The organism is Exiguobacterium aestuarii (genome assembly GCF_020171655.1).
Lineage (GTDB): Bacteria > Bacillota > Bacilli > Exiguobacteriales > Exiguobacteriaceae > Exiguobacterium > Exiguobacterium aestuarii_A.
Genome location: NZ_JAIVAC010000001.1, coordinates 1,614,404 through 1,729,746 on the forward strand (window position 1 = coordinate 1,614,404; position 115,343 = coordinate 1,729,746).

Genomic DNA, 115,343 nt, shown 5'->3' on the forward strand with positions numbered 1-115,343 from the left:
CTCTTCATGAGACGCATCAACAGTTGGAGAAGCGCGTTCGACCCAAAGAGTCCGAGAAGAATTCCGACAATTAAGGACACCGCTCCGATGACGATATTTTCAAACAAGAGCAACAACCCGATTTGTTTCTTTCGGACTCCAAGTAGTGAATAGAGCCCGACCTCCCGCTTACGCCCTCTCAAGAAAAAGGCGTTCGAATAGGCGATGAAGAGCGCGACGAACAACATGAGGATGAATGTCGACGTGCTCATCAGTCCACTGATTTTCTTCGACGTCTCCGCGAGTGCACTGATCTCATGGCTATGTTTGAGCGTCGCAAACGTGAAGTAAATGACGATGGAGAAGATCGTCGTCCCGACGTAAAGCGCGTATCGCGACAAATTACGTGCGACGTTCTTCTTCGCAAGCTCAAATAGCGTCATCGATGGCACCGCCTTTCGCCAATTCCTCGAGGATCGTTTGGTAGAACGCATCCCGTGAGGCATTTCCACGAATCAGTTCCTTATTCAAACGCCCATCCTGGATGTAGAGGACACGGCGGCAGAAACTTGCTGCGAAGGCGTCATGCGTCACCATCATGATGGTCGTCTCGGCCTCGTTCAACCGTGCGAGTGTATCCAACAAATCCGTCGCTGACTTCGAGTCGAGCGCGCCGGTCGGTTCATCGGCGAAGATGAGTTTCGGGTCCGAGATCAAGGCACGACAGACGGCCGTCCGTTGTTTTTGTCCTCCTGAGATTTGATACGGATATTGGTCGAGGATCCCTTCAAGTCCGAAACGCTTCGCCAACCGTTCGACTTTCTCTCGTGTCTCGTGAACGGGCGTCTTCGAGACGGCGAGCGGCAGCAACATGTTTTCCCGTACCGTCAACGAGTCGAGCAGATTATAGTCCTGGAAGATAAAGCCGAGATGGTCGCGCCGGAAATCGGCAAGCGCCTCCTCGTTCATCGACGCGATATCCTCCCCTTCCACGAGAATCTCACCTGACGTCGGCGTATCGATTGTCGCGAGGACGTTCAGTAACGTCGACTTCCCTGCCCCGGATGGTCCCATGATTCCGACGAATTCACCGTGTTCGATGGTGAACGAGACGTCATCGAGCGCCCGGAACGTCGTACTTCCTTTTCCATATGTCTTTTGAATCGATTTCACTTGTAATAATGTTTCCATGTTCAGCACCTCTTTCTGACTCTTACATTACGCCCCCTGTCTTAACTTCAACTCACGCGTACCTTACAAAATCCTTACGTGATATGCTTGATAAGAGGTGATAACGATGGAACAACCACGGATTCTCATCGTGGATGATGAACAGGATTTATGTACGTTGATGCAACGGGCGCTCGAAAAGGAAGGAATCACGCAAATCCGGACCGCCCACACATTGAAGGACGGGTATGACGTCTTCGAGACGTTCCATCCGCATTTGGCGATTTTGGACGTCATGTTACCGGACGGGGAAGGTTATCAACTATGCCAACAGATTCGGGCACACTCGAACATCCCCATCCTCTTCTTATCCGCTAAATCGGAAGAAGTCGATAAACTGCTCGGCCTCGCCATCGGGGGTGACGATTACATCACGAAGCCGTTCAGTCCGAAAGAAGTGGCCTTCCGCGTAAAAGCACAGTTAAGACGGCTGTCGATGATGGAAGCACCGATGGAAGAGACGACCGTCGGACCGTTCCTTATGAATGAAGATGAGACGGAAGTTTATATGAACGGCGAACGATTGGAATTGACGGCGAAAGAAGTCGGTCTCCTCGCCTGCTTTTTACGAAACCCGAATCGAATTCTCAGCAAGGAGACACTGTTCACACAAGTATGGGGCGAATCGTTTTTCGGTTCGGATAACACGGTCATGGTCCACATACGGCGATTGCGTGAAAAAATCGAGCCGAACCCGTCTGCCCCGACCTACATCAAGACGGTCAAAGGTCTCGGCTATCGGTTGACGGTGTAAGGAGCGATCATGATGAAATGGAAGCTGACCGGTCGCTATTTACTGTCGATTGTATTGATTGTCGCCATCGTCGTCTTTCTGAACATCGTCATCTTATTTGTGCTACTCAACGACCGAACGGGTATCGATGATGTCGAAAGCAACTCAGGGGAGACGTTCACCCGCAACTTCAGCACGTACCTGTCACTCGAGGACGGAGAACCCGTCGTCTCAACTGAAGGTCAGGAGGCGCTCGAGCAGTATGGGGCGTTCATCCGCTTTTTAGATGAGACGGGACGAGTCGTCAGTGAGATTGACGCACCGAGTGGATTGCCAGACGCCTATTCACCGATCGAGCTGATTCAAATTTATAAATACATGGATGATGAGCTTCGTCTCTACTTCATCGGAGAGTTTGAAGATTATAGCTACCTCATCGGTGTCCCGGACGCCAGCGAACGCCGGGCACTCTTTATGTTAGATGAACAAGCGGTCCTCTCCTATATCGCAAAGGCGTTCCTTTGGATTCTCGTTGTCGATCTACTTGTGGCTGCCTTGATTGGTCTTTTGTTTAGCTCTAGATTGACCCGCCCCGTCTATCGACTGACCGAACGCATCCAACAGCTGAAACGTCGGGATTTCTCGACATCCGAACCGAAGCGTGTCGGCATTTATCGTCCTGTCTTCCACGACTTGAATGCGGTCTCTGAGACACTGACGACATACGAACGACAGCGCGAGGAACTCGATGAACGACGGAAAGAATGGATGAGTAACGTGTCGCATGATTTGAAGACTCCACTCGCCTCGATTCAAGGATACGCCGAACTGTTGGATGACGAATCGCTAGATGTAACTGAGCGCAGCCAATACGTCCACGTGATTGAACGCCAGGCGAAATATATGAAAGAATTGCTCGATGACTTCAACTTGACGATGCGTCTGCAACACGGCGACTTCCCGCTCGCGTTAGAAGAGACGCGCCTCGAGCCATTCGTTCGCGAACTCGTCATCGATGTGTTGAACGACCCCCGTTTCAGTGAGCGTCAGATTGAATTCGAAGCGACCACGGCAGCGACCGTTTCGATTGACCGCCACTTTATGAAACGTGCCCTGCTCAACTTCCTATATAACGCCCTTCTTCATAACGACGAATCGGTCATCGTGACGGTTCAGGTCCTTGATGATGTCGTAACAATCCAGGATGACGGAAGCGGGATTGCCGAAGCCGAATTGCCTTATATATTCGAACGCTATTACCGTGGTACGAACACGGATGACGCCCGTGGGAGCGGTCTCGGGATGGCCATTTCGCGTGATATCATCGAAGCACACGGTGGGAAGGTCGAGGTCGAAAGTCGTCAAGGACAAGGTACGACCATCCGAATTTTCTTCAGAGCATAGCAAAAGGGACGCACTCAGGCGTCCCTTTGTTGTGTCGCATAGTGATCAATCCATGTCTCGAGTTCCTCGAGCGGTAACGGTTTAGAGAAGTAATATCCTTGCATCTCATCACAGCCGAGCTCGCGTAACGCATGCCACTGTTCAATCGTCTCGATCCCTTCACAGACGGTCTTCAAGTTCAGTCCTCGCGCGAGGTCGACGATCGACTCGACGATGACGTTTCCGGTCGGATCGTTCTCCGTCACTTGGATGAATTGACGATCGATTTTGATCTCGTGAATTGGATAGTGCTTCAAGTAGACGAACGCCGAGAATCCGGTCCCGAAGTCATCGATTGAAATCGAAAACCCTTCTTCTCGGAACGCAACAAATCGGTCGATGACATGCTGTTGGTTTTCCATGCCGACACTCTCGGTGATTTCGAGGGTCAAATAGCTCGTACAGACACCCTCTTCACGGGCAATTTGGGCGAACTTCTCGACGACTCCTTCAGACAAGAAGTGACGTGCTGATAAGTTGAGGGCAAGTGAATACCTGTCTCCCCGGTCATGCCACCGTTTGAGCTGGCGACAGGCCGTAACGAATGCCCATTCTTCTAAGTCAATGATGACCCCCGTCGACTCGGCGAGCGGGATGAAGTCGAGCGGAGGGACGAGACCGCGCTCTGGATGATTCCAGCGCATCAAACCTTCGAACCCTCTGAGCACTCCGGTCGTCGCATCGATTTTCGGTTGATAATACAGCATGAACTCATTCCCGGCGAGCCCACTTCGTAAATTCATCTCCAAAATCAATCGGTTCGCCGCTTTCGTCCCCATCTCTTCTTCATAGAAGACAATCGCAGCCCGTTGAAACGCTCGTTCACTCGCAGCGATACGTGTTCGGTGAACCAGCTCGAGCGTCGTGATGTCCTTTTGTTCGACGGCGATAAACGCGCTCATTGTCAAGATGACTTCTAACTCATCGACATGGAACGGGTCGCGTACGAGAACTTCACACAATTCATCCGCGACAGCATTCAATTTGATTCGATCCCCGTACGGCAACCAAATCGCAAATCCTGACTGCGACATGCGACTTAGATTCGATTCGTCGACATAACGACGCAGGCGATTGGCCACTTCTCGGACAATCTCATCTGATTTTTCGATTCCAATCGCATCTTCGATCGACCGAAAATCGTCGACTTTCAAATAGACTAAAGCGCCAAGTTGTTGAGGTTGAAGCTGGCGTTCCTCGTCCATTTTCTCGATGAAACCCGTATCTTTTAAAAGCCCCGTCAATTCATCTATATAGGCAAGACGACGAATGTGTGTCTCGACCGCCTGTCGATCAAGCCGGAAGTAGAGAATCGAAATAAAGTCTGTCAGTGTACTAATGATTAATTCCTCGAGATAGGTCCATTCTCGTGGGAAGAATGACTCACAACAGATGACACCTTTGACGCGATTATTCGCATAAATCGGCGCATCGAGCATCGAGTAGATACGCTGTCCTTCCACGAAATAATCGGTGTATAGTTCCTTCACCCAAGGATGATTCCGAACATCTTCAATCGCAAGCACCCGATCTTTTTGAAGTGCATCAAAATAATCTGGAGCGAGGTTACGATGAATGGTTAACTTTGGATAATGCGTACCTGATTCATGAGAATAGGCGACTTGGCATGAAATCGACCGATAGGATGAATCAAAATGCCAAATCGACACCGTATCGACCGCTAACATGTCGGCGACAATCTCACACATATATCGCGTTGCCTCTTGTACCGTGTCTTCCGTCACGATTGGCATGCGTACGAGCTCGAACAGTTTCTCTTGATGTTTACGATATGTTTGGTTTGAAAAGTTCTTCTCGACCATCAGTCTTCTACCTCACCACATTTGATTTGACATTAATAATAGCATGAAACCTTCGACCTCACGTTTTCCAAAATTCAACAGAAAGTCAATGGTTACCCCCATCTCATACAAAGAAAAGATGTATACAAGATCTCATTCAAAATATTGACCTTTTTTGATAATAGACCTTTTGAAAAGATCATCAATATCATTGCGACTTAAATTGCATAACAAGTACAATGGAATGGAAATGTATTGATATGCCTGTAAACCATCACCATAAGTTGTCCGAGAAAGGAAGTGGCTTCATGAATCAAAAATCTGGTCTCGCCTATTCATTCGCAGCAATTGCAGCAGTTAGTTTTCTTGCCCATGCAGATGAGGCTTCTGCCGCAAGCACACACACAGTGCGATCCGGTGACTCATTGTGGTCCATCAGCCGTTCCTACAATCTTTCCGTATCAGCGCTGAAATCATTGAACGGTCTGAACTCAGATGTGATTCGAGTAGGACAAACTCTCAAATTGTCTGAAGGCTCGTCTAGTTCAACAGCTGGTTCATCGTTAACAACGTCGAGCACAACGAAAATGACGACAACCGATGCACTGAATTTACGTTCGGGCGCCGGGACGTCCCATCGAATTTTATTGACGATCCCAAAAGGAAAAATCGTCACGACAATCCAAACGAACGGCACGTGGACAAAAGTGAGCTACGGTGGTCAAACGGGTTGGGTGCACAACGGGTATTTGAAAAAAACTTCTACCTCAACAACGCCCGTACCGACTACACCGCCTAGCGTGACACCTAGTTCTTCGACCGCTAAGACAACAGTCAATTTGAACCTTCGTGCTTCAAATTCAACAAACGCGAGTATACTAACGACCATCCCAAAAGGAAAAACAGTCACGATTTTAAAGCGTGAAGGTTCTTGGTCGCAAGTCAAGTATGGAACACGCACAGGATATGTCGCTCATACATATTTAACAACAACAGGACCAGCGACGCCTTCGACACCTGCCATACCAAGTACGCCGAGTACACCAACTGAAAACACGCTTAATCAACAGTTCGTCACAACAGCAAACTTGAATATGCGTCAAGGGGCCGGGATTGGCTATGCGCTCGTCGCGACAATTCCGAACGGTACGACTGTCAAAGCTTCGAAAAAATCGGGGAACTGGTACTATGTCACGTACAACGGAAAGTCTGGTTATGTCAGTGCCAGTTATTTGAAACAGACATCAACAACTCCTAGTGAACCGATTGCTCCAAATGATGGCGATGCCGGAGCAGGCAACACGAGTGTTGATTATATCGTGAATACCCCATCGCTAAATGTTCGTGCAAGTGCCACGACAAACTCGTCCATAATCGGAAGTGTAAAAGCTGGTCAGACCTTACGCGTCGTTCAGACCTCGAACGGATGGCATCAAATTTATTATGGGAATACGACCGGGTTTGTCTCTTCCGCTTATGTCAAATCGGTTCCAAAAGGTTCAACAGAATCTCCATCTTGGGTGGAAGGGTCATATGATCAACATTCCTTCTACACATACCGTCCAACGGTCATTCGGTCACAGGCAAATGAATCTAGTCAAGTTGTCGGTTCCACTGTAAGAGGAGAACTTTTAAATGTAGTTGGTGAAACATCGACGCACTATCGCACGACATCCGGATACATTCTAAAGTCAGCCGTTACTCAAATTAATGGACAAAGCCCTCAAGCAACGCGACTCGCAACGATTGCGATTGCTCAAAAATATATCGGTTCTCCTTATGTATGGGCTTCATCTAGTCCATCAAATGGAGGATTTGATTGTTCCGGACTTATTTATTATGTATTTAATCAAGCTGGCGTCTCTATTCCGAGAACGAACGTATATAATTATTGGACTGGATCTTATTTCGGTCAACAGTTAAGTGAATCCTTTACACCAAAAGCGGGTGACCTCGTTTTCTTCGAAAACACATATACAGCAGGCCCATCTCATATGGGTATTATGATTGATGCAAACACATTCATTCATTCCGGTTCTTCTGGACTTGGCTACAATAAAATTCAAGAACCGTATTGGCAATCACGCTTGATTGGTTACAAACGACCGTGACTTTGGTCACGCTATAAAACCCGACGAAAGTCGGGTTTTTCTTTTGTTTTGCAGGATTTTCATCCGATGAAACGAAATCGGAAGTATGATGAAGGAAAAAAGGAGGTGCCGGATGGGCCAACCCCGCTTTGCTAAAATTCCATACCGTACCTACACCCTAGTACTAGCAATCGCTTGTCTCATCGGTGTCTTGATGTTCGGACTCGGGACGAGTTATTACTGGCATGAAAAACAAGAAGAGATCGACGAGACGATCACGAACTTGAATCAGGCGGCAAACCTCGCTGGTGTCGAAGCGTATGTCACCTTGTTCGAGGCGGCGACTCGCTATGAGGATCAATCGAATCAAACGACATCATTTCTTTCTATCCCTTATAAAGAGCGCGCGCTTCAATACAATGAACGACTGCAAAAAGACTTTGAATCAGGTGTAGACGAACAAGAACGAGAGACGCTTCAGACATTTTCGAATGACTTAGAAGGCGTTCTCGATGCAGAACAGTTCGAAGCGGTCCCGTCTGATGTCATCAGTTCCATCAATCGGCGTTGGCTCTATCAAGCGCTCGAACAGACCAATCAACCGAACGCCACGTATGAGCTGACGGATGCGATGATGCGAATGCAGTCGATGCTCATGCGCAGTAACGATACGTTGCTCCAAGAACCGATTGAAGAGGAACAATTGATGAGTACCGTTGACTTGATTGTCAATGAAGCAATCATCATCCAAAAAATTATTGATCAGAACGAAGCGTTACAAATGAAAGCCGTCATCGATGTCGCGGAAAGTGGTCAATCGTTTGCGAATATGGCAAGTCGTGAAGCATCGCTTGAAGCTCGTTACGTCAATTCGACGAACGTCTACGAAGATGCCTACGCTGCCCTTCGCTCGATTCGCTCCACGTCCGAGACGATGTTGCGAGAAGAAAGTAAGCATTATCAGGTCCTTGCCACGACATCCTTTGTCGCAACGCTCCTCTTATCGCTCGGACTGCTTTTCCTGCTCTACTATACGCGTAAACGGTATAATCATGATTTGGCGCATCTGAAAGCACGTGCGCTCGCCATCGACCCAAGCTTAGAACCGGTCGAAGCGACATTCCCGAAAACACATGACTTCCGTAGCATCGAGGACGAATTACGTGAAATCGCGGTGAGCGTTCATTCGACCGTCCATGAACTCGAAAATCGCTCACAAGAACTCGTCCGCTATCACGAACGTTGGTCATCGCTCTTCTCCGAGACGGGTCTCGCTATCGCCTTGATGGACGACTCATATAACCTGATGGAACGCAACGAGATGTTCCGTCAATTTTTTGGGGACCGAAACTTATACGAAATCAATCAGCTGTTCACTGATACGGGACGGCGCATGTTCGAGCAAGCACTTGAAGGCGTGACCGACCAAGGCACGAGCGCACAGTTCATCATTCATTTAAAAGGTGAACACACACGCTATTTGAACATCAAGCTCACCCCGCTCAAACGGGAAGAAAAACTGACGTACTATTTGATTGTCGAAGATGAGACCGACCGGGTCGAACGGGAGCGAAAAGTCGACCGACTCGTCCGTTTCGATTTGGCGACCAATCTCTATAACGAATATGGCTTCATCAGAAAATGGGAGCGACAAGAGATTGATGGGACGTTCTTGCTGATCCGACTGCATGACTATCACCATCTCGTCGACTGGTACGATCCGGCGTATGCGGACCTACTCATGACGGAGTTCGCTCGCGCTGTCGAAACCCGTCTATCGAAATATGCGCACCATCTCTTCGGTCGATATCGGGATGATATGTTCATGTTATACGTGAAAGGTTTCACTGCCGAGGATGAACATGAACTGCTGGAATTGTTCCCGAGCGAAGTGACGGTCAATCACAAGCGACAAAACGTACACATTCAAATCGGCGCGACCGAGACGAAACCGGCGTATAACGATTGCTTGTTCGAGGCGATGAAAGCTTTGCAACATGCGAAAGAAACACGTACGCCACTCGTTTGGTATGACTCAGACATTCTAGCTCAGATGCAGCTCGCCGCCTTAATCGAACAGGCACTTCCGGATGCGATTCGAAAAGGTGACTTGACAATCGCCTATCAGCCGCAAGTCGAGCTGAAAACCGGACGCGTCGTCGGTGCAGAAGTACTCGCCCGTTGGACACATCCTGAGATGGGCATCATTCCACCGAACGAATTCATCCGAATTGCCGAGCGGTCTGATCAAATCCTGTGGCTGTCACACAACATCCTCGACCAGACGATTGAACAACTCGTCGCTTGGCAAGGAACTTCGTTTGAAGACATCTCTCTCTCGTTCAACTTGTCGGCCCACTCCGTCGACCCATCAATCGTGACGAAACTTCGGGATTCGATTGAGAAATATCCATGGTTACCGGACCGATTGAAAATCGAATTGACCGAGTCATCGGATATCATGTCGTATGCGAGCGAACTTGAACGGTTAGAAGATATCGCCGATCTCGGGTATTGTCTCTCGATTGATGACTTTGGGACTGGATATGCCTCATTCGAAGCGATTTGGCACTTACCGATTCAAGAAGTGAAAATCGACCGGATGTATGTGAGTGGGAAAGCGAAAGAGAGCACGTCATTCTTACGTGCCGTCTCACGCTTTGCGAACGAACAGCAGTTGACCGCTCTCGCGGAAGGCATCGAGACCGAGAGCGACTTGTCCCGTATGATTCGGGAAGGGGTCGAGCTCGGGCAAGGTTACTACTTCTCACCCGCACTCGATGCGGCTTCATTTGAATCATGGGTCAAGACGAAGGGACACTCGAATTGAGTGTCCCTTTCTTCAGCGAGAACGAATGTCCTCATATAATTGCCTCGTCGCTTCTGCCGAGGACTGATTCAAATAAATCGTTTCTTCCGACCAATCGAGTCGAATGACCGGCTCGACATCACGGTCGATAAAGAGAAGAACGTCCTCCCCTGCTTTCGTCCGAAAATGTCCCGTCAGACGTGATCCCGATTCCGCCCCGCTCGTCCGTCGCGCAATTTCGGGTAACGTCGTCCACGTCACATCTTCGAGTTCATCGAATGGGATCTCACGGCTATAGCTCCCCTCAATGACAATCGTTGAGTCTGTCACCGTCACCTCGGTCGGTTGACTGAACCAAAACATGAGCGCCGGCACTCCGACGAGTAAGACGACGGAGACGATGACAATCGGGATGAGACGCTTTTTACCGCCCGGTCTCAAACGCCCTGATTCGTCATAGATGTTGCCGTCATACTTTTGCATACGCCAAAGCATGGCTACGATGAAGACGATCATCACGATAAAAAATGGAGCGAGTGAAATGTCCAATTCAAATCCTTCGATGAGCGCGATGAGGAGAAAGATAGCACCAATCCCGTAACACATCCACGCGACAAGACGTGCCACTTTTTGAATGTTCACCCGTTCCTTCTTCTCTCTCGACATCGTATTGTAGCCAGAAATCAAATCGTGCCATCCGAGACGGTCTACCGCAAAACCGAGTGCGATGACGATGACCGCCGCCAATACAAGAATCCACATGTGCCTCACCTCCTCTTCTTTCCTTTACGTCATGAGTCACACAAAAGATTCATCCCACACAAAAACAGGACCGCTGAATGAAGCGGTCCCTCAGAAGATTTAGTTTGATGTCGGGGTGTTGAACGGACGTTGCATTCGGCCGATGCCTTCGTACGCGACGTCACCCGGGTCACGCGCGAACTTCCACGCATTCCGCGCATCAATCAACCGACGTTGACGCATGCCGGAGAAGGCTTCCGGTGCCAAGTTCACAAGCTCTTCCCATTCCGTGACGAGAATCGCATAATCTGCATCTTTCAAGGCTTCTTCTACAGACACTGCTTGTGGATATTCCCATGTTGCGATTGGGTCATAGCCAATGACTTCCACGTCTCGTGCGACCATATGGTGTGCGAGTAGAATGGACGGTGCATCTCGCATATCATCCGTTCCTGGTTTGAATGCCAAGCCGAGAATGGCGACACGCATCTTAGGTTCTAGATGAAGTTTCGACAATACGTATGGCGCTTGTGTTTCGTTCACTTTCGCTGCCGCCTTGATGACGCGAAGATTGACGTCATTTTCTTTTGCGACATGAAGAAGCGCATCCATATCTTTCGGGAAACAAGAGCCCCCATATCCAATTCCAGCGTTGAGGAACGAACGCCCGATCCGTGGGTCGAGACCCATCCCGTCCGCAATCGTCGTGATGTCCGCCCCTGCCTCATCGGCTAGACGAGACAAGTCGTTCATGAAGCTGATCTTTGTCGCCAAAAAGGCGTTCGAGGCGTATTTGATGAGCTCGGCATTAATCGGTGTCGTACAGATGAGCGGGACGCCAAGTCGACCATAAATCCCTGCCAACTCTTCGCAAACCTCAAGGTCCTCACATCCGATGACGACACGATGTGGTTTCATGACATCCGCGAGGGCGCGCCCTTCCTGTAGAAACTCGGGTACGATCGCAAACGTATGAGAAGGATACATGATTTTCAACAAATCTGTCGTGCCAGGCGGGACCGAACTACGAATGATGACCTTGTGATTCGTCTTCAATTCAGATAGAGCTGTCTCGATATAAAAGAGGTCACAACTTCCATCGGGCTTACTCGGTGTGCCGACCGCGAGAACCAAATAGTCGACATGATCCGCATCCGCGATTTCGTCGGTCAACGTGATTTGATCGGCGTGCTCTTGTAACACGTCCGCCATGCCCGGTTCGTGGAATGGAGGGTGACCACTCTTCAGGAGACCTAACTTCCCTTGGTGCGTCTCGACCCCGATGACTTCATGACCAGCTTTGGCCAATCCGCATAGTGTCGCCAATCCAACATATCCTAAGCCTATAATTCCAAATTTCACATCAGTTCCTCCTTCAATCATCTTTTCTAAGCGTACTCAAATACGCCCAAGAAGTGAAGCTTCTAACACTCTCTCGATGTTCTTTGCTATAATGAGTCAAAATGATGGGTGAAAGGACAAACCGTATGGGCTTAATCGCTTTCTTTTTGGTGACGTTATTGATTTATTTTTGGCTTCCAGTCCGGGGGGGACTGAAAACCTTTTTACTTGTCTTGATCATGGTGAGTGGTTGGCTCTCCATCTTTGAGCTCGTTTCAATCTTAGAAGCTCGACCATGGGTATTCGCTCCAATTCTAATTGTCATTGTGTCAGTGATTTGGAAAGTACAACGCGACCGAAAACAGCAAATGAAGAAAAGTGTTTGACCTCGGTCGGGCGCTTTTTCTTTTTGTCCTATTCGAGAAAGCTTCTGAATTTCCTGCTTCCAATGCTTGAGACCACATGCAAACGCCTTCTGTTTCTTCAACGAACATCGTCTACTTGAACGAATTACATTCTGTGTAATTTACCACCTAAAATATGAGCTATTTTTGAAGCGGATAATCGTACAATCAAATCTACATCTAGTATAATGTAAAAATATCCATCGCATTTTCTATTAGTTCAATCTCCTTATGTGCCCTATTTTTCGATAGAAAGGAACTTGCTTATGACCTTCTACTTACTAGAGTTCTCCCCATGGATTGAACCACTTGCACAGTTCGTCTTTTGGTACCCATTTGTCATGGCCATGTTTTGGATATCGGGTGCTTTATTATTTAGCGTCACCCGCGAACGTGAGAAAGAGCTCGATTTAAACGAGCGAGAGTGGCCGCTCATCAGCATCCTCATTCCTTGCTATAACGAGGCGGAAACGATTGAAGAAACGATTACGTATCTCGACCATCTCACGTACCCTAACCTTGAAATCATTGCGGTGAATGATGGCAGTTCGGATGACACAGGTAAAATATTAATTGAGTTGGCCGATAAACATGAACGTCTACGTGTCATCGATTGTCGTGAGAACCGTGGGAAGGCAAATGCGTTACATATGGCTGCGCATGCCGCTCATTCTGAATATTTGCTTTGTGTAGATTCTGATGCATTTTTATCTGAAGAAGCACCTTATTATCTTGTGCGTCACTTCCTTGAAAAAGGTGAACGCGTCGGTGCTGTCACCGGAAACCCTCGTATTCGAAATCGGGATACGTTACTCAGTCGGATGCAAATCGTCGAGTATGCTTCTATCATCGGCTCAATTAAACGGACGCAACGTGTGATGGGGAAAATCATGACCGTATCTGGTGTCATCGTCATGTTTCGTAAAAAAGCACTACTCTCCGTTGGCTTATGGGACCGCGATATGATCACCGAAGACATCGCCGTTTCCTGGAAACTCCAACGTAAGTTTTGGGATATCCGCTATGAGCCGCGCGCTCTTTGTTGGATGCTCGTACCAGAATCGCTATCTGGAATTTGGCGACAACGCGTCCGCTGGTCTCAAGGGGGACAAGAAGTCGTATTACGTCACTTTGACATCTTTAAAGACTGGCGACAACGCCGGATTTGGCCGGTCTATATTGAACAAGTCATCAGTGTCATTTGGGCATATGCTTGGCTCATCGTCACGCTCTATCTACTCGTCACGGCAGATACGATTCAAGATATGTTGATTTGGTTCACATATAACTCCTTTGCACTCGTCTTAATCAGTCACATTCAATTGCTCATCTCTCTTTGGAACGACGCGAAGTATGACAATGTCTTCCGTTATTATGTATGGGCAGCTTGGTATCCGGCCGTCTATTGGATGTTAAATACGTTTGTTGTCATCGCGGCAACACCAAAAGCGATTCGTTCGACTTTGAAAGGAGGATATGCGACATGGAATTCTCCCGATCGCGGAACGAGACGGAGCAGCTTATAGGTGAAGACGTCCTTGTCAAGACGAAGCGCTCTTTCATTCGATCGTTTATCGAAATCCTGCTAACCGTCGTATTCTGGATTTACACACTTGTCGTAAGTTGGTTTTTCGTAAGCGCCCTTCTCAACCAAAACGACCGCTACATCGCCACATTAAAATCTGCACTCAACGTAACAAATGAAGATATTCGTGGTCTAATTAGTTTTGGTGTTCTCATTCTAATTGGATTGGCGATTTTACTCTTCGTCTGGAGAACATACAACAAGAAGAGATATGGTCCACTGAATCGCCGAAAAACTCCTACGCCAACGACTTTAGAAGAGTTGAACAATCTCGGACTAATTGAACCTTCAACAATCGAAATGTTACAGCAGGATAAAGTCATCATATTCGAAAAAAATCCAGTGAAGGAACTCGAAGAATGAAACGTTGGCTGAAGTGGGGATTCATACTAATTGCCGGGCTCTTCATCATATGGAAAGTACAAGATGTCATGTCCACCAAATCAGAAGTACCTGATTCGCAACTTCTTGCCAAGGACGGTGTCTGTCTTGGTCTCAATTATCATCGAATCAAGTCACCGAATCTATGGAACAAAGTAATCGAGACTGTATCTGGATCTGATAATTTAAAACGATATAACGTATACGAAGATGAGTTTAAGGACCAAATCACTTGGATGAAGCAACAAGGTGTTCATTTTGCGACAGCAAAGGACATATCTGAATACGTCCGAGGGAATCCGATTCCGGACAAATGTGTATGGATTTCTTTTGATGATGTGGACCATACGGTATATGAGAATGCATTTCCGATTTTAAAAGAAGAACAAGTGCCGTTCACCTTATTTGTCATTACAGGTCATGTAGGAGAACGATTCCAAAACTTAGAACTCTCCACATGGGATGAGTTGCGAGAAATAAATGAAAGTGGGCTTGCCGACTTCGGCTCCCATACCCATGACTTTCATTACAGCCAAGATGGACAGGCCACATTTCTCGACCCGGCTCAACATGAGGCGTTTCGTGAAGACCTCCAAACAAGTCGTGACACTCTCCAACAAGAACTTGGATTGAATGTTACCGCAATCGCTTATCCATTCGGAGAAACGGATGATGCAGTGACTGCCATTGCCCAATCGGCAGGCTATACCGATGCTTTCATTTTGAGTCCTAACCCCATCACAAACGAAAATTCATCCCTTTTTATCAATCGATACTTACTCGATCGTCAGCTATACAGTGAATTCGTCAAACCATATCTGCTCAACGAAAAACAAGACGCCCTCAACGACTGAGGGCGTCTTGTTTTTTCTTGATGTCACTTCCCATAAACGCTTCCATCGTCGCCGATGTGTCAGAAGAGATTCCATCTCGTTTGAACACTTTATAAACCGTTTGAACGACAATTTTCCAATCTCCTAAAAACGTGATATGGTCCACGTATTGAACATCTAAATCAAACCGTTCCTCCCATGACAATCGATTGCGACCATTCACTTGAGCAAGTCCGGTAAGTCCAGGTCGCACTTCATGACGTCTTTTCTGTTTTTCATTGTACCTGGATAAATAGTCTACAAGTAGCGGTCGAGGACCGACAATCGAAATGTCTCCTTTTATGATGTTAATCAAGCTCGGTAACTCGTCGATACTCAAGGAACGTAACTTCTGACCGAATGGTGTCAATCGCTTATCATCGGGAAGCAGTTCTCCATGTTCATCTCGTTCCTCTGTCATCGTTCGAAATTTTACCATTTCAAAAATAACGTCATCTTTCCCCGGGCGCTTTTGCCTAAAAAGGACCGGTCCACCGAGTTTCCATTTGATCAAAATTGAAACAACGAGTAAGAATGGACTCAGAAGAATAAATACGAAAGAAGCTAACAGTAAATCTTGCGGACGTTTTACATATGTTTCGTAAATCCTCATGACGCCTCCCCCTTTCTAGCACGCTTCAACGGTAAGATGGACTGTAACAATTCCTTCTCGAATAGATCTATTGTAAACACCCACGTAAATAGTGCGTAACTGAAAGCGAGCCCTATCGATTTGATTACGAAGTCAAATAAAGAACTAGCAGGAAAAATCGACTGCATCATGATGCCTAATACGAGAATAAAGAGGAGACCAGGAGCCAACTTCAAGTGACATTCTTTAAAAAAACGCCATACGTTTATCTGTAGAACGCGTACGTATACGATATTCATGAACAACGTATTTCCTGTTAAATAACCAATCATGACGGACAATGCGGCTCCACTTGCTCCATACGGACCACTTAAAAATGCTGAACAGATGAGAGCTATGATTGCGGAGATAATCATGCCGTATGCACGATAACGTACTTTATTCGTCGTGACAAGTTGAATATTGGCAATCTCTTGCGGGAGTGTGATGAGGCCCATCGCAATAAGTAACGAAGCAACAACATAAGACTCTTTAAAGTCATCACCTACCCAGAAGTGAATGAATTCGGCACCCATCGCAATAAAGGTCATAGTAATAAAACCGATGACGTAAAGTTGAATACGGCCGACTCGAATCATGAGATTCTCAACTTCTTTTACTCCACCCGAGTGGTTGAGACGTGTCACTTTAGGTAAAAATAATGAGTTGATGGCGGTGGCAATCAACAGAACATACCCTTCAATCACCATCCCTATTGAAAAGATAGCAACCGCGACCCCACTTGCAAAAATAACAAGGACAGTCGGCATAATGTGCATCAAAAAGTTCTGGGTAGCGGAGACGGCCGTTTGCCAGGAAGCGAATACAAAAATTTCTCGATACATCCCTTTCCCAGATGCTGCAAAATCAATTTTAGTGTCGGTCCACCTCCATACATACAACAACTTAAATACGTTAATAAGTAAAATCATTGAGGCATTGATCACAACAAGTGAGTAAACTCCGTATCCCGCAAGGAGTGCACCGATTGTACAGCTGACAATGAGGATTTTTTCGAGAAATAGCAAACTGTTCAACTGAATGAATCGTTCATTTACAATGAAAACGGCATCAATCGGTTTAGCTAGTAATGTGATTAAAATATAAAATCCGACGATTGGATACATCACTTTTAACTTATCCATATCAGATGGATTTAAGTTACCGTAGAGTACATCAAGGAAAAAATATAATGCGACAAGGAGAATGGCCAATAAGAAAGTCAAAAAGAAAAACATTTTGTAGGCAATTCCAAGAAATTGAATTTCTCCTGTTCGATCTCCGATTGTACGATAATTACTTAGAAATCGTGCGACAACAATTTCTAAACCAAGATTAAATGCAAAAATTGCAATGATGGAGAACGATAATACGTACAGTCCGTAATCACTTTGTCCGATTTTCCCAATCATCCACGGCGTGTATAGTAACCCCGAAATGATATTGAACCCAATCGAACCGTAAGAGACCAAAGCGCCATATTTTATTTGATTTGTGCTGTGTTGTTCAGGTTCGACTTCATATTTGGTCGCCATGGTCTCCCTCCTCACTGGTATGCATAATAATAATGATTTTTATCGTAACGTGTTTCTCTACGATTCAACACCAGCCCGAGAATTTTGGTCCCTGTCAATTGAAGTTGATCTTTCGCTTTAATCACTTCATCTCGATCCGACGTTTCACAGCTTAATACAAGGATTGACCCATCTACTAACGGGGCAAGAATTCGACTGTCAGCTACTTGCATGACAGGCGGGGCATCTAGAATGACGATATCAAACTTTGACTTAGCATCTTCTAGTAAATCAAGAAAGCTCGATGCAGCAAGTAATTCTGAAGGATTAGGCGGCACCACACCAGCAGTGATGACAAAGAGGTGGTCTAACTGTGTCGCCTGAACCGCTGCTTCAACGGAAGAGCGCTTTGCCAAGACGTTGGATAGTCCATCACGAGTATCTAAACGAAAAATTTGATGAAGTGTCGGTCTACGCATGTCACAGTCAATCAATAGCACCCGTTTTCCTAATTGCGAATACACAACAGCTAGATTACTCGCCGTCGTCGACTTCCCTTCGCCGGTAGAAGTGGATGTAACAAGAATTGTCTGTAACTGAGTACCGAGAGAGGTAAATTCGAGATTCGTACGTAATGTTCGATACTGTTCTGAAATCGGTGATTTCGGGTCATAGATAGTTATGAGATTTTTGGTCATATCTCTATGATAATTTTCTTTGCGTTTTCGGAACATACGGATCTCCCTCCTTCAATGGTTGCTGTTGTTTCGGTTCACGTTTTTCATTTTTAACATGGGGTCGCTCAAATAAGGGAATCGAGGCAATCACAGGAATTCCGAGAACTTCTTCAGCCTCTCGTTCCGACCGAATTTGTTTGTTGAATAACTGTCGAACGAGAATCACACCACTACTGAGGATGAAACCAATTAACACGCCTAAAGCTGTGTTTCTTGGAATATTCGGTTCCACTGGTTCAGTCGGAGTAAAAGCCGGTGATAAGATTTGTGTGTTATCAATATTCATTAGTTTTGGTACTTCATTCGAAAAAACGCGACCTAGTTCATTGGCAATCGTCGTGGCCAATACAGCAGATTCTGCCGTTGCTCGAATTGTGATGACTTGTGAGTTTTCTTCACTTTCAATGACAATTTGATCTTCAAGTTTTTCAGGTGCATTCGTCACGTTTTGACGAACTTCGTTCAGAATGATTGGACTCTTCATTATGATTCGGTACGTATTTACAAGCCCTTGAGAGGATTGAATTTGCGTACTATCGAGCGTCTCGGAACCACTTTGTTTTGGGACGACTAAAATTTGTGTCGATGCTTCATATGTTGGGGGGATGACATAACGACTTAAAGAATAGGCCAAGCCACCGATAATGATCATCGTCAAGAGAATCGTCCATTTCTTAGACTTTAGAATGAACCAAATATCACGAATCGATGCATTGATGTCTTTCACAACGGTACCTCCTTTGTTAGTGTGAAGAAAAATAGATTTGTTAATAGATAAAAAACATTTCCCTCTCTCCAAGACGTTCAATTACCAACCTAAAGGAGATGTTTATTATTTTTTTGAAAGATGCATCATCGGCATCATCTGAAGTTCCTTTATTTCCTCAGCTCGTTCAATTCGATATTTGCTATACATGACGACAAAAGTTAATAATATCAACATGAAGGCGATAGCCCGTAAACGTAATGCTGTTCCAATATTATCGTTTGTTATCGCAATCAGACCGTTCCAAACAAACGCCTGTGTCAAGATAAAGCCTTGCACTTTCGTTAGCCACGCGCGCTTCATCCATAGAAAAATTAAAATGAGAATCATCGGTAACGCCTCGATAAAAAATACGATTAGTGTCGTCGCGCTGTGAACATGCCATGGTAACGGTCCAATCAAATTTCCAAGATAACTGTGCATATAGTTCGCTAAAAACAGGACGTAATTGGCAGTATCAAGTTGAATACCCATTTGACTGCCACCAGCAAGTATCCCAATCCCGTCGGAACGATACTGTAATGCAGAGCGCAGTGTCTTATCGACAATCGGAATCACCACATCCATCGAGAACGTATACACGAGGCCAAAACCAACGACGACCAGAAAAATGATCATCATTGGGCGCATTACTTTTGAAAGGAATTGAATCGTAAGCCAAATGGCAGTTGCCATCACAAAAGATAAAAGTGCATACGTCCGGAATTGACCGAGTAACCAAACCGTGGGAATCAATAAAATGAAATACGTCCAATTCTTTTCAAACAGCCAGCGAATTGCGAGATAAGTCGCCGCAACAAACAACATATAAATCCAAACATCTCGATAAATCGAGGTCGTAATATTAATAAATAAGCTGATATATGCAGCAAAACCTAAGAGTGCAAATAAATAGGCTTGCTGACGAATCTCGTCCTCTTTGTGCTCAAATCGAGAAGTGACAATTTGAATGGAGACTAGCTTTAAGGCGAAGTGAATTAATAGGGCCACCCCGGCAAAGTTGAAAAGGCGGATTGCAAAGACGCTCTCCACTCCAATCAACTGCATCAATTTCCCAATCACCCATGGATATATCGATGTGCGGATCCATGATAAGTCATAAAATACATTCATGGCTTGTTCCCAATAAAAGACCCCGTCATCGCCTTCACCAAACAAATGATAGGAAACGCCATTACCAGTCGTGTAAATGGCTAACATATAAAAGGCGGTTGTCGCGAGCAAATAATAAAACAGAATCAGGTACTTGACGACTCCTACCTCCTTACTCATTTTCATGACGTTTCCTCCTTTTGTTATGCAGGTGGTGAATTGAATTTTTGATAAATCCGACGCATTTCAGACTGTGATTGATTGATATCAAACGATTTGACCAATTCACTATTATGAAGTCCCATTTTTCGAGAGAGTTGAAAATCAAGTTGCATCGTACGAATCGCTCGGGCAAATCCAGTCACATCATTCGGGGCACACTTATAACCCGTGACGCCTTCGATTGAGTAATCATTGATTCCATGCACATTTGATGTGATTAACGGTAAGCCTGCCGCCATTGCTTCCAACGCCGCCATACCCAATCCCTCTCGCTTTGAAGGGAAAACGAAGCAGTCAGAGGCTTTCATCACCTCAAAAACATCTTCTCGAAATCCTAGCAAATGAACGTGATTGGTTAGATTCAATTCTCTAATGATCTCCTCGATCCGCTTCCGATTCTCTCCTGTTCCGGCAATCATATAATGTAACGTCGGTTCTTGGAGCGTGGCAATCGCCCGAATAATGGTCTCGTGATTTTTGTTCTCGTTTAGTTCACCGACCGATAGTAAAACAAAATCTGACTCTTCAAATCCTCCCAACTCTTGTCGTTTCTTCGGACGATCAATCACGGTTTCTTCAATGCGCTTTGTATCCACTCCAATGCCAGGAATCCGAAATGTTTGTGAGGTTTTAAATGTTTTGGCTCGTGAGTAATCTTCTTCATTAATGGTAACGAGCGTATCCGTCATACGTGCAAGTGTTCGTTCGACCGGATAATATAACATCCAATTTAATGAGGGGCTTCCCTTAAAGAAATGAAAACCATGCGCAGTGTACATACAAGGTGTATGAGTTTGTCTTGCGACGAGGCGTCCAATCACGCCACCGATCGGAGAGTGACAGTGAATGAAATGATACGATGTGGATGTCATAACCTCTTTTAGCTGTTGGTAAGCTCGAACGTGCGCATTCATTTTTTTAATGTCACGTTCGAAGTCAATTTGAAATAGCCGAACACCTTGTTGTTGCAAATTCTTTTTGATGTTTGCAATCTTATCTTCAGAGTACATGCTCCCCCACTCAAAATTCGTGGCAACGTCCACGTCGTAACCCATCTCTTGCAGCATACGGATATTATCACGATTGAAACTTTCAATCATGGATACGACAGAAGCCACCATTAGAACACGTTTCATTTCATTCCCTCCTCACACGCGTTTTCTCAAATAGTTGACGCCGCGCAACATGAAAACGAGAGGAATCGTTCTTTCTCGTTTGCAAAACTCAAAGAAAGTTCGCCATTTCAAATCAAAATAATGTAAATCCATGTGGGCGTACGCTTTTTTATACTCATCTCGACGAAGAACGTCTTTCAGCGTGTTTGCTTTTAGACGCAGTGATTTAGAAGAAGCCATTTCATTAATTCCGATACCAATCATGCTTAAGGCAATTCGGTTATTTAATGCTTCTTTGTACTCTTCACCGAGTTGATGAACTTCAATATAATTCATTAAAATATGAAAGAAGTGAACACGAGATGCAATCAAGTCTCGTTTATATGCACTTGACATGGACTGTTGATCTGTTTTTCGATAATGATAAAGAGGATAGTCAATATAAACGAAGCGTTCACAATGTTCTAATGCTTCGATTTGAAAGTATAAATCGCTAAATGTTCCATACGGACCGTTCCCAAATTTCAAATGTTTGATTAAATCACGATGATATAAAGTAAAACAATTCGAATTAAGTGCATCTACATTTTCTGGGTGTGCCAATTCCTCCCCGATTAATCCGAACAAGCGACGATGTACGAATTGTCTTGTTTCTTCTTTGTCGTAGGATAAATAGTCAGCGTTAAAAATCTGTTTTGGTAAAGAACGTTCACCATACTCACGAACGTAAGTTCCCATCACAGCGTCAGCACGCTCCCGTTCTGCATATTCGACAAGTGTCTGAATCGCTTCTAATTCAATCCAGTCATCACTGTCAATAAACATGAAGTACTCACCTGCTCCAGACTTTAGACCGCGAGTCCGGCTAAACGCACAACCACGATTGGTTTGATCCATAACCCGTAGCCGCTTATCATCGTATTCCATCAGGATATCTAAACTACGATCGTTACTACCATCGTTGATACAAATGATTTCGAGATGTGGGTAAGTTTGGTTGATTAAACTGTCGATACATTGCCGAATGTATTGTTCTGCGTTATAAACTGGAACAACCACACTAACAAGTGGCATTGAATGCACCATCTACTCTTCACTCCTCTAAGTTGTAAATTCTAGTTGTCATGTAGAAAAAACATTCACAAACTATGTTATATCTCATTCTTCCCATTCAACATTTTCCATAAATACGAATTGAAATGAGTAGCGAATAATTTTTTAGTGAATTATCATAAGGGCTCCTTTTGAAGCGGCACAACAAAAAACAGACCGAAAGTTTCGGTCTGTTCGTCGTCACGTGGTAGATGGTTGTTCATTCTGTAGATTTGCGAGCACGTTCTGGAAGAGTCGGTTGTTCACCTGATCCGATACGTAGGAGTTGTGTGGCGTGAGACTCACCCACGCGAACTCATACAATGGATGACTCGGTTGAATCGGCTCCGTTTCGAACACGTCGAGCGCGACGCCGAAGAATTTTCCTTCTTGGAGCGTCTCGACGAGTGCATCCTCGTCGATGATTGCCCCGCGCGCTACATTGATGAGGATTGCATCCTCTTTCATCGCCGCAAGCGCATCCCGATCGATCAGATGATACGTCTCGTCCTTGAGCGGTAACGCCAAAATGACGACATCACTCTCTTTCAACACGTCATGGAGTTCGTCCAACAACACGTAGCGATCGACAAACGGTACGTCTTTTTCACGGTGCCCGACACCAATCAGATGCATATCAAATGCGCGCAGTCGTTTGGCGATTGCCTCACTGACGTTGCCGACCCCGAGTAGCGTGACCGTCTTGCCCGTCAGTTCAAGCAGTCGCCGTTCTTTTTCCCATTGTCGGTTTTGTTGCTTCTCCCGAAACGCAGCCCCATGCTTCATAAAGTCGAGCAATTGCCAGACGACCCATTCCGCCATCGGCACGGCATATGTATCGCCGGCGTTATAGACGCGGATGCCTCTTTCTTTTAAGGCTTGAACAGGTAAACGGTCAAGGCCGGCACTCACTGCTTGAACGACCTTCAATCGTGGAAAATCTTCAAGCGCCCGATCAGCAAACACGTTTTGGCAGACGAGCACCTCCACTTCAGATACATCTCGTTCTTGAATGTCTGACTCTTTTTCAAGAATGGTGACGTTGTGGCCTAACTGTTCAAGTCGTGCTTGTTGGTCAAGGGATAGACGCATCCCTGTCACCCATACGTTCATGACAACATTCCTTTCTGTTGTTGTATTTCTAATGTGATGGCTTGAACTTCGTCGACGAGCCGTAGACGATTTTGTTCAAACCATTCCACAGGCATCGTTTCGAGTTGTTGCTCATATGCCCTAATTCTCCATACCCCTTCTTGGAACGATTGAGCCTGCTGCGACGACACTTTTGTCGCATTTCCGATATGACAGAAGCTCCGAGACAAAATGACGCACGACGAACCGAGGCGGACATGCTCTGGAATGATTCGCTCAGCAGGCACCCGCCCCTCCCCGATTCGGGCGATCCCACCGAAGCCATACGGAATACCAGCATCACGGATTTGCGTGACAATCGTTTCGACGAGTCCATTCGTGAGCGGTTCAAACAGAAACGCCTGACCATAACTCAAATGAAGATCGTTCAGTCCGATATGAATTGAATCGATTCCGTGTAAACGTAATACGTCCGACATGCACGCGACCGCTTCTTTCGTCTCACAGAGAAGACAAACTTTGACGCGCCCCCCGACCATTTCGATAAATGTCTCCACTTCCTCTACCGTTTTATAATATGGCAACATCAACATGTCCGCACCACGAAAAATCGCTTCGTTTATTTCGAAACGTGACCCTGCATGAATCGGATTGATGCGGACGAGCAACATCGAATGTTTCAAGACCGAACGGATGCGACTGATATCGTGCATCGAATGTCTTGAAATGACCGTGTCGAGATGCCCCTGTCGTTCTGATTTTCCGTTCAGCTCTAAATCTATAAAAATTAAGTCGACTCCATTCTGTTCGGCCAAAAGTGCTACTTCTGGCTGATTGGTGATATACATGAATGCCAAGGACATTGTCACATCCCCCTTTAAAAAAATCACTACGATTTGAAATTAGCCATCACCAAAAACAATGAAACAGAAAAGAATAGCATCTTTTTGCAACGTACATGGCTTCTGACTATCGTACAGAAATCATGCTCGAAACTTCTTTTCCGTTTTGTTTGAAATCAAGAGAATCGGCAATAATGTCATTACAGACAAAATCTTTCGACAAGTTTCGGCAAAGGGGTGACTTCCAAATGGAATGGGTTGTTGTTTTCGGGGCGGGCGGTCACGCACAAGTACTAATCGATATCTTGGAATTAATGGGGATTTACAAAATAGCTGGAATATATGACGACCATCCCGAATTAGTCGGGAAATTCATTTATGGTTACCCCATACTCGGTAGGATTGGTGCAAGTACTGTCATTCGACAGGGGATTATTGGCATCGGTGATAATGATCAACGTGCCTCGATTGCGAAGCGAATAAACGAGAAAATGCCAAACTTTGAATTCATATCCGCCGTTCATCCTAGCGCCATCATCGGTAAAAATGTAACCATTGGTCCAGGTGTCGCTGTGATGGCGGGAAGTGTCGTCAACCCGAACACGCGACTCGAAGCACACAGCGTCGTCAACACGATGTCTTCTGTCGATCACGATTGTCACCTCGCACCGTTTTCTTCTGTGGCGCCTGGTGCTCACCTTGGTGGCAATGTTCGTCTTGGCGAACGTTCTTTCATCGGGATGGGCGCGACAGTCATCCATAATATTCACATCGGGTCCGATACCGTTGTCGGCGCCGGCGCGACCGTCGTTTCCAATCTACCGAGCCAAGTCATCGCTTTCGGAACACCGGCCAAAGTAACACGGAAACGTGACATTCAAGAAAGATATTTATAGAAAAAAGTTCCAACCGTTATCCATCAATCGGTTGGAACTTTTTATTATTCACATATATTTGTTGTCGCATTATGTCGCATCCTTTATGAAACATAAAATTTTCGACCAAAAGCGACAAAATAATAAGGAAAATCGTTCGAATTTAGGTAAATCAAAATGTCCTTATATTATAATATTTCATACATATTTTTATTTTTTTATAAAACTATTTCACGAAGGAGATTGCCCATGAACATTCTCATTACAGGGGGCTATGGTTTTTTAGGCAGTTCGATTGCCGAGCGATTCTTCAAAGAAGGGCATCGTATACATATTCTCGACAATCTCATATCTAGTTCAAAAGATACAATCGACTTCAAACATCGCCACTTATCGGCAGACGTGGCCGACCGTAAATGTGAGACATTTTTCAAAACGTATGCGTTTGATGTCGTCATCCATTGCGCGAACAGTTCAACCGAAGAGCACTCACACCCAACAACAGATGGTCTATTCAACTTGTTGTTTTTGTCTGAAAAATATGGAGTTAAACAGTTTGTCTCCTTTTCATCAGCTGATGGATTCGAATTCGATATCGAAACAGACATACCTGAGACAGCGTCACTCGTTCCACGCTCGCCTTCTGCATTAAATGAACGACACGGCGAGGAGTACTGCCTACACTGGGGCAATCACTCTGCACTCGCTACATTAGTTTTCCGCTTGTCTTCCGTGTATGGACCGAAGCAACATGTTAGTCTCACGAGTCGATGGATCCACGACCTCATGTCGACGACCAATCCAGAGCATCTCCGTCTTCCTTTATCACATGACAGTCAAACTGATTTCATTTTTATCGGAGATGTAGTGGAAGCCGTATATCGGGGCGTGATCAGTGAATTATCGGGACTGTATCACCTGTCTTCGGGTGAACCGACTTCGATTAAATCATTCTGCGCATACCTAGGAATCCAACCACCACTTGCGAATCAACATGTACCGAAACACCAGCCCAAACTCGACAACCGTAAATTGAAGACAGATTTGGACTGGGTGCCTCGATTCGGTTTGGAAGAAGGACTGCACGTAACGAAAAGTTATTATGCACAACAATCCTCATCCTCATCGCCTCACCCGATTTCAAAAGAACGTCGATTTAAGAACATACTCAGCCATCCGGTTCTACGAACACTAGAGAACCTCACGCTGTTCCTTCTGTTTTTCATCGGCTCTCTTCTGTTGACGCCGATTGTGGATACGCCGGACTATTGGTTCATTTACGTCCTCTTAGCAGCACTATTGTTCGGTAAGTCCCAAGCACTCATCGCTTCCCTCCTCGCTGTCGGGGTCCACCTCTACGAAAGTGCATCGATTGGTCGAAACGTCTTGTCTCTCTTTGTCGACAACTCGATTTTGGCCACGTTCACGATGTACTTATTGATTGGACTTGTCGTCAGCTATGTGATGGAACGTAGAAATATCGAAATTCAATTTCTAAAAGACGAGTTGGCCGCAACGACCGAACGGCATACGTTCTTGAGCGAAATCTACGAAGAAACGCTCACCATCAAAAACCAGTTACAGCAACAGATCCTTCACTCAGAAGAGAGTATCGGAAGTGTGTACGAAGCGACGCGTGCCCTCGACAGTTTAGAACCGGAAGGACTGTTCGTCGGATCGATTTCGGTTTTGGAGAAGACATTGAAAGCGAAACATTTTGCGATTTACATGGTCAATCAGTCATCTTTCGCCCGACTCGCAGCAAAATCGGCCGATCCGACTTTCACACCGCGTAACTCGTTAGAAATCGTAGAACAGACGGTGATTCACGAAGTGGTCACTTCTTCCGATATTGTTTTCAATACATCGTTAGCGGCTGGTGAGCCTTTATTCGGTGCCCCGCTCATTCGTCAAGGCGAAGTAGTGGCCGTTGTCCTATGTTACGAAGTACCATTCCAGAATTTGACCTTGTCTTACCGCAATTTGATTGACGTCATGATCCGCCTCATCAACTCTTCACTCGATCGATCGCTCGGGTACATTCATGCGATTCAATCTGATCGCTATGTCGGCAACACGAATGCATTGAAACAAGAGTACTTTGAGCGTATCCTCACTCAAAAAGAACAGGCACAACAGGAATTAAATATCCCATATACGCTCCTGCTCATCGCAGAAGATAACAGTGAATCCGTCATCCAGAGCACGGATACGACGTTACGGACGACCGACTATTTAGGTTTCCGAACGGATGAACGATTGTATGCCATCCTGTCGAACGCGACGAAAGAAGAGTCGCAAATCGTCATCGAACGCCTCGCACGTAAGGCGATTCGTGCCGAAGTCGTGGAGGACGTCACCTATGTGGATTAACCTCTTGCTGGTTCATTATGGCGTGTCTTTACTCGTCTTGCTTCTTTTGTTCGTGAAGCGTCGCGAAGACGTCATGCCAAGCTTCTTCTTGTTGTTGGCGCTCCCCTTTTTCAGTTGGGGAATCCTCTATTATTTGCAACGCTCGAAGCATAGAGATGCCGAACTGCCAGATTGGTTACTTCGAAAAGAGACGTATGAAGATGTGTCGCTTCAACGACCGGACTTGATGAACGAAACGAATATGATTTCCCTACAAGATGCGCTCATCCTCAACTCCAACCAAGTGAAGCGGAAGACGCTGATGAACATATTAAAAAATGACTTTCTTCAGCAAGCCCCGCTTCTCGCAGCAGCGCTCAAGAGTGAGGATAACGAGACGTCGCATTATGCGGCAACCGCGCTGCAACAGGCAAAATCGTTGTTATCCAAACAACTTCGACACGTAGAACGAGAGCTAGCAGAACGTCCGAACGACTTAAGTGTCATGATTGACTACTTAAACATTTTGAAGCAGATGATCGATATGGAATTTTTAGATCGACGTACACAAGTGAAATATACGTATTCCTACTTACATGCGTTAACCACCTTGATTGAACTGGGAGGGATGATCAATCCCGACTACCATGCCGAACGAATCCGGGTGGCGCTTTCTCTAGAAGAGTATGACCAGGCGTTTGCAGCGAGCGAACTCTTTTTAAGACAGTATCCACGTCGTGAACAAGCCTATTTCGAGGCGATGCACGTTCATTATGTGATGAAGAACGTCAAACAAGTGCATCATATGGTCGACGCGCTTCGTGCATCCGACATTCGTCTCTCTCCAGAGGGACTCCAACAATTACGATTTTGGATATAGGGGATTTTTTATGAAATATACATTTAAGATTCAAAAAGGGATGTATTTAATCGGTGGCTTTATCGCGCTTTTTGGCTTCATCTTCATCCTGATTCGTTCAGATGTTGTCTTAAAGTTCCCACTGTTCTCAGAGAGTAATCCGACATCAATCCAATCACAATCCGTCTCTCGTGCAAATGGGATGCTCGACTCCTATTTAATATTGAGCAGTACGAATGATGAACAGCTTGCGGAGCGTCTCCAGGAACGTTTTCGTTCGATTGGTAAAGAAAGCACTCTCAAGAATATTGAACAACTGACGTCTTTAAAGGATGAGAAGACGGTCATCATCGCGACGGAACATCTCGACCGTTTAAAAGACCGAAACATTCTTCTCGATTATGTCCAAAAGGGCGGGACCGTCTTGTTTGCCATACGCCCGTCGCCGAGTGATCGACTGATGGAGATGTATCGCCAGATCGGGATCATCGAAATCGGATCATTTGTCGAGACGACTGGCATTCGATTGACCTCTCCCTTTTTCGGAGAGGATGCCGCCAAGTCATTTGAGTCAGAACGTCTATTGAACTCATCACTCGCCTTACGGATTGACCCAGAGGCCAACTTACTCGCCACGTCTTCACAAGACTTGCCTTTACTGTGGTCAAAAACATACGGGGCAGGCCGATTCATCGTATTCAATGGCACGATGCTTTCCGAGTTCAACCAGCAGGCGCTTCTATTTGTCGGTCTCGCCCAAGGAGAACCGGTGCTGCGACCGATTTTGAATGCAGAGGTCACGACGCTTCAAGGTTTCCCATTTTTAGCCTCGAACGAGCGCCTCGTGACAAAGTCGATGACCGACCGTGACTACTTCCGGAACGTGTTTTGGGCCGACGTACAGCGCCTCGGCGCCAAATACGGGTTGAACTATGTCCTCGCCACGACGAGTCCTTCGTTGAATCCGACACCGGCAACCTCTGCATATTCGGAAGACTTAGCGTTTTACGGACGAGAGACACTACGATCCGGCGGAGAAATCGCCGTCTCAGGTTCCTCCTCCGAAGAGATTCGCGCAACGAAAACACAGTTTGATTACGCGTTACCGGGTCTCACCATTAAATCGTCTTATCTGACTGATGGAGAGACAGCTCAAGGAGTGTTTGATGATCATACGACAGAGATCGGGACGGCCAGTTTTCCAATAAAAATGGAAGCGGTCGTACAACTGCCATCGGCCCCGCTCGACTTTTCCGACCCGGACTGGACATCTTGGACGCTTTTCAACGAGCTTGTGACAAGTGGGAGTGTCTCGATGACGCTCTCTCCTCAAAGCATCACGTCACAAGCAGAAGGCGAGACGTTGGTCACAGCCTTTCAATCTGTCTTAGATGAACAACGTCGCGACGTCCCGTGGCTCCGCTCGATGAAAGCATCGGACGTTGCTCAAAACCATCACTTTTTTGAAGGTCACGTGTATGTCAGTCAGTCAGAAAACGTGTATACCTACACGTTGGACGAAGCAGCTGGCGAAACGTACTTTTACCTTCAATCTTCACAAGAGATTGAAGATGTGGACCAGTGCGAAGTCGAACGAATCGGCCCTGACCTATATCTCGTCAAAACCGAAGCATTATCCTTCTCAATCCGATTGGAGGCGAAATGATGAAGATTTGCTTGATTTCAGAAGGCGCGTATCCTCACGTGACGGGTGGTGTATCGAGCTGGATTCAGTCGCTCATCACCGAGATGCCCGAGCATGAGTTCATCGTCTACTCCATCTCGGCAAAAGAAGTGAAAGGAAGTAAACCGAAATATCCCATTCCAGAAAACTTGGTCGAACTGCATGAGATTCACCTCGGTGATTATGTAGATCAGAAGATCGTCAGTGGAAAACGTTACAATCTGACGGACGCAGAACGTCTCGCCTTCCTTTCCCTCATGTCGGAACGCCAGACGGACTGGGACGTATTGTTTCAGTTCTTCACGAGCGGTCGCATCGATTCGGTCATGAACTTCCTTGGCAGTAAAGATTTCTTCGATATCGTCAGCACGCTTTGTGAGAAACGGTTCGTCCAAGTACCGTTCACCGATATGTTTTGGGCGCTCCGCTCGATGCTGCTACCGTTGTTCGTCTGTATCGACCACAAAGTACCGGAAGCGGATGTCTATCATAGCGTCTCGACCGGCTATGCGGGCGTACTCGGCGCACTCGCAAAATATCAGTACGGCAAGCCATTACTCTTAACGGAGCACGGGATTTATACACGGGAACGTGAAGAAGAAATCATCAAGGCCTCGTGGATCAAAGGTTACTTTAAAGATGTATGGATTGATTATTTCTATAGTCTCTCCTACTGCGCTTACGGCTATGCTGATGACGTTAGCACGTTGTTCGAAGGGAACCGAGAGATTCAACTGGAGCTCGGTTGCCCGCCGGAGAAGACGTTCCTCGTCCCGAACGGCATCGATGTGTCTCGCTTTTCACCTGAAAGTCGGACGACACGTCCTGGTCTGCACATTGGTGCCATCCTTCGGGTCGTCCCGATCAAAGACGTCAAGACGATGCTCCAAGCGTTTGCCATCGTTCAGGAGAAATTCGCGGAATCCCAGTTTCATCTCATCGGACCTTTAGATGAAGACGAGGAGTATTACGAGGAATGCCTCGAACTCGTCGACATGCTCGGACTCAAACATGTTCATTTCACCGGTCCAGCGAATGTCCAAGACTACCTGTCCTTTTTAGATATCCTCGTCCTCTCGAGCATCAGTGAGGGACAACCGCTCGTCATCCTCGAAGGGCTCGCCATGGAAATCCCGTTCGTCTCGACCGACGTCGGGGCTTGCCGTGAACTGCTCGAAGGTCCGAACGACCGCTTCGGAAAAGCCGGTAGCGTCGTTCCCGTCATGCATTTTCATCTATTGGCGCACGAGATCATCAAATTGGTCGAACAACCTGACGTACGCCAAACGTATGGGGAGAATGGACGGTCACGCGTCACGAATCACTACACCTTACCGATGATGATTGACGCATATCGTACTTATTATGAGAAAGGAGAACGTCATGGCCGGAATCGGATTTCAATTGAAACGACTGTATGACAAATCAGGATTTTTCGGGCAGCTCCGTGCGTACGGCTATTCGGCCATCACGGCGGTCGGTCCGATGTTCCTCTCCATTTTGCTGATCACCGCATCGCGTGAATGGTTGCTCTACTTGAACGTCGGCGCGAGCGAAGTGAACATCTATATGGCGGCCGTCCAGTACACGTTCATCTTCTCGCAGCTGTTGACGGGTGGATTTTTATTTACGATCTCACGGTTCGTGGCGGACCAGACCTTCTTAGAGAAAGAAGAAAACGTCTTGTCCTCGCTATACGGACTCATCAGTCTGATCGTCATGATTGGTCTGGTCATCTCTGTCTTGTTTTATATGAGGTCACCCCTCCCGTTCAGCTATAAACTTGTGACGTATCTCTATTTCACACAGCTATCTGTCATCTGGATTTTATCGATGTACGTGTCCGCCTTAAAAGACTATAAAAAAATCGTCACGAGTTATGTCCTCGGGACGTTGGTCGCAGCGTTCTTCATTTGGTTGTTGACGTCCCCGCTCGGTCATCAGACGGCGACGTCGGTATTCATCGGACTAAATCTCGGTTTCTTCGTCATTTTGATCCGATTGTTTCGCGACATCCATCATTATTTCCAAGTAAATAACCGCAACTACTTCTACTTTTTAGTATATCTCGAGAAGTATCCGCTTCTTTTCTTGATCGGAACGGCCTACTACTTCGGATTGTATGGACATAACCTCGCCACCTGGTTCAGTGACCGAGCTATCATCGTGGGGGAGACGTATTTGATGGCGCCGTATTACGACACGCCGGTCTTCTACGCCTACTTGAGCGTCCTTCCCTCGCTCGTCTTGTTCATGGTGACGCTCGAGACGACGTTTTATACGTCTTATAAGAAATATTACGGTCGGATTTTGAACGGGTATCCGTTCCAAGACATCCAGACCGCCAAGCGTGAGATGTTCCGCGTCCTCGGCTCAGAGCTCTTATTCATGGCCCAAGTCCAGATGCTCGTCACGTTCATCTTCTTGTTCCTCGGTGTCCGTTTATTGCCGTTCCTCGGCATGACGCAAAATCAGATCGACATCTTTATCATCGTCGTACTCGGTAGCTGGTTCTTGAGTCTCGTCATCACGATTTTCTTGATATTGCTGTATTTCGACGAGCGACGCGCCGCCATCCAGCTGACAGGATTTTATGCGGTCACAAGTTTCCTCGTGACGCTCGCCCTCGTCCTGTTGTTCGATGTATATGGCATCGGCATGTTCCTCTCTGCCATCCTCGCCTTCATGTGGGGAACCAGATTACTCATCCGGAGCTTGAACGATATCGACTATACGACGTTCTGCTCGCAGCCAATCGTCTATCAAGAAGTAACGACAAAAACGGAGCTATTTTTACGACGCATCGGAAGTCTGTCTTAGAAGGAGTTTATATGTATGAAGCGTTTGCCTTACCCGAGAGTGATGATTGGCCTCATCATTCTCTTCTTCCTCTTGTTAGGGATACAGGCCTCATTAAAAGCACCTGAATCAGGCGCGACATCGACGGAACGTTCAGAGGCGACGAACGAGGTCGCCACACTCGAATCAACGTTCAAAGAAGATAAACGCGTCTACGACAAGCATGACGGGAACAAGCTCGAGCATGTGTATGTCACCATCTTCGACCAACGTACCGTTCCTGAAAATGATTTGACGTTGTATGACTTGAACGAGTCGTACAAACAGTACAGCAACCTCGAGAGCGGTCCGAAGCTATATGTCCATTTCGAGACCGGAGACGCGAAAGGACCGGACGGCATTCAACTGTTCGATGAACAGGAAGTGAATGCCACAATTGAGTTGCGTGGTCGTTCGAGTCGGTTAGCCCCACAAAAGTCTTATAAGATTCGCCTCCAAGACAATGCAGGGCTTTGGTATGGCCAAAGTGTTTTAAATTTAAACAAACATCCGGGTGACCCAACTCGTGTTCGAAATCACCTAGCATTTTCTTATTTTGAGAAGCTCGACCACCTCTCAAGCCTTCGAACTAACTTTGTACAGTTGCATGTCCGAGATATGACCAATCCAGAGGTGGCCGATACATTTGAAGACTACGGACTCTATACCCACGTCGAGCAATTGAATGAAGAAGCACTCGCCGCACGCGGGCTCAATCCGGACGGTCATTTGTATAAAGCCGAGAACTTCGAGTTCTTCCGCTATCCCGACAAGCTTTTACCGACCGATGACCCAAACTACGACAAAAAGGCATTCGAGTCGGTGTTGAAGATCAACGGGTCTGACAATCATGACGAACTGTTGACGATGCTCGACGACCTGAATGATATGTCAAAACCGTTTGACGAGACGTTTGAAACATATTTTGATAAAGAAAATTATTTAACTTGGCTCGGTACGAACATTTTGTTCGGAAACTATGACACGATGTCTTCTAACTTTTATTTATATAGTCCACTCAATTCTGAAAAGTGGTACTTCCTCCCTTGGGACTTTGATTTCCGTGCATGGGATTATAATGATTTGCTTGGAATCAATGACTCCATGCCTGATTGGCAAAAAGGCATTCAGCGCTATTGGGGGTCTACGTTACATCGTCGTTATTTACGTGACCCTGCCAACGTGGAAGCGTTAGTGAACAAATTAGAAAAGCTGTCGCAAACAATCAATCCGAATACGACGAAACAAATGCTGGAAATGTATTATCCGGTCGTGTCTCCAATCGTTAAGCGGGTCCCTGACTTACGCTATTTGAGTATCGAGGCAGACCAGTTTGAGGAGAATTATTGGAAATTAACTGATACAACAACGACTTATCATCAAAGTTTTCTCGATTCACTCGAACGACCAATGCCAATCTTTTTAAACTACGAACGTAATCAAGGGAAAGATATTTTCAAATGGGACCCTTCTTATGATTTACAAAATGATGATCTAACTTATCACTTTGAATTGAGTAAGTCTCCAGACTTCAACACGCATATCATCAATAGTGACAAGATGACTACCTTCTCCTACTCCACTTCACCACTTGAAGCAGGTCGCTACTATTGGCGGGTGATAGTGACAGACGCAAAAGGAAATACACAGATTCCATTCGACGTATACAAAGGTGAAAATCGCACTCGCTATTGGGGCGTCCAACAAATTGTCATACCAGGAGAATCATCATGAAACGATTCCGACATGAGTTAAAATATTTTATCAATGAACAGGACTATCATACGCTTCGTGAACGCATCGCCACGATTTTGAAACAAGATGAGCATTCCGTCTCTCGTGACGGCTACTTGATCCGAAGTCTCTACTTCGACAACGTCTACGACCACGACCTGATTCAAAAAAACAGCGGCATCTTCCGTCGGAAAAAATTCCGCATCCGGACGTATAACTATTCGGACGCTGTCATTCGACTCGAGAAGAAGAACCGCCAAGGCGAATATATCCTCAAGTCATCCGTCGCCATCACGCGCGAGGAATACGAACAGATTTTAGATTGGGAGTATGACTTCTTGCTCGAGAAGACCGAACCGCTCTACCACGAGTTTTATTCATATCTCACGGGGACGATCATGCGCCCTCGGGTCATCGTCGATTATGTACGCGAGGCATATGTCGGCAGCCTCGGTAACGTCCGGGTCACGTTTGACAAAGAACTGAGTTTCGTCACGAACAGTGTCGACCTGTTCGAACAAAACCCGGTCTCCGAAGAAGTACTCGATTATCCGAAGACGATTCTCGAAGTGAAGTACGACGAGTTTTTACCGGACTATATCCGGCAAGTGTTACAACTTCATACCCATCAACGTTCCGCCATCTCGAAATATGTGCACTGCCGGATGGCGAGCATTCAATATCACGGAATATAGAAAGTGAGAGCCTATGGACACAACCGTAAACTTTAACGACATTATCAAAAACAGCTTTTTAAACGAGTTCAGCTTCGGCAACTTGTCAATCATCGACGTCATGCTCGGATTGCTCACGGCCTTTTTAGCGGGGAGCTTCATCTATTTCATCTATAAGACGACCTATCGCGGCGTCCTGTATAGCCCGAGCTTCAATGCGACACTGCTCATCATGACGATGATTACGTCACTCGTCATCATGACGATTTCGACGAACGTCGTCCTATCGCTCGGGATGGTCGGGGCGCTCAGTATCGTCCGCTTCCGGACGGCGATCAAAGATCCGCTCGACGTCGTGTTCATGTTTTGGGCAATCGCTGCCGGGATCTCGAGTGGTGCTGGGCTCTACTTTCTGACCCTATTCGGCGCAGCGGTCATCGGAGCCGTCATCGTCAGCCTGGCTCGCAAAAAACATACCGATACGCTTTATCTTCTCGTCATCCATTACTATGAGGACGGGAACGATGAAGTGCGACGGGAGCTCCAACAACTCGATTACACGCTCAAGTCGAAGATTGTACGAAAAGACGTCGTCGAACTGACGGCTGAAGTCCGATTGAAAATCGACAACACGGCCTTTATGAACCGATTGAATGACATCGAGGAAGTGCGAGATGTTTCTCTTGTTCAATACAATGGGGATTATGCTGTTTGATGCAACGGGACCGATTCAACAATCGGTCCTTTTCGTATGCAAAAAAGCGAAAGGGATCACCTTTCGCTCTCACAATTGAATATTTTGCGTGGCTGTCACCGGATAACGACCGAATGCCCACGTATGGTCCGCGCGAAGCGTTGCGTCTGAGACGAGGAAGTAATCGAGTCGCCCATTCCCAGGTTGGTTCGGGACCGGGTCGTTCCACGTCGTATCGAGATGGTACCATTCGTTATTCACACGGACGAGGTTCCACGCATGAAGACCACTTGCGACCTCCCCGGAAATATAACGTGCTTCGATGCCTGCCGCCTCTAACAATAAGAGCGTCGTCAGCGCATAGCCTTCACACACCCCTTCCCCGTTGAACAAGATCGAATACGGCGTATATGGACTGGCTAGACTATCTAGATTATAGGCAGTGTGCGAGACGACATAGTCGTTCACGTATTTGATCTTGCCGACTTCGTCCAAATCACGCGGCATGTCGCGAATCACTTCGTTGACGCGTTCTTGTACTTGTGCGGCCTCGGAAGCCGTCATGTCGTAGTTCAGTTTCATCTGTAAGTTGGAGACGCCATTCTGCTCAATTCATTTCGATTCCCCTCCACGCGAGAGTCGATACACGTAGATATGATGGCGCTCGATCCAATCCCACGCCGCATCCATCGTCTGTTGCATGTCTTCCGTATCTCCTGTATAAGGAATCGTGAATGTCTCATCAAAACGGGTCATATGATAGGCGATAGCTGTCCCAAGCGTTTCGGCTGAGTCAATTTCGTATGGGAGTTTGAACGACTTCCCGAGCACGGTCGTCTCACTTTCGACGTGTTGTGGACCAAACCAGTTCGCCACGTCAAACGACTTCGTTTCTTGCGCGACGATATTCCCACTCACACCCGCGATCCCGAAAAAGATCACCGCAAGAACCCCTCTTCCGACAAGAAACAAGGAAGACAACCATCCATATTTCAACACACGATTCAGCTCATCATTGACGGCTTGTTCGAGTTGAGTGCGCTTCATCAAATTCCTTCCGTTGAGCTGAAAGACGACACCGCGATAAATGGGATCGAGTATGTCAAACTGACGCCCGGGATGATGCTTCGCAGCACGTAACGCATGACGGGCCGAGAATAAGCCGGCACGTAAGCGCGTGTGAATTCGAAACATCTGAAAGGCGCGCACTCCTAAAAGACAACCCAAAGGTAAACAAATCAGCAATAAAGCCGTTCCAATCATCACAGGACTCATACATCCACCCTCACAACAGTAGTCACTTCCATTTTCATCACAAAACAATAGAAAAATGATTCTCTTCCTAGCTAACACAACCAATTATTCATTATGTAATAATGATATGTACGTATGGTTACCACGAACATTTTATAACCACGTTCATTATTTTCTCTACTTCCTACATACTTTTATTGTTTACTTGTCTCATCAATGATTTTAGGAGGAACCTATGTCTTACTCACTCGATACCATCTTACAACTTGAAAACTCGACCGAATTCAATCGTCTTCACCAACAGTTCCACCAATTCAATCCGCTCAAAGTACTCCGCGTCGACCAGTACGAAATCCGTCACTCGAACGTGCTCGCCTGGTTATTCGACCCGAACGAGAATCACCGCCTCGGCAGCTTCTTTTTACGAAAAATCCTCATGAATCTTGTCACGAAAGCAGAGAATGAAGAGAAGATTGATGCCTTTGATTATTTGGCGTTTCTGCACACACCACTATCCGATGCAATCGTACATCGTGAATGGTCAACGAATGGCAACGGCGCCATCGACTTATTAATTGAAATCCCGTCTTTGAATATCATCCTACTCATCGAAAACAAATTTCACTCTGCTGAATCGAACAATCAACTAGAACGATATTTAAACAGTGTGATGACGCGCTATCCAGGTTGGGATATCCTTCCTGTATTTTTGACCCTATCTGGGGAGTCACCATCGCACGATGCGTATTGGATGCTGGCATATGAAGATGTTTTGCAAATCATTCATCAAGAACTTGAACTCAATAAAGAGACAATCGCCGATAGCATTTACGACTTTTTAAGTTTTTATGTGGCACTCCTCGAGGAACAATTAGTCGAAGATGAAGATACGATGCAGATGGCGATGACACTCTATCAAAACTATGCATCTGCTATTCATTTGATTTGCGCAAATGCCTATCGAGATACGCATCGTCAAAAACAAATTGAATTACGGACAGCCGTGGATACGCTTAACGAATTATCTTCTTCTCAGCGCGACCACCTGACGAAAATTTATTCGAAGAAACGCAAAACGATTGACTACATCTTTAAAATTGGGAGCAATGTCATGTACCAAGCATTTCGACTATTTGCGGACCGCTTTACACTACCGGAACACTTACATCGCCCACACGCAAAAGTACCGAATTATGTTCCTTCATCGTGGGCTCCTTTTTTAGAAAACATAGGTCCACTTGAAAGTCCGTATTGGCGTGGATATGGATTAATTATTTGGTTCTCACGAGAATGGAATCAAGACTTGAAAGTTCACGTAGAAGTAGGACCGATTGACTATCCAGAGCGCTTGCGACTGCTTAGCGCCCTGCAGGAACAAAATGTATCATTCCGTCCTTCAGGTATGCTTGAAGGAAAAAAATATACGAAGATTTACGTTTCGAATACACACGTTGAGGACTGGACAGATCCTGTCTGCGTGGAACGAGCGATGACTTCACTCGTGACGACAGATTCTTTTAAAGAGTTTGAAACCATTGTTTTGAATACATTGAATTCACTTTACTCACATGCACAATAATCTTTTCAAAAAGCACCTGCTCATTTAATGAGATGAGCAGGTGCTACTTATGTTTCTAGAGCTTTCTGATAAATCACGGGTATTAGATCACCCCTTAAAAACAGTGGATGTTTCGGATAGTTACCTCTGACCGTTCGTTCTAGGCAATAGCTATCGTGTTCGCGCAATAAATGAAGGGTCTCTTGAATTCGTCTCGTCTTGAGAGGACTTGGGAGAGCTTGTCCCCACGCAACAATGACTTGTTCCGATTCGCGTACCATTTCTAAAATATGATGGTCGTTCTCTGGACCAACTGGATCATCAATATTCTTTAGTGCGGTTGGATCTGTAGAAATGTAAGCAAATAAATTCGCTACTTTTATGCCATCGTAACCCCATTTTTTTGCATAACTTATACATTTACGAAGAGTCGGATCAGGTTGGGTTTGATTTCCGACACTAGGATTTAACATGATGAATGTAACGTAGCGCCCCCCATCATTCCACTCACACGTAAATTGATATCGATACTTTTTTGATTCGTCAATCAATGCATGAACACGATAAGATAAATCCCAATTGCCGCTCACCTTACCATCTCCTCTTCCTATTATTAGCATGATTATACACTAATAAAATGTATAATTTTTTAATAATTTGTAACTGAAGTGAATGACTAAATATTAACAACAAGACCAGTCTGTTTTGCCTCAGGCAATTTGAACTGATCTTGTTGTTTTATGCATCTATTTTTTGATACCGTTTCAACTTCTCAATTAGTCCTTCTTGAACCTGTAGAGCTTCTTGTCTTTCGATGGCTCGTGATTCTGATAATTCATCTACAATCTCAGATAACTTTACAATGCCTTCATGGAATAAGCGCATCCGATCTTCGAAATGGTTCGACATCGCTTTCATCTGTTCTTGAGAAGAACTAAATGCCTCATTCGACTCCTCGACATGCTCATTTACAGTATTGAGTTCTTCCTGTATATCTTGCAACAATAAATTTTGATTCTTCACTAACCGAGACAGTTTCGTACCAAATTCTGATTGACTTTCTGTATGTGTTCGTTGCGTCTCGAGTTGATGTTGTATACTCGTATGCATTCGTTCCAATTGTTCGAATTGCGTATGCAATGCAGTAGACAAACGCTCCATACTTTCTGTAATCAACACTTGGCGTTGTTCATCTCGTTTCCCCTGCTCCGTGTGAACGTGTTGCGAGTTTTCTTGAATACGCGAAAAACGCTTCTCTTGCTCAAGGTGTTGCTGCCGATTGGTTGTGAAAAACTCATCCATTTTCAAAAACCATTCTGCTTGATGACAATTCATAAGTGCGAACAATTCGGTTTGAGACTGTTGCGATTGGTGCGACAGAACGTTCTGCCAGTTGTTAAGCTCGCTCACAAGAGCTTGTTGATTCTCAGAAGTTTGTTTTTTTGACTCTTCAAACATGTTAAAGAGTGTCTGACCGACTGCGAAAATCGCTAACGAGAATACGCCAATCAACGTCCATTTCACCCAATCTGTCGTTTGTGTGATGGCCGCGAGCGAACCTGCTGCAATCGCCATGGTGACCGATAGTTGATAGTTCTTCATTTCAAATCCTCCAATTTCACTTCCTCATGCCATTCAGGAAGTGTTTCATAAAAAAGTTGCATAGTGTCTTTCGATACTTTTTGACCCATAGCATGTTCGAGGGTTGTCCATTTTTCTAATGCTACTTTTGGATAAATCGTTTCTAGGAAAATGGTTGCGACATCATCTAGTCGTTTCGTTCGTTCCACCACAGACAATGCTTCTAACGCTTCACAAAATCGTCGCCAATCTTCCAGACAATCTGGTCGATATCTCGTTAGAAACTGTGATAGATTACTTTCGATTTTTCGACAGTTCTCATCCAGCAAATGAATCATTCAGACTCCCCCATTTCCTTAACACTTGTAACCACTGAGCCACATCCCGCTTTCCATACAAATCAAGCGTTCCAATTTGCTCCAGTTGAATTAAGCGTTTGACCACTTGTTGAAAATAAGGCCGGGGAGGGTAGCCATAGTAGAGCCAAGTCTCGTTCAACATATCCATCCCAATGTTCAACCATTCGGTTTGCCATTCTTCATAAGAAACATCCTTTGTCTCAAGGCGAAGACCTGCATGCTTCAAAAAGGATAAAGCGATTGGAGGTACTGATTGATGAAATGATAAAGAATTTTTCTTTAACAAATCCGAAAAAGTAAAGGTGTCAAAGGAAACTTGATGAATCCACGACCACATGTCTCCTTTTAAGACAATATCTTTTGAAATGACGGTGTGACATTGTCTACGATCGAGCAAAGGCTTCATCCATATTTCCAATCGATCCCCTATGACGACGCTGACAGTATGATTCGCCCTAAACGATATATGATGTAAATCGTTCGGATGAACATATTCCACGTCATAGAAATTCGTCAACGTAAATGTCGAGTCTTCTCGAATCGGAAATGGACTAGACGAGGTGACGGATATTTTAAACAATTCAGTGACAAGTCGCGGCTCTCCAACAACAAACAACTTCGTTCTTTGAAACGTGTAGGTGGGTGTCGGTTCATTGCTCAACGCTTGCCAGTACGAATATTCAGAAGTGAGACGGGCAGCATCAATCTGCTGCCCGAGCATCGTCATACACTTCATTTTTGTAAAATCTCCGTTTTCAATTGTGCAATGTAGGCAATCTGACGTTCAATGTTTGCCTCTGATGCATCAAATTCAACTCGTTCAGTTGATTCCTCATTTTTTAGTTTCGTGAGACGTTCTTCCCATTCACCTAATTCTTCACGATAATGCCGCGGTAATTCTTCTTCCATCACTCGTTGAATGTTGAGCGTCTCAAGTTGTAACCATTGCTCGAATGCTTCACCCTCTTCTCGGATGAGCCTGTCTACCGTTCCTTCTACTTGTTCTTGGATGTGTTGTGTCTCAGCCTTTTTCATTGCCTCGATTTCTTCTCGTTCTAACTGTTGAAGCTGTCGTTCGCGTTCGTCTTGTAAATACTGTCGCTTCTGATCGATTTTTTGTTTAAGTGTTTCTTTTTCGCCAGCCTCGCGTAGCATCTCATCTAACAATTCTTGTTTTTTCGTGAAGGCGTGCAACACTTGTTGACGCTCTGCGTGGAAGCGGGCTTGATGCTCGTAATCAATACGCATATCTTGTTGCCGATCAGCATCCATCGATTTACCGATTCGAACAGCAACCGTTTCTAGAGGACTCGTAATTTGATCAAGCGTTTTCCACATCGAGACCTCTTTCTTAGTAGAACGTTTTTCAGTCTCCACTACCGCAGTTTGCGCAATGATTGTTAACATCTCTTTCCTTCTACGTTTCGCCGCTTCTTTTGGATTTTCTTGTTCATTTTCAGAGTTCTCGTCTTGACGCTGTTCTTGATTTTGTTCTTGCTCATTTTTCTCTTGTTCTTTGTTTTGTTGGTCTTTCGCCATTTTTCCAGTTGTTTGCTTTACGCCTTCAGTAATTGCAACTTTCCCTGCAACTTTCCCACCTGCTTGCGCTCCCGCACTGACCCCTTGTGTCAGTACAGCCAATGCAACTGCAGCACCAATATCTGCGACACGTCCGACCATTTTCATGGTTTTTTCCATTTTGTGAGGATCAAACGATTCATCAACGACGTATACGGGCTCATATGGTTGATGCAACATATCTTGTAATTTTTCAAGTTCATCACGTAATATCTGGACAGCTTCTGCAGAAGAATCCGATTCCACGATAGCAATCTCAGCTAATTTTGCTTCATGCTCTTCCACCATACGTTGACGCCGTTCATCATAAGCTTGTTGGAACTCATCAAACGACCACGCATTAAAGCTAACCGTCACGTCTCCCTCAATCGGTTGTAACGTATAACGAATCCCACTTAATAGTCCATCTAAGTCACGCTTCACGGAGTCATGGACATTTCTGCGCAGCTCGATTAGTACTTCTTGAGCGACATTTTCATCGAGCTTCGTCATCAATTGAGATTCTAATTGATTCTGTGCCCATTCAAGCTGTTCTTCGATTATTTCTTTCATCTTTTTGTAAGTTTGTTTCAATGATTCGTGAAATTGAGATAATTCAATTTCCACTTGTTCATTCAATTGATTTTTTTGAAGGTGAACCCGCTCCATCGCTTCTTGTAATTGTTCACCTGTCTCGTCTGCACTTAACTTTTGAAGATATAAGTCTTGTTCTAAACGTACGGTCACTTGATCCAACCAATGAATCATTGCATGTACGAAACGACTTTCTTTAAGTGCGTGCGTATTGGTCACTAAATCAGGAATCAACTGTTCAGTTACTTGTGACAAACCGGCACCAGTTTTCGCGCTGACAGCAACAAGTGGATAATACTTGCCAAGCTCTTCAACTAATTGATTCGTCGTATGCTCCATAACTTCTTGAAGCGATGTTTCCGATAAGTGATCGATTTTGTTGATGACAAAATACAAATTTGGTTGATACGGAATCAACTGTTTTAAGTAAAGAATGTCTTCCGCCGTTAGTCCTTGCCATGACATCACATAAATGGCCGCATCACAACGGAGCATCGCTTCTTCAGTCATGCTAATGTGATGGGCATACTTTGTATTGCGTCCTGGTGTATCGACGAGCTGTAGCGTCGGCTGATTCGCAAGTTCAGAAGTAGCAATGTGAATGGATGTCCAGTTTTTCTGTGTACCACTCGCTACATACTGAGAAAATTCTTCTGAACTGACGAATTCAATCTCGCCATCCGTTGTCGTAGCATGAATCTTTGGTTCGCCATAACCGATGGTGGTCAAGATTGTCGTTGACTCATTCGTATGGGTAGGAAGAAGCGATTTCCCGATGATTCGGTTTAGAAGTTCTGATTTCCCGACACTAAATGACCCAAATACGCCGACTCGAACCGTTTGGTCTTGTAAAGAGCCAAACAGAGAGGCAAATTCTTTTTCCTCACGTTCCAATAAACCGAGCTCTTGCTGCACCGTTTCCATAAGGGATTCATTGATTAAGGTAGAAGTACGTTCAATTTGCATTCTTGTAACCTCTCTTTCGCTTGTTCTAAATCTACAGATACACGACTTAATAGTTGTTGAATTCGTTCTTTTTCCTCTGCTGACTCGTTCATCATCTTTTCCATCACGGTTTGTTCTTCGCGGAGACTTGCTAGCAGCTCATCTTGAGCTTCTAAATGTAAATCGATTTCTCGTCTGGCAACTTGAAGCGTGTCACATTCTTCAAAGAACGTTTCAAACTCATCACGTTGTCGTCTTCCGTTACTCTTAATTTGTTTAATGACTCGACGTACTTCTTTTGTCACCATTTTTTTATCCACTTCATTTTGTTCTTTCATCTGTTCGAAACGAATCCGTTTCTTTTCTCTTTCGAGTTCTTCTTTTGCTTTTCTCCACTCTTCCATCGTATCGAATCGACTAACCCCTTCGATGAGACCGTCTGTGTTGTCATGGTGACGAGCTGTCAATTCTCGAAGCGCTCTTCGTAATTCATCTTGTTGCTCAATCAAACGTCCATACTCCTTATTTTCAACCCACATCTTATTTACTTTATCCGATAGAATCACACGCGTTCGAATGACCGTTTTTTCAATACGTTTTGGATTTTGTCCCAGTAATAGTGCGTTGCTCTCTAATTCTTGTTGCAAAAGTTTACGTTCCGTCTCATAGTGATGATTCTTTTCACTCTTTATCCCTTTGACTCTTCTAAGCTCAATTAGTTGTTGGTAGTCTTCATCCATACCTTTCAATTTTTCCTCAATATCCTCAAGCTCAAATTGAGAAGTCGCATGTGTGTTGACTTGTCGCTGCTTCACTTTTAAAGAAACAGGCATTGATGAAATGGCTACCTCTTCTTTAAATTGAAGATCAAATTGCTCGACATACTCATCCATTTCACGCTTCAACGTTTTGGATAGCTTCTTCAAGGATTGCTGGAATAATTGCTCGAGTTGGTCAGTATGTTGTTCTAGATCTTCTTCGATGTCCTCTAAGTCCCCAATCCATTCAATCTGATTCATTGAATCAATCAATTCATTTTCAAGTTGAATGACACTTGTTTTTAAGTCTTCCACACTTTTTTCGATGGACGTGTCGAACGTCTTCTTAATCTCTCTAACTTGTTGATTTAATTCTGTTCGCCGTACGTCGTAACGAAGTTTGAGCAAATCGAACTGTTTCGCCATTTCTTCGACATCAATGGATTGATTCAACACATCCTCAATTTTGTGAAGCAAGCCACCCATGCGTTTATAGTACTGCTCCAAATCAAAGAAAGGAGACTGCAAGGCATCTCTCGTCTGCTCACCGTCAAACAAGTAATGTTCTAACTTCTCTTCGAACATCTCAAAACGTGAGGCAGTACGTAAGTCTTCGATCGACCAATCTACAAACTTATCGGGTTCGACAGTTGCATCATGAGCTTTCAATGCCTGAAGGGCACTGACCGGATAAACTTGGGCCAATGGCACATTACAATATTCGTTTTGACGCAATGCGGTTTCAAGTAATCGAACGACTTCTTCAATCTCATTTTTCGGAATGCCGTCTAACCGGTTTGCGACAAAGAAAATGCGGTCGATCGAATCCGACAGGTCTTTCAAAAACTCAAACTCTGTCCGTTTTCCAGGTTGCTCCATGTTGAAGAGTAGGATGCTAGCCTGAGACGTCCGAATCTTGTCCTTTGTGATACGTTCGTGCTCAGGGTTAAGGGCCTGTAGCCCTGGTGTATCGACAAGAACAACACCGTTCTGGAGATAAGGGGAGTCGATAAATAAATCAACATGTCGAATGGCGTGTGATACATCCAACAACTTACTCATCTCAGTCACATATTGATCGAGTTGGTCAAAAGACACCTCTTCTTCTTTACCGTCATAGTAGTGCACGATGGCACATTCATGACCCGGACCTTCCGTCTGGTGACGGATGAAGTTGATGGTTGCCGTCGTTGGCGTGACACGTGACGGCAACACTTCCTTCTGCAACAAAGCGTTAATAAAGGTGGATTTACCCGTCGAGAATTCTCCAACGACAACGATTTCAAAGCGTTGTTGCAAAAACTGTTTTTCTTGTTGCTGTAGGAGTTCCATCCAATCTTGTAACTCGGTGTAATCAGGAAATACGGATAACGTTTCTTCTGCCGTCTGTTTGGCTTCTGTAAAAAGTTGAGTAATCGCATCAAGTTGTTGAGTAAATTCTTTACGCATGAGTTTCTCCTTTATAGCGAGTCACGTGAAGGTGTTGGAGTGTCTTCGCTTTTTCTTGGTTAATGTATTTCTTAAAATTAATTGTGAATTGGCGTAATGCTTGAGACATCGCTTCATTCGTATCTTCTAGCGCGTCGACAATCGTCGCATGAATCTCCTCGGCTTGTTCATCCATAAATTGAGTGTCTGAAGAACTGAAACGAAGCAATTCTTGAATCTCTTGAATGGTGTCTGTCTCATAGTCGCCTATTTTCTTTTCGTGAAGCCGAATCTCTTCCTCTAGCCTCACTAATTCTTCTTCCGCTTCTTTCATTTGCTTGGCGGATTGCTCCATTACTTGTTGAAGTGTCTGATCATGTTGTTGCTTCAACTGTTCATACCTTTCCGACCACTCATCGCGAGCCGTCGAATCTCTATGCACAGTGCGCTCTTTAAATAACAGCCACTTCCGTTTTACTTCGACGTTCCTTTCGACTTCAGGCATCTTGCCAAGCGATTGAATCTCAAGCTTCCAATCTGCACCAATGTCTGTAACTTTTATGTCACGCTGTTTAGGCAGTTCCTTGAGCTTTTGATCCGCACGTTTAGATGAGTTGATTAACCTCGTACGCTTCGATTTGAACTGTTTCATCTCTTTTGTTCGATTTTCAATCATTTGCATTAAATCCAGTTTTTCATTCAGTTGAACGTTACTCTTCAATTCGACTTTAGCTATATCCCAGTTCACCTTGTGTTCCAAATCGAACACTTCCATCGCTTGAAAGAAGCGAGCAAGTTCATCTTCAATATCTACACGACGTCGGTCCACATGATTCGTAAACAGGGAATGAACCTCTTCATTCCATTGTTTGAGTAAAGATAGACATTCATCTTGATACGTCTGATATTCAGTCATGACGCTTTGAAATTTCGACTTTTCCAAATGCTTATCACTTTCTCGTCGAAAAGTTTTTCGGAATTGTCGCTCTTCTTTATTCTTTTTCATTTGCACTTCTTTCAGTTGAAGGAGCAACTGTTCATCAGCTGAGTCTGAATCAAATGTGATATCTGCTAGCAAGTTCGTCCCATGTGTTTCAATGTGATCGTAACTCTCGATAATCAATTGTCGAAGTCGTGCTTCACGCAGTTGACGCTCTTTTTCCTGTTCTATCGATAAAGACTGATTCACACTTTCGTACGATTCGATTCGTAACATCACTTCTTCATACGCATGTTGCAGACTGTTTAGTTCCGAGCTTTCATAGGCTTTCGTCTCCATATACATAGAAAGCTCTTGTTCAAGCTGCAGAAGTCCCGATTCAGCAAGCAGCTTCTCATTTCCCGAATGTTTAGCTTCAATCGCCTGAAGCGATGCTACCGGAAATATAGCCGGGATATCCGAACAATAGGTAGCTAACCTTTTTTCCATTGCCATTTTCACGTCTTGCCATTGTGTCTCGCTAATCGTGTCATAACGGGTTCCGACAAGAATGACATGTTTGCCTTGTTGGAGAAAGCGTTGAATCAATTCATCATCGACCACATCAATTCCTCGGGGTGCCTGAAACAGGTAAAGTACCGTCGCTGAAGAGAATAAAATATCCTCCGTCGTCTCGAACGCTTCAATCGTTCGTGAGTTCGCACCAGGAGTGTCCACTAAAATCAAATCATCATTGAGAAATGGAACATCGAGATAAAGATCCACATAACGTGGTTCTAAGGATACAGAAGACTCTTTTTGAAAAGTCGTGTACTTTTCAATTTTCTCGGAATCCATTCGCCCTTCTTCAATGACTTCTCCATTAGCAGCAACAGTTTTAAAAGTCGGGAGTTGTCCATTCTGTATAGCAAAGATTCGAGTAATCGTTTTTGTCGTTTCGTTCGTGTGTGCTTTTAAGTATGTATGACCGAGCAATGCGTTGAGCAAAGCTGATTTTCCTGCGCTAAACTGACCGACTGCAAGAATTTGGCTTCTTGTATGTTCAAAGTGGTCTTGAAGATGTTGAATATCGTTTGCAAGGAATGGATCATCTGCATATAAAGAAACCCATTCCTCAAGTGATTGTTTCATTTGCTCTTTACTTAATAATTCCAAGCATAACCCTCCTTGTTCCTCAGTTGTTATTATAAGGAATTTTACGAAAGTGAGTCTTACTTTTTTTGTTAAAGGTCAATAAAATAGTGATTCTTCATAATTAATTGATAATTATTCTAGTTTTAAAAAAAGAGATTGGCTAAATAAGCATATGTTCTCAGAATTCTTGATTTACTAACCAAAAAGCAAAAAAAAACTACCATTTTGTCAAATTGGTAGTCTAGACTAATCTAAATTATTGAAATATTGCACATAATCTTAGGGACGAAGGCTTAAGAACGAACACTTTTAAAATCATTTGTAATGAAGGTGTTTTTGTATGTTCAATAACGAATATTCAAACGAATTGAAATCGAGAGTAGCTTAAGACAAACTAAATGTTCAATGGAGGATTAAAAAAATCATGGAGAAATACGAATTTTAAATTAAGTGCATGATAATTAAATAATCTTGAAAAGAATTATTTCTGAAAATTGTTAAGCCTTTAAGACTTTTAAGAATTTTCACTACTTCAAACTTATTTTCTTAAGAGCACACAAGTTTTACGAACGGGTTAAACACAATTATTTTTTTATAACTAAGAACGTATTTAATGAAAATCAGACTGCCTAAAACCGTTAAAATACGGGAATCAAGCAGCCTGATCAAGATCTTCTAAGTATGACTTATATCGCTATAGGTCAATCTATAAATATTGTTTTTTGTTTCAGGATTAATCGTCAAAATTTCTAGTTTCTAGATATTCTTCATACTCTTTCTCACTATCAACGAAATCTGGAATTTGACTCTCATCGCACCCCTCGCAATAGTATATTTTATCGCCGTATTCGTCTTCATATTCTTTAGAAATTTCAAATTCAATATACTGTTCACAGTCGTCGCAACGGACTATATCTTTTCTTTTCAAGTGTATTCCTAAACATTTTTCACAAATTTCGGAATTTGATGCGTCATCGATATACACTAAGAATTCTACATTAGTTTTGCATTCTTCACACACTTTCATAGCATAGCCCCCTTGAGTCTAGAGTTTTCCAGTTTCTAGATACTTCATTAGTTCCAAATCTGTGTTAAAGGCTGACAGTTCCATAGAGGAATTAGAATTGTTTCTTCTCTTATTAATTTGCGCTATAAGTTTATCATCGCATTTTTGTTTATGAACAATAAAACCTGCAATATATTCACCACTAAAACTTTTTTCAATAACTATTAACGCATTTTGTTTGTCATGAATCCGAAAGCCACAACTATAACATATGAAATTATTCATTTAGTTCACTCCTCCGAAAGATAAATCCAGTGAAATCTCTAATCCTTCTTCAAATTGAAACGCAGTGCTACAATTATAAAGTTCTCACCACACTCTACTAAGTTTAGTCTTTCATATTCTCTTACATTGATATAAATTTCTACAGCAGAACAGTTGATAATAATAGAAATCACTCGGCGTTATTCACTTTTAAAATGCGACTCTCTGAGGAAATAATACTACACATAAGATATTTTTGATACTTTTCTATTAAATATATCAAAAAAAAATAACTTTTTATAAAAAAGTCGTTATTATATAGATGTGTATTAAATAAAATTGTTAAGTTACAAGGAGGAATTTAATATGAATACTTTCGGTACCCATCCAGGAAGTTTAATAAGGGAGCGCAGAAAAGCCTTAAATATGACGCAATCTGTACTTGCAGAAAAAACTGGTATCCATAGAAGTAGTATCATCAGAGTAGAAAAAGGTGACCCTATAAACCAGGAAGATTGGTTTGAAAAAATTGGGCGAACTTTAAAATATTCACCTGAAAAATTAAAAAATAATTATGAATCCTATTTTCAAAAAAGCTCACTCGAATTCACTCCACTGTCATATTCATTTGATGATTCACTTAACTTTATGAACGAGGAATCAAAAAACAATTGGATAAGTGAGTTTATTAATCGCAATGACGGTGACTATGAAATCTTTAGCGAGAGACAATCAATGCTCTCAAAGTATAGAAATGGCAGGGTATTAATAGAAAGATTTCAAGTTGCTATTCACTTACTAACTTCTGCCCTTGTACATTCTGATGTACAATACAAAATTAAAAAAATTAGATACAGCTCTTTCGATGTTAGTTCGTCAATCAACTCTTGGAAAAAACAAAAAAATGATCCAAACATCACTTTTAAAAGTATGATAGAAAATTATAACCTAATACTAGAAGATACTGAAAAGAATTACTCCCTCTTTTTAAAAGAGTTACTTAAAAAAGCTTCTAATCATTACTGGTTAGCGTCAAATTTAAGTCACCCATATGAGATTGGGAAACAACCTGCAAAATTAATTGAAGAATATGCCGTTGAGAGACTTTATAACTTTACCGAAGATGTGTATAGAATGTATGTTGCGACTGATTTCATCATGAATGTTTTGAATAAAGTAAGTATTTATGAATTAATTGAAGAGAAAAAAATCTCAGATTATCTTAAGACTATGCATCCTGAACAGTTATTTGAGTAATAACTTCTTCTTATGTGTGCAACGTTCATTACTAACAAAATACTTTTTGCACATATTTAAGAAACTAAAAAATCGACTCTACCGTGTCATGAACTCGTTTTTATTCTTCAACACAGTAATATAAAAATAAATAATTAATTTTAAATCGTTAAATGTAACCATTATGAGAAAATAGATCTGATGACGCTATTACGTCATCAGATCTATTTTCTCACTCCACCCCAAACCGATAAACCGTCCGCGAGTGATACAACTCACCCGGTTTCAGTTCGATCGAGGTCGCGATGTCTGGATGGTTCGGGGCGTCCGGGAACGCCTGGGCCTCGAGACAAATCGCGCTATGTTTTTGTCGGCCGCTGAGTGTCACTGGCGTCTCTTCACTGAGGAAGTTGCCCGTATAAACGACCATGACGGGTTGATTCGTCTCGACCGTCATCGTCCGCCCGCTCACCGGGTCATATAGCCTCGTCTCTCCGTCCTTCAAGATGAACGGATGATCGAGTCCGCCGGCTTTTGCAATGGCTTCGTCTCCTGACGCGAGCGCTTCTCGGACCGCTTTCCCGTACCGGAAATCAAACGGGGTCCCGCTCACATCACGCAACTCCCCTGTCGGCAGCGATTCCGCATCGAGCACCCCGACCGAATCAGCTGGTAGCGTCAGCTCATGGTCGTGGATGGTCGGGCGTCCCCCGAGATTGAAGTAGTTGTGATGGTTCAGGTTGACCCACGTCAGTTGGTCCGTCTCCGCCGTCATCGTGACGATCAGTTCATTGTCATCTGTCAGTTCATATAACACTTTGAAGAAGACGTTTCCGGGGTAGCCTTCTTCCCCGTCCGGGCTCACATACGTGAACTGGATACACTGCTCGTCGGCATCCATCTCCCAATGACGGGCCGTGATGCCTTTGTCGCCTCCATGGATATGATGGGGCGCCTCGCTTGGGGTCAAGGCGACACCATCGATCTCCGCGTTACGTATCCGTCCGGCAATCCGCCCGACGACCGACCCAAGATAGACCGGGTTTTCTAAGTATTGAGAGACGTCCCCATATTTCAAGATGACCGAGTCGAGATTGCCGTCTCGGTCCGGGGCCGTCAGTTCCGTCATCGCGCAGCCATAGTCGATGGCGGATAGTTTCATGCCGTTGGTGTTTTGAATCGTCGCTTGTTTCACTCGTACAACCACCTTTAGTTCGTTTTCTCTCTCATTCCCGACCTTGGTGTTCCGTACTCCACTTTATCGACATGACTCAAGAGCGAACGGACGAACACATCAAACCGTTCCTGCCCCGTCTCTGTCTGTTTGAAGACTCCGGCGTCTTCGAGTCCTTTCACGAACTTGTCGACGACGGCTTGGTCGACGATTGTTTTCGGGTCGCCTGCCTTCTTCCGTAACGCGTCCGCCCATTCCTGATGCATCGCTTCAACTTCGACATCTTCGGCTGCCACATATCGTACGACTTGTTCGAGTTCTGTCTTCAGGCGTGCCGGTAAGACGGCGAGTCCCATCACCTCGATCAAGCCGATATTCTCACGCTTGATGTGATGCACGTCAGCATGTGGATGGAAGATTCCGTCCGGATGTGCGTCGCTCGTCCGGTTGTTGCGAAGGACGAGGTCGAGCTCATAGCGCCCGTCCCGTCGTCTCGCAATCGGAGTGACCGTGTTATGTGGGACACCGTCCGTATACGGGATGACCTCACTCGATTCGTCCTCATAGTCACGCCAATACCCGAGCAACTGATTCGCCAACATGACGAGTTGTTCTTGTTGACGGGAACGGAGACGGACGACCGAGAGCGGCCAGTAGAGCGTCTCAATCTCGACCTGGTCATAACGCTCCGAGCGATACATCGAGACGACGCGCGCATCGTCCATCGCAAACCGGTAGCGGCCGGCCTGATAATGGTCGTGCGTCAAAATCGAACCGCCGACAATCGGCAAGTCCGCGTTCGACCCGGCGAAGTAGTGCGGGAACTGTGTGATGAAGTCGAGCAGACGCTCGAACGCGCCCCGGTCGATGACCATGTCGCGCACCTCGTTCGACAACAAGATCGAGTGCTCGTTGTAGTAGAGATACGGTGAATATTGGAACGACCATGGCTGTCCGCCGAGCGTGAGCGGGATAACGCGGTGGTTCGCACGCGCCGGGTGTTTCAAGTGTCCGCCGTAGCCTTCGTTCTCGATCGCGAGCAATCCTTTCGGATAGTTCGATGTCGGGGTCGGCTGCGTCCGGGCGAGTGCGATCTCACGCGGGTCCTTCTCCGGTTTGGACAAGTTGATGGTGATATCGAGCGTGCCATAGCGGGTCGGTGCCTTGTACGTGATGTTGTTCGCGATCCGTCGTGTCTGGATATAGTTCGACGCCTGGCTCATCCGATAGAAATAATCCGTTGCCGCTGTCACGTCCGTCGCACGAAGTTCATTGAAGCGACGTGTCACTTCAGACGGTTTCGAGACGAAGACGTTCATCACCTCAGCCATGAAGCGGTCCTTCTCTTCAAGGATCGGTTCGATCAATTCCTGTTCGATCGCATATGCGACCAGCTCCTCTAATGCGTCCGGAATTTCCATCGACGGCACAGACATCGGGACGTCCATATCGAGTTTATGAAGCGTGGCGAGCACACGGTTCCGTGAATAGATCCGATCCTGCTCGTCAATCAACTCTGCACGAATCGCTGCCTCGACGAGCGCCTCAATCGTCACATCAATCATCGTCTCACCTCTTTCGCCTGATAACCGGACGGATGGCTCGCATGCCAGTTCCACGCGTCCGTCAAAATCGTCTCGACCTTTGAACGGGTCGGTGTCCAACCGAGGACGCGGCGAGCCTTGTCGGACGAGGCAATCAACTTCGCTGGGTCGCCGGCGCGGCGTTCACCGAGTCGGACCGGGATGTCATGACCCGTCACGCGACGTGCCGCTTCAACGATTTCAAGCACGGATAGTCCGTTCGCCGTCCCGAGGTTGAACACATCGCTCGTCCCGTCTTCCCGTAAATAACGGAGTGCGAGAAGATGCGCATCGACGAGGTCTTGGACGTGGATGTAGTCGCGGATACACGTACCGTCTTCTGTCGCATAATCATCACCGAATACAGTGATGGCATCACGCTGCCCGTTCGCCACTTGAAGGACGATTGGGATGAGGTGTGTCTCCGGGTCGTGGTCCTCCCCGATTTCCCCGGTCGCGATTGCGCCAGCGACGTTGAAGTAACGGAGCGCGACCGAGCGGATACCGTGCGCCTGGTCACACCAGCGAATCATCGACTCCATCGCAAGCTTCGTCGCCCCGTACGTGTTCGTCGGGTTCGTCAGCGCCGTCTCATCGATCGGCATGACGGTCCGGTCACCGTATGTCGCGGCCGTCGAGGAGAAGACAATCCGCTTCACCCCCGCGTCCCGCATCGTCTCGAGGAGCACTTGTGTCCCGAAGACGTTATTGTCATAGTAAGCGAGCGGGTCCGTCATCGATTCACCGACGAGCGAGTTCGCAGCGAAATGAAGAACGTCCGTGATTCTTTCTTTCGCAAATACCTCTTTCACGAACGCACGGTCACGTAAGTCTCCTTCATAGAAACGGACGTCTTGTGGGATCGACTCGACGTGTCCCGTCTGGAGATTGTCGAGGATGACGACGTCTTCCCCGTCTTTCAATAAGGCACGGACGGCGTGCGATCCGATATAGCCGGCACCGCCGACGACAAGTACACTCATTTCACTTCCTCCTCTACGAGTTCTCGGACGCCGTCCCCGACCGAGGCGACGTAACATGTCGGCGCGTAACCGATCGTCTCTTCATACTTCGCGGATGTCTGTTCGATCATCGCGTTCGTATCCGTTTGTCGAACGATGGCGATGGCACAGCCACCGAATCCTGCCCCTGTCATGCGGGCCCCGATGACACCGTCACAGCCTTGGGCGGCCGCAACGAGCGTATCGAGTTCGAGCCCCGTCACTTCATAGTCGTCCCGAAGCGACGCGTGTGATGCGTTCATCAACTGACCGAACGTCTCGAGTCGTCCTTCTTGTAAAGCAGCGTAAGCGAGTTTCGTCCGCTCGTTCTCCGAGACGGCGTGGCGTGCCCGTTTGCGGAGCGTCTCCGGTAAGTCAATCGCGACTTGTTCGAATGCCTCCATCGACAGCTGCCCAAGTGACGCCACGTCGAATTTTGGTTGAATCAACCCGAGCGCCGTGTCACATTCACGTCGACGTTCGTTATATTTCGAGTCGGCGAGCTCGCGTCGTTTGTTCGTGTTCATGATGACGATATCGTACCCGTCGAGTGCGATCGGTGCGTAATCATGATGGAGCGTCTCACAATCGAGGAGCATCGCCTGCCCGGCTTTGCCCATCCCGATGGCGAACTGGTCCATGATGCCGCTGTTGACGCCGATGAACGTATTCTCAACCTTCTGTCCAAGTCGGACGAGGTCAAGCCGTTCGAGACCGAGACCGTACACTTCATTCAACATGAACGCCGTCACGAGTTCGAGGGAAGCCGATGACGAGAGACCCGCCCCGTTCGGGATATTGCCCGCGAGGAGGAAGTCGAACCCGTGGATGTCGTGCCCGTCTTGTCGAAGGAGCGTGACGACACCTTTCACGTAGTTCGCCCAGTCGTGGCTCGCCTCGTATGTTTCGTCCGTCACCGGGAACGACACGATGCCGACATCTTCAAAGTTGCGTGAGTAGACACGAATCAAATCGTCCTCCCGCTTCTTCACGAGTCCATACGTCCCGAACGTGATCGCACATGGGAAGACGTGCCCTCCGTTATAGTCGGTGTGCTCGCCGATCAAGTTGATGCGACCCGGTGCGAAGAACACCCGGTCCACTGACACGGCGAACACCTCCTCGAATTGTTGTCTCAGCTGTTCCATATCAAATGAAAGCATACGGCTTCATCCCTTCCATCGCTCATGCCGGGTGGATGACCAGGCAATACGCGTCATAGTCTGTTTGTTGTGTGAGGTTTATGCCTTGTTCCATCAAATAGCGTCCGCTCACGCGGCGCCCTTCTAGTTCGTACGTCCGTTCCGGGTCGAGTCCGCGTAGCTTCACGCGCAAGCGGTTCTTCCCGTATTGGCGTCGGTCGGCGTTGACGAGGACGACGTAGTCTTCTCCGTCCGTATAGCCGACGGCGTGGAAGCCGTCCCGTTTGAGCGAGGCGAGACGATGGCTCGTCCCGTGCTGCACAAGCGGACGGATCGTCTTATATGTCGCAATCCATTCTTTCGCCTCTGCCAATTCTTCTTTCGTCCATTCGAGCAAGTTGCCGCCGATGCCGAGCGTCCCTTGCATGGCGCTGACGAACCGGTATCCGAGTGGCAACGAACGATTGTTCAACCAGTTCGGCGCGTCCGTCACCCAGCAGCTCATCATCTTGGCGTTATAGGCGTATGAGAAGCCTTCCTGGATCGTGAGACGGTCGAGTGCGTCCGTGTTGTCGCTCGTCCAAACCTGTTCGACGCGCGAGAGGACACCGAGGTCAATCCGTCCACCGCCACCGGCGCATGACTCGAACGCGACATTCGGATGTCTTTCCCGTAGCGTGTCGAGGATGCGATACACCGCTTCCGCGTGACGGAGCCACAGTTCCTTGGCGTCACATAGATGTGGGCTGTCCGGCTCGGAGAAGGCACGGTTCATGTCCCACTTGATGTAGCGGATGTCGTGTCGTCCGAGCAACTCGTCGAGCCATTTCGTCACGTGCGCCTCGACTTCAGGCAAGGCGAGGTTCAAGACGAACTGGTTCCGCGACGTCGTCGACGGGCGTCCGTCCGTATAGTAGATCCATTCCGGGTGAGCCCGGTACAGGTCGGAATCCGGGTTGACCATCTCCGGTTCGACCCATAGCCCGAACTGGAGACCTTTCTCCTCGACGTAGCGGACGAGCGGGTCGAGCCCGTTCGGGAACTTCGTCTCGTTGACGTGCCAATCCCCGAGTCCGGCCGCGTCCGAGTGACGTTCACCGAACCAGCCGTCATCGACGACGAACAACTCACAGCCGATGGCGGCCGCCTCGTCGACGAGACGTTTCTGTCCGTCCTCGCTGACGTCGAAATAGGTGGCCTCCCACGAGTTGTAGAGGACCGGGCGCAACACGTCACGCGTCGCTTCCGGCATGATGACGTCGCGCTCGAAATCGTGGGCGTTCTGGCTCATACCGCCGAATCCGCGCTGTGTATAACCGATATAACCCGGTGGCGTCGTGAACGACTCCCCCGCTTGAAGCGTCTTCGCAAAGTCGAACGGGTTGATTCCGCCCGTCACTTGCGTGAAGCCGAACTGGTCTTTCTCAAAATGGATCGCCCAGTTGCCGGAGTGTCCGAGGAAGCCGTAGACGACTTCTCCCTGTGTCTCCGTGGCGTCACTGTCGAGTGCGAACCACGGGTTGCTTTGATGGCTCGTCAACCCGCGACGGCTTTCAATCGTCTTCTTACCTGGGAGGAGCGGTCCTTCTTGAAGTTGGAACTCGCTCGTCCACGCCCCGCTGAAATGACGGAGTCGCATGTCGCGCTCGATGAGTCCGAGGCTGAACGACTGTGCGCTATCGAGCGTGACCGTCTCTCCTGCTTTAATGCTCATGCGCCGGGCGATGATGTCGTACGCCGGATAGAGCGTGAACTGAAGCGTCACGTGAAGGGACTGAATGGAGTCGAACAAATCGATCTCGAGCGTCTCGTCATCGATCCGTGCATCACGGAGTGCGAACGCATGCAACCGCTCCGTCTCGGTATGACTCTTCAACGTCGGTTCCGTATAGACGAGGTCGCCGAACGAGGTGAACTCGTATGCGGCCACCCCTTCCGGTGTCTCGAACGACGAGTGCAACACCCGTGCATCCGGCAGTTCTTTGATGTCTGACTCATGCAGGCGTCCACCGAGATATTGATGGACGAGACGACCGCGCGCATCGACATCAAACACGTACGTGAGATTCGTCCCGATGAGGACGAACCGATTGTCGTGACGAACAATCATGCTTCCACCTCCCGTTTGAGGAGGGCGACCGCGAGCGGTTCGAGTTCGAGCGTGCCCGTCACCGTCTCCCCGTCGAGCGTCTGCCACGTACCGTCAAGTTCGATAGATGACGTGACCTCGGTCGAATGGTTCAAATAGAAGCGGATCAACTGCCCGTCCCCATGACGATCGACTTTCTCGACATCGTCCGGGAGTCGGTGCGCGTCAATGCCGGCGCGTGTGAGTGCCTCGTGATAGACCGTGTCGAGCATCGCATCATCGACCGATGAGCCGATATACGTCACGTCGCCTTTATACGTGTGACGCGTGATGGCCGCCGTTCCTTTATAGAACGCCTGCCCGTAAGTCGCTAACACCTCGGCACCTTTTGGCGTGATCAAGTCGCACCAGATGTTCGCCTCAGACACTTGGTCGCCGAGGCGGACCTCGTTCGACTGGACGGCTTGTAAGCTCTCGTACTCGTCAATCTCAATCCCGGCGTACTCGGCGAACTTGCCTGGGAGCGTCAAGTTGTGACAACGGTTGATTGGGTCTTTCACCCCAGTGCGATACGTGAAGATGACGTTCCCACCGTTCTCGATATAGTCGATGAGTGTCTCGTCGAACACATCATTCCCGAGGAAATAGAGTGGGACGATGACGAGCTTATACGCGTCGAGCGCGTCACCTGGGAAGACGATATCCGTATTGACCCCTTGACGGACGGCCGCACCATAGAAGCGGACGAACTCTTGTTTGAAGTTGAACGCGTCCGAGTGCGGCTGGTGCGTCCACGCCCATAAGTTCTCTTGGTCGAAATAGACGGCGACGTCCGACTTGTATGCAGCCGCGTTGATCATGTCACCGTGTGCGTGAAGCTCTGACATGACGTGTTTCACTTCTTCGAATTTCCGTTTCGGCTTCCCATCATGGTCGATGATGCCGTGACAAAACTCCTCTGTCCCGAAGTCAGCGGCACGGAATCGGAAGTAGACGATTGCCTCGGCGCCACGGGCGACGGCTTGATGTGTCCAGAGGCGGATATGTCCCGGTCGTGGCAAGTAGCCGATGCGGCTCCATCCCTGGGCCCCACTGAGTTGCTCCATCACCCAGAACCCTTTTCCTTGTTTCGACGAGCGGCATAGGTCATGGTCATGCGCCGTCTTCTCGAAACGGTTCGGTTCCGGCAACCCGCCCCAGACCGGGTAGTTGTCGAACGAGACGTAGTCGAGGTCTTGGGCCATCTGTTGCTGGTTGATCGCCATGTCGCTATAGACGAGGTTATGCGTGATGAACGCGTCCTCGTGGATGAGCGGACGGAGCGTGTCGACTTGGAGTTTGTTGAACGAGCGATACGCGTCCGAGCAGAAACGGTCGAAATCGACGAGAAGCGACGGGTTGTGTTCCTGGAACACGGTGCGAGGGACCGGAATCTGTGTCCATGCCGTATATGTATGGCTCCAGAAGACGGTCCCCCAAGCCGCGTTGAGCGCGTCGAGCGTCTCGTAACGTTCTTTCAGCCATTCCTGGAACGCCACTTGATCGACGTCGCCGTACGAGCGGTCCGACTGTTCATGTCCATACTCGTTGTCCGTCTGCCAGCCGATCACGCGCGGATGACGACCGTACCGTTCCGCCATCTTGCGGGTGATGCGTTCACAGTACTCGCGGTAGACGGGGCTGTTGACCGTATAATGACGACGGGCACCGAAACTGATGCGGACACCGTCTTTCGTTACCGGGAGGATGTCCGGGTACTTCTCGATGAGCCACGCGGGCGGTGTCGCCGTCGGCGTGCCGAGGACGATGTCAAAGTGTTCGCCGAACGTCTCGACGATCTCGTCCCAAAATGAGAAGTCGAATTCACCGTCTGCCGGCTCCATCATCGTCCAGGCGAATTCGGCCATACGGATGACGTTGACCCCGAGCTCTTTCATCAAGCGGACGTCCTCGTCCCAAAGCGCACGGTCCGTCTGTTCTGGATAGTAATCTACTCCTAAATACATGTTGTTCACCTCAATCGATTATTTGACCGCTCCCGAAGTCATGCCTTTTTGTAAGAAGCGTTGGAAGAAGATATAAAACACCATCGTCGGCAAGCTGATCAAGACGAGCGAGGCGTACAGTTTACCAGGGTCCCCGCCGAGCGCTTCCGTGAAGAAGGTCGGTGCCATCGTCACCGTCTGCTTGGCCGGGTCCGTCATGAACGTGAGGACCATCAAGTACTCGTTCCACGAGTTGAGGAACGCGTAGATTGTCGCTGTCGCGAGCGCCGGTTTGGCGAGCGGCATCATGACTTTATAGAAGATTTGGAACGTCGACGCCCCGTCGATATGCGCCGCTTCCATCAATTCGTTCGGCAATTCGTCAAAGTAGCTCTTGATGAGCATGAGCCCGAACGGGAGGAAGAAGGCGATTTCGGCACCGATCAATCCCCAATAGCTGTTGAGCCCGTCAAGCGTACGCAATGTGAAGAAGAGCGGCACGATGAGCGAGGCGACCGGTAGCATCAATCCTGCCAAGACGAGATTGAACAATAGGCGCTTCCCAGCGAACTGGAGCTTCGAGAAGCCGAACGCCGCAAAGGCGAGAAGCGAGATCGAAATGAGAATCATAAAGAAGGCGACGATGAAGCTGTTGATGACGAACTGTGGGAAGTTCGGGTTTTGAAGCGTCGCGATATAGTTTTCAAAGCCGTTGACACGTAAGCTTTCCTTGAACATGACGAAGATTGGGAACAACCAGAGGACCGCCATGAGCGAGAGACCAATATTGGTGAACCATCTTCCTTTTTTCGTTTGCAGTTCCATAGCTACTCCCCCTTAGTCCATTTTCTTCTGTACACGCATCTGGAAGTACGTGATACCGAGCGCGATCGCGAGCAAGATGATGGCGACGGCACTGGCGTAACCGACCTCTTGATGAAGCATCGATTTCCGGAACAGGTACGTCGAGATGACCTCGGTCGAGTTACCCGGTCCACCTTGCGTCGAGATCCAGACGATATCGAACGTCTTCAGACCACCGATGACCCCGAGGATCGTCAATGTGAACGTCGTCCCTTTCAAGTTCGGGAAGACGACGCTGCACAGCGTGCGCCAGAAGCCTGCTCCGTCAATATTGGCCGCCTCAAACACTTCCCGTTCAATCGCGAGCATCGCCATGTAGTACATGATCATCGACGAGCCCGTCCACTGGAAGATGTTGATCAAGATGATGGCATAGAGCGCGACATCCTGGTCACCGAGCCAGTTCTGCTCAAGGGCACCGAGTCCGATCATGCGAAGAAATTCGTTGATGTAGCCGAACTGGAAGTCAAAGATTTGCGTGAATGCCGCCCCGAGGACGACCGGGCTCAAGACGACCGGGAAGAAGAACACCGATTTGAAGAACGTCCGGCCCGCGCCTTTCGTGTGAAGCAAATAGGCCAACACGAGCCCGAGACCCGCCTGAATCGTGACCGTCAAGATCGTGAAGATGCCCGTATTCTTGAGCGCGTTATAAAATTCTGGGTCTTGGAACATCCGTGCGAAGTTCTCGAAGCCGACATACACTTTCTCAAACGAGATCCCGTCCCACGAGAAGAGCGAGTGATAGGCATTATAGAAGATGCCGTAATAGATGAAGGCGATGACGAACAGGACGGTCGGTGCGACGAACGCCCACCCGATCAAGTTTTGCTTCATCCGCTCCTTCTTCCGGATCGGGTTCGGCGCGCTCGGCGGCACCGACGCGAGCTTCGGCTTGGACTTGTTCAAATCGGTTGCTTGTTGCATAAGGTTCCCTCACTTTCAGATTCAAAAAATCGAGCGCCAGTGAGTCTGGCTACTGGCGCTCGTTCGATTATTTACCTTGGTCCGCAATCGCCTGGATGCGTGCGAGTGCTTCTTTCGCATCTTGTCCGGCAGCGATGTTTTGAAGTTCTTTCCCGAGTGCGTCGTACACTTTCGGGTCACGGATTCCGCGTCCCGCGACAGCATTCTTCACTGTCTCGTTCAAGATTTCGTAAGACTCACGCTCAACGTCGTTCGTGAACTTGTCTTCGTATGCGACTTCGATGTCTTTGACAGCTGGTGCCATCTCAAACTTCTCCATGTAGAGCGCCTGGCCTTCGCCTTGTGTCATATAAGCGATGAAGGCAGCCGCACCTTCTTGTTGTTTCGACTCTTTGTTGACACCGAGTGCCATGTCGATCGATGCGATGACCGGTTGTTCTGTGCCACCTGCGAGGTTAGGCATCGGGACGAAGCCGATCTCGTCTTCGAAGTTGTTCCACTTGTCACGCTTCTCGACCGTCGTCATCGAGTGGGCTTCCCATGAACCGATGATCCACATGGCGGCTTTCTTGTCGAAGAAGTTGTTCATGCCGTCCATGTATGTCGCGAGACCCAATGCCCCTTCTTGGAACACTTTGTCTTCGTATAGTTGTTGCCAAAGTTCAGCTGTCTCGACCATCTCTTTGTCCGTCCACTTCGCGTCGCCTGCGAGTACGTCCTGGATGTAGCCTGGTGCGACTTGGTGGCTCAAGACGTTGAAGACGTCGACGCCTACCCATGCATCTTTCGCACCGAGCTGCATCGGGATGACCTTGTCGCCTGACGCGTTGATCTTGTCGATCGCTGCGACCGTCTCGTCATACGTCTTCGGCGGTGTCACGCCGTATTTGTCGAGGAGCGTCTTGTTGTACATGAGGTATGCCTGTCCTGTGAAGCCGACCGGTACCGCATACTGTTCGCCGTCGACCGTCGTCTGTTCGACGCCGAGCTCGATCAATTTGTCTTTCCAGCCTTCGCCGGCCGCTTTGTCCATATAGTCTTTCGCTGGCACGAGGCGGTCCTTGTATTGTGGGATCATCGGCTCTTTGAGACCGATGACGTCCGGACCGTCACCGCCGAGCATCGCGACTTGGAGCTGTTGCTCGTAGTCTTCGAGACGCTTGAATTTGACAACGTAGTCGTCTTGCGATTCGTTGAACGCCTTCGCCATTTCTTCCCCGACTTCAGGTTGTGGCGCCCAGCCCCACCATGTGATGACCGGCTTGCCGTCTTCCGTTGTCGCCGCCGCTTGTTCGTCATCGCCGCACGCAGCGAGTAAAGATGAGAGCATTAAGACAGATGATGCGAGTGCAATCGTCGTTTTTTTCATGTTCATTCTCCTTTGAATGTGTTGTCACGCCACGATACGATGGCATAACTCCCGAATAAGATGGTCTGGCATCGGGCGATCCCCGAGCCGTGTCAACGTGTACGTGATCAGTTCCAAATCGAGCTTCGGTTCGTCTATGTATGGGCCGACGACGTAAAGGTCCGCCCCGAACGGCAATGCGTCTTGTTCTTTCAATCGCCAGAGCAACAGTTCGAACAAGCCGTCCATGTCGTCGAACGACACATCGCGAGAGAGCGTCGATGCCCGGAACAATCGGATGTCACGCGTCTCCTCGTCATAAAGACGAAAGATGCCGTCGCGTCTAGAGCGCGTGATGATCATGCTCGTCTCCTCGCCTGTGAACGCTTCCATTTCGTCGAAGGCGAAGTCGTGTCGTGCGAACAATCGGGTCGCCCCGTAGCGACCGAAGATCGCGTGGAACTGGTCTTTCAATGGTGTCTCTTTTTGCATCGCTACCCCTCCAAACGTGTCGTTGAGAGTGTCACCCCTTACTTAGTAAATTAAATTTATTATCTAACTACACATAGACTATATCATGCCCTTGTTTATTTTGTAAACGCTTTCTTATGAAGAAATGAAAAATCGCCTTTCTGCAAGAGAAAGACGACTCGTTGTTTCATTGGATTTCACCGAACATCTCGTTCGTGATGAGTGCCGCGGCCCCGAGCGCGCCTTGGCTGACGTTCCACGGGACGACACGGATGTCGGTCTGACGGGCATCGAGGGTGAGCGCCGTCTGGGCGACACGCTCCTGGATGTTCGTCACGACGTCCGGTGCATAGTTGAAGAGTGGTCCCCCGAGCAGGATGCGACCCGGATTCAACAGATGAATCATATTGAGTGTAGCGATGCCGATGTATTCACCGGCCCGTTCATATAGCTTTCGGACGTCTTGATTCGCGCTTACGGAATCACGGAGGTCGTCGAGCGTCAGGTCATGCGCGAGTTGACGGGCCTCGTTCAAGATGGCACGCTCACCTGCGACCGCCTCTAAACAGCCACGGTTGCCGCACGAACAGATCGGTCCATTGAGCATGATGCGCATATGTCCGATCTCACCGGCGATATGATGCTCCCCATCGATCAACTCGCCTGCGTGGACATACGCTCCCCCGATCCCGTACCCGGCATACACATAAAAGAACTCCTCGATGCCGATGGCTTCCCCAAAATACAGTTCGCCGAGAGCGAGCGTCCTCACGTCGTTCTCGACGAAGACGTGCTGGCCGAGCCGCTTCTCGAGTTCATGCTTGAGCGGGATGTCGTGCAAGTGAAAACGTGGCGCGAACAAGACGACCCCGTCACCCGCCTCGACCATCCCGTGGACAGAGACGCCGAGTCCGATGACATCACCTTCCGTACGGTCGTTCAACGTTATGTAGAGTGCAACGATGGCGTCGATGAACTCCTCGTTCGTATCGAACCGTTCGTCATGCCATGCCTCGTCGAGCAGTTCCCCATGGATGTTCGTGACGACCCCATGGAGCTTTCGCTGCGTCGCATCGATCCCGATGACGAAACGGTCGCTCGCCGCGAGCTCGAGCATGATCGGGCGTCGTCCCCCACTCGAGACGCCGAGCTCCCGCTCATTGATCAGTCCTTCTTCTTTCAGTTCATTGACGATGTTCGAAATCGTCGGTTTCGTCAAACTCGTCTTCTTGGCGAGCTCGACACGGGACACCGGCTGATGGAGCCGGATGAGCCGAAGGATGAGCGCCCGATTATAGGACCTCATCCATTTGGAGTTGCGTGGTGTTGTGTTCCCCATGACCATTCCACCTATTCCTGTCATTTTCTTTTAGTATAGCATGTCCAGGAAAGCGGTCAGCGGTTGACTGAAACATTCTTTCATCAAGAAATGATGGATTATTTCTCTCATATCGGTCAAATCAAATGATTCGACTGGTTAATACAATGCCAACAGGAAAGAAACGCTATTCCCCCCGCCTAGCGACCGCCCTTATCACACATAAGCCCAGGGGATATCTCCGATAACATGTGGATTAAGGTGACAGAGGCGTTAGGCATTGGTGTAACAACGACAGAAAGGAGAAGAATAGCGTTTATACTCGCTCTAACCTAGGAATACGAAAGAGCGCTCGGAAAAGAATTGACGATGAAAACGATTGACGAACAAATCACAGAATGGGAGCCGATGATCCACTATGTCATCCGCCACTTGAACATCCACCCGAACGAGCAGGACGACTGTGTCCAAATTGCCCGCATCGCCCTATGGGAAGCCTTGAACCGAGGCTGTACGCTATCGAAGACATACTGCTTCCAGCGCATCCGTGGGGCGATCCTGAATCATCAGCAAAAGAACGCACGGCACTTGAAACATGAGGTCGCAGCCGAACGGCTCCCCGAGCAATGTATGACATCCGAGCGCCATCTGTTTGACTGGCTCGACGAACAACGAAAGACCCTATCTCCACGCCACTTCGAACTTCTCTGTCACCTGATTGACGGCACGGAACAGACGCTCGACTACTCCGCAAGCCGATTGCGTGCGTATAAGGCCGACGTTCAACGTGAGTTGCGAGAAGAGTTATATTCGAAGGAGTGAAAATAATGGAACCGATTCAAATCAAAGAAGCGATCACGCGTTACTTGGAAGATGTAGAGATGCGGCAACAACGCTCACCTGAGACAGTGAAGACGTATCGGAACACGTTACGTCGATTCGAGCAGATGATGCAGCAGTCGAATGTGATTTTCTTAAAAGACGTGGATGAAACTGACCACGCGTTCCCTTATCGAGACAAACTAGTAGATGAAGAGCTAGCGTCCAACACAATCAAAAAATATGTGAGTGTACTCAAGTCGTTCATGTCCTACTCGGTCAAACGAGGATGGATCACATGTAATCCGTTCGTATTCGTCAACGTACCCGGTGCCGAAACAAAACGGGAATATGTGATTTTAAATCGGGAACAGGTGAATCAACTGCTGCATCATGCACACAACGCGACATTGTATAACATCTTTTTGATTGGCTGCGATGCCGGTTTCCGAATCAGTGAGACGTTAGATTTAAAACTTGAGGATGTATCGTTTGAGTCGAACGACATCATCATTCGACATGGGAAAGGGAATAAAATGCGGGAAGTGCCGATGACCGAACGCATCCGAAAATCGTTAGAGCGTTATATTCAGGTCGAGCGACCAAAAGCAGACAAAGACTCGCGATACTTGTTCATCATGCCGAACGGTTCAAAAGTACGAGCGAACTATGTGAATGAATATCTTTTAGAAGTATCAAAAGAACAGCTCGGATTCGGAATCACGAGCCACGTCCTCCGTCACAGCTTCGCAACCGAGCTCTATAACGCCGATGTCAAAATAACGAAAATCAGTCGATTACTCGGACATGCTTCGACCGAGACGACCGAGTTGTATCTGCACATCTCGAAAGAACAGAATCAAGAAACAATTGAAGTGTTGAATGCGAAGAATCGGGAAGAAGATAAATTCGTGAAAAAAGAAGTAAATAAATACGTCTAAACTTAAGATGCGAATTCAAAAAGAGACTGGGAAATAACCCAGTTAGAATCACAAGAACGGAGCTATTGGGAGCTGAAAAGTCGCTTCCACGGCTCCTTCTTTTTACGGACTCCTTCTTACATACACTCTAGACAAAGTAGATAGAGGTGATATCTGATCAACTCGAAGATCAGAATGCACTGTCTCGCATCCTGTTGTACTGAGAGAATAAGCGGTCATTTTCTTCTTTCAGCGTCTGTCAATTCACGCTCAAAATATAGACCATCCGGTTCGAGAAGGATTTCTTCGCTAGATGAAAGACGTCGCTTTAAGATGTCTTCAATTTTCTTTTCTAAGTTATGAAACATATGCCATCGGTCACTCTATATGCTGAATAGTTTCATCGGCCAAACGGATGACCTCTCGAAACTTGATGGACCCGTCGAGTGCCACCAGCTGGGTGGTGGAATACGAATGAATCCAAACACAGACGGTTTTGACATCCAGAAAGGGAAGAAAGGTGATCAAGCTTGGTGTCTCTAAATCACAGATGATTGTGCAGGAGTGTGGTCGACACAAGGAAGAAAATTTCTCCATAAAGATGCTTGAGGGACAGCTTGGTTCATCGCAGAAGAAACGTCTTGCCTGAATCCGTAGCTGCAAATCATATCCGAACACACGCTCATCGTGCGACATCCTGATGTATCGGCTATGGACACAATGTGATATTTTAGTGCAATAGGGATAGAGTGCACACGACTGTTTTCCATGACAAATAAACTGAAGTGCTTCATCACGATGATTCACCTCGGCCACTTCTAGTTCCGGAAGAAAATCGTTTAACATGATTGATCCCTTCAATCTTTCTAGTAAACTAATTTCCGAAGATTACATTCATCAAAAGTGAGGAAGAATCAATTTTAAACCGCTGTTGAAAGTAGTTATTTTTTATTAAGTTCATCCGGATATTAACTAATTTTTTTTAGTGAGAGAATGGGTCATTCGGAATGATTGTTTTGCAGTATTTATTTAAACTAACTCTTTGCTATCTATTGAAAAAAGTTCATTTTTCTGATTTGATATTCTTCTCCCAAATTTCATAGCAGGTACTTCTATAAAGTAGTAAGACAATGCTGCAAATATATAACTTATCACCAGACTAATGAACAATATATTCCAAATAGCTAAATAGTCGTGGTATAAATATAAAAGTATTAAGACTATCGGAACGTGATAAAGATATAGACTAAACGATATTTTGCCAGTAAAAACTATAGGTTTAAAGGACAATAATTTAGAAAGACGCTTAGACGAGATGGCCAAAACAATAAATAAACAAGCTCCCAAAGCCGTTGCCCAATCATCAATTACAGTTATATGAATTTCACTTAGTCCATAGAATATCCATGGAAATGTATATAGTGTAGTAGATAAAATTGCTACAAAAATTTGAGTACGTAGGTTTAATTGTTTGAAAAAAGAAGTAAGTTTTGAAATGTTCTTTGCAACTAAAGCACCCATCATAAATAATGGAGTAAAATACAAAGTATAAACAATTCCAGTTTCTTCTGTCATTCCATACAAAAACATAATTCCTTGTGAAAAAACTCCAACTATTATAGCAAAACTAATTATAAATTTAGTGTCAAGTTTTAAAATTACCAACATTAAAAAAGGAAAAATAATGGAAATTCTCATTTCATGTATAAGAGACCATATTACTGGATTTACTGCTTTTGCATTGTAATCGCCGATTAAGAATAAATGACCTATTATATCAAATACATTAAATTCTTTGTTAAGGTTCCTATTGACAAAATCACTAAATCCTATGTTTATTTTTGGATTAATTATTATAAACAAAACTATAAAAATAACAGTTGATATTATGTAAGGAATATAAATTCTAGAAAGTCTTTTTACAATATATATTGAATACCATTCTTTTGTAAAATTGAAATTCTCTTTGTAGAATGCTAGAGACAAAACAAAACCACTTAGTACGAAGAATAATATAACAGCCTGGTGACCTGACCAAAAGAAGTGCAACGGCGTATATTTAAATAAATTTAAGACTTCCATTCCTTTTAAGCCATAGGTATTGGATTCAAAAAGCGGATATACAATTAAAAAATGTCCTATTAGTACAGATAATGCAGCAAGACCCCTTAGTGAATCAAGTTCAATTGAATGCTTTTTCATATTCTTCACTCTTCTCAATATTTTTACGTTCTTATCAAAAATCATTTTTTATATTTTAAATTATGATAACTTTATTTAAAATTCTAAAAAACAGGCGTTCAATAATAATGTAATTTGATCGCCTGATTGAGCTCTTTCCAACTACAAATTTAATGATTATTCATATAGAGTGATTTCTTTATATCAATATCATAAAATTAAGAATTTATCGAAAAGTCATATATTTATTTTGAATTAATTACTCTGGCCGGAATGCCTACCGCGATTGAATTATCTGGTATATCGCTCAACACTACAGATCCAGCCCCAATTTTAGAGTTATCTCCGATTTTTACAGGACCTAAAATTTTGGCTCCTACTCCACAAATAACGTTTTCACCTATAATGGGTGCTGACCTAAGTACATCATCTATCATTCTTTTCTTTCCCATATTTCCACCTATAGTGACATGTTGAAGAATAGTAGTATTTTTTCCAACCTTACAATTTTCATTTAATACTGTTCCCAGTCCATTATGAGAAAAATAGACCGATTTATCTACATCTGCTTTGAAAGGTATGTCGCAAGAAAAGAGTACTCTATTAATCATCCATAAAATTTTTGGAACCAAAGGTATTTTTTTTAAATATAACTTTCTTGATAAATTAAATATTCGACCTGCATTGTTGTTTTTCAATGGAAACCTCCAAATAAACTTTAAGAGTTAGTTAACGACCTACTAATATTTTTTTTATACACTTTTATAATATCTTTTCGGTAAATAATAATATTCAAAAAAAGTATGATCATTCCTAAAGTAATATGTTGTATTGAGTCATCTAAACTTAAAAGTGCATATGAAAAAACTAATACAATCATGGTAAATATTTTGTTTAACTTGTAGTCTACTTTATAGTATTTTAATGAAATCAATGTTCGCAAAGTAAAGAATATGATGTGGGAGATTGCAGTTCCAATCGCAGCACCTACTCCTCCATAATTCGGCACTAGAATAATATTCAGTATGACACTAACACCAAGTGATAATAATGCAATCAAAACATGCCATTTAGGCTTTTTATAGAAATTTATTCCCATTACAGTAGTTTCAGAAATAGTGTACATTAAAGGGATGAAAACCAAATAAGGAATAATTTTACTTGCATCATAAAAATCAGCGCCTAACAATAAAACAATATAGTCTTTAAGCATAATTACTACGATACTTACTGAAAACATAAAAAGCGACACAACACTTGTTGTTAATGTAAAAAAATGTTTATCGTTGTAGTTGTTTTCGAATTTCTCATAACAAACAGGGGTCCAAAAAGTTGAAAATGCAACTTGTACTACTGTTAGTAAAGCTATGATTTTAAATGCTGCCGAATACAATCCTAATTCTTCAAATGAACTCCATTGTCTAATTGCCATTTGATCAAATGATTGAAAGAGCCAGGTAATTAAAACAGTAATCGCTAAAGGATAACTATAACGTACTATTTCAAATTTATTATGTTTTAAATTTGTTATTTTTAGACCATTTAAAGACCAGAATTTTTTTTCAAGTAGTATCGATATAATTGACAGGATAAAGAAAGTTAAAACGGTTGAATACACTACGATTTTATAAGAAGCACCAAACACGAAATACATTATAATTAGTAAAATTAGTTGAAGTAATCTTTTAAGAACTTCTATTATAGAAAATAAATTTCCTCTTTGGTTCATTCGGATAACTACATTACCAAATCTAAGGATGAATTGAGAAAAATACCCTATAATTAAAATTAATATTAACTGAATATTAATTTCTCCAAATAAAACCTCTGAAATTTCTTTGTAAAAACATAAAATTAAAATACTGAATAGTAAAGAGAGTAATAAAGGTATTTTGATGACATTATATAGAAGTCCACCTCTTTTATCTTCTTTTTCCTCATAATAAAATCTCATAAAGGTCTGATCAGTACCAATAATAACTAGAATCATTAGTATGTTTATGACCAGCACAAAAATAGATGATTTCCCAAATTCAGTCGGATTTAATAGCCTAGTAGAAACCATCGTTGTTAAAAATCCAATTAATAAACCAATAAAACTTCCATATGAGTATGTTAAAAATTTTTTAAATAAATTATTCGTTTTCACATTTTTCAACTCTTTGTACGAATTTATTTTTCAGAAAATAATTTACTTATCCTTGTAATTATTTTATCTATAAAACCTAAAAGTTTGATTAAATCTAATATTTATTCTGCTTTTAGACTTAATTATAATTTAATTTTTATTGTAAAATTCAGATAAATATTTCACGGTAGTAATTGCATCAAACCCTGCATTTACAATTTCTTCATAGGTATCTCTACGTTCATAAGGTCTTGAGTACTCAAGTACCTTATTGGCCCAAAACATAGGACCAGCCTCTAAAGGTAAATGTTCAATTAAGTCTGTTACATCAACTGTATTTGGAACTCCCTCCGATACTATACATTTTAACCCTGCAGCCTGCGCTTCGATTGCTACAGTCCCGAAACCTTCATAGTGGGATGGGAATAAAAATACATCCATAGCCTGAAAATAATCTTCTACATTGTTTTTTTCACCTAAAAAAATCACTTTATCCGAAAGATTTAGTTTATTCACTTTTTCTTCAATTTCTTTTTTTGTCAATCCGCTTCCTATGAGAACTAATCTTGCGTTTTTTTGCTTTTTAGTAATTTCATTAAAAACATCAATCAAAAATAAATGGTTTTTTGCAGTGGCAAATCTACCAACATGACCTACTACAAAACAATTATCTAATTCAAGTTCACTTAAAATTTTTATGCGTGTATTATAGTTAAATTTAAATTTGTAACTTTCAATACCATTGTTAATTATTGTGACATTTTGATTTAAAAGGGCTTCTTCGCCAAATTGCCAAACTGCCGCTTCATTAGAACAGGAAAAATAAGATGTGGCATAGTTATTAGCAAGTTTTTTTAATTGATGCCGCACAAAAATAAAAGTACTCTCACTATTAAATTGAGTTGTTCTAGAATGCAAAATCCTTACAGGTACGTTGTTTTTTTTAGCTTCTTTTAAAAAGAAATATCCAGTTGCAGGAGAATGGCAATGCACTACATCATAGGAGTCATTAGATTTAAACATGTATCTAAGTTCTTTCCTGAATGACAAGAAATTCTTCGGAGAAAACTTCGGCAACGTATATACATTCCCGCCTAACAATTTAAATTCTTCGATCAAATCATTATTTCTATCAGGCGTCAATTTAATTAAATCAAATTGAATTTTGTTTCTATCAATATTTCTATACCAATCTAAAAGTCTAGATTCGATGCCACCTTGATCAAATCCTGGTACATAATGTAAAACCCTCAATTTTCGTTCCATGTTAATTAACCTCGTCTTTTTAATTCAATTAAATTAATTCCTATAAATAAATGAACCAATCTGATGCGTAAAAATATAAAGAATTTTTTTAACGCATAAATCTTTTTTTAGCCCTTTTTGGTAGCTTTTCTTTTAACGACATCCAACTAACACCTAACATGATAATATAGATGCTTATAAATTTTTCTCGATGCCTTAATGCCGTACCCGAATTAGAAACTCCCCATGAGAAAAATAACATAGTAATTAGTGAAAACAACAATAGTCCAATTAGTAGATTCTTATATCGATTGTTTGTCACTGTTAACGCTCTAAGTGAATATATTATAGTCGTAATATAAAACAAACTACTAAATATAAACGCAAAGATATCTTGAAGTCCTCTCCAATTCCAAGGCAATGGAGAACCGATAAAATATAACATTCGAATTGGTGTTAATAAAATCATTGTGAAGAGATTATCCGCTTTCAAGTTTTGTAAATATGCAGATCCGCCAGAAGTGTAGAGCGCTGCTGTATCTGTAATATCAGATATTGAGCTAACTCTACTAAATTTCGAGAATAAAACATCATTATAGAAATTATTGGCCACGTAAAATAGTGATAAAAAAATCAAACTATACATGACCGTTTTAGAATTAATATCAAACTTTTGCAGTTTGTTATTGTAAAATATAATAACAAACATATAGCCTACTAAAATTGCAATCGATCCGGAATGGAATAAAGTCGCCACTATCGGAAGAGTAATTGAAATTGACAAGTCTTTAACACTATCCATTTCCCACCACTTAACAAAAAAATATAATGAAGAAGCAATAAGGAAAATTATTATACTTTCTCTTAACAAAATTGAATTCATTATTATTAAGTTTGGCAGAAATGAACTCAATAACAGTAGTGAAAATTTCATCCGATTATTGATTTTAATTTTTTCAAGTATTTTTTTAATTAAAATTATAGTAAAGACCCCGAACAAAACATTGAGGTACTGTGCCAAAATCCTCTGTTCTCCAAAAAAATAATAAATGCTACCCAAAAATATTGAATAATTCCCACCCTGTTCCGCATCAAATCCTTTTAAAACATTTATTGCATTACTATGATACATCTCGCTATCCATCCCGCTATTAGGTAGGATGAATATTTCTCTACCATATATATCCCAATAGAGGAACAACAGTCTGACGAAGTACGCAAAAAATAGAACAAGATATTCTTTTTTATTGTTTGAGTATTTTACAATCAACAATAAGTAGGCAAACGAATTAATAGCAATTAAAACTGTAGAAAATACTTGTAAATTAATCAATTCAAAACTATAAAATTGATTAACAAAAAAGATTAGCAAACCTTCAATGATAAATATTAAAATCAAGGTAAACATATGTTATTCTCCATATTTATGAATTGAATAATTAAAGTAATTATACATTTTTCAGGTAAAATCTCTCTAACCATTCCGTCGATTCTTCAATATCGTAACCATTAGATTTGATTTGATCGGAGGTATCAGTTCTTTCTTTAGTTTCATTAAACTCTAGAATTGAGTTAACCCAATATTTTGTTTTATTTATCTTTTCTTTTTTTATTAAGTTGGTTACTAAAACCTCGTTTGGAAGTTTATCAGAGACAATGCATGGTAATCCTGCCGCTTGCGCTTCCACCGCTACAATACCTAAACCTTCGTATAAAGATGGAAAAGCGAAGACATCCATAGCTTGTAATAGTTCTGGAATATCAGATCTTACTCCTGTGAAAATCACTTGATTGGTTAAACCTACATTTTTAACCTTTTCTTCAATCGATTTTCGTAAAGGCCCATCACCAACTAGCATTAAAATTGAATTACCGTTCTTCTCATGTATAGATTTAAATACATCAATCAAAAAATCATGATTTTTTTGTTTGTGAAATCTTCCAACATGTCCAATAACAAATTTGTTTTCAACTTGAAATTCTTTTCTTATCCGTTCTCTACTCTGATAATTAAATATAAAGTCTTGTGTAGCAATTGAGTTGTTGATTATGTGAAAATTCTTCTTTCTCATAGAGTTAAATCCATATAACCACTGCCCTGCTGAATTGGAACAAGCAAAAAGATGATCTGCAATATATCTAATAGGGTATTGCAATACATTTTTTGCAAAAGCAGAAAAACCTGTTCCAGAAGATGTATTATGACTATGAGCTATTGTTACTAACTTGTAGCGCTTTGCTATACTTAAGTATACTGATGCTGTACTTCTCACATGACCGTGTATTATTCTATATTCCGGATGATCTTCAAAAAAAAGTTTCCATGCTTGAGAATATTGAAAATGATTTTTTCCATTATATAAAGGAACTTTATAAATTTTCCCTCCCAACCTTTGTATTTCATCATCAAAGTCACATTCTAATTCCGTATGTACTACGAAGTCAAACTGAACTTTCGATCGGTCAATATTTCGATATATGTTCATAATCATGGTTTCTGCACCTCCTCTGTTCATTTGTGCAAAAACTTGCAAAACTCTTATAGGTAAATCCATTATAAATTCTCCTTATACCAATCAATGGCCTCTTTAATTCCCCGTTCGAAACTCCACTCTGGTTTATAATTAATCATTTCTTTTGCATAACTAATGTCAGCATTACTGTGTTTAATATCGCCTTCACGATTTGGACCGAAAATGGGTTGAATATCCTTTTCTAGAGCTTTAGACAATTCATTAAATATATCAATTAAGAACTCTCTACCTCCAAATGCAATATTATAAGCACTCCCCGCCGCTTCACTAGGTGCTAGACACGCTTTTAAGTTAGCTTGGATTACATTTTCGATATATGTGAAATCTCTACTCTGTTTCCCATCACCATTAATCGTTGGAACCTCATTGCTTAATAGTTCCTTTAGAAATTTAGGTATTACAGCAGCATAAGCTCCTTCTGGATTTTGTCTCCTCCCAAACACATTGAAGTATCTCAAACCATACGTATCTAGTCCATACAAAGTATTGTAAAGTCTAGCATATTCTTCATTAGTTTTTTTAGTAAGAGCGTAAGGCGAAAGAATATTTCCTTCACGTCCTTCAATTTTTGGTAAGTTCGGTTCATCTCCGTACACTGATGAACTTGAAGCATAAACAAATTTTTTTACATTGTTTTGTTTTGCTGCTTCTAACATATTTAAAGTTCCCATAACATTAATTTCTTCGTACAACAAAGGCATTTCTATACTTCTAGGAACACTTCCCCATGCAGCTTGATGAAGGACAAAGTCTACTCCTTTGCATGCTTCAAGACATGTTTCTAAATCTCTAATATCACCTTCAATAAACTCATAGTTCTCATGATTTAAAAACATTTCAACATGTTTTCTATTTCCCGTAGATAGGTTATCAAGACATCTCACACGGTAGCCCTTATTCAAAATTGCTTCACAAAGGTTAGAGCCGATAAAACCTGCTCCACCAGTGACTAAAAAAAATGAATTTTCTTCAAAAATAACGTTTTCGTATCCCATAAATAATCCCCTTACAGTCTCCAGTATTTGTATTGACCAGTTTCATAATCTTTTCGATTTAGAACGCCTTTAATATCGAGAAGAACTTTCTTTTCATTCATCGAATTGAACCAATTCGAAATTTCTTCATGTGATAAGTCCATAAATTCTTTATGCGCCACTGCTAAAATGACTGCATCCATATCTTTCACATCTTCCATTGAATCGAAAATGATGCCATATTCATGATGGGCTTCTTCAGCATCTGCTACTGGATCTGCAATCACAGGAGTAATCCCATACTCTTTTAATTCTTCTACAATGTCGATAACACGTGTATTTCGTGTATCTGGGCAATCTTCTTTGAATGTAAATCCTAAAATTGCAACTTTTGCTTCTGCAACAGGTACATTAGCTTTAATCAAGTTTTTAATTAGATTCTCAACAACGTACTTACCCATGTCATCGTTAATACGACGACCAGATAAAATGATTTGAGAACGATATCCCAATTGCTCAGCTTTGTAAGTGAGATAATACGGATCTACACCGATACAATGTCCACCTACGAGACCAGGAGAGAAGTTTAAGAAATTCCACTTCGTACCCGCTGCCTTTAGAACTGCTTTTGTATCAATATCCATCTTATTAAAAATAATCGATAATTCATTCATAAATGCGATATTGATGTCACGTTGAGAGTTTTCAATTACTTTTGCCGCTTCAGCAACTTTAATCGATTCTGCTTTATATACGCCTGCGTCTACAACTAATTCATAGACTTTCGCAATAATATCTAATGATTCTTCATCCATACCTGATACTACTTTAATGATTGTTTCTAAACGGTGAACTGTATCACCTGGATTGATTCGTTCAGGTGAGTAACCTACCTTAAAATCAACACCACATTTTAATCCTGATTCTTCTTCAAGAATAGGTACGCAAATATCTTCAGTAACGCCCGGGTAAACAGTTGATTCATAAACTACAATTGATCCTTTAGTCAAATTTTTTCCAAGTGTTCGACTAGCCCCTTGAATAGGACGAAGATCAGGAGTGTGATCTGCATTAACCGGAGTAGGCACTGCGACAATGTGAAACTTTGCTTTTTGTAAATCTTCTTCATTAGAAGTGAATTCAACGGTAGTTTGCTTGATTGCATCATTACCAACTTCTTTGGTCGGATCAATTCCACTCTTATACAACTCTACTTTTTCACTACTAATATCGAAACCAATTACGTTGATTTTCTTTGCAAATGCTACTGCAATTGGCATCCCTACATATCCTAATCCGATAAGAGAAATGTTAGCCTGTCTTGTCACAATTTCTTGATATAAGTTTTCATTTAATACTTGGGTATTCATTTTACAACCTCCGTGATTTTATTGAGATATGAATTAACGATAATACTTCGATCAAACTCTTCTTCTACTTTCGTTCTAGATTCATATCCCATTTTTACCTTTTCAGGATATGAGGTAGAAAGGAACTTTTCGATTTTTTCAACGATACTTTTTGCTGATTTCGCCTCAAACAGAAAGCCATTCTTTCCATCATCAACTATTTCTTTACATCCTGCGATATTTGACGCTAGTAATGGCCTTCCTGAAGCAGCAGCTTCTAACAAAGCATTCGACATTCCTTCATGATAAGACGGTAAAATAACTGCATGGGCCTTTTCAATCAAAGTTGGAACATCATCTCTTGGTCCGAGCAACTTAATATTCGTATACTTGGCTAGATTAGAAGCATCAATTTCCCCATCAAGAAACCCTGCTAACTTGAAATGGACCGGGATTCCTTTGTTATACAAAATTTTTGCCGCATCAAAGAGTTCATTAACTCCTTTTTCTTTCATCACTCTTCCAACGTATAAAATTTCATATGTATTTGATTCGATAGGATATGGAGTTAACCTATATTCAGTTAAATTAACACCAGATCCAGGCAGTACATCATACTTAATGTTAAATCCGTTACCTAAAAAGAAATCTCTATTTTGTTCATTTTGAAAAAATACATGAGCTGATTTCTGAAAGGCTATTTTATATAAAAAGAGTATCAATTTACTGATCACTTTATTCGAATTTGCAGCTGACCCTAAACCCGTAACATTAGGGATAAATGGGGTATTAGTAAGTCGAGATACAATGCCCCCATAAATATTTGGTTTGATTGTATATGATAAGACAATGTTAGGTTTCAGTCGACGGACGATTTTATAATATCTATACATCAATTGAATATCTTTTTTGAGGTTCATTCCCCTTCTATCTAATGGCAGGTCTACATAGTCACATCCCATATCTTTTAGTAACTCAATTTTGTCTCCATAAGGTGCAACTACGGTTACGTTATAACCATCATCAAGAAGTGATTGAATGACCTCTTTTCTAAAGTTGTATGTATATGCATGATGGTTCGATAGTAATAGTATCTTTTTCACCGTATTCTTCCTCGCTTTGTCTATCAGTTATAATTTTTTAATAGTTACTTTATTTTTGAGTAATTGACAATTTAATCGATTCTTTAAAAGTAACTTTATTGTAATTTTCATTAACTGATGACATTTGTTGATCAACTAATAAATCTCCAAAGATTTTATCAATAATGTTGATTCTTTTTTTTACTTTTCGAGGTAACACAATCGGTAATATGATTGTTTTTTTACCCGCTATTTTTCTAGAATTTAATAAAATTTCAGAGGTACAAACATATTCCGAGTTTTGGGGTATAAATATTCCTCTAGACTTATTCTTTAAAAGAATAAACAAAAAGTTTGAAAGGTTATCGATAAAAATCATACTTCTTTTATTTGAAACAAAAGGCACAATAAATGAAAATCTCGAAATCTCCATTATTTTTGAAAAGTTACCTGGACTATGAGGGCCATATACTAAAGGAGGTCTTATAATTGATACGATAAAGTTTTCATCTTGAAGCTTAAGAATATTATTCTCAGCTTCCAATTTTGATATCCCATAGTGATTATTCGGTTTAGGAACCGTTTTTTTATTTATAACATCACTATTGCGATTACCATAAACACTTAACGTACTAACAAAAATGAAGTGTTTTACTCCATCCTGTTTGGCTTTTGTTGCAAATGCAGTCGTTAAATCTCGATTAACTTCATAATATAAAGATGGCTCCGCTTTGGGAGAGTGTACAATCGCCGCCAAATGAATTACCGAATCATATTTACTCAAATCTAAACTCTTCCAAGAGTTATCACGCAAACTCAAAGATTCAAGTTTAATATCTGGAACAGAGTTATCTCCTATCCAGCGCTTAAATGATCTCCCAATAAAACTATTTGCACCAACAAGCAAGACACTCTTCATTTTTCTTCTTCCTTTGTCGAAGCAATTTCTTTACTCATCGTTCCTGTTCCACCTTCAACCACTCCGTGACTTTTCAGCACACTAAAGATTGTTCCGATAAAGCATCGAACATCCATCCAAAACGTCATTTTATTAATGTACTCTCCGTCGAGTTGAGCTTTATATTCAATTGGTAGTTCATCTCGCCCATTGATTTGCGCCCAACCTGTCAATCCTGGTAATACATCGTTCGCTTGATATTTTTCTCGTTCATCAATCAAATCATATTGATTCCATAATGCTGGACGTGGTCCAATGATTGCCATCTCACCTTTTAGAATATTAATAATTTGTGGCAATTCGTCGAGACTCGTTTTGCGTAAAAACTTACCGATTTTCGTGATATATTGATCAGGATCAGCCAAGAGATGCGTTGGTGTATCTTTCGGTGTATCAATTCTCATTGTACGAAACTTTAAAATGTTGAAGTGCGATTGATGAATCCCAACACGTTTTTGCTTAAAGAAGACTGGTCCTTTTGATTCGAGTTTGATTGCAATCATAATTCCGATAAATAAAGGCGATAAGACAATCAAACCAGTCAATGCCAGAATGAAATCAATTTTTCGTTTCTGCTCGATATATGTCATTGTTCACTCTCCATAAGTTAAACCGTTTCTTTATAGTTAGCTGTTTTTTCTTGCTCATATCGGTCGAGACAATCATTCGCCCAGTTCACAAGGTATAGACTAAGCGCCTCGTCCGTCATCAATTGATTCATATTTTCAAGTTTGCCCTCTAAATCTAGCTCTTCGGTAACAATTCCTGTAAAGATTTTCGGATAGACTGCTTCTGGATGAACTTCGCCTTCTTTTAACAATTCCTCATACATCTTCTCTCCAGGACGAATACCACTGAATTGAATCGCAATCTGTTCTTCCGTGAAGCCACTCAGTTGAATCATATTACGTGCCAAGTCGACAATTTTCACTGGTTCTCCCATATCCAAGACGAACACTTCCCCACCATTGGCGAGTGTTCCCGCTTGAATAACGAGTCGACTTGCCTCTGGGATGGTCATGAAATAACGTGTCATGTCTGGATGTGTCACCGTAACGGGACCACCTTTAGCAATCTGTGACTTGAATAACGGGATGACCGACCCACGGCTCCCTAGTACGTTACCGAAACGGACAATCGCATACTTCGTTTCACTGGATTTCGCTAGGTACTGGACGACCATTTCGGCAATCCGTTTCGTCGAACCCATCACGTTTGTCGGGTTGACAGCTTTATCCGTAGAAATCATCACAAAGCGCGAGGCACCATATTCATCGGCCATCTCCGCCACATTCTTCGTTCCATAGATATTGTTTTTCACCGCTTCATGCGGGTTTGCTTCCATTAAAGGAACATGTTTATGTGCTGCTGCGTGGAAAACAAGATGTGGTGTATAGGTCATAAATACTTCTCGTAATCGGTCCGCGTCTTGAATATCCGCAATAATCGGAATCAATTCAGCTTGAATCTTCGCTTCGCGTAGTTCACGTTCAATGAGATAAATGCTATTCTCCCCGTGACCAAGCAATAACAAGCGGTCTGGGTTAAACTTTAAAATTTGACGACAGATTTCAGATCCAATCGATCCGCCAGCACCTGTCACCAAAATCGTCTTTCCTTCAACCTCTGCTTGAATACCTGTAATATCTAATTCGACCGGTTCACGACCGAGGAGGTCTTCAATAGATACTTCGCGCATTTGATTGACCGAGATTTTACCGGCGGCCACTTCTTCAATCATCGGAAGCGTGTGCACATTCATGCAGACTTTTTTCGCACGTTGAATCAGTGCTACTCGTTCTTGATAATTCATCGATGGGATTGCGAACACAATTTTATCGATGGCTTCACGCTCGACAACTTCTTCCAATTGTTCGAGCGTCCCAAGTACTTTCACGTCATTTACTGTTAATGTTTGAAGATGCTTATTGTCATCTATAAATCCAATGGGATTCATCCGATGATTATTGGAATGCTTCATCTGACGCACAAGCATCCGACCAGCTTGTCCAGCTCCGATGATGAGCGTTCGCTTTTCATCTTTTCTTCGCTTCATCCTGCGTCCACGTAAAATAGACATCTGATCTTGTTTCCATGTCACATAAATACGTGAACCGAGACGAATCCCACCTAACATGAGTAATGAAAGGCAAAAGCTTAAGAACAGCATACGCTCCATCGCCTCACCATATACGGCGAATTGGAAGATGTACAAAAAGAGTGTGCTTGAAGCAAGCGTCATCGCTAGACGAACTGCCTCCGTCATACTGGCGAAACGCCAAGCCACTCGATACAAACGACTGATGCCTGCCATGATGATAAAGATGGCACTATATGAAATAGCCGTCTCAATAAAATGATTACGATCGATATTTTGAATGAATTCTAAAGGATATAAGAAAAAGTAAGAGACAAACATCGCTGATAGAATAGCAATGATATCTAAACTAACGAGTACACCTGTACGTAACGATTTTCGACCTAAATCGGGTATCGACAACTGGTATCCCTCCTTTTATATAGTACTTTCTACTGTTTTTTGTTCTTCAAGCAATTGGATCATCATTTTCAGTACGTCTTCACGCAAGTCTGAACGGTTTAAAGCAAATTCAAGTGTCGTCTGAATGAATCCTAGTTTTTCACCGACGTCATACCGTTTGCCCTCAAATTCATAAGCGAATACACGTTGCATCTCATTCAACCGAGTGATGGCATCCGTTAGCTGAATCTCGCCACCTGTGCCTGCTTCTTGCGTCTCTAAATAATTAAAGATTTGAGGCGTGAATAGATAACGTCCGAGAATCGCCAAATTTGATGGTTCCGTTCCCGAAGCTGGTTTCTCCACAAACGAGGCGACTTTATGTAAACCGCTCTGTAATGATTCTTGCGGATCCACAATACCATAACGATGTGTCACATCACTTGATACCGGTTGAACGCCAATGATTGAACTCTCGGTTTTTTCGTATTGTTCAATCAGCTGACGTGTACAAGGTACATTAGCTTGGACGATATCGTCTCCAAGCATGACCACGAACGGCTCTTCCCCAACAAACGCTTTCGCCTGAAGCACGGCATGACCGAGTCCCATCGGCTTCGATTGACGAATGAAATGGATATTGATATTCGTCGTCTCTTCTACGAGTGCTAAAAATTCTGATTTTCCTTTTTCTATGAGTGTTTGCTCGAGTTCTGGAACAGAATCAAAATGATCCTCAATCGCCCGCTTCCCTTTGCCCGTGACGATTAAAATATCTTCAATCCCCGAAGCGACTGCTTCTTCAATAATGTATTGGATGGTCGGCTTATCGACGATAGGTAACATCTCTTTTGGCATCGCCTTTGTCGCCGGTAAGAAACGTGTACCAAGACCCGCTGCCGGGATGACTGCCTTTTTCACTTGTTTATGTACCATGATGCCCCTCCCATGAATGGATCTGTATGATTTAGATAATTATAGAAAAAAGGATGCTTTTAACATCCTTACTAAAATATATTCTAAGGTTAACACTTTTGACCTAATGAAAAAACCAAGGTAAGGGAATTAAAACCTATTTCCGTTCGACAAGTGTCGACAAAAATCACAAAAGTCATTAATTGTCAACGAAATATGTAAAAATAGGGGGTTTACTTCTTCCATTTCCCTCGCCAGTTTTTTGTCGGTAAAATCGGTGGATCAACGAAGACAAATTCGTCTTTCACAATGGCCGCTGCATTTTCTTTTAACGTTTCCCAACGTTCCACTCCTAGTTCTTCCGCAACCGCTTGCTCAGCTGCTTCCCAGTAGAACGTACGACGTCCCGTACTATGGGCATCTGAGGCGACGAGTTGGCTCAAACCATTGCGTAAGAAGACGAATGCAATCTCCTTCACGTTTTGACCGAACTCTCCTGTCAAGCTGCTCGTCGTCACTTGTGACAATGCGCCTGATGAGACGAAATCCACCAAACGTTTCGGATTGGTCGCGAGTTCTTTATTCCGCTCGGGGTGAGCGATGACCGGCGTGTACCCTTCCGTCTGTAGTCGGAAGAACAGCTGCTCGGCATATGCCGGTACTGTGTCACTCGGAAACTCGACGAGGACGTAGCGTGACCCAGCGAGCGAGAGCGCCTCCCCGTCTTCTAGCGCCTGAACGAGATCGCCGAACACACGAATCTCTTGACCTGGGTAAATGTCGAGAGTGATTCCTTCTTGATGTAATACGTTTTTAAGCGTTGCCGCGGCTTCCTGCACGTTCAAGTCTTCCGTTTCAAATTGAGGGTGAAACGCGTGGGGGGTGACCACGATTGCGGTCACCCCTTCTTCTACAGCGCGTCTCGCCATCTCGATTGTTTGTTCGACCGTTCCCGGACCGTCATCGACGGCCGGAAGAAGATGACAATGGATATCAATCATGGCGTGATTCTCCTTTTATTCGTACGCGTAGTAATAGTAGTAATCATCGCTGCCTTGTGGCTCGCGTTTGTTGAGGACGACTCCGAGGATATGGGCATCCGCAAGGACCAATTGTTCTTTCGCTTTGACGACCATCTGACGTTCTGACTTGTCACAACCAACGACGAGGACGACGCCGTCCACTTTACGTGCCAAGAGGCGCGTGTCTGCGACTTGCATCATCGGTGGTGCGTCCAAGATGATAACGTCATAATGTTCTTTCAACTCTTCAAGCGTGCGGTCCATCATTTTCGACGAGAGTAACTCGGACGGGTTCGGTGGGATTGGTCCCGCTGCCATCAACTCCAAGTTTTCGACTTGTGTGGAGTGAATCGCTTTATCGAGTGTCGTCTTCTTAGCTAACACCGTCGAGAGTCCAATCCCGTTTGAGAGACGAAACGTGAAGTGCGCCGTTGGACGGCGCATATCACAGTCCATCAATAAGACGCGCTTGCCTTGTTGGGCGTAAACGACGGCCAAGTTCGAGGCTGTCGTTGACTTCCCTTCGCCTGACGAAGAGGATGTGATAACGACCGTCTGCAGCTCGTCATCGACCGCGGTGAACTCGAGATTCGTCCGGATAGTCCGATATTGCTCTGAAATCGGTGACTTCGGTTTATGGACCGTGATCAAGTCGCGACCTGTCTTATCATATTGAATATGCTTTGACTTTTTCTTTCCAAACTTAAACACGGACCTCTTCCCCTTTCACCTTCGCCTGACGTTGTTGTTGCATCTCGACACGATCGATGATCGGGATGGACCCGAGTACAGGAAGCTCGAGAATCGACTCGACATCATGTTCTGTCTTGATGCGACGATCGAGGACAACCTTAAGGAACGCAATGGCGACGCCAATCATCATCCCAAGAGCGGCTGCAATTGCAGTATTAAGTAGAATATTTGGTTTAACCGGAAACATCGGTACGTTCGCGTCCGACAACACTTTGACGTTATCGATACTCATGAGTTCAGGCACTTCTTTCGAGAAGACGCGGCTGATCTCATTGGCGATATCCGTTGCGATGACGGGGCTTGTATGTTGGACCGCGATATTGATGACCTGAGAGCTCTGTTCGCTGTTCACTGAAATTAAGCCACTAATATTGCTTGGCGCCCCAACAACATTTTGTTGCACTTGTTCAAGGATTGCCGGACTTTGAATGATGACACGATATGTGTTGACGAGTGTGACCGACGATTGGAGTTGACTGCTGTCAATCATATTGTTCTGAGATTCTTTTGGTGCGACGAGCACTTGCGTCGACGCCTCATACGTCGGGCTGATCACAAATGAGCTCACTAAAAAGGCAATGAGTGCTGCGAGGATGGTTAAACTTGCGATGAGCCACTTGCTCCGCTTCAAGATGGAGAACAATTCTCCAAGGGAAATCGCTTCTTCGTTCATATTCTGTCCTTCTCTCCTTTGTTCCAATAAATTCACTGCTGGAAAATTCCCGCAGATAATATTTAAAATGACAATACCAGAACAGTATAGCAAAATTTTCATCGGTTGATGACCCGTTTTTAAAAAAATGGGTTTTTTGACATGTAAATCTGCTAAACTTTGAAAGGAAGAACTTAACAAAGGAGGAGACCCCTAGTGCATGTAAGTGAGCGCCTACTCCAGCTGTACGCCACACTCGACCGACAAACTCGAGACGTCGTCCAGCAACGTATTGAGACAAATTTAGCAGACGGCAAATCGCTTGCCGCCTCTTATCATGAACTAACCGGAGAGACGAATGATTCCCTCTCCGTCGAAGAAAAATCAGCTACGGATTTTTCGAATTGGTTGAAGGAAGGAAAAACGGAGTTAGTCTTTTTGACCTATTACGTCGCTTTGTTAGAAAAGAGAGAGAAGCTTCAATCTGAGGGAGTCATTCCACAGACTGTGGAATCGATTGTTCCTAAGCCGATCACTCAGCCTTCTCCTCAGGAAACGATGAAATCAGAAATCGAGACACCTGCTAATCCGACACCGACCAAACCGCGTTATGTTCCAGTTCCAGATTCCGCCATTCCGTCACGGACAGAACGTCTCAAGTCTTATCGAGAAATCAAACCGGCTCGTCCTCGCCGAAAGAAAAGTCATGACTGGTTGCTTGGCCTGATTGCTATCATTCTTTTATCCGTAGGCAGTTATGCCGCTTATCCGACGGTAAAGGATCTCTTACAACCGCCTCCTGCGTCGACCAAAGCGACTGAAGCAGTAGCACCAGAACCCGAACCAGTCGCCGAGACGAAAGCACTGGAAGAGGTATGGATCGGTGTCAAACATGCCCCACTGCTCAGTGAGCCGAACAGCGAAGACGTCGTGTATGTCGCCGACATCGGGGACCGCTATGACGTTTTAGAAGAACGGGACGATGCGCTCTTACTCGACCTTGGTGTCAATGATTTGACAGGTTGGGTGTCACGCGAGGAAGTGGTCACGGAATGGTCAGGACTCTCAATCAGTGATCCCGATTTATTGAAGTGGCTAACGGTCGGTGTTGACCAAGTATATTTATACGAACCAGCAGAAGCTTACCTAGAGATGACGAGAGATCAGCTCGTCGAGGTCGTCGGGGAACCGTATGGCTTGGACTCAGATGACTTGAACGAATATTTGATTTATAATGGTATCTTCTTCACCATCCAAAACGGACGGGTCGAAGCGATTGACTGGCCAAGTACGATTCAAACGAAAGAAATGTTCCTCAAACTTGGAGAACCGACGTACGAGATTGAGGACGGCGTCGTCTATGAGAGCCAAAACTATTCGCTTCGCCTCTTTGTGAAAGAAAATGAGTCGACACGTGTACGTGTGACCAAACTAGACAATTAAAGGAGTTTTTGACGTATGACCCAAACGATTCTCGTGACGGGTGGTGCCGGCTATATCGGTACCCATACCGTCCTGCAATTGCTTGAAGCTGGACATGACGTGATTGTTCTTGACAATCTTTCAAACAGTAGTCGTGAGGCACTGAACCGGGTCGAGGCGATGGCAGGAAGAGAGACTACTTTCTATCTCGGTGACATCCTCGACCGTGCGCTGCTCGAACAGATTTTCTTGACGCATACAATCGATGCCGTCATTCATTTTGCCGGCCTAAAAGCTGTCGGTGAATCAGTGTCACAGCCACTTCGCTACTACGAGAACAACGTCGTCGGCACGACTGTCCTGTTAGAAGTCATGCAAGCGTTCGATGTGAAGCGCATCGTTTTCAGTTCATCGGCAACCGTGTACGGGATGCCGGAACGCACACCAATCGACGAGTCGTTCCCGCTCAGTGCGACGAACCCATACGGTCGCTCGAAGCTGATGATCGAGGAGATCTTACGTGACGTAGCGGTCGCCGACTCAGAATGGAGCATCGCCCTCCTTCGTTACTTCAACCCAATCGGGGCCCATTCGTCTGGTCAAATCGGGGAAGACCCGTTCGACGTTCCGAACAACCTAATGCCATATATCACCCAAGTTGCGATCGGTAAGTTGAACGAACTGAGCGTCTTTGGTGACGACTATGACACGCCGGACGGAACGGGTGTGCGTGACTATATCCACGTCGTCGACCTCGCCGAAGGTCATTTGCAGGCACTCGACTATGTGATGGACCAAACGGGTGTCGAGGCGTTTAACCTCGGCACAGGAACTGGTTATAGTGTTCTCGACCTCGTCCGAGCGTTTGAACAAGAGAGTGGAAAGTCCGTTCCTTATCGAGTGACGGAACGCCGCCCTGGTGACATCGCCACGTGTTTCGCGGACCCGACGAAGTCGAAACAGATGCTCGGGTTTGAAGCAAAGCATGACATTCGTGACATGTGCCGCGATGCCTGGAACTGGCAGTCGAACAACCCGAACGGATATAACTAAAAAATCAGCTGGCGTCAGAACGATTGTTCTTCCGTCAGCTGATTTTTTTGATTGGTCTTTTCTTTTCGTGCCATCAATCCAAAGTCGATGACCATGATGAACAAAGCAACAGCAATGAACTTCCATATATCGACCATCATGAATTTATCCCACACATATCCAACTGCGGTGAAACCGAGGAAAGCTGCATAAAAACTAATTCGCCACCACGTCCGATAAACGTTTGCACGCTCTCGGTCCAACAGATAAAAGGTGAGGTATGCACCTAAAGCTAAACATAAAATCGCAATCATCCAGTATGAAAATGATTGCATCGTCAACCGAAATATCATGAAAAAGAAAGATGAATCCATTGGAAATCCACTCCTTTGATGACTGACTCGTGATGTATATAAAATTCCTACTCTTCCATTTTCCACCTATCCATCATATGAGTCAATACACCTATGAACGAAAATGCAATTATGATTCTAAAGACCTATCCTTGTAACCATACATATCCGTACGGAGATAATGTGATTTTTCCGATTCGTTCACCCGTGAACAAGTTCGTCCCTTGAACATCCAATTCAATCTCATTCTCACTCACGTTCGTATAGAGGCGCACCGTACGTCCTTCAACCTCACGCTCGACAGCGAACACGTGTGGATTGACGTCTAGAATATGTTGTGCGGCGTATGGTGACAATGCCGATTCTGTCCGCTTCACGTTCAGCTGCCCCATGATTCTTGAAAAACGATTGAGTATTGTCTCGTCTTTCTTCAGCGACTGAACGAGCTCCTCCTCATCTGTTGGACCGCTCACCCCGAAGAGTGTCCGATAGTCGACGGACGGGATCCCTTGAAGCGAAAATAGAATGCTATGTGCTGCGAGGAGCATCGCCTCATGGTTATCCAATAGATTCTTCTCGAACGGATCACGCTCGGCGCTCGACAAGAAGTGGAAGTATGTCTTCCCTTCAGGTGGTGCCGCGATTTTCCGTGCCCATTCCGTTAATCGTGTCGCTTTCCCTTGTGCGAGGGCGAGGGTCACATGACTCGCAAGATCAAAGTGACAGACAGCGTCCACGACATCCAGATATGATCCAGCCTCGTCAAGCGCGTCCTCGGCGAGAATGAGTTGACCGTTCGGCTTATAATGGTGTAACACGATGTGCCAGAGTCTAAGTATGTCCTTTACCTCTTCACGCGTCATCCCACGGAACGATTGCGCATGGACCCGGACCTTCGTCGCCCCATAAGCGAGACGCTCGATGAGTGCGTCCGTCTCGGCAAGCAGGTCGAATTGCTCCGCATTGTAGGCGACCGGGTCAAGTTCATACATCAGTTGGAAGTCGTCGCTCAACTCCCCTAAGTCCTCATACAATCGAATCCGCGGGTCAACGGCCGTGTCCGTCTGACGTCCGATGTACGGGAAGAGTGAGACGAGATGCAAGTCGCTGATCGTACCTGCGATATGCTTGGCGAGGACGTCATGGAGTGCCCCCATGTCAGGCTTCCCTTCTGTTGTGACGAAACTCGCGTCGACGAGTAAGACGTTCGTTTTCTCGCTCGGAGTTTCATGGTCGTGCCAGGCGTGACTCTCCCACTTGTCAAATAGTCGATGCCACGTCTGTTCATTGCCACCCCATTTATTCAAAATCGGTTCGACTTGTTGCCAATCCATACGATTCCCTCCTTCTGTTCTCTCTACCTTTTTTCACTTCTTGCCCATTTCAAAACAAAAAAGCCGTCCAACATTGGACGACTCACTCCATCAAACGCTTCAATTCGGTCTGAATCCCGTCGAGTGACTCTGCGTCAGGATTCCAGTAATAGATGCCGTCCGACTCCAGTCCGCCCCCACCTTCGATGCGAAGTGTGCTTGCGTTGCGGAACGCACCCATGTAGTCGGTCGAGAGTGTCACGAGCTCATTGAACTCGATGTTTGTCTTCGCCCGGTTGCCGACGACGTCGAGCAAATTCGTCACCTTGTCGAGTGAGAAGTCAGAACGCCCCTTCTCGATGATGGCTGCGACGACATCGCGCTGCCGTTCTTGGCGACCGAAGTCCCCGTTCGGGTCATCGTAACGCATCCGTGTGTAGGCGAGCGCCTTCTCTCCATTGAGCGTCACTTCGCCGACCGGGAACGTATAACTGTCCGAAGTAAAGGCAAATTTGTTCATAACGGTAATGCCACCGAGCGCATCGACGACTTCCGTGAACGCCTCCATGTCCGCCTCGACGACGTAATCAATCGGGATATCTAAAAAGTTCTCGACCGTATCCATCGCCATCTCCGCTCCGCCGAACGCATAGGCGTGATTGATCTTATCGCGATACCCACGACCGACGATCTCCGTCTTCGTGTCACGCGGAATGCTGAGCATCGCCCCTTCGTTCGTATCCGGGTTCAGTGTCAGGACGATGATTGAATCGCTTCGTCCCTGTTCCGTTCCTCGTCGGTCGATTCCGAGTAAGAGCACAGACACCGAGCGCTTCTCTTCGATCGTCTCGACTTGCTTTCGTTCTGGACTGATCTGTAAGTTATCGTTCACCTTCGTCACCGTGTCATTGACCTCGTCGACCATCGACCAGACGAATAGGCCACCTGCGACAAGCATGAGTGTCAGTACGCCCGCTGTGATGCCAAGGATCCATTTCCACTTTGATTTCTTCTGATGTTTCGCCATATCGGGCCACCTTCTTCCGTAAATTCAGTTTGTATATCTTTTCCCAGACTCCACATTGGATTATAGCATGTCTCCAAAAAATGCTAATCATTTCTTTCCAGTTATCACGGAAAATGTGTCTTCGTCGGTGTCCGGTGCATATGATACGGCCAGGCGGCATTGATTTCTGCCCCAATGAGCATCGTCGCCGCCGTCAAATAGAGCCAGATTTGAAGTAAGATGACGACGCCGATCGTGCCGTACGTGTCCCCAAGAATCGAGAATCGCTCGACATAAACGCTATAACCCGTCGAGATGAGTTGCCACGAGATAACGGCAAAAATGGCGCCCGGTAGCGTCTCAAAAAAGCGCACGTGTTGCTGCGGGGCAATCATATAAAAGAACGAGAACGCAAAAATCAAGATGATTGTCGAGACCGTATAGCGCGTTAGCGTCGAGAGACGATCGAACTCCTCGACCTGAGGATAGAGCGCATACAACAAGTCGATAAATTCTTGTCCAAACACATGAAAGACGACGAGGATGACGGCTCCGATGCTACCAGCAAGGATTGTCATCAAACCGATCAGACGGCGCCACACATAGCCGCGCGCCTCCGTCTCCCCGTAAGCGAAGACGGTCAACTTGACGAGGCGGGCTGTCCCGTTCGAGGCCGACCAGAAGGCGATGATGGCACTGACCGACACGAGCCCGCTATTCAAGTTGCCACTGACGTCGTAGACGATTGACAATAGCTCTCGCACGCTCGATCCCGGAACGAGCGTCTCGATCTGCTCGATCAACAGCGCCTCATCAATCTTGAACCATGCCATGACAGCGAACAAGACGAAGAACATCGGGAAGATGGCGAGAAACCAAAAGAAGGCGAGCGTGGCGCTATAGTCGTTAATATGATGGTCCTTGAAGCGATGTCTCACATCGATGGCAAGTCGGGTCAGTCGATCGAGCACGGCCGTCACTCCTTTTTCTTTTCATTATGCCACAAAGGAAAGCACCCGATTCATCCGAATCGAGTGCTGCTGTCATTGTTCCATCAATTGTCCGAGGTACGACTTCACTTCGTCGAGTGATGCCTCGTCTGGGTTCCAGTAGTAGATGCCGTCGCCCTCTTTGCCGCCGCTTCCTTCGAGACGAAGAACGCTTTGGTTTTTGAACGCCGTCATGTAGTCGCTCGAGAGCGTCCGAATGTCTTTGAACGTCACGTTCGTCTTGGCATTGTTGCCAAGGACGTCGAGCATATTGTTGAATCGAGAAATCGAGAAGCTGTCTGTCCCTTTGTCGACGAGCGCCGTGATGACGTCGCGTTGACGCTCCTGACGACCGAAGTCACCGTTCGGGTCATCGTAGCGCATCCGTGTATAGGCAAGCGCTTCTGCCCCATCCAGGTTGACCGTTCCCGGTTCGAACGAATACTCACCCGACGTGAAGGCGAACTTGTTCGTCACTTCGACGCCGCCGAATAAGTTGACCGCGTCCTGGAAACCTTTCATGTCGACTTCCGCGACATAATCGATCGGGATGCCGAGGAAGTTCTCGACCGTATCCATCGCCATTTCAGCACCGCCGAATGCGTAGGCGTGGTTGATCTTGTCCATCGTCCCTTTGCCGACGATTTCCGTCTTCGTATCACGCGGGATGCTGAGCATCGCGCTCTCATCCGAATTCGGATTGAGTGTCATGACGATGATCGAGTCACTGCGTCCTTGTTCGTCCGCACGACGGTCAACGCCGAGTAATAACACCGAGACCGGCTTCTTATCTGAAATCGTTTGTTGATTCATCCGATCCGGGCTGAGCCCAGCCGATTCATTCAAACGGTCGACCGTTGTATCGACTTGATTATATAAATAATAGGCCATCCCAGCTCCGATGAGCAGGAACACTCCGATGACAGCACCTGCGATGATGGCGATGCGTTTCGCGGGCGACACTTTACGACGACGTTTTTTGACTCTCTTCTTTGGCTTTTGCTCTTCCATGACATAGCACCTTTCTATCCCCAATTGACCGTAATTGACACAGGTTTTATTTTATCACGCTGAATCGACAGTTTTTTCCGCATTTTTATAAAAGAGGTGAATACTTGTCACTGTTTGTCGATTGCTCACATCGCTACTATCGACAAGGTTTTTTGAAAGTTTAGCAAGTTTTGGTCTATCATAACACACTCTATTTTGAAGGCTTGTTTCGTTTCATACGACGGTACTAAGCCATTTGTCGCGTTTTCAACAAATTCTCTACTTTTTTGTGCTAATAGTGAAAGAATTTTGACAGTTTTTTGATTTTCATAGGTCTATTTCCTTAATTTAAGAAAACAGAATGGTTCGTTCGTCTTATTTTTTGTAAAATATGTATGGATTATAAACATATTTGGAAGAGTAGTGCATTTCATACATAAGGGGATGGATCGATGCAATTCATCGTGACGTGTTTTTTAGAACAAGAACAAACTTGTGAGTTTATCGTATATGGCAGTTCTGAATATGATGCATTTCAAACATTTGAACGAACGCTTCACTCTCTAAATCCGTTGTCTGGACAAATCACATTATCAGACGGCAAATCCATCCCGGTGACACGCATCCTCGCTTATCGCGTCGACCCGATCAAGCCGCTCTTTTGAACCTCAACTGTTTCGGGTAACCCTATTAGGAGAACAAATCTGATGAATGGGGTGGAACGAATGGAAATCGGAATGATTGGGCTCGGGAAGATGGGGCTGAACTTAGCATTGAATTTGACGGACAATGGGCATCGCGTCTTTGGCTATGATCCGGGGAACGTCTCGACGAGTCAGTTCGAAACGAAACAGTCATTGGAAGAAGTCGTCGATGCACTGAAATCGCCACGTGTCGTCTGGGTGATGGTACCGGCAGGAGACGTGACCGAGCATGTGTTGAACGATTTATATGAAGCTCTCTCCCCTGGGGACATCGTCATCGACGGGGGTAACTCGAATTATAAAGAGTCGATGCGGCGCGCCGAGCACTTTAAAGAAAAGCTCATCTACTTTTTTGACGTCGGGACGAGTGGCGGCATGGACGGGGCGCGGAATGGGGCCTGTACGATGATTGGTGGAGATTTGGAGGCGTTCGGGAAAATCGAGCAGCTGTTCCAAGACGTTTCGACTGACAACGGTTATCTGTACGCCGGACCTAGTGGAAGTGGTCATTTCCTGAAGATGGTCCATAACGGGATTGAGTACGGGATGATGCAGGCGATCGCCGAAGGATTTGAAGTGCTCGAGAAGAGCCCGTTCGACTATGAGTATGAGGACGTCGCCCGTGTCTGGAATCATGGCTCTGTCATCCGTTCATGGCTCATGGAGCTGACGGAGAGTGCCTTCTCCAAAGATGCGAAACTCGATGACATCCGTGGCGTTATGCATGCGTCAGGTGAAGGCAAGTGGACGGTCGAGACGGCGCTCGAATACGATGTACCGACACCAGTCATCGCCCTCTCGCTCATGATGCGGCAACGCTCGCTTCAAGACGACACGTTCTCTGGTAAAGTCGTCGCCGCGCTCCGGAATGAGTTCGGGGGACATGCGGTGGAGAAAAAATGATGAAAGACATCTTTAGAAAAGAGGAATTATCATGACACCGTCGTGGAATGCGAACTATCATGTTAAAACGACAATCGACGATGCAAAAAAATACCGTTACTTGTTTGAGTGTAACTGGAGCCCAGGTGGACATTTTGTCACATTCATTTTGTTGCATCCGGAAACGTGTGAAGTCACACAGACCAATCCAACTCTACGCCGTTGCATACACTATGCAAAGCTTTGGGGATTTGATGGATTGAAAGTGGTTCATCTATATGCTTTGGTTACTACCGACGTAGAGTCACTCGGGACGACACGTGATTCAATCGGTCCAGAAAATAATCAATTTATTCTTTACGCAACAGACCACTCCTCTGCTGTCATCTTAGCTTGGGGAGATACTCTTACTACACCTTTAGCACAGTCACGGATGCGGGACGTCTATCAACTCGTCCGCCATCAGTCTCCTCATTGCCTCAAAGTCACCTCAACCGGAAACTATCCGCGACATCCTTTGTATCTATCGAAAAGTTTGATTCCTGTGCCGTACCAGCTATGACAAACCTCTGCTCGGTCAAAATGATATGACCGGGCAGAGGTTCATTTGTTCATAAGCGTATTGTCGGCAACTCATCGTTGTAGTCAAAAATAAACTGAACTCGTCCATACCAAATGACCAACAAGCCTTTATGTCCACCAACAGTAATTGGGATCACTTCATCCTTTTTCGCTTGTTTGTATTTTGCATACAACTTTCTCAGCTGCTCTGTCTCTTTTGTACCCTCTCCGAAAAAAGAAGCAAGGGCTACACGAGCAATCTCGTCCCCGGTCTGCTGACCAGACGGATAGCGATTGTATCGAAATTCAATCAACATCAAAGATACAATCGAACGTTCTCCAGACTCTACAATCGCATAAAGATAATCATCGATTGGACGATTTGTTCGAAATAGTTGTGCGTTCGCAAAATCGATGCCTGCTGACCGCTCAATCTTGAAAAGAGGACGCTGTTGTGTCGAACTCACATAGTTACCCAAATAGTCGATGGCTTCTTTTTTTGGAAGAAATGATGTTTTCGACGGCTGCGGTAGTACTTTCTTTTTTAAATCTGACTGATTCATCCATCCTACCTTGTTTCCATATCTAACTTTCACATACTGACCGAGTTGTTCAGTGACAATGACGTTTATGTTTTTATTCAACGTCGCAATCACTTTTTTACTATGACCGACACCGTTAAACACCGAACTCTTTTGAAGTGTCACATGAGGTACATCTTTTATTTTTTTAGAAGATTCTACTTTTCGAACAATCGATTCTGTGTGAACATAACCCACTTTTTTGGAATAGACCACCTTTAGCCAACTCCCCGACTTCGCTACATATGTGACTGTTTTTTGCTTCGGGATCAACACGACTTGCTTTCCTTTATAGGAGGGGGTCGTTCGTAGATAAACAGTAGCTTTTGTTTGATAGGTCGTTAACGTAGTGATAGCGGCCCCTGTTTCATGACTTGGTGTAAGTAGCGTTAACACGAGTAATAGACTAATTAAACTTTTCATCACTCGCTTTAGATTCAATCTACTTTGCATTCCATCATTCCTCTCAAAATATTATTGTTGTTACTTTTCTCTCCATTATAAATTCTATTATTGTTCATGAACTCCATTTTTAACCAATAGGAAAATGAGATTTTAAATTTTTCTGGACTGTCACAAAAAAAGTAGCGATTCTCATCGCTACCTCAGTCATTCCATCGTATTTCCTTCTGCCGGAATCGGATGCGCCTTCAACATGCGCGCGAAATGGACGAGGTTATACGCCATCGTCTTCCCGTGTGACTTCGTGAACGCGTTGTCGCGCCCGGCATCGATATACGAGTCGCCTGGTCCCGCTTCCCCGACCCAATACGTATCAACGTTCGGTGGCACGGTGAATCCGATGTGGGATAAGGCATAGAGGATGCCCGCACACGCATGTTTCGCTCCGTCTTCATTCCCTGTGACGACGACTCCGCCGACTTTGTTGTAGTAGATCGCCTGACCTGACTTGTTCGTCAAGCCGCTCCCCCCGTATAACCGTTCGACCACTTGCGTCGCGACACTACTCTTTTCCCCGAGCCAGAGTGGTGTCCCGATGACGACGATGTCTGCCCCTTTCACTTTTTCAAAAATCTGTGGCCAGTCATCCCCGTCCCCTTCATCTTCTGTCACGCCGAATGCGACGTTATAGTCGACGATCCGAACGATTTCCGACTCGACCCCGAGCGCGTCAAAATGTGGCAAGATGTCGCGAATCAGTCCTTCCGTATGCGACGTCGTGTCGCCACCTTTTAACGTACAGTTTAAAAATAGAGCTTTCATGGAATCCCTCCTCGAATAATCTCCAACAGTTACGTGTTCCCGTTCCCTACATTTCTTAGTACCTTTCGAAGGATTTTGTTCATGTGAAGCAGAACTGCTAGGTTGAGGAGTTGAATCACATGCCAAACTTTTTACACATTGCCGACCTGCATCACGCTCGCCATACGGGAAACGCGATTCATGCAGAACGGACAAGCTTTGACATTCAACGCGACAAACTTCAGCAACTCGCATCAGTCATTCGTGAACACGAAATTGCTGCAGTCCTGATTGCCGGAGACATCGAGGTCAGTGATTCATATGACCTTATGCCTTATTTAAAAGAATTGACATCCCTCGGTGCGTCTATCTATATCGTCTTTGGCGAACATGACGTCAATCGCCATCGTGACAAGGAAGTGTGGGAAACGGTCCCCAATGTTCATTGTTTTGTAGAACCAGGATATCGCTTCGATCCAGCATTAGGAGTTGGCATATACGGGATAAGTTGCACATCGAACCAGGCGGGATTAGGCGAAGCCCTTGACCACATCCCCCCACTCGAACTCACACACCCTAACCTGCTGCTTAGTCATGGGCGTGCAAGTGCCTTTTCGAATACTCGACTTCACCCCCATGCTTTTGCCTATGTCGCGCTCGGGGATCACCATCGGTATGAAGTGATGGAGCGATTGAATACGACAATCGTATATCCCGGACACCTATTTTCTGTATGGGACGGTTGCGGCAAGGCATGGGAAACGGGATATGTCATCGGTTCGATTGATGGCGATACCATCACACACACGTTTCATGTGTTCCAAGGAGCTCAAACCAGACGCGTTTGCGTGAATCCTTTCATTCGTAACGACGACCAGATTCAACTCATTCTCGACAATGTCCCATCCATGTATGAGCAGTGGGTGAAAGATGACCCGGTTTCGATTCAAGAGGTCATTCGTCAGATTCTTCGCACATATCCAGATGATTATTTTGTCACCCCTAGTCACGCCAAGTTACGCCCTCGACGAATGTGTATGCGTGGCCAAAGATTGTTAGATGATCCTATTCTATTGGAATCGTTCGTTCAAAGATGTTATAAAGCGACACCTAACACACAGTGAATGTGCTATTCGATTGTGCTCACACGCCCATCCGGCTCCTGATAGATCACGTGTTTCTCTGACAGTTCAGTCGGGGAACGGACCCCTGCGGCGGCCGTCATATTGTATAGTCCTTCCCGGAGCGAGATGATGTAGTTCGTCACTCGAAAACTCTTCTCGTCGACGACGAGGGCACGCTGCAGTTTCGGGTCGGTTGTCGCGACACCGACCGGGCAACGGTTCGTATGACACACCTGCGCCTGGATACAGCCGACGTTGAACATGAGTCCACGGGCGATGTTGACGAGGTCGGCACCGAGGGCGAGGGCAATCGCCACCTTGTCCGCCGTGATGAGTTTCCCCGAGGCGAACAGTTTGATCTGGTCCCGAAGACCGTGCTCGATCAAGAGGCGATGGACGTATGGGAGCGCCGCCTTCAATGGCAACCCGACCGTATCGGCGAGTTCCTGATACGTCGCACCTGTCCCGCCTTCACTGCCGTCAATCGTGATGAAGTCCGGTACGATTTGAGACGTCGACATCTCTTCGACGAGCGATTCCATGTCCTGTATATTGCCGACGACGAGTTTGATGCCGACCGGCTTCCCACCGATTTCACGCAACTTTTCGATGAAGCCCAACAGTTCCTTGTGCGTCTGAAACTCGGAGAATCGGTTCGGGCTGTCAATCGTCTCTCCGACGCGCACATGGCGGATGCGGGCGATCTCTTCGGTCACTTTCGAGCCGTCGATATGTCCCCCACGCGTCTTCGCCCCTTGCGCGAGTTTCAGTTCGAACGCCTTCACTTGCGGGAGTGCGCTCTTCTGTTTGAACGCTTCCACCGAGAACGTCCCGTCTTCGTCCCGGACACCAAACAGTGCCGGACCGATTTGACAGATGATGTCGACATTCCCTTTCAAATGATAGTCCGAAAGACCACCTTCCCCTGTGTTCATCCATGTCCCACCCGCACGGCCGAGCCCGATCGAGAGAGCCGTGATCGCCTTGTCGCCGAGCGAACCGAAGCTCATCGCCGACTGTCCGACGAGGCCGCGGACGTAGAACGGCTCCCGACACGTCTCTTTCCCGATGATGATGGTATCTTCTTCTGTTAATAAGTATGGGGAGATGTCTCGTTCGACGAGATGCTCTTTTCGGGTGAAGAGGTTATCTTCATCGAGTTCATACACCCACGTCGACACTTTTGTTGAATTGTCGATGCGTAGTTCGTTCCGATTTGTCGGATAAAGGGCGTTTTGAAGATAGAACCCACCCGCGTCAAAGTCTCGCTCCGAACCGAAGCCGATGATGCGTGACTTGTATTTTCCGGCAATGACGGCCGCCTCGTATTCGTTTCGCGAGAACGGTTTCGCCTCGTTGTCGTTCAAGAACAAATATTGCCGAAGCTCCGGACCCATCTTCTCGAACATATAACGCAGTTTTCCGAGAATCGGGAAGTTACGGAGGACGGAGTGCTCACGTTGGTTTTGGTCACGTCGCCACAAGTAAAACAGAAGTAGCGGTGGAGCTGTCATCATCATCAATAAGAGCACAAGCAAGATGGTCAACATCGATGTATTGAGTGACACGGTCTCTCCTCCTTTTCACTAGACGAAAAACACCCTGTCGAAAACGGAACAGGATGTCATCAGTCGCTCGGGATCGTAACCCCGTCAAATTGTTCATTTCGGCACAACGTGATCGCCTGCATCGCTAGTTTATAGTCCTCTTCCGGCAAGGCGATCAATTCGGTCGGAAGGACCCATTCTTTTGAGTTATACAAGTGAATGACGAGTTTGGCGAGTACAAACTCTCGTTTATCGAACGTGTTGTCATCGATGATTGTGGAGGTTCGAATCTTCCCAGCTTCGAGGTCTATATAAGGAAGCAAACATTCTCGGATATGCGAATGACCCGCAAGTACATATAGCGCGGCGAAGTATTCGCGACTGGTACTGCCAGGATCCGTGAGTCGTTGTGCTAACCGTTTGAACTCGTTGTAGTGGTCGGAAGATAAAAAATCAATATGGTTCATCGGTCCACCTTCTCTCTCTAAGCCTCGCTTTGCCCTCAGAGTTTATAATTTCCACCTTTTTGTAGAAGTTAACCCTGTTTTCTTTAGATTCGGCGCATTGAAATCGCCTCACGCATCTGTTGGAGAGACGCGCGTCCCGCTTCCCCGCGTCGCATCATGACAGCTGTAAACAAGGCATCAATCAAACTGAGTTCCGCGATTCGGGAAGCGAGCGCCTCTGAACGAAACGCCGTCTCTTGGGACACCGTATAGAGCGACACGTCTGCAATCTTCGAGAGCGGTGACTTCGCGTAGTTCGTGATGGCGATTGTCGGGACACCTTTCTCTTTTAGGAGTTTGGCGATATCGAGTGTTTCTTTCGAGGCACCTGAGTGCGAGATGACGACGGCGACGTCCGCTGTCGTCAATTGTGAGGCTGACATGAGTTGCATATGCGACTCGAGGATGGCGCTCACTTGAAGCCCGCTTCGGACGAACTTGTGGTACGCGTCTAACGCGACGACCGCTGACCCACCACTCCCGAAGAATTCGATGCGGCGTGCCCCGAGGAACAGCTCGACGGTTTTCTCTAAGGAGTCTCCTTCTAAAATCTGACGCGTCGACTCGATTGTCTTCCCGTTCGTCGAAAAAATTTTCTCTGCAATTTCAAGCGCCGTATCCGTCTCCGTGATATCTTCATGGATGTCCTGAAGTGGTGCGACGACATCCGAGGCGAGCGCGATTTTTAGCGCCTGATAGCCTTTAAAACCGACACGCTGACAAAAGCGGAACACGGTCGATTCGGCGACGTCGAGGTCATCTGCCACTTGATTGATTGTATGATGAATGATTTGTTCTGGTTGTTTTAAAATATAGTCGGCAATGCGTTGCTCTTTCTTGCTCAGTGTCGAATAGGCGCCACGGATGCGGGCCGTCCCGTTCATCGTTTCCATCAAGAATCACCCTTTCTCTTCTTCATCTAACGATACCGTTTCGAAAAAAATTCCGCAATGTGTGATTCGCCTAAAAAGATTGACCCACCTTACAAAAGGAGACAGGAAGTGGGATTCTGGAATGTGCTACTCTAATTAAGCACTTTTTGACTAATTCACTCATTGAACCATTTGAAATCGAAAGGACTGTTTCGAATCGAACATCACCTCAGTAGCTCGTACAACTTACCACTCGTCATTCTTTCCATCGCCGTTGCCATCTTTGCTGCCGGTGTCGCCCTCGATATTAGCAGTCGTTTAAAATATGCGAAATACGCCTCACGGTTCAGCTGGGTCGTAGCCGGTGCCTTTAGCCTCGGGCTCGGGATTTGGGCGATGCACTTTATCGGCATGCTGGCATTCCACCTAAACGATGACGTGACGTATCACCTCGGCATCGTCTTGTTGTCGATCGTACCGGCCGTCGTCGCCTCAGGGCTCGCCTTTTGGATCATCAACCATCCGGAGACACGACCGACGCAACTCGTCTTTTGTGCCTTCTTGATCAGTGTCGGGGTTGTCTCGATGCACTACATCGGGATGGAAGCGATGCAGATGAACGCTATCCTCACGTATGACCCGATCATGTGGATCGCTTCTGCACTTGTTGCTTATGTAGCATCGCTCGTCGGACTGTATATCCTCTTTTATATCCCGAACGTCTCGCGGTTCCATTGGCGCCGTCTCGCCAGTTCGGTCTTGATTGGTGTCGCCGTATCAGGGATGCACTACGTCGGGATGGGCGCGGCACAGTTCACCCCGACAGAAGGAGTCAGCAAGTCGATGAGCGGTTATGCGGTCGATAGCACCCTCCTCGCCTACGTCATCGCAGCGAGCGTCATGACCTTGTTCGTGATCATGTATATCTCACTGAGAACGGCGTCACAGCTCGAGGCACAATCGGAAGAACTCGAACTGAAGTTTGAATCGATCATCGAATCGGCATCGGATGCCATCATCGTCGCCGACCATAACCGTGTCATTCTCCAGTGGAACCACGGGGCGACCGATTTGTTCGGATATACGTATGACGAGATGATTGGACAGTCGATTGTCGCCATCATCCCGGAACGCTTCCGTGACGCGCACGAGCGCGGCATGCAACGTTACGAGAAGACGGGTGAGAAACGCGTCATCGGTCAAACGGTCGAACTCATCGGCTTACGAAAAGACGGTGTCGAAGTGCCAATCGAGATGTCGCTCGGAACGTGGAAGACGGACAAAGGCATCTTCTTCAGTAGCATCATCCGTGACATCAGTGAACGGAAACGAATCGAGGCACAAATCAACGACCTCGTCTATTTGGACCCGCTCACCGGACTCCCGAACCGTCGCTTGTTCAGCGACCGACTCGACTCACTACTCGGTCAGTCCCAGCAAGAACCGTTCGCCTTGTACTATATCGACCTCGACAACTTCAAAGTCATCAATGACCGGTTCGGCCACTCGATCGGCGATCAATTTTTGAAGCAAGTGACGACCCGGATCCAGTCGACGATTCAAAAGTCGGACACGCTCGCCCGTCTCGGCGGAGATGAGTTCATCATCTTGTCACCGCATACGAAAAGTAACCTTGCGGCCCATCGTGCTCAAGAGTTGATCAACGTCCTCCATCCACCGTTTGAACTCGAGAACGAGGAAGTGTTCACCGGTGCTTCGATTGGGATCAGTCTTCACCCGTCAGACGGGGATACGGCAGAAGATTTAATCAAAAACGCCGATATCGCCATGTATCGAGCGAAGGCTGACGGCAAGAACGGCTATCAGTTCTTCACCAATGAATTGAACGAGTCCGTATCCCGTCGCTCGAACTTGTCGATGGCACTCCGTAAAGGAATCGGGCGTGGCGAATTCACCGTCCACTATCAACCGCAAATCCAGTTGGAGACGGAAATGGTCATCGGCATGGAGGCACTCGTCCGTTGGCACCATCCGGAACTCGGGATGATTTCTCCTGGTGAGTTCATTCCAATCGCCGAAGAGACGGGAAGCATCCACCGTCTCGGTGAGTTCGTCTTGAATGAGGCGTGTCGCCAAAACAAGACGTGGCAAGATGCGGGCATCCCCCCGTTTCGGGTCGCCGTCAACATTTCAGCCATTCAGTTCGCTCAAAAAGACTTGCCGGAAGTCGTCAGCCGCGCACTCGACGCATCAGGTCTCGACGCAAAGTATTTAGAACTCGAGTTGACAGAGAGCGTCATCCAGAGTGCGGACCGTGCTATCGAGACGATGCACGAGCTCGTCGCCCTCGGTGTCCATCTCTCGATCGATGATTTCGGGACGGGCTACTCGTCTCTTAGCTACTTGAAGCTGTTCCCGATTGATACGCTGAAGATTGACCAGCACTTCACGAAGAATATCGAAAGTGACGAGAAGGACGCCGCCCTCGTCAAAACGATCATCCGCATGGCGCATGAGCTTGATTTGAACGTCATCGCGGAAGGCGTCGAGACGGAGAATCAAGTCGCTTTCCTAAAAGCCGAATCGTGCAACCAGGCACAAGGGTATTACTATAACCGTCCATTGCCGGCGGAAGAGATTGACGTCTTCTTCCAGCAATATAAGAAAGCATCATCGAGTTAAATCATTCGACCTCCACCTTGGGGGTCGAATTTTTATATCTGAAAAGAAAAAAATTCCGTAATCCGACTTGTAAATCGAATTTATTTTGATATGATGAATCTAGAGACGGAAAAAAATTCTTTTTCAGGAGTGACGATATGGAAATTGGTTTGATTGGTTTAGGAAAAATGGGGTACAACTTGGCACTCAACTTGAGCGATCACGGACATACGGTCGTCGGGACAGACGTCGGGGACGTCACATCGGACGCGTTCACAATCGTGCCGACACTCGAGGATGTCGTGAGCAAGCTCTCGACGCCACGCGTCATCTGGGCGATGGTACCTGCCGGAGACGTCACAGAAGCGGTGCTCGCGGAGCTATATGAGCGACTCGAACCGGGCGACATCGTGATTGACGGGGGAAACTCGAACTACAAACTCTCGGTCGCACGCGCCGAACAGTTCGCCGAGAAGGACATCAAGTTCTTCGACTGCGGAACGAGCGGTGGGACGGACGGTGCCCGAAACGGTGCCTGTACAATGGTCGGGGGTGACGCAGACGCATGGCCGACAATCGAGCCGATCTTTAAAGACTTGTCTGTCGAGAACGGATACCTGTATACAGGTCCTGCCGGAAGCGGTCACTTCTTGAAGATGATTCATAACGGGATTGAGTACGGGATGATGCAGGCGATCGCAGAAGGGTTCGATATCTTGGAGAAGAGCCCGTTCGATTACGACTACGAACAAGTCGCACGCGTCTGGAATCACGGGTCGGTCGTCCGCTCTTGGCTCATGGAGCTCACAGAGAACGCCTTCAAGAAAGATGCGAAACTCGATGAAATCCGTGGGGTCATGCATTCGTCGGGTGAAGGCAAATGGACGATCGAGACGGCGCTCGACCTTCAGGCGGCGGCACCGGTCATCGCCTTGTCGCTTATGATGCGCTACCGCTCACTCGAAGACGACACGTTCTCAGGTAAAGTCGTCGCCGCGCTCCGCAACGAGTTCGGTGGTCACGCGGTCGTCAAGAAGTAAGAAATGCGGAAAAGGTCACGGGGAGTTGACCTTTTCCTTTGTCAGAAACTGTAAACGGTTACATATTAAACTTTAGGGGGAAAACTCAATGTCTGGCTCAACACTTATTTTGATCGCCTTAGCCGGGATCTTCTTGCTCTTATTTTTAGTCATTCGTACAAAACTTCACGCATTCGTTTCGTTGTTACTTGTCAGCTTAATCGTCGGGGGCGCAGCCGGCATGCCGCTCGGGGACGTCATCGCCTCCATCCAGAACGGCATGGGCGGAACGCTCGGCTTCGTCGCCGTCGTCGTCGGTCTCGGCGCGATGTTCGGGAAGATGCTTGAAGTGTCAGGTGGCGCGGAACGCCTCGCCCAGACGCTCGTCAGTAAGTTCGGGGAAGACAAGGCACAATGGGCGCTCGGGATCACCGGGTTCATCGTCGCCGTTCCGGTCTTCTTCGATGTCGGTTTCATCATTCTCGTCCCAATCGTATACGGTCTCGCTAAAAAGACGGGACGTTCGCTTCTCTACTATGGAATTCCGCTCCTTGCGGGTCTCGCGGTCACACATAGCTTCATCCCGCCGACACCTGGTCCGATCGCCGTTGCGAACTTGATCGGTGCCGACCTCGGTTGGGTCATCTTGTTCGGTGTTCTCGCCGGGATTCCAGCGATGATTTTAGCCGGTCCTGTTTTTGGGAAGTATATTGCTAAGAAGATTCATGTGACGATTCCAGATTACATGGAATTCAAAGAAATCGATACATCGAAAGAATTACCAAGCTTTAAAATGATCTTGTCGCTTATCTTGATTCCGCTCGTGTTGATCTTGGCGAACACGCTCTCGGCGGTTCTCTTGGATGAAGGCAACGCCGTCCGTGACTTCTTGACGTTCCTCGGACACCCGTTCGTCGCCTTGACGATCGCGACGCTTCTCACGTTCGTCTTCCTCGGGACGCGCCGCGGCTATTCACGTGACGAAGTACAAGAAATTGCAACGAAAGCACTCGAACCAGCCGGGATCATCATCCTCGTCACGGGGGCCGGTGGCGTGTTCAAACAAGTGCTCATCGACTCAGGTGTCGGTGACGTGCTCGGTGAAATGATGGCTGGTTCACCACTTCCGGCAATCGTCCTCGCCTTCTTGATTGCAACGGTCGTCCGCGTCGCCCAAGGATCGGCAACGGTCTCGATGGTCACAGCAGCTGGACTCATCACACCGTTACTTGAAATCCAAAACATCACAGGCGCGGCACTCGGTTTGATCGTCATCGCCATCGCCTCAGGAGCGACTGTCCTCTCGCACGTCAACGATTCAGGCTTCTGGCTCGTCAACCGTTACTTCGGTCTCGACGTGAAAGACACGCTCAAGTCATGGACGATCATGGAAACGATTATCGGACTCACCGGCTTTGCCGTCGTGTTCTTGATTAGCCTATTTATCATCTAAGTTAGGAAGTGATTGTGTGTTTACGATTGGGGTCGATATCGGGACGACGAGTACGAAAGCCGTCCTGTTCAACGGTCATCAACAACTGGCGGTACATAACGTGTTGTATCCGCTCCTCACGCCCGATACGGAGACGGCCGAGCAAGACCCGGTCGTCATCTATGGGGCCGTGCTCGAAGCCGTCTCGGCGGTCCGCGCCAAAGCGGACGGCCCGATTCGCTTCGCATCATTCAGTTCGGCAATGCACAGCTTGATTGCACTTGACGCGTCAGGACGTCCGCTCACGAACAGCATCACGTGGGCCGACAGTCGGGCAAACCCGTATACGCAAGAAATCAAACGCGACTTTGACGCGAGCGCCCTCCATATGCGCACCGGTACCCCGGTCCACCCGATGGCACCGCTGTCGAAGCTGCGCTGGTTGAAATCCGAACATCCTGACGTCTTTGAACAGACAGCCAAGTTCGTCTCCATCAAAGAGTATGTCTTCTATCGGTTGACGGGACGCTTCGTCGTCGACCACTCCATCGCCTCGGCGACAGGACTCTTCAATTTGAAACAACGGGATTGGGACACAGAAGCACTTGAAGTTGCCGGTGTGACACCAGATCGTTTATCCGATCTCGTACCGACGACAGAGATTTTACACGTGACACCTGATGTGACCGAGACGCTCGGCTGGGACTTCCCACTCGTCATCGGAGCAAGCGACGGCGTGCTCTCGAACCTCGGTGTCGGTGCCTTCGAACAAGGGGTCGTCGCCGTGACGATCGGGACGAGCGGCGCCATCCGCACGGTCGTCTCAGAACCCGTCGAAGATCCGAAAGGTCGCATCTTCTGTTATGCGCTGACGGACAAGCATTGGGTGATCGGTGGCCCGGTCAATAACGGCGGGATCATCCTCCGCTGGCTCCGCGACGAGTTCGCAGCGAGTGAGGTCGAGACGGCGAAGCGACTCGGCATCGACGCGTACGACGTGTTGACGCGAATCGCCGAGACGGTCAAACCAGGAGCGGACGGTCTGTTGTTCCATCCGTATTTGATGGGCGAACGCGCCCCACTTTGGGATTCGAATGCACGGGGTTCCTTCTTCGGGCTCAGCATTCACCATAAGCGCGAACACTTCATCCGTGCCGTATTGGAAGGTGTCATCTTTAACCTCTATACGGTCATGCTCGCACTCGATGAGTTGACGGGCGCACCGAACCGCATCCATGCGACGGGTGGCTTTGCCCAGTCGAGCCTCTGGCGTCAGATGATGGCGGACATCTTCGACACACCGGTCGTTGTACCGGAAAGTCACGAGAGTTCATGCCTCGGAGCCGTCATGCTCGGAGAGTACGCATTCGGGGACATCGAGGAATTCCAAGAAGTTCCGCAAGTGACCCACGAGCATACACCGAACATGGAAGCGACGAACGTCTATCGCGAGCTCTTGCCGATCTACATTCGCCTGTCACGTCACTTGTCAGAAGAATATGAAGCCATTTCGGCGTTTCAGCGGAAGCATGTATAAGGTTCAACGAAGACCCGTCAGTCATTCGACTGACGGGTCTTTTTTATCCATCAATCCTCTATCCCCTCTGCATCATTCGCTGTACACTGAGATGACAGGATGAAACGTTATAGGAGGAAAAACGCATGCAACTCAAAACAACCCGTTGCCTCATCCGTCCGTTCGAACGCCAGGACATCGAGTCGTTCATGGTCTATCGGAACGACTTGGACTGGATGAAGCATCAATCGTTCAAAGGTCTTAGCTATACCGAGTACGAGAACGCCCTACTCGGCGAACAATCACTTCAACACGGCATGCAACTCGCCATCATCGACCAAGCGACCGAAGAATTGATTGGGGACGTGTATATCCAGCAAGAAGACCAAACGTATTGGATTGGCTATACCATCGCGCCCACTCGCGCTCGAAAAGGCTATGCGTTCGAGGTGATGTCGGGATTGATTCGTCACTTGGCCGACCACGGAGCAGAAACGTTCAAAGCCGGTGTCCTTGAGACGAATGAGCCGTCGATTGCGCTATTGAAGAAATTGAACTTCACCTATCTCACAACAGAACTCGACGAACACATTTATCGGCTCGATGTCTCAGATATGTGATAAGGTATGTGTCATATGTCACTTGTTTTTTGACTCGAGGGAGCTATGGTTGGAATGAAGAAACGCGTTTTTTTACTCATGTCTATTTTTTTGTTGATTGGTACTTTGTCGCAGGCAGCGATCCCGGAACCGAAAGCCTATAACGACCCGAGCCTCATCTATCTGACGCTGGATGATGGACCGAACTGGAAAACCAGAAAGCTGCTCGACGTGTTGAAGAAGCATCAAGTGAAAGCCACCTTTTTCATTCTCGGAAAGAATATCAAAGGGAATGAGCATCTTATTCGACCCATCGTCGATGAAGGTCATCTGATTGCTTTGCACGGGATGCGACACGACCGGGAAGAATTTTATGAGACACCGATGACGGCAGTGCAACAGATGCAGGAAGTCCAAGCACTCATTTATGAAGTAACCGGGATTCATACAAATATGGCCCGCACCATTTACGGGAGTGACGCCGGTATGACTTCTGCACACTGGCAAGCGATGACTGAAGCCGGCTTTGAGATCTGGGACTGGAACGTTGGCAGTTTCGATCACGTGTATAAGAAAGACAATGCCCGAGTCGAGCAGCGTGTGTTCGACCGCCTCGAGGCGAATCGTGCCGCTAATATTGCTTCCATCATCTTGGCACATGATCACTCGATGACACCGGAAGCACTCGATACGATTATCCGCTATGCGAAAGAGCGAGACTACGAATTTCGGACGTTAGAAGGCGTTCAACCTACGCATAACTTTTTAGATGGGTGGGAACCCCTTGCCGATGAACAGACGACTCTATGACGGTAGATCCTCATGATCTACCGTCCTTCACATGAAAACAGCGCATTGGAATGCCCGATGCGCTTTCTCATTGAACGGATTCCACACTTTCATGGATATGTGTACGGTTTCTTCCGCTGTTTTTCGCTTGATACAAAGAATCATCTGCTAAATGAACCATCTCACGAAGATGCTCGCTTTTTCCATTTGCAATCCCGATTGAAACAGAGATATGAATCGTTTGCTGATCGAGTAGCTTAAACTCATGCTTGGAGATGCTACTCCGAATCCGCTCCGCTACTTTGATCACTTCGATTTGCGAAAGCATCGGGATCAGAACCCCAAACTCCTCCCCACCGATACGGGCTTTGATATCGTGCTCCCTCGTTTCACGATGCAACAATTCCGCGAACTGCTTCAAAATCTCATCCCCGTTCGCGTGACCATATTGATCGTTGATTTGTTTGAAATAGTCGATATCGATGATGAGCACGTTACACATCGCATAATGTTCTTTGACCTTCTTCATCTGCATTTCCCACGCTCTTCGGTTTGCGAGTCCCGTCAAATGATCGGTTTCTGCTGATATTTTATACTCTTTCACGCGATGATGAATGAGATACAGGTCAATGTTCAAGACGGTGATCAATAATCCGATTGGGAAACTAATCATGATGACAAGTAAAGCGGCGTATGCGGCATTTTCACTGAATTCTCCACTCGTATAAATCGCAATACCTATGATGAAACATGTCAACATGTTCAACGTGAGACCAAATTGAAAGAGTCGTTTCTCTAGACTAACGATGTTGTATGTCGCGAGAATTCCAAACACGATCAGAAATAGGGAGATACATGACACAATTGACGGAAAATCAATCCCATAACTAAAACGATAGACTGAGATGATGGTCGCCGTAATAAATAATGGGGACACGAGTCGATAAAATCCAAGCAGGATCAGAACAAGAAAACGAAAATCGATTTTCACGACGTCGTCAAATACGACACCTTGCGTGATGAGAAAAATCCCCAAACACCCCGATAATACACCAATTAACATTTTTTGAGTGTATTCGTATTTCGTATTGTAATTCATGATTTTGGAGATGAAATAAATTCCCGTGAACGATATACAAGAATTTGCGATTAAGCTAATGAACATGATGTGACCCTTTCAGTAAGCGTGATGTTCGTGCTACTCTCTTCATATATCCAATTTGAACCATTTACTAACATTTTAACCATCATAAAGTTTATTTTGAATAATATTTTTATTTAAAAAGTAAATTGGATTTCAGAATATTGAACACGACCACAAAAAAATCGAGCCCTCTATAGACTCGATTCTCGCTTACCGTTCATATGTCACCATCACAAATTGACCGGATGCGCGTTGACTTATCAGTCGAAGTTTCGTCTCTTTTGTTCCTTCTGGGAAGAGAGGGATCCCTTCACCTAACACAACCGGGGCAATCGCAATCTCATACCGGTCAATCAATTCATGCTCCATCGCTGCTTTGATGACTTCACCCCCACCGATGAGCCAGATATCTTGATCGACTTCTACTTTCAACCGATGAATCAGTTCTTCGATCGGTTCATCCGTGAACGTGACATGCTCTGCCTCACGGTCAGGCTGACGCGTCAAAATATAGTTCGGCATGTCTTTGTACGGATAAGCCCCTTCTTCTAACTTCAGTACTTCCTCATACGTCTTTCGTCCCATGATGACGGCACCAACGGTTTTGAAAAATTCAGCGTATCCGTTGTCCCCGTCTCCCTCTACGGCGAACAACCAATCGAGTTGGTCGTTCGACCGGGCGATTTTCCCATCTAAACTCATCGCGATATACAACACTACTTTCGGCATCGTGTCTTCCTCCTTGATTCGTGATACATTCAGCTTAACCAATAAACACGACAAAAGATGACGGGAATGATGGATATGAAAAAACGACATTTGCAACTGATTCGGCTGCTCAATCGAGGACGACGTGTCACCGCTGAAGAACTGGCTCAAGAGACGGGTGCCTCTATCCGAACGATTCAGCGGGATATGCTATCGCTCGAGGAACTGGGTTATCCGATTTGGAGTGTACCTGGGATTGGTGGCGGCTACGAGATGTTGCCGAACCGACTGTTGCCACCCTTTCACCTCCGCGAACAAGAAGCAGTCGCCCTTTATCTTACGTTCAAATGGATGGAACACATCCCGGACGTGCCATTCGGTGATATACGACATACGCTGTCCGACTGGTACGCGAACGAATTACCGCAAGACTTAGAGACGAAGATTCATCGCTTAGAACGAAACATCCTGTGGCTCGGGAACAAACAGATTCCAAAGGCTCCGTTCACAAAGGACATCTATCAGGCTGTCGAACAAAGAAACAAGATCGAGATGACGTATCAAACAACGAAAGGCTCACGTACGTTCACCGTCGCACCAGTCGGCATGGCACTCCTTGACTTGAAGTGGTACGTCTTCGGGCTGTCTGAACTGGGGCTTCGTCAATATCGAATCGACCGAGTGGAAGCGGTCAAATTGCTAGATGAACCGTTTGAGTCCGAGGATTTGGTGACCTTGCTTCAGGCAAGTGATGAACGAATCAGTGTGACCGTTCAACTCGAACTCACCCCACTCGGACGTCGTTTACTTGAAGATATATTACCCGATATCGAACAAAAGAATGAATGGGACGTCTCTAAGGAAGAACTGCCGTTTTTATCGAGACAGCTGTTGAAAGCTGGTGCGGAAGTGGAGGTCAAGGCGCCGAGTGCGTTGCGGCAGATGATGAAGGGGCATGCGGAACGTCTTGTAGCATTATACGTATGAAGATTGAAAAGGCTCAACCCGTGCGGTTGAGTCCGATTTCAATTCGCTCCATCCATTTCCTTATGAATGCGTAGCAATTCATTTTTGTATAGATCAGAACGACCTCCAAAAATCGCTTGAATGTTGTTTTTCACTTTGACGACTCCCGCTGCTCCGAGTGCCTTTAGTTCATCCTCATTGATTTGAGAAACGTCACTTACTTCAACACGAAGGCGTGTGAAGCATGCATCGATATCACGGATGTTCTCTCGTCCCCCAAGTGCCTCTTCAATCGCAAGTGCTGTAGTTTGAATCGCTGATTGACCTGACTTTTTATCATTGTAGTCTTTACGCGTAAACAGTTTCGCTTCTTGTCCGCCACGCCCAGGTGTTGCCAAATTCCATTTCTTGATGGCGAAAGTAAAGATACTATAGTAAACGATGAAGAAACCAACGCCGACGACGATATTCATCCACCAGCGTGGTGTACCTGGTAAAACGTTCACTAAAATATAGTCAATCAACCCTGATCCTCCAGCCCAACCGATATGTGTATCGAGCGCATACATGAGCGCGAAGGAAATTCCCGTCAACACACTATGGATGACATACAGGACAGGTACCACGAATAAGAAAGTGAATTCAATCGGTTCTGTGATTCCTGTTAGAAAAGCGGTACCGGCTGCTGCAATCAACAAACCTCGAACGACAGGACGTTTGTCCGGATCAGCCTGACGATACATCGCGAGCGCCGCCCCGAGTAAACCGAACATAATGATTGGGAACTTACCAGACATGAAGCGTCCCGCCGTCACTTCGACACCTTCCGCGATTTGAGCAAGGAAAATATACTGATCACCGTTCACGACCGCATCACCGACCGTTGCTGTTCCACCGAGAGAAGTCCACAGGAACGGAGCATACCAAATATGGTGTAATCCAGTCGGAATCAATAACCGCTCCAACATCCCATATAACCCTACGTATGCAGGATTAGTCGCATCACTCGCGATGACGTTTGCCATTGAAGTTAGTGCCGATTGAATTGGCGGCCAGATGAGCATCATGACAAATCCGAGTAAGATTGAGAAGAAGACCATCACAATCCCGACAGAACGATCACCTGCAAAGAATCCCAACACTTCTGGTGGATTAAATGTATGGAACTTTTTATAAACCCATACTGCGAGCAATCCGACCGCAATCCCTCCGAGTACACCGGTTTCAAGGGAAGGAATACCAAGTAACATGCCATATTCCCCACTCTCAGCAGCCATTTCTGCCGTGATACCAAGAGAGATTGAGATTGTCGTATTCATAATGACATATCCGACGAGTGCTGCGAGTGCGGCAATCCCTGATCCCCCTGACAAACCAACTGCGACCCCGATTGCAAAAATGATTGGTAAGTTCGCAAAAATACTAAGACCAATTTGTAACATCCCAGCACTGATCGCTTCTACCGTTCCGTTCTGTAAAAAAGTCCAGCTATCTGCTAAAGGACCTGTGAGTGCCGCACCTAGTCCTAGCAAAATTCCGGCAGCCGGTAATAAAGCGACCGGTACCATGAGCGCCTTCCCAAACTTTTGAAAAACTCCAAACCATTGACTCATTCGATTCACTCCTCATCTTGTAAGCGTTATCAATCTGGACAATGAGAAAAGGGATTGCCTCCCCTCTCTAGTTACCGTATTGCTACTGTCTCGCCCGATTTTAATTCCGGCCAGTACGTTCTGTTTTCCTCAATCAAATCATCTAAGATTCGACGAGCCACCGGTGCATCGACGACTGTACGATTGAGTGTCAGCGCCTGAAGTGCCTTTTCATAACTGTTTTCGAAGTATGCGTCGACAACGAGTTGTTCATAAGCAAGCTGTCCTTCAATCATTCCTTTGTAAAAACGAGGAATCTTTCCAACTGCGAATGGTTTCGGTCCACGATTGGTAAGCATCGCCGGCACTTCAACCATCGCGTCGTCTGGCAAATTCGAAATAATTCCATCATTTTTCACCATAACGATGAAAATATCTCCGTTATTGTAAGCTAACGATGCAGCGACCCGAATCATATAGCAGCCGTGGATATCGACCTCTAGATGGACGTTTTCGAGCGAGTCATCTTGAATAATCTGATCGCACATCGAGAAGACACGCTCTTGACGTCCGTTGATTACCTGCCGCGCCCGTGTGTTCGTGACATCTTCTTTTTCTGCCATGTCAGATGGATATAAATAATATTGAAGGTACGTGTTCGGTAAGTACTCTGGGAAATCCGTCAGCATCTTCTCTACTTGTTTGAACGTCTTGATCCAAGATGGGTCATTCGCAATCTCCGAATCTTCCGGGATGAAACCGTCTTCTAAAATTGTACGTTTGATATCTTCAGTCAATTCATTTCCTTCTTTATCGAAGATACCTGTGAACCAACCAAAGTGGTTGAGTCCGAAATATTCCGGAACGAGATCCCATATCTCTTTACCGAGAATCTTCGCATAGCTCACCATGATTGCTGCCGGCATGTCGCAAATATTTAATATTTTTTGATCGTCCGGGTAAGCACGTTTGAGCGCCTCGGCGACAATCGCAGCAGGGTTCGTATAGTTTAAGATCCAGCCATCCGGTGAGCCGGCGCGAATGTCAGAGACGAGTTCAATCATATCTCCGATTGAGCGCATCCCGTATGACATTCCGCCCGGTCCACACGTTTCTTGTCCCACCACGCCATGTCGAAGCGGAATCTGCTCATCTTTTTCGCGCATTTCCAAACCACCTGTCCGAATTTGGACGAAGAAGAAATCCTTATCCTTAAAAGCATATTCTTTGTCCGTCGTGTATTCGAACGACTCGAGTTCTGGATAATGCTCACGCAAGATGACTTCACTCGCTTTCGCGACACGTTCTTGACGTAATTCATCTGTATCGTAAAACGTGATGGAACGAAGTGGGAAGTGTGCTTTTTCCTCAATCAAACTCATGATCATGCCGATTGTGTACGTACTACCTCCACCGACGACTACGAGACGCTGTGGTTTTTTCATGTGTGCGTTCCCCTTTCAATACATATCTAATTGATTACAATACAAATCTAATACATATTATTTGAACCGTCAACACCTTTTTGAAAACGTTTTATTTTTGTATACTATGAGTAATGAACGCATACAATCAGGAGGTTATCTACATGAAAGCCAAATCTCCGCTATACCAGCGGATCGCTCAGGAGATGCGCACGTTTATCGAGACCGGCGATTGGGCGCCCGGTGAAGCGATTCCGACAGAAGCACAACTCGTCGAGGAATTTAAAGCGAGTCGAGTCACCGTTCGACAAGCCGTCAAACTACTTCAAGAAGAAGGATTGCTTTGGAAACGACAAGGAAGCGGCACATATGTACAATCCGAAAAGATTGAACATAATATGTACGAATTAAAAAGCTTCACTGAAGACATGAAACGGGAAGGAAAGGACGTCACGAGTAAAGTACTTACTTTCACCGTTCAACCTCCGACTGAAAAAATAAGGGAAATACTCGAGCTCGATGAAGATGCTCTTGTCTACTACATTCGTCGTTTACGCTTTGCGAACGGAGAACCACTCATTGTCGAAGATACGTATCTTCCACTCCAACTATTTCCGGATTTAACGTATGAGGTAATGACACGATCGAAGTACGATTACATTGAAAATGTCAAAAACCTGAAGATTGCAGACAGTGTTCAGGAATTTATCCCGGTCTTGCCGACGAAAGAAATTGCTGAAATGCTCGAGGTGAGCGATCGAACACCGATACTCAAAGTCGAACTATATTCGTTTCTCATGGATGGCAGCCGCTTTGAGTTCACCGAAACGTATTTCAAGAGTGAAGAGTATCGCTTTATCATCCGTGCCGGCCGGAGACATGAAACGACAAACACCCAGTGAATTTAACGATTCACTGGGTGTTTTGATGAATGACGAGCGACAGTTTGTAGTTCACATATTTGCTAAGTCCATCTAAAAATGCATTCAGTTCTTGATTCGTCGGGAAGCGACATTCGAGTAGATAGCACCCATCCCCGCTCACCTTGTAGTTATGTCTCACGAATTGCCGATGCTCTTTAAGAAAGAGGAGATAAGGATCGTGAAATGTACTCGTCGTGTAGATTGTAATCATCGCATGAATCGGTAGACCGATTCGTTCCTCGTTGATTCGAATCGTATATCCTTCGATGACCCCTAGGTCTTCTAACTTTTTAACGCGTGTGGCTGTCGCTTGCCCCGTCAAGTGAATGACTTCGCCTAATTCCTTCATCGTCATCCGACTATTTTGTTGCAAGGCTTCAATAATACGTCGATCTGTTGCGTCCATGTGGCAACTCCTTTCATCATTCAAGTAAATCAATAAAAAGACTTGAATGAAGTGATGTCTTACAAAACGGATACGTTCTACACTACATATATACTACATGGAAAAAGGAGAATCACCTATGAACATTCAATTGATCCGAAATGCGACACTCCGCCTTGAATACGCTGGAAAGACGTTTCTCATCGATCCGTTCCTTGCAAAGAAAGGCACATATCCACCTTTCCCAAACTCGGCACGTCAAGATGAGAACAACCCACTCGTTGAATTGCCGATTTCGATTGAAAATCTTCTACACGGAATTGATGCCGTCATCTTGACCCATCTTCATCTCGACCACTATGACGAAGTCGCAAAAGAGGTGCTTCCAA

General features: G+C 45.8%; 103 protein-coding genes (2 of these 103 running past the window's edge). 36 read left to right on the plus strand and 67 right to left on the minus strand.

What is annotated here, in order from left to right:
- Together LCM29_RS08460 and LCM29_RS08465 are read right to left on the minus strand one after the other, a co-directional pair.
- Window positions 1-422: the 5' portion of an ABC transporter permease gene (locus LCM29_RS08460; protein WP_224861991.1), read on the minus strand. The gene continues 1,411 nt to the left of window position 1, outside the view; 422 of the gene's 1,833 nt are visible here — the first part of the coding sequence; it begins with the start codon at window positions 420-422; its stop codon lies beyond the left edge, outside the window.
- The gene (locus LCM29_RS08465; protein WP_224861993.1) at window positions 409-1,170 is read right to left on the minus strand and encodes an ABC transporter ATP-binding protein; all 762 of its coding nucleotides are present in this window, start codon (window positions 1,168-1,170) and stop codon (window positions 409-411) included. Before LCM29_RS08465 ends, LCM29_RS08460 begins: the two co-directional genes overlap by 14 nt.
- Window positions 1,171-1,276: 106 nt before the next feature.
- Here LCM29_RS08465 and LCM29_RS08470 point away from each other — a divergent pair, with 106 nt between their 5' ends.
- A complete protein-coding gene (locus LCM29_RS08470; protein ID WP_214784321.1) occupies window positions 1,277-1,963 on the plus strand; it encodes a response regulator transcription factor in 687 nt (228 codons plus the stop codon).
- A 12-nt stretch (window positions 1,964-1,975) separates the two neighbouring features.
- Complete coding sequence (locus LCM29_RS08475) at window positions 1,976-3,346, plus strand: HAMP domain-containing sensor histidine kinase (protein ID WP_318247821.1); 1,371 nt, start codon at window positions 1,976-1,978, stop codon at window positions 3,344-3,346.
- 14 nt (window positions 3,347-3,360) lie between these two features.
- Here the strand turns inward: LCM29_RS08475 and LCM29_RS08480 are convergent, their stop codons facing one another.
- Window positions 3,361-5,208 (minus strand): GGDEF and EAL domain-containing protein, encoded by a 1,848-nt coding sequence (locus LCM29_RS08480; RefSeq protein WP_224861997.1) that lies wholly within the window; start codon window positions 5,206-5,208, stop codon window positions 3,361-3,363.
- Between the two features lie 287 nt (window positions 5,209-5,495).
- Here LCM29_RS08480 and LCM29_RS08485 point away from each other — a divergent pair, with 287 nt between their 5' ends.
- Together LCM29_RS08485 and LCM29_RS08490 are read left to right on the plus strand one after the other, a co-directional pair.
- The gene (locus tag LCM29_RS08485) at window positions 5,496-7,298 is read left to right on the plus strand and encodes a C40 family peptidase (RefSeq protein ID WP_224862000.1); all 1,803 of its coding nucleotides are present in this window, start codon (window positions 5,496-5,498) and stop codon (window positions 7,296-7,298) included.
- Between the two features lie 112 nt (window positions 7,299-7,410).
- Entirely contained in the window at window positions 7,411-10,107 is a 2,697-nt protein-coding gene (locus LCM29_RS08490; protein ID WP_224862002.1) for an EAL domain-containing protein, read from the plus strand.
- Between the two features lie 12 nt (window positions 10,108-10,119).
- On the opposite strand, the gene LCM29_RS08495 is transcribed toward LCM29_RS08490, so the two are convergent.
- Both LCM29_RS08495 and LCM29_RS08500 read right to left on the minus strand, forming a co-directional pair.
- Complete coding sequence (locus tag LCM29_RS08495) at window positions 10,120-10,848, minus strand: DUF3784 domain-containing protein (RefSeq protein WP_224862004.1); 729 nt, start codon at window positions 10,846-10,848, stop codon at window positions 10,120-10,122.
- Between the two features lie 99 nt (window positions 10,849-10,947).
- Complete coding sequence (locus LCM29_RS08500) at window positions 10,948-12,189, minus strand: UDP-glucose dehydrogenase family protein (protein ID WP_224862006.1); 1,242 nt, start codon at window positions 12,187-12,189, stop codon at window positions 10,948-10,950.
- A 104-nt stretch (window positions 12,190-12,293) separates the two neighbouring features.
- On the opposite strand from LCM29_RS08500, the gene LCM29_RS08505 reads away from it, so the two are divergent.
- The 4 genes from LCM29_RS08505 (at window position 12,294) to LCM29_RS08520 (ending at window position 15,392) form a co-directional block, all read left to right on the plus strand.
- Window positions 12,294-12,554: a hypothetical protein gene (locus LCM29_RS08505; protein ID WP_224862008.1), complete on the plus strand. Its 261-nt coding sequence runs from the start codon at window positions 12,294-12,296 to the stop codon at window positions 12,552-12,554.
- Between the two features lie 284 nt (window positions 12,555-12,838).
- The gene (gene pgaC, locus LCM29_RS08510) at window positions 12,839-14,098 is read left to right on the plus strand and encodes a poly-beta-1,6-N-acetyl-D-glucosamine synthase (RefSeq protein WP_224862010.1); all 1,260 of its coding nucleotides are present in this window, start codon (window positions 12,839-12,841) and stop codon (window positions 14,096-14,098) included.
- Complete coding sequence (pgaD, locus tag LCM29_RS08515; RefSeq protein ID WP_224862012.1) at window positions 14,056-14,520, plus strand: poly-beta-1,6-N-acetyl-D-glucosamine biosynthesis protein PgaD; 465 nt, start codon at window positions 14,056-14,058, stop codon at window positions 14,518-14,520. The genes pgaC and pgaD overlap by 43 nt, the downstream gene beginning before the upstream one ends.
- Complete coding sequence (locus LCM29_RS08520; RefSeq protein ID WP_224862014.1) at window positions 14,517-15,392, plus strand: polysaccharide deacetylase family protein; 876 nt, start codon at window positions 14,517-14,519, stop codon at window positions 15,390-15,392. Before pgaD ends, LCM29_RS08520 begins: the two co-directional genes overlap by 4 nt.
- On the opposite strand, the gene LCM29_RS08525 is transcribed toward LCM29_RS08520, so the two are convergent.
- The 9 genes from LCM29_RS08525 to LCM29_RS08565 form a co-directional block, all read right to left on the minus strand.
- Window positions 15,382-16,023: a sugar transferase gene (locus LCM29_RS08525; protein WP_224862016.1), complete on the minus strand. Its 642-nt coding sequence runs from the start codon at window positions 16,021-16,023 to the stop codon at window positions 15,382-15,384. The two genes, LCM29_RS08520 and LCM29_RS08525, sit on opposite strands and share 11 nt — an antisense overlap.
- Window positions 16,020-17,576: a lipopolysaccharide biosynthesis protein gene (locus LCM29_RS08530; RefSeq protein WP_224862018.1), complete on the minus strand. Its 1,557-nt coding sequence runs from the start codon at window positions 17,574-17,576 to the stop codon at window positions 16,020-16,022. Before LCM29_RS08530 ends, LCM29_RS08525 begins: the two co-directional genes overlap by 4 nt.
- An 11-nt stretch (window positions 17,577-17,587) precedes the next feature.
- Window positions 17,588-18,253 (minus strand): CpsD/CapB family tyrosine-protein kinase, encoded by a 666-nt coding sequence (locus LCM29_RS08535; RefSeq protein ID WP_224862020.1) that lies wholly within the window; start codon window positions 18,251-18,253, stop codon window positions 17,588-17,590.
- Between the two features lie 4 nt (window positions 18,254-18,257).
- On the minus strand, window positions 18,258-19,019 hold the full coding sequence (locus LCM29_RS08540) for a YveK family protein (RefSeq protein WP_224862022.1): 762 nt from the start codon (window positions 19,017-19,019) through the stop codon (window positions 18,258-18,260).
- Between the two features lie 105 nt (window positions 19,020-19,124).
- Window positions 19,125-20,336 (minus strand): hypothetical protein, encoded by a 1,212-nt coding sequence (locus LCM29_RS08545; RefSeq protein WP_224862024.1) that lies wholly within the window; start codon window positions 20,334-20,336, stop codon window positions 19,125-19,127.
- Between the two features lie 17 nt (window positions 20,337-20,353).
- A complete protein-coding gene (locus LCM29_RS08550; RefSeq protein ID WP_224862026.1) occupies window positions 20,354-21,508 on the minus strand; it encodes a glycosyltransferase family 4 protein in 1,155 nt (384 codons plus the stop codon).
- Window positions 21,509-21,520: 12 nt separating this feature from the next.
- The gene (locus LCM29_RS08555) at window positions 21,521-22,573 is read right to left on the minus strand and encodes a glycosyltransferase family 2 protein (protein ID WP_224862028.1); all 1,053 of its coding nucleotides are present in this window, start codon (window positions 22,571-22,573) and stop codon (window positions 21,521-21,523) included.
- A gap of 207 nt (window positions 22,574-22,780) precedes the next feature.
- Window positions 22,781-23,692 carry an NAD(P)-dependent oxidoreductase gene (locus tag LCM29_RS08560; RefSeq protein ID WP_224862029.1) on the minus strand — a complete coding sequence of 304 codons (912 nt, stop codon included), beginning with the start codon at window positions 23,690-23,692 and terminating at the stop codon, window positions 22,781-22,783.
- On the minus strand, window positions 23,689-24,534 hold the full coding sequence (locus LCM29_RS08565; protein ID WP_224862031.1) for an aldolase/citrate lyase family protein: 846 nt from the start codon (window positions 24,532-24,534) through the stop codon (window positions 23,689-23,691). The genes LCM29_RS08560 and LCM29_RS08565 overlap by 4 nt, the downstream gene beginning before the upstream one ends.
- Window positions 24,535-24,761: 227 nt before the next feature.
- Here LCM29_RS08565 and LCM29_RS08570 point away from each other — a divergent pair, with 227 nt between their 5' ends.
- From LCM29_RS08570 to LCM29_RS08610, 9 genes are all read left to right on the plus strand, one after another.
- Complete coding sequence (locus LCM29_RS08570; protein ID WP_224862033.1) at window positions 24,762-25,409, plus strand: acetyltransferase; 648 nt, start codon at window positions 24,762-24,764, stop codon at window positions 25,407-25,409.
- Between the two features lie 228 nt (window positions 25,410-25,637).
- Window positions 25,638-27,761 carry an NAD-dependent epimerase/dehydratase family protein gene (locus tag LCM29_RS08575; RefSeq protein WP_224862035.1) on the plus strand — a complete coding sequence of 708 codons (2,124 nt, stop codon included), beginning with the start codon at window positions 25,638-25,640 and terminating at the stop codon, window positions 27,759-27,761.
- A complete protein-coding gene (locus tag LCM29_RS08580) occupies window positions 27,751-28,620 on the plus strand; it encodes a hypothetical protein (RefSeq protein WP_224862037.1) in 870 nt (289 codons plus the stop codon). Before LCM29_RS08575 ends, LCM29_RS08580 begins: the two co-directional genes overlap by 11 nt.
- Window positions 28,621-28,630: 10 nt before the next feature.
- Window positions 28,631-30,265 (plus strand): DUF2194 domain-containing protein, encoded by a 1,635-nt coding sequence (locus LCM29_RS08585; RefSeq protein WP_224862039.1) that lies wholly within the window; start codon window positions 28,631-28,633, stop codon window positions 30,263-30,265.
- Window positions 30,265-31,704: a GT4 family glycosyltransferase PelF gene (pelF, locus tag LCM29_RS08590; RefSeq protein WP_224862041.1), complete on the plus strand. Its 1,440-nt coding sequence runs from the start codon at window positions 30,265-30,267 to the stop codon at window positions 31,702-31,704. The genes LCM29_RS08585 and pelF overlap by 1 nt, the downstream gene beginning before the upstream one ends.
- Window positions 31,667-33,103, plus strand: a complete 1,437-nt coding sequence (gene pelG / locus LCM29_RS08595) for an exopolysaccharide Pel transporter PelG (RefSeq protein ID WP_224862043.1) — start codon at window positions 31,667-31,669, stop codon at window positions 33,101-33,103. Before pelF ends, pelG begins: the two co-directional genes overlap by 38 nt.
- 15 nt (window positions 33,104-33,118) lie before the next feature.
- Window positions 33,119-34,855 (plus strand): CotH kinase family protein, encoded by a 1,737-nt coding sequence (locus LCM29_RS08600; RefSeq protein WP_224862045.1) that lies wholly within the window; start codon window positions 33,119-33,121, stop codon window positions 34,853-34,855.
- Window positions 34,852-35,550 (plus strand): polyphosphate polymerase domain-containing protein, encoded by a 699-nt coding sequence (locus LCM29_RS08605; protein ID WP_224862047.1) that lies wholly within the window; start codon window positions 34,852-34,854, stop codon window positions 35,548-35,550. Before LCM29_RS08600 ends, LCM29_RS08605 begins: the two co-directional genes overlap by 4 nt.
- Before the next feature lie 13 nt (window positions 35,551-35,563).
- Entirely contained in the window at window positions 35,564-36,244 is a 681-nt protein-coding gene (locus LCM29_RS08610) for a DUF4956 domain-containing protein (protein WP_224862049.1), read from the plus strand.
- 69 nt (window positions 36,245-36,313) lie between these two features.
- Here the strand turns inward: LCM29_RS08610 and LCM29_RS08615 are convergent, their stop codons facing one another.
- Both LCM29_RS08615 and LCM29_RS08620 read right to left on the minus strand, forming a co-directional pair.
- Window positions 36,314-36,835, minus strand: a complete 522-nt coding sequence (locus tag LCM29_RS08615) for a transglutaminase domain-containing protein (protein WP_318247827.1) — start codon at window positions 36,833-36,835, stop codon at window positions 36,314-36,316.
- Window positions 36,836-37,417: a hypothetical protein gene (locus LCM29_RS08620; protein ID WP_224862053.1), complete on the minus strand. Its 582-nt coding sequence runs from the start codon at window positions 37,415-37,417 to the stop codon at window positions 36,836-36,838.
- 295 nt (window positions 37,418-37,712) lie between these two features.
- Here LCM29_RS08620 and LCM29_RS08625 point away from each other — a divergent pair, with 295 nt between their 5' ends.
- Window positions 37,713-39,056 (plus strand): PD-(D/E)XK nuclease family protein, encoded by a 1,344-nt coding sequence (locus LCM29_RS08625; RefSeq protein ID WP_224862055.1) that lies wholly within the window; start codon window positions 37,713-37,715, stop codon window positions 39,054-39,056.
- A gap of 47 nt (window positions 39,057-39,103) precedes the next feature.
- On the opposite strand, the gene LCM29_RS08630 is transcribed toward LCM29_RS08625, so the two are convergent.
- The 8 genes from LCM29_RS08630 to LCM29_RS08665 form a co-directional block, all read right to left on the minus strand.
- The gene (locus LCM29_RS08630) at window positions 39,104-39,625 is read right to left on the minus strand and encodes a DUF1643 domain-containing protein (protein ID WP_224862057.1); all 522 of its coding nucleotides are present in this window, start codon (window positions 39,623-39,625) and stop codon (window positions 39,104-39,106) included.
- A 148-nt stretch (window positions 39,626-39,773) separates the two neighbouring features.
- On the minus strand, window positions 39,774-40,637 hold the full coding sequence (locus LCM29_RS08635) for a hypothetical protein (RefSeq protein ID WP_224862059.1): 864 nt from the start codon (window positions 40,635-40,637) through the stop codon (window positions 39,774-39,776).
- Window positions 40,634-40,954 (minus strand): hypothetical protein, encoded by a 321-nt coding sequence (locus LCM29_RS08640; protein WP_224862061.1) that lies wholly within the window; start codon window positions 40,952-40,954, stop codon window positions 40,634-40,636. Before LCM29_RS08640 ends, LCM29_RS08635 begins: the two co-directional genes overlap by 4 nt.
- Window positions 40,935-41,696 carry a hypothetical protein gene (locus tag LCM29_RS08645; RefSeq protein ID WP_224862063.1) on the minus strand — a complete coding sequence of 254 codons (762 nt, stop codon included), beginning with the start codon at window positions 41,694-41,696 and terminating at the stop codon, window positions 40,935-40,937. The genes LCM29_RS08640 and LCM29_RS08645 overlap by 20 nt, the downstream gene beginning before the upstream one ends.
- 11 nt (window positions 41,697-41,707) lie before the next feature.
- Window positions 41,708-44,092 carry a dynamin family protein gene (locus LCM29_RS08650; protein ID WP_224862065.1) on the minus strand — a complete coding sequence of 795 codons (2,385 nt, stop codon included), beginning with the start codon at window positions 44,090-44,092 and terminating at the stop codon, window positions 41,708-41,710.
- Window positions 44,065-46,278 carry a dynamin family protein gene (locus LCM29_RS08655; RefSeq protein ID WP_224862067.1) on the minus strand — a complete coding sequence of 738 codons (2,214 nt, stop codon included), beginning with the start codon at window positions 46,276-46,278 and terminating at the stop codon, window positions 44,065-44,067. The genes LCM29_RS08650 and LCM29_RS08655 overlap by 28 nt, the downstream gene beginning before the upstream one ends.
- On the minus strand, window positions 46,271-48,352 hold the full coding sequence (locus LCM29_RS08660) for a dynamin family protein (protein ID WP_224862069.1): 2,082 nt from the start codon (window positions 48,350-48,352) through the stop codon (window positions 46,271-46,273). The genes LCM29_RS08655 and LCM29_RS08660 overlap by 8 nt, the downstream gene beginning before the upstream one ends.
- A gap of 712 nt (window positions 48,353-49,064) precedes the next feature.
- Entirely contained in the window at window positions 49,065-49,358 is a 294-nt protein-coding gene (locus LCM29_RS08665) for a hypothetical protein (protein ID WP_224862071.1), read from the minus strand.
- Between the two features lie 609 nt (window positions 49,359-49,967).
- On the opposite strand from LCM29_RS08665, the gene LCM29_RS08670 reads away from it, so the two are divergent.
- Window positions 49,968-50,858: a helix-turn-helix domain-containing protein gene (locus tag LCM29_RS08670; RefSeq protein WP_214744367.1), complete on the plus strand. Its 891-nt coding sequence runs from the start codon at window positions 49,968-49,970 to the stop codon at window positions 50,856-50,858.
- A 211-nt stretch (window positions 50,859-51,069) separates the two neighbouring features.
- On the opposite strand, the gene LCM29_RS08675 is transcribed toward LCM29_RS08670, so the two are convergent.
- The 11 genes from LCM29_RS08675 to LCM29_RS08725 form a co-directional block, all read right to left on the minus strand.
- Window positions 51,070-52,032 (minus strand): aldose epimerase family protein, encoded by a 963-nt coding sequence (locus tag LCM29_RS08675; protein WP_224862073.1) that lies wholly within the window; start codon window positions 52,030-52,032, stop codon window positions 51,070-51,072.
- Between the two features lie 14 nt (window positions 52,033-52,046).
- Window positions 52,047-53,576: a UDP-glucose--hexose-1-phosphate uridylyltransferase gene (locus LCM29_RS08680; protein ID WP_224862075.1), complete on the minus strand. Its 1,530-nt coding sequence runs from the start codon at window positions 53,574-53,576 to the stop codon at window positions 52,047-52,049.
- Entirely contained in the window at window positions 53,573-54,577 is a 1,005-nt protein-coding gene (gene galE, locus LCM29_RS08685; protein WP_224862077.1) for a UDP-glucose 4-epimerase GalE, read from the minus strand. The genes LCM29_RS08680 and galE (LCM29_RS08685) overlap by 4 nt, the downstream gene beginning before the upstream one ends.
- A complete protein-coding gene (locus LCM29_RS08690; protein WP_412093974.1) occupies window positions 54,574-55,758 on the minus strand; it encodes a galactokinase in 1,185 nt (394 codons plus the stop codon). The genes galE (LCM29_RS08685) and LCM29_RS08690 overlap by 4 nt, the downstream gene beginning before the upstream one ends.
- 22 nt (window positions 55,759-55,780) lie before the next feature.
- On the minus strand, window positions 55,781-57,847 hold the full coding sequence (locus LCM29_RS08695; protein ID WP_224862079.1) for an alpha-galactosidase: 2,067 nt from the start codon (window positions 57,845-57,847) through the stop codon (window positions 55,781-55,783).
- Complete coding sequence (locus LCM29_RS08700) at window positions 57,844-59,832, minus strand: beta-galactosidase (protein ID WP_224862081.1); 1,989 nt, start codon at window positions 59,830-59,832, stop codon at window positions 57,844-57,846. The genes LCM29_RS08695 and LCM29_RS08700 overlap by 4 nt, the downstream gene beginning before the upstream one ends.
- An 18-nt stretch (window positions 59,833-59,850) precedes the next feature.
- Complete coding sequence (locus LCM29_RS08705; RefSeq protein ID WP_214694276.1) at window positions 59,851-60,636, minus strand: carbohydrate ABC transporter permease; 786 nt, start codon at window positions 60,634-60,636, stop codon at window positions 59,851-59,853.
- Window positions 60,637-60,648: 12 nt separating this feature from the next.
- Window positions 60,649-61,602, minus strand: a complete 954-nt coding sequence (locus LCM29_RS08710; RefSeq protein ID WP_224862083.1) for a carbohydrate ABC transporter permease — start codon at window positions 61,600-61,602, stop codon at window positions 60,649-60,651.
- A gap of 67 nt (window positions 61,603-61,669) precedes the next feature.
- Window positions 61,670-62,971: an ABC transporter substrate-binding protein gene (locus LCM29_RS08715; RefSeq protein ID WP_224862085.1), complete on the minus strand. Its 1,302-nt coding sequence runs from the start codon at window positions 62,969-62,971 to the stop codon at window positions 61,670-61,672.
- A gap of 24 nt (window positions 62,972-62,995) precedes the next feature.
- Complete coding sequence (locus tag LCM29_RS08720) at window positions 62,996-63,442, minus strand: hypothetical protein (RefSeq protein ID WP_224862087.1); 447 nt, start codon at window positions 63,440-63,442, stop codon at window positions 62,996-62,998.
- A gap of 166 nt (window positions 63,443-63,608) precedes the next feature.
- Window positions 63,609-64,760 carry an ROK family transcriptional regulator gene (locus LCM29_RS08725; protein ID WP_224862089.1) on the minus strand — a complete coding sequence of 384 codons (1,152 nt, stop codon included), beginning with the start codon at window positions 64,758-64,760 and terminating at the stop codon, window positions 63,609-63,611.
- 348 nt (window positions 64,761-65,108) lie between these two features.
- Between LCM29_RS08725 and LCM29_RS08730 the strand changes: the two genes are divergently transcribed.
- Both LCM29_RS08730 and LCM29_RS08735 read left to right on the plus strand, forming a co-directional pair.
- Window positions 65,109-65,561 (plus strand): sigma factor, encoded by a 453-nt coding sequence (locus LCM29_RS08730; RefSeq protein ID WP_224862091.1) that lies wholly within the window; start codon window positions 65,109-65,111, stop codon window positions 65,559-65,561.
- 5 nt (window positions 65,562-65,566) lie between these two features.
- The gene (locus LCM29_RS08735; RefSeq protein WP_224862093.1) at window positions 65,567-66,499 is read left to right on the plus strand and encodes a tyrosine-type recombinase/integrase; all 933 of its coding nucleotides are present in this window, start codon (window positions 65,567-65,569) and stop codon (window positions 66,497-66,499) included.
- 1,008 nt (window positions 66,500-67,507) lie between these two features.
- Here LCM29_RS08735 and LCM29_RS08740 read toward each other — a convergent pair.
- The 16 genes from LCM29_RS08740 to LCM29_RS08820 all read right to left on the minus strand — a co-directional run bounded on the left by LCM29_RS08740 (window position 67,508) and on the right by LCM29_RS08820 (window position 84,771).
- A complete protein-coding gene (locus tag LCM29_RS08740; protein ID WP_224862095.1) occupies window positions 67,508-68,680 on the minus strand; it encodes an acyltransferase family protein in 1,173 nt (390 codons plus the stop codon).
- Between the two features lie 224 nt (window positions 68,681-68,904).
- Window positions 68,905-69,270: a serine O-acetyltransferase gene (locus LCM29_RS15260; protein WP_412093985.1), complete on the minus strand. Its 366-nt coding sequence runs from the start codon at window positions 69,268-69,270 to the stop codon at window positions 68,905-68,907.
- A gap of 107 nt (window positions 69,271-69,377) precedes the next feature.
- Window positions 69,378-70,808 (minus strand): lipopolysaccharide biosynthesis protein, encoded by a 1,431-nt coding sequence (locus tag LCM29_RS08755; protein ID WP_224862097.1) that lies wholly within the window; start codon window positions 70,806-70,808, stop codon window positions 69,378-69,380.
- A gap of 129 nt (window positions 70,809-70,937) precedes the next feature.
- Complete coding sequence (locus LCM29_RS08760; protein WP_224862099.1) at window positions 70,938-72,053, minus strand: glycosyltransferase family 1 protein; 1,116 nt, start codon at window positions 72,051-72,053, stop codon at window positions 70,938-70,940.
- An 88-nt stretch (window positions 72,054-72,141) separates the two neighbouring features.
- Window positions 72,142-73,440 (minus strand): hypothetical protein, encoded by a 1,299-nt coding sequence (locus LCM29_RS08765; RefSeq protein ID WP_224862101.1) that lies wholly within the window; start codon window positions 73,438-73,440, stop codon window positions 72,142-72,144.
- 40 nt (window positions 73,441-73,480) lie between these two features.
- Window positions 73,481-74,587 (minus strand): glycosyltransferase family 1 protein, encoded by a 1,107-nt coding sequence (locus tag LCM29_RS08770; RefSeq protein WP_224862103.1) that lies wholly within the window; start codon window positions 74,585-74,587, stop codon window positions 73,481-73,483.
- Window positions 74,587-75,561, minus strand: a complete 975-nt coding sequence (locus LCM29_RS08775) for an SDR family oxidoreductase (RefSeq protein WP_224862105.1) — start codon at window positions 75,559-75,561, stop codon at window positions 74,587-74,589. Before LCM29_RS08775 ends, LCM29_RS08770 begins: the two co-directional genes overlap by 1 nt.
- A gap of 11 nt (window positions 75,562-75,572) precedes the next feature.
- Entirely contained in the window at window positions 75,573-76,910 is a 1,338-nt protein-coding gene (locus tag LCM29_RS08780) for a nucleotide sugar dehydrogenase (RefSeq protein ID WP_224862108.1), read from the minus strand.
- Window positions 76,907-77,992, minus strand: a complete 1,086-nt coding sequence (locus tag LCM29_RS08785; RefSeq protein ID WP_224862110.1) for a glycosyltransferase family 4 protein — start codon at window positions 77,990-77,992, stop codon at window positions 76,907-76,909. The genes LCM29_RS08780 and LCM29_RS08785 overlap by 4 nt, the downstream gene beginning before the upstream one ends.
- Window positions 77,993-78,041: 49 nt before the next feature.
- Window positions 78,042-78,890, minus strand: a complete 849-nt coding sequence (locus LCM29_RS08790) for an NAD-dependent epimerase/dehydratase family protein (protein WP_224862112.1) — start codon at window positions 78,888-78,890, stop codon at window positions 78,042-78,044.
- On the minus strand, window positions 78,887-79,519 hold the full coding sequence (locus tag LCM29_RS08795) for a sugar transferase (protein ID WP_224862114.1): 633 nt from the start codon (window positions 79,517-79,519) through the stop codon (window positions 78,887-78,889). The genes LCM29_RS08790 and LCM29_RS08795 overlap by 4 nt, the downstream gene beginning before the upstream one ends.
- 17 nt (window positions 79,520-79,536) lie before the next feature.
- Window positions 79,537-81,429, minus strand: coding sequence for a polysaccharide biosynthesis protein (locus LCM29_RS08800; protein ID WP_224862116.1), 1,893 nt, complete (start codon window positions 81,427-81,429; stop codon window positions 79,537-79,539).
- A 15-nt stretch (window positions 81,430-81,444) separates the two neighbouring features.
- Window positions 81,445-82,344, minus strand: a complete 900-nt coding sequence (gene galU, locus LCM29_RS08805; protein WP_224862118.1) for a UTP--glucose-1-phosphate uridylyltransferase GalU — start codon at window positions 82,342-82,344, stop codon at window positions 81,445-81,447.
- Window positions 82,345-82,556: 212 nt separating this feature from the next.
- A complete protein-coding gene (locus LCM29_RS08810) occupies window positions 82,557-83,324 on the minus strand; it encodes a tyrosine-protein phosphatase (RefSeq protein ID WP_224862120.1) in 768 nt (255 codons plus the stop codon).
- A 15-nt stretch (window positions 83,325-83,339) separates the two neighbouring features.
- Window positions 83,340-84,056, minus strand: coding sequence for a CpsD/CapB family tyrosine-protein kinase (locus LCM29_RS08815; RefSeq protein ID WP_224862122.1), 717 nt, complete (start codon window positions 84,054-84,056; stop codon window positions 83,340-83,342).
- Window positions 84,049-84,771 (minus strand): YveK family protein, encoded by a 723-nt coding sequence (locus LCM29_RS08820; protein ID WP_224862124.1) that lies wholly within the window; start codon window positions 84,769-84,771, stop codon window positions 84,049-84,051. Before LCM29_RS08820 ends, LCM29_RS08815 begins: the two co-directional genes overlap by 8 nt.
- Window positions 84,772-84,966: 195 nt before the next feature.
- On the opposite strand from LCM29_RS08820, the gene LCM29_RS08825 reads away from it, so the two are divergent.
- The gene (locus tag LCM29_RS08825; protein WP_224862126.1) at window positions 84,967-86,193 is read left to right on the plus strand and encodes a hypothetical protein; all 1,227 of its coding nucleotides are present in this window, start codon (window positions 84,967-84,969) and stop codon (window positions 86,191-86,193) included.
- A 15-nt stretch (window positions 86,194-86,208) separates the two neighbouring features.
- Window positions 86,209-87,225: a UDP-glucose 4-epimerase GalE gene (gene galE, locus LCM29_RS08830; protein ID WP_224862128.1), complete on the plus strand. Its 1,017-nt coding sequence runs from the start codon at window positions 86,209-86,211 to the stop codon at window positions 87,223-87,225.
- A gap of 14 nt (window positions 87,226-87,239) precedes the next feature.
- Here the strand turns inward: galE (LCM29_RS08830) and LCM29_RS08835 are convergent, their stop codons facing one another.
- The 5 genes from LCM29_RS08835 to LCM29_RS08855 all read right to left on the minus strand — a co-directional run bounded on the left by LCM29_RS08835 (window position 87,240) and on the right by LCM29_RS08855 (window position 91,876).
- A complete protein-coding gene (locus LCM29_RS08835) occupies window positions 87,240-87,578 on the minus strand; it encodes a hypothetical protein (RefSeq protein ID WP_224862130.1) in 339 nt (112 codons plus the stop codon).
- Window positions 87,579-87,703: 125 nt separating this feature from the next.
- Entirely contained in the window at window positions 87,704-88,891 is a 1,188-nt protein-coding gene (locus LCM29_RS08840) for a hypothetical protein (RefSeq protein WP_224862132.1), read from the minus strand.
- Window positions 88,892-88,973: 82 nt separating this feature from the next.
- Window positions 88,974-89,897 (minus strand): LCP family protein, encoded by a 924-nt coding sequence (locus tag LCM29_RS08845; RefSeq protein WP_224862134.1) that lies wholly within the window; start codon window positions 89,895-89,897, stop codon window positions 88,974-88,976.
- A 104-nt stretch (window positions 89,898-90,001) separates the two neighbouring features.
- Window positions 90,002-90,847, minus strand: a complete 846-nt coding sequence (locus LCM29_RS08850) for a YihY/virulence factor BrkB family protein (protein WP_224862136.1) — start codon at window positions 90,845-90,847, stop codon at window positions 90,002-90,004.
- Between the two features lie 72 nt (window positions 90,848-90,919).
- Entirely contained in the window at window positions 90,920-91,876 is a 957-nt protein-coding gene (locus LCM29_RS08855; RefSeq protein WP_224862138.1) for an LCP family protein, read from the minus strand.
- A 431-nt stretch (window positions 91,877-92,307) separates the two neighbouring features.
- On the opposite strand from LCM29_RS08855, the gene LCM29_RS08860 reads away from it, so the two are divergent.
- From LCM29_RS08860 to LCM29_RS08870, 3 genes are read left to right on the plus strand one after another with little or no spacing between them, the layout of a single operon-like run.
- On the plus strand, window positions 92,308-92,520 hold the full coding sequence (locus LCM29_RS08860) for a hypothetical protein (protein ID WP_224862140.1): 213 nt from the start codon (window positions 92,308-92,310) through the stop codon (window positions 92,518-92,520).
- Window positions 92,521-92,562: 42 nt separating this feature from the next.
- Window positions 92,563-93,462: a phosphogluconate dehydrogenase (NAD(+)-dependent, decarboxylating) gene (gene gnd / locus LCM29_RS08865; protein WP_224862142.1), complete on the plus strand. Its 900-nt coding sequence runs from the start codon at window positions 92,563-92,565 to the stop codon at window positions 93,460-93,462.
- A 31-nt stretch (window positions 93,463-93,493) separates the two neighbouring features.
- Complete coding sequence (locus LCM29_RS08870) at window positions 93,494-94,003, plus strand: DUF1643 domain-containing protein (RefSeq protein ID WP_224862145.1); 510 nt, start codon at window positions 93,494-93,496, stop codon at window positions 94,001-94,003.
- A gap of 49 nt (window positions 94,004-94,052) precedes the next feature.
- Here LCM29_RS08870 and LCM29_RS08875 read toward each other — a convergent pair whose 3' ends face one another.
- Both LCM29_RS08875 and LCM29_RS08880 read right to left on the minus strand, forming a co-directional pair.
- Window positions 94,053-95,036: an SH3 domain-containing protein gene (locus LCM29_RS08875; protein WP_224862147.1), complete on the minus strand. Its 984-nt coding sequence runs from the start codon at window positions 95,034-95,036 to the stop codon at window positions 94,053-94,055.
- A 156-nt stretch (window positions 95,037-95,192) separates the two neighbouring features.
- On the minus strand, window positions 95,193-95,807 hold the full coding sequence (locus LCM29_RS08880; protein WP_224862149.1) for a flavodoxin family protein: 615 nt from the start codon (window positions 95,805-95,807) through the stop codon (window positions 95,193-95,195).
- Between the two features lie 119 nt (window positions 95,808-95,926).
- Here LCM29_RS08880 and LCM29_RS08885 point away from each other — a divergent pair, with 119 nt between their 5' ends.
- Window positions 95,927-96,910 (plus strand): metallophosphoesterase family protein, encoded by a 984-nt coding sequence (locus tag LCM29_RS08885; protein ID WP_224862151.1) that lies wholly within the window; start codon window positions 95,927-95,929, stop codon window positions 96,908-96,910.
- Window positions 96,911-96,915: 5 nt separating this feature from the next.
- Here LCM29_RS08885 and LCM29_RS08890 read toward each other — a convergent pair whose 3' ends face one another.
- The 4 genes from LCM29_RS08890 to LCM29_RS08905 form a co-directional block, all read right to left on the minus strand.
- On the minus strand, window positions 96,916-98,460 hold the full coding sequence (locus LCM29_RS08890) for an FMN-binding glutamate synthase family protein (protein WP_224862781.1): 1,545 nt from the start codon (window positions 98,458-98,460) through the stop codon (window positions 96,916-96,918).
- Entirely contained in the window at window positions 98,381-98,575 is a 195-nt protein-coding gene (locus LCM29_RS15315) for a Clp protease N-terminal domain-containing protein (protein ID WP_224862153.1), read from the minus strand. The genes LCM29_RS08890 and LCM29_RS15315 overlap by 80 nt, the downstream gene beginning before the upstream one ends.
- On the minus strand, window positions 98,538-98,924 hold the full coding sequence (locus LCM29_RS08900; RefSeq protein ID WP_214694370.1) for a hypothetical protein: 387 nt from the start codon (window positions 98,922-98,924) through the stop codon (window positions 98,538-98,540). Before LCM29_RS08900 ends, LCM29_RS15315 begins: the two co-directional genes overlap by 38 nt.
- Window positions 98,925-99,007: 83 nt before the next feature.
- The gene (locus LCM29_RS08905) at window positions 99,008-99,856 is read right to left on the minus strand and encodes a MurR/RpiR family transcriptional regulator (RefSeq protein WP_224862155.1); all 849 of its coding nucleotides are present in this window, start codon (window positions 99,854-99,856) and stop codon (window positions 99,008-99,010) included.
- A gap of 162 nt (window positions 99,857-100,018) precedes the next feature.
- On the opposite strand from LCM29_RS08905, the gene LCM29_RS08910 reads away from it, so the two are divergent.
- The 6 genes from LCM29_RS08910 (at window position 100,019) to LCM29_RS08935 (ending at window position 107,833) form a co-directional block, all read left to right on the plus strand.
- The gene (locus tag LCM29_RS08910; protein ID WP_224862157.1) at window positions 100,019-102,478 is read left to right on the plus strand and encodes a bifunctional diguanylate cyclase/phosphodiesterase; all 2,460 of its coding nucleotides are present in this window, start codon (window positions 100,019-100,021) and stop codon (window positions 102,476-102,478) included.
- A 137-nt stretch (window positions 102,479-102,615) separates the two neighbouring features.
- Window positions 102,616-103,497 carry a phosphogluconate dehydrogenase (NAD(+)-dependent, decarboxylating) gene (gnd, locus tag LCM29_RS08915; protein ID WP_214694376.1) on the plus strand — a complete coding sequence of 294 codons (882 nt, stop codon included), beginning with the start codon at window positions 102,616-102,618 and terminating at the stop codon, window positions 103,495-103,497.
- Window positions 103,498-103,585: 88 nt separating this feature from the next.
- Window positions 103,586-104,929, plus strand: coding sequence for a gluconate:H+ symporter (locus LCM29_RS08920; RefSeq protein ID WP_224862159.1), 1,344 nt, complete (start codon window positions 103,586-103,588; stop codon window positions 104,927-104,929).
- Between the two features lie 16 nt (window positions 104,930-104,945).
- Entirely contained in the window at window positions 104,946-106,445 is a 1,500-nt protein-coding gene (gene gntK / locus LCM29_RS08925) for a gluconokinase (protein WP_224862161.1), read from the plus strand.
- Window positions 106,446-106,570: 125 nt separating this feature from the next.
- On the plus strand, window positions 106,571-107,044 hold the full coding sequence (locus LCM29_RS08930) for a GNAT family N-acetyltransferase (RefSeq protein ID WP_224862164.1): 474 nt from the start codon (window positions 106,571-106,573) through the stop codon (window positions 107,042-107,044).
- Between the two features lie 54 nt (window positions 107,045-107,098).
- Complete coding sequence (locus tag LCM29_RS08935; protein WP_224862166.1) at window positions 107,099-107,833, plus strand: polysaccharide deacetylase family protein; 735 nt, start codon at window positions 107,099-107,101, stop codon at window positions 107,831-107,833.
- A 67-nt stretch (window positions 107,834-107,900) separates the two neighbouring features.
- On the opposite strand, the gene LCM29_RS08940 is transcribed toward LCM29_RS08935, so the two are convergent.
- Both LCM29_RS08940 and LCM29_RS08945 read right to left on the minus strand, forming a co-directional pair.
- Window positions 107,901-108,848 carry a sensor domain-containing diguanylate cyclase gene (locus LCM29_RS08940; protein WP_224862168.1) on the minus strand — a complete coding sequence of 316 codons (948 nt, stop codon included), beginning with the start codon at window positions 108,846-108,848 and terminating at the stop codon, window positions 107,901-107,903.
- Between the two features lie 318 nt (window positions 108,849-109,166).
- The gene (locus LCM29_RS08945) at window positions 109,167-109,685 is read right to left on the minus strand and encodes a dihydrofolate reductase family protein (protein ID WP_224862170.1); all 519 of its coding nucleotides are present in this window, start codon (window positions 109,683-109,685) and stop codon (window positions 109,167-109,169) included.
- A 75-nt stretch (window positions 109,686-109,760) separates the two neighbouring features.
- Here LCM29_RS08945 and LCM29_RS08950 point away from each other — a divergent pair, with 75 nt between their 5' ends.
- Window positions 109,761-110,651, plus strand: a complete 891-nt coding sequence (locus LCM29_RS08950) for a helix-turn-helix transcriptional regulator (protein WP_224862172.1) — start codon at window positions 109,761-109,763, stop codon at window positions 110,649-110,651.
- A 38-nt stretch (window positions 110,652-110,689) separates the two neighbouring features.
- On the opposite strand, the gene LCM29_RS08955 is transcribed toward LCM29_RS08950, so the two are convergent.
- Window positions 110,690-112,243 carry a PTS transporter subunit EIIC gene (locus LCM29_RS08955; RefSeq protein WP_224862174.1) on the minus strand — a complete coding sequence of 518 codons (1,554 nt, stop codon included), beginning with the start codon at window positions 112,241-112,243 and terminating at the stop codon, window positions 110,690-110,692.
- 71 nt (window positions 112,244-112,314) lie between these two features.
- Window positions 112,315-113,667 (minus strand): 6-phospho-alpha-glucosidase, encoded by a 1,353-nt coding sequence (locus LCM29_RS08960; RefSeq protein ID WP_224862175.1) that lies wholly within the window; start codon window positions 113,665-113,667, stop codon window positions 112,315-112,317.
- Window positions 113,668-113,810: 143 nt separating this feature from the next.
- Here LCM29_RS08960 and LCM29_RS08965 point away from each other — a divergent pair, with 143 nt between their 5' ends.
- Window positions 113,811-114,548, plus strand: a complete 738-nt coding sequence (locus LCM29_RS08965) for a GntR family transcriptional regulator (protein ID WP_214744468.1) — start codon at window positions 113,811-113,813, stop codon at window positions 114,546-114,548.
- Window positions 114,549-114,558: 10 nt separating this feature from the next.
- On the opposite strand, the gene LCM29_RS08970 is transcribed toward LCM29_RS08965, so the two are convergent.
- The gene (locus tag LCM29_RS08970) at window positions 114,559-114,975 is read right to left on the minus strand and encodes an Lrp/AsnC family transcriptional regulator (protein ID WP_224862177.1); all 417 of its coding nucleotides are present in this window, start codon (window positions 114,973-114,975) and stop codon (window positions 114,559-114,561) included.
- A 118-nt stretch (window positions 114,976-115,093) separates the two neighbouring features.
- Here LCM29_RS08970 and LCM29_RS08975 point away from each other — a divergent pair, with 118 nt between their 5' ends.
- A protein-coding gene (locus LCM29_RS08975; RefSeq protein ID WP_224862179.1) for an MBL fold metallo-hydrolase crosses the window boundary here: on the plus strand, window positions 115,094-115,343 show its beginning. 512 nt of this gene lie beyond the right edge of the window; only the first 250 of its 762 coding nucleotides appear in the window; it begins with the start codon at window positions 115,094-115,096; the stop codon falls past the right edge of the window.

Excerpts from the sequence above, each read along its gene's own strand:
- LCM29_RS08820 (WP_224862124.1), bottom strand. The coding sequence starts at position 84,771 with ATGAACGAAGAAGCGATTTCCCTTGGAGAATTGTTCTCCATCTTGAAG.
- LCM29_RS08600 (WP_224862045.1), top strand. The coding sequence starts at position 33,119 with ATGAAGCGTTTGCCTTACCCGAGAGTGATGATTGGCCTCATCATTCTC.
- LCM29_RS08470 (WP_214784321.1), top strand. The coding sequence starts at position 1,277 with ATGGAACAACCACGGATTCTCATCGTGGATGATGAACAGGATTTATGT.
- LCM29_RS08795 (WP_224862114.1), bottom strand. The coding sequence starts at position 79,519 with ATGACATATATCGAGCAGAAACGAAAAATTGATTTCATTCTGGCATTG.
- LCM29_RS08485 (WP_224862000.1), top strand. The coding sequence starts at position 5,496 with ATGAATCAAAAATCTGGTCTCGCCTATTCATTCGCAGCAATTGCAGCA.
- LCM29_RS08585 (WP_224862039.1), top strand. The coding sequence starts at position 28,631 with ATGAAATATACATTTAAGATTCAAAAAGGGATGTATTTAATCGGTGGC.
- pelF (WP_224862041.1), top strand. The coding sequence starts at position 30,265 with ATGAAGATTTGCTTGATTTCAGAAGGCGCGTATCCTCACGTGACGGGT.
- LCM29_RS08525 (WP_224862016.1), bottom strand. The coding sequence starts at position 16,023 with ATGAGGATTTACGAAACATATGTAAAACGTCCGCAAGATTTACTGTTA.
- LCM29_RS08960 (WP_224862175.1), bottom strand. The coding sequence starts at position 113,667 with ATGAAAAAACCACAGCGTCTCGTAGTCGTCGGTGGAGGTAGTACGTAC.
- LCM29_RS08840 (WP_224862132.1), bottom strand. The coding sequence starts at position 88,891 with ATGGATTGGCAACAAGTCGAACCGATTTTGAATAAATGGGGTGGCAAT.
- LCM29_RS08730 (WP_224862091.1), top strand. The coding sequence starts at position 65,109 with ATGAAAACGATTGACGAACAAATCACAGAATGGGAGCCGATGATCCAC.
- LCM29_RS08475 (WP_318247821.1), top strand. The coding sequence starts at position 1,976 with ATGAAATGGAAGCTGACCGGTCGCTATTTACTGTCGATTGTATTGATT.
- galE (WP_224862077.1), bottom strand. The coding sequence starts at position 54,577 with ATGAGTGTACTTGTCGTCGGCGGTGCCGGCTATATCGGATCGCACGCC.
- LCM29_RS15315 (WP_224862153.1), bottom strand. The coding sequence starts at position 98,575 with ATGAACAATTTGACGGGGTTACGATCCCGAGCGACTGATGACATCCTG.
- LCM29_RS08930 (WP_224862164.1), top strand. The coding sequence starts at position 106,571 with ATGCAACTCAAAACAACCCGTTGCCTCATCCGTCCGTTCGAACGCCAG.
- LCM29_RS08605 (WP_224862047.1), top strand. The coding sequence starts at position 34,852 with ATGAAACGATTCCGACATGAGTTAAAATATTTTATCAATGAACAGGAC.
- gnd (WP_214694376.1), top strand. The coding sequence starts at position 102,616 with ATGGAAATTGGTTTGATTGGTTTAGGAAAAATGGGGTACAACTTGGCA.
- LCM29_RS08905 (WP_224862155.1), bottom strand. The coding sequence starts at position 99,856 with ATGGAAACGATGAACGGGACGGCCCGCATCCGTGGCGCCTATTCGACA.
- LCM29_RS08505 (WP_224862008.1), top strand. The coding sequence starts at position 12,294 with ATGGGTGAAAGGACAAACCGTATGGGCTTAATCGCTTTCTTTTTGGTG.
- LCM29_RS08690 (WP_412093974.1), bottom strand. The coding sequence starts at position 55,758 with ATGCTTTCATTTGATATGGAACAGCTGAGACAACAATTCGAGGAGGTG.
- LCM29_RS08565 (WP_224862031.1), bottom strand. The coding sequence starts at position 24,534 with ATGTCCTTGGCATTCATGTATATCACCAATCAGCCAGAAGTAGCACTT.
- LCM29_RS08725 (WP_224862089.1), bottom strand. The coding sequence starts at position 64,760 with ATGGGGAACACAACACCACGCAACTCCAAATGGATGAGGTCCTATAAT.
- LCM29_RS08495 (WP_224862004.1), bottom strand. The coding sequence starts at position 10,848 with ATGTGGATTCTTGTATTGGCGGCGGTCATCGTCATCGCACTCGGTTTT.
- LCM29_RS08890 (WP_224862781.1), bottom strand. The coding sequence starts at position 98,460 with ATGTTGACCATCTTGCTTGTGCTCTTATTGATGATGATGACAGCTCCA.
- LCM29_RS08870 (WP_224862145.1), top strand. The coding sequence starts at position 93,494 with ATGACACCGTCGTGGAATGCGAACTATCATGTTAAAACGACAATCGAC.
- pelG (WP_224862043.1), top strand. The coding sequence starts at position 31,667 with ATGGCCGGAATCGGATTTCAATTGAAACGACTGTATGACAAATCAGGA.
- LCM29_RS08920 (WP_224862159.1), top strand. The coding sequence starts at position 103,586 with ATGTCTGGCTCAACACTTATTTTGATCGCCTTAGCCGGGATCTTCTTG.
- galU (WP_224862118.1), bottom strand. The coding sequence starts at position 82,344 with ATGGTACATAAACAAGTGAAAAAGGCAGTCATCCCGGCAGCGGGTCTT.
- LCM29_RS08735 (WP_224862093.1), top strand. The coding sequence starts at position 65,567 with ATGGAACCGATTCAAATCAAAGAAGCGATCACGCGTTACTTGGAAGAT.
- LCM29_RS08535 (WP_224862020.1), bottom strand. The coding sequence starts at position 18,253 with ATGACCAAAAATCTCATAACTATCTATGACCCGAAATCACCGATTTCA.
- LCM29_RS08480 (WP_224861997.1), bottom strand. The coding sequence starts at position 5,208 with ATGGTCGAGAAGAACTTTTCAAACCAAACATATCGTAAACATCAAGAG.
- LCM29_RS08780 (WP_224862108.1), bottom strand. The coding sequence starts at position 76,910 with ATGAATACCCAAGTATTAAATGAAAACTTATATCAAGAAATTGTGACA.
- LCM29_RS08720 (WP_224862087.1), bottom strand. The coding sequence starts at position 63,442 with ATGCAAAAAGAGACACCATTGAAAGACCAGTTCCACGCGATCTTCGGT.
- LCM29_RS08640 (WP_224862061.1), bottom strand. The coding sequence starts at position 40,954 with ATGATTCATTTGCTGGATGAGAACTGTCGAAAAATCGAAAGTAATCTA.
- LCM29_RS08845 (WP_224862134.1), bottom strand. The coding sequence starts at position 89,897 with ATGGCGAAACATCAGAAGAAATCAAAGTGGAAATGGATCCTTGGCATC.
- LCM29_RS08575 (WP_224862035.1), top strand. The coding sequence starts at position 25,638 with ATGAACATTCTCATTACAGGGGGCTATGGTTTTTTAGGCAGTTCGATT.
- LCM29_RS08530 (WP_224862018.1), bottom strand. The coding sequence starts at position 17,576 with ATGGCGACCAAATATGAAGTCGAACCTGAACAACACAGCACAAATCAA.
- LCM29_RS08770 (WP_224862103.1), bottom strand. The coding sequence starts at position 74,587 with ATGGATTTACCTATAAGAGTTTTGCAAGTTTTTGCACAAATGAACAGA.
- LCM29_RS08465 (WP_224861993.1), bottom strand. The coding sequence starts at position 1,170 with ATGGAAACATTATTACAAGTGAAATCGATTCAAAAGACATATGGAAAA.
- LCM29_RS08705 (WP_214694276.1), bottom strand. The coding sequence starts at position 60,636 with ATGGAACTGCAAACGAAAAAAGGAAGATGGTTCACCAATATTGGTCTC.
- LCM29_RS08670 (WP_214744367.1), top strand. The coding sequence starts at position 49,968 with ATGAATACTTTCGGTACCCATCCAGGAAGTTTAATAAGGGAGCGCAGA.
- LCM29_RS08880 (WP_224862149.1), bottom strand. The coding sequence starts at position 95,807 with ATGAAAGCTCTATTTTTAAACTGTACGTTAAAAGGTGGCGACACGACG.
- LCM29_RS08875 (WP_224862147.1), bottom strand. The coding sequence starts at position 95,036 with ATGCAAAGTAGATTGAATCTAAAGCGAGTGATGAAAAGTTTAATTAGT.
- LCM29_RS08700 (WP_224862081.1), bottom strand. The coding sequence starts at position 59,832 with ATGTATTTAGGAGTAGATTACTATCCAGAACAGACGGACCGTGCGCTT.
- LCM29_RS08580 (WP_224862037.1), top strand. The coding sequence starts at position 27,751 with ATGTGGATTAACCTCTTGCTGGTTCATTATGGCGTGTCTTTACTCGTC.
- LCM29_RS08490 (WP_224862002.1), top strand. The coding sequence starts at position 7,411 with ATGGGCCAACCCCGCTTTGCTAAAATTCCATACCGTACCTACACCCTA.
- LCM29_RS08555 (WP_224862028.1), bottom strand. The coding sequence starts at position 22,573 with ATGGTGCATTCAATGCCACTTGTTAGTGTGGTTGTTCCAGTTTATAAC.
- galE (WP_224862128.1), top strand. The coding sequence starts at position 86,209 with ATGACCCAAACGATTCTCGTGACGGGTGGTGCCGGCTATATCGGTACC.
- LCM29_RS08560 (WP_224862029.1), bottom strand. The coding sequence starts at position 23,692 with ATGAACGTATGGGTGACAGGGATGCGTCTATCCCTTGACCAACAAGCA.
- LCM29_RS08635 (WP_224862059.1), bottom strand. The coding sequence starts at position 40,637 with ATGAAGAACTATCAACTATCGGTCACCATGGCGATTGCAGCAGGTTCG.
- LCM29_RS08665 (WP_224862071.1), bottom strand. The coding sequence starts at position 49,358 with ATGAAAGTGTGTGAAGAATGCAAAACTAATGTAGAATTCTTAGTGTAT.
- LCM29_RS08935 (WP_224862166.1), top strand. The coding sequence starts at position 107,099 with ATGAAGAAACGCGTTTTTTTACTCATGTCTATTTTTTTGTTGATTGGT.
- LCM29_RS08790 (WP_224862112.1), bottom strand. The coding sequence starts at position 78,890 with ATGAAGAGTGTCTTGCTTGTTGGTGCAAATAGTTTTATTGGGAGATCA.
- LCM29_RS15260 (WP_412093985.1), bottom strand. The coding sequence starts at position 69,270 with ATGATTAATAGAGTACTCTTTTCTTGCGACATACCTTTCAAAGCAGAT.
- pgaC (WP_224862010.1), top strand. The coding sequence starts at position 12,839 with ATGACCTTCTACTTACTAGAGTTCTCCCCATGGATTGAACCACTTGCA.
- LCM29_RS08955 (WP_224862174.1), bottom strand. The coding sequence starts at position 112,243 with ATGAGTCAATGGTTTGGAGTTTTTCAAAAGTTTGGGAAGGCGCTCATG.
- LCM29_RS08695 (WP_224862079.1), bottom strand. The coding sequence starts at position 57,847 with ATGATTGTTCGTCACGACAATCGGTTCGTCCTCATCGGGACGAATCTC.
- LCM29_RS08900 (WP_214694370.1), bottom strand. The coding sequence starts at position 98,924 with ATGAACCATATTGATTTTTTATCTTCCGACCACTACAACGAGTTCAAA.
- gnd (WP_224862142.1), top strand. The coding sequence starts at position 92,563 with ATGAATGGGGTGGAACGAATGGAAATCGGAATGATTGGGCTCGGGAAG.
- LCM29_RS08545 (WP_224862024.1), bottom strand. The coding sequence starts at position 20,336 with ATGAAAATGAGTAAGGAGGTAGGAGTCGTCAAGTACCTGATTCTGTTT.
- LCM29_RS08625 (WP_224862055.1), top strand. The coding sequence starts at position 37,713 with ATGTCTTACTCACTCGATACCATCTTACAACTTGAAAACTCGACCGAA.
- LCM29_RS08520 (WP_224862014.1), top strand. The coding sequence starts at position 14,517 with ATGAAACGTTGGCTGAAGTGGGGATTCATACTAATTGCCGGGCTCTTC.
- LCM29_RS08655 (WP_224862067.1), bottom strand. The coding sequence starts at position 46,278 with ATGCGTAAAGAATTTACTCAACAACTTGATGCGATTACTCAACTTTTT.
- LCM29_RS08760 (WP_224862099.1), bottom strand. The coding sequence starts at position 72,053 with ATGGAACGAAAATTGAGGGTTTTACATTATGTACCAGGATTTGATCAA.
- LCM29_RS08775 (WP_224862105.1), bottom strand. The coding sequence starts at position 75,561 with ATGGGATACGAAAACGTTATTTTTGAAGAAAATTCATTTTTTTTAGTC.
- LCM29_RS08715 (WP_224862085.1), bottom strand. The coding sequence starts at position 62,971 with ATGAAAAAAACGACGATTGCACTCGCATCATCTGTCTTAATGCTCTCA.
- LCM29_RS08620 (WP_224862053.1), bottom strand. The coding sequence starts at position 37,417 with ATGTTTCGAATTCACACGCGCTTACGTGCCGGCTTATTCTCGGCCCGT.
- LCM29_RS08810 (WP_224862120.1), bottom strand. The coding sequence starts at position 83,324 with ATGATTGATATCCATTGTCATCTTCTTCCGGCCGTCGATGACGGTCCG.
- LCM29_RS08610 (WP_224862049.1), top strand. The coding sequence starts at position 35,564 with ATGGACACAACCGTAAACTTTAACGACATTATCAAAAACAGCTTTTTA.
- LCM29_RS08860 (WP_224862140.1), top strand. The coding sequence starts at position 92,308 with ATGCAATTCATCGTGACGTGTTTTTTAGAACAAGAACAAACTTGTGAG.
- LCM29_RS08950 (WP_224862172.1), top strand. The coding sequence starts at position 109,761 with ATGAAAAAACGACATTTGCAACTGATTCGGCTGCTCAATCGAGGACGA.
- LCM29_RS08855 (WP_224862138.1), bottom strand. The coding sequence starts at position 91,876 with ATGGAAGAGCAAAAGCCAAAGAAGAGAGTCAAAAAACGTCGTCGTAAA.
- LCM29_RS08680 (WP_224862075.1), bottom strand. The coding sequence starts at position 53,576 with ATGATTGATGTGACGATTGAGGCGCTCGTCGAGGCAGCGATTCGTGCA.
- LCM29_RS08645 (WP_224862063.1), bottom strand. The coding sequence starts at position 41,696 with ATGCTCGGGCAGCAGATTGATGCTGCCCGTCTCACTTCTGAATATTCG.
- LCM29_RS08710 (WP_224862083.1), bottom strand. The coding sequence starts at position 61,602 with ATGCAACAAGCAACCGATTTGAACAAGTCCAAGCCGAAGCTCGCGTCG.
- LCM29_RS08570 (WP_224862033.1), top strand. The coding sequence starts at position 24,762 with ATGGAATGGGTTGTTGTTTTCGGGGCGGGCGGTCACGCACAAGTACTA.
- LCM29_RS08965 (WP_214744468.1), top strand. The coding sequence starts at position 113,811 with ATGAAAGCCAAATCTCCGCTATACCAGCGGATCGCTCAGGAGATGCGC.
- pgaD (WP_224862012.1), top strand. The coding sequence starts at position 14,056 with ATGGAATTCTCCCGATCGCGGAACGAGACGGAGCAGCTTATAGGTGAA.
- LCM29_RS08550 (WP_224862026.1), bottom strand. The coding sequence starts at position 21,508 with ATGAAACGTGTTCTAATGGTGGCTTCTGTCGTATCCATGATTGAAAGT.
- LCM29_RS08970 (WP_224862177.1), bottom strand. The coding sequence starts at position 114,975 with ATGGACGCAACAGATCGACGTATTATTGAAGCCTTGCAACAAAATAGT.
- LCM29_RS08835 (WP_224862130.1), bottom strand. The coding sequence starts at position 87,578 with ATGGATTCATCTTTCTTTTTCATGATATTTCGGTTGACGATGCAATCA.
- LCM29_RS08945 (WP_224862170.1), bottom strand. The coding sequence starts at position 109,685 with ATGCCGAAAGTAGTGTTGTATATCGCGATGAGTTTAGATGGGAAAATC.
- LCM29_RS08765 (WP_224862101.1), bottom strand. The coding sequence starts at position 73,440 with ATGTTTACCTTGATTTTAATATTTATCATTGAAGGTTTGCTAATCTTT.
- LCM29_RS08650 (WP_224862065.1), bottom strand. The coding sequence starts at position 44,092 with ATGCAAATTGAACGTACTTCTACCTTAATCAATGAATCCCTTATGGAA.
- LCM29_RS08885 (WP_224862151.1), top strand. The coding sequence starts at position 95,927 with ATGCCAAACTTTTTACACATTGCCGACCTGCATCACGCTCGCCATACG.
- LCM29_RS08740 (WP_224862095.1), bottom strand. The coding sequence starts at position 68,680 with ATGAAAAAGCATTCAATTGAACTTGATTCACTAAGGGGTCTTGCTGCA.